Annotated in this window: 101 protein-coding genes, 8 tRNA genes and 2 pseudogenes (1 of these 111 running past the window's edge); 49 read left to right on the plus strand and 62 right to left on the minus strand. The window is 60.1% G+C overall.

From position 1 onward, the window contains the following. The first annotated feature begins 241 nt into the window (after positions 1-241). From ODQ19_RS20280 to ODQ19_RS20315, 8 genes are read left to right on the plus strand one after another with little or no spacing between them, the layout of a single operon-like run. Complete coding sequence (locus ODQ19_RS20280; RefSeq protein WP_330211073.1) at positions 242-1444, plus strand: PepSY-associated TM helix domain-containing protein; 1203 nt, start codon at positions 242-244, stop codon at positions 1442-1444. Next, positions 1441-1977, plus strand: a complete 537-nt coding sequence (locus ODQ19_RS20285) for a hypothetical protein (RefSeq protein WP_019817260.1) — start codon at positions 1441-1443, stop codon at positions 1975-1977. Before ODQ19_RS20280 ends, ODQ19_RS20285 begins: the two co-directional genes overlap by 4 nt. Beyond that, complete coding sequence (locus ODQ19_RS20290) at positions 1974-2297, plus strand: hypothetical protein (protein ID WP_014717808.1); 324 nt, start codon at positions 1974-1976, stop codon at positions 2295-2297. The genes ODQ19_RS20285 and ODQ19_RS20290 overlap by 4 nt, the downstream gene beginning before the upstream one ends. Continuing rightward, positions 2294-2854, plus strand: a complete 561-nt coding sequence (locus ODQ19_RS20295; RefSeq protein WP_116666501.1) for a DUF6162 family protein — start codon at positions 2294-2296, stop codon at positions 2852-2854. The genes ODQ19_RS20290 and ODQ19_RS20295 overlap by 4 nt, the downstream gene beginning before the upstream one ends. Before the next feature lie 19 nt (positions 2855-2873). Further along, positions 2874-3794 (plus strand): metal ABC transporter substrate-binding protein, encoded by a 921-nt coding sequence (locus ODQ19_RS20300; protein ID WP_330211074.1) that lies wholly within the window; start codon positions 2874-2876, stop codon positions 3792-3794. After that, positions 3791-4537, plus strand: a complete 747-nt coding sequence (locus ODQ19_RS20305) for a metal ABC transporter ATP-binding protein (protein ID WP_330211075.1) — start codon at positions 3791-3793, stop codon at positions 4535-4537. The genes ODQ19_RS20300 and ODQ19_RS20305 overlap by 4 nt, the downstream gene beginning before the upstream one ends. Continuing rightward, entirely contained in the window at positions 4534-5433 is a 900-nt protein-coding gene (locus tag ODQ19_RS20310) for a metal ABC transporter permease (RefSeq protein ID WP_330211076.1), read from the plus strand. The genes ODQ19_RS20305 and ODQ19_RS20310 overlap by 4 nt, the downstream gene beginning before the upstream one ends. After that, the gene (locus ODQ19_RS20315) at positions 5433-6386 is read left to right on the plus strand and encodes a metal ABC transporter solute-binding protein, Zn/Mn family (RefSeq protein WP_330211077.1); all 954 of its coding nucleotides are present in this window, start codon (positions 5433-5435) and stop codon (positions 6384-6386) included. The genes ODQ19_RS20310 and ODQ19_RS20315 overlap by 1 nt, the downstream gene beginning before the upstream one ends. Before the next feature lie 146 nt (positions 6387-6532). Here ODQ19_RS20315 and ODQ19_RS20320 read toward each other — a convergent pair whose 3' ends face one another. Next, complete coding sequence (locus ODQ19_RS20320; protein WP_003190151.1) at positions 6533-7246, minus strand: UTRA domain-containing protein; 714 nt, start codon at positions 7244-7246, stop codon at positions 6533-6535. A gap of 351 nt (positions 7247-7597) precedes the next feature. On the opposite strand from ODQ19_RS20320, the gene ODQ19_RS20325 reads away from it, so the two are divergent. The 8 genes from ODQ19_RS20325 (at position 7598) to ODQ19_RS20360 (ending at position 17329) form a co-directional block, all read left to right on the plus strand. Next, positions 7598-8674 carry an ABC transporter substrate-binding protein gene (locus tag ODQ19_RS20325; RefSeq protein ID WP_003190150.1) on the plus strand — a complete coding sequence of 359 codons (1077 nt, stop codon included), beginning with the start codon at positions 7598-7600 and terminating at the stop codon, positions 8672-8674. 216 nt (positions 8675-8890) lie between these two features. Beyond that, positions 8891-9697 carry an alkaline phosphatase family protein gene (locus ODQ19_RS20330; RefSeq protein WP_330211078.1) on the plus strand — a complete coding sequence of 269 codons (807 nt, stop codon included), beginning with the start codon at positions 8891-8893 and terminating at the stop codon, positions 9695-9697. Then, on the plus strand, positions 9694-10539 hold the full coding sequence (locus ODQ19_RS20335; RefSeq protein WP_330211079.1) for an ABC transporter permease: 846 nt from the start codon (positions 9694-9696) through the stop codon (positions 10537-10539). The genes ODQ19_RS20330 and ODQ19_RS20335 overlap by 4 nt, the downstream gene beginning before the upstream one ends. Then, entirely contained in the window at positions 10526-11326 is an 801-nt protein-coding gene (locus tag ODQ19_RS20340; RefSeq protein WP_003190144.1) for an ABC transporter permease, read from the plus strand. Before ODQ19_RS20335 ends, ODQ19_RS20340 begins: the two co-directional genes overlap by 14 nt. Then, positions 11323-12312, plus strand: coding sequence for an ABC transporter ATP-binding protein (locus ODQ19_RS20345; protein ID WP_330211080.1), 990 nt, complete (start codon positions 11323-11325; stop codon positions 12310-12312). The genes ODQ19_RS20340 and ODQ19_RS20345 overlap by 4 nt, the downstream gene beginning before the upstream one ends. Positions 12313-12345: 33 nt before the next feature. Further along, positions 12346-12999, plus strand: a complete 654-nt coding sequence (locus ODQ19_RS20350; protein ID WP_330211081.1) for an HAD family hydrolase — start codon at positions 12346-12348, stop codon at positions 12997-12999. Between the two features lie 361 nt (positions 13000-13360). Beyond that, positions 13361-15442: a carboxy terminal-processing peptidase gene (locus tag ODQ19_RS20355; RefSeq protein ID WP_224796967.1), complete on the plus strand. Its 2082-nt coding sequence runs from the start codon at positions 13361-13363 to the stop codon at positions 15440-15442. A gap of 117 nt (positions 15443-15559) precedes the next feature. Continuing rightward, positions 15560-17329 (plus strand): bifunctional diguanylate cyclase/phosphodiesterase, encoded by a 1770-nt coding sequence (locus tag ODQ19_RS20360; RefSeq protein WP_330211082.1) that lies wholly within the window; start codon positions 15560-15562, stop codon positions 17327-17329. On the opposite strand, the gene ODQ19_RS20365 is transcribed toward ODQ19_RS20360, so the two are convergent. The 4 genes from ODQ19_RS20365 to ODQ19_RS20380 all read right to left on the minus strand — a co-directional run bounded on the left by ODQ19_RS20365 (position 17326) and on the right by ODQ19_RS20380 (position 19881). Then, a complete protein-coding gene (locus tag ODQ19_RS20365; RefSeq protein WP_005786715.1) occupies positions 17326-17697 on the minus strand; it encodes a hypothetical protein in 372 nt (123 codons plus the stop codon). The two genes, ODQ19_RS20360 and ODQ19_RS20365, sit on opposite strands and share 4 nt — an antisense overlap. Further along, positions 17694-18032 carry a helix-turn-helix domain-containing protein gene (locus ODQ19_RS20370; RefSeq protein WP_330211083.1) on the minus strand — a complete coding sequence of 113 codons (339 nt, stop codon included), beginning with the start codon at positions 18030-18032 and terminating at the stop codon, positions 17694-17696. Before ODQ19_RS20370 ends, ODQ19_RS20365 begins: the two co-directional genes overlap by 4 nt. A 97-nt stretch (positions 18033-18129) precedes the next feature. Next, the gene (locus tag ODQ19_RS20375) at positions 18130-18585 is read right to left on the minus strand and encodes a YkvA family protein (protein WP_330211084.1); all 456 of its coding nucleotides are present in this window, start codon (positions 18583-18585) and stop codon (positions 18130-18132) included. Positions 18586-19140: 555 nt separating this feature from the next. Then, complete coding sequence (locus tag ODQ19_RS20380) at positions 19141-19881, minus strand: FKBP-type peptidyl-prolyl cis-trans isomerase (RefSeq protein ID WP_003190133.1); 741 nt, start codon at positions 19879-19881, stop codon at positions 19141-19143. Between the two features lie 247 nt (positions 19882-20128). Between ODQ19_RS20380 and ODQ19_RS20385 the strand changes: the two genes are divergently transcribed. Both ODQ19_RS20385 and ODQ19_RS20390 read left to right on the plus strand, forming a co-directional pair. Continuing rightward, the gene (locus tag ODQ19_RS20385; protein WP_116666487.1) at positions 20129-21937 is read left to right on the plus strand and encodes a di-heme-cytochrome C peroxidase; all 1809 of its coding nucleotides are present in this window, start codon (positions 20129-20131) and stop codon (positions 21935-21937) included. A 29-nt stretch (positions 21938-21966) separates the two neighbouring features. Beyond that, positions 21967-23100 (plus strand): catalase family protein, encoded by a 1134-nt coding sequence (locus tag ODQ19_RS20390; RefSeq protein ID WP_044273086.1) that lies wholly within the window; start codon positions 21967-21969, stop codon positions 23098-23100. Positions 23101-23189: 89 nt separating this feature from the next. Here the strand turns inward: ODQ19_RS20390 and ODQ19_RS20395 are convergent. From ODQ19_RS20395 to ODQ19_RS20410, 4 genes are all read right to left on the minus strand, one after another. Continuing rightward, positions 23190-23266, minus strand: a tRNA-Asp gene (locus ODQ19_RS20395). Positions 23267-23285: 19 nt separating this feature from the next. Continuing rightward, positions 23286-23361, minus strand: a tRNA-Val gene (locus ODQ19_RS20400). A gap of 177 nt (positions 23362-23538) precedes the next feature. Next, positions 23539-23615 (minus strand) — tRNA-Asp (locus ODQ19_RS20405). Positions 23616-23634: 19 nt separating this feature from the next. After that, positions 23635-23710: transfer RNA gene (locus tag ODQ19_RS20410), tRNA-Val, on the minus strand. Between the two features lie 159 nt (positions 23711-23869). Between ODQ19_RS20410 and rdgC the strand changes: the two genes are divergently transcribed. Both rdgC and ODQ19_RS20420 read left to right on the plus strand, forming a co-directional pair. Then, positions 23870-24790, plus strand: coding sequence for a recombination-associated protein RdgC (gene rdgC, locus ODQ19_RS20415; protein ID WP_005786703.1), 921 nt, complete (start codon positions 23870-23872; stop codon positions 24788-24790). Positions 24791-24944: 154 nt separating this feature from the next. Beyond that, entirely contained in the window at positions 24945-25901 is a 957-nt protein-coding gene (locus ODQ19_RS20420; protein ID WP_116666486.1) for a bile acid:sodium symporter family protein, read from the plus strand. A 141-nt stretch (positions 25902-26042) separates the two neighbouring features. Here ODQ19_RS20420 and ODQ19_RS20425 read toward each other — a convergent pair whose 3' ends face one another. Continuing rightward, the gene (locus ODQ19_RS20425) at positions 26043-27770 is read right to left on the minus strand and encodes a M91 family zinc metallopeptidase (RefSeq protein WP_330211085.1); all 1728 of its coding nucleotides are present in this window, start codon (positions 27768-27770) and stop codon (positions 26043-26045) included. Positions 27771-28104: 334 nt separating this feature from the next. On the opposite strand from ODQ19_RS20425, the gene sugE reads away from it, so the two are divergent. Continuing rightward, positions 28105-28419, plus strand: coding sequence for a quaternary ammonium compound efflux SMR transporter SugE (gene sugE, locus ODQ19_RS20430; RefSeq protein WP_116666484.1), 315 nt, complete (start codon positions 28105-28107; stop codon positions 28417-28419). 108 nt (positions 28420-28527) lie between these two features. Here sugE and ODQ19_RS20435 read toward each other — a convergent pair whose 3' ends face one another. The 3 genes from ODQ19_RS20435 to ODQ19_RS20445 all read right to left on the minus strand — a co-directional run bounded on the left by ODQ19_RS20435 (position 28528) and on the right by ODQ19_RS20445 (position 32909). Further along, complete coding sequence (locus ODQ19_RS20435; RefSeq protein WP_330211086.1) at positions 28528-30402, minus strand: MFS transporter; 1875 nt, start codon at positions 30400-30402, stop codon at positions 28528-28530. Positions 30403-30461: 59 nt separating this feature from the next. Then, a complete protein-coding gene (locus tag ODQ19_RS20440) occupies positions 30462-31610 on the minus strand; it encodes a TDT family transporter (RefSeq protein ID WP_330211087.1) in 1149 nt (382 codons plus the stop codon). A gap of 111 nt (positions 31611-31721) precedes the next feature. After that, positions 31722-32909, minus strand: a complete 1188-nt coding sequence (locus ODQ19_RS20445; RefSeq protein ID WP_330211088.1) for an MFS transporter — start codon at positions 32907-32909, stop codon at positions 31722-31724. A 91-nt stretch (positions 32910-33000) separates the two neighbouring features. On the opposite strand from ODQ19_RS20445, the gene ODQ19_RS20450 reads away from it, so the two are divergent. Next, on the plus strand, positions 33001-33540 hold the full coding sequence (locus ODQ19_RS20450; protein ID WP_116666480.1) for a TetR/AcrR family transcriptional regulator: 540 nt from the start codon (positions 33001-33003) through the stop codon (positions 33538-33540). Between the two features lie 131 nt (positions 33541-33671). Here the strand turns inward: ODQ19_RS20450 and ODQ19_RS20455 are convergent, their stop codons facing one another. The 4 genes from ODQ19_RS20455 to ODQ19_RS20470 form a co-directional block, all read right to left on the minus strand. Continuing rightward, positions 33672-34451 carry an ABC transporter permease gene (locus ODQ19_RS20455; protein ID WP_003190115.1) on the minus strand — a complete coding sequence of 260 codons (780 nt, stop codon included), beginning with the start codon at positions 34449-34451 and terminating at the stop codon, positions 33672-33674. Further along, positions 34448-35380, minus strand: a complete 933-nt coding sequence (locus ODQ19_RS20460) for an ABC transporter ATP-binding protein (protein WP_014717781.1) — start codon at positions 35378-35380, stop codon at positions 34448-34450. The genes ODQ19_RS20455 and ODQ19_RS20460 overlap by 4 nt, the downstream gene beginning before the upstream one ends. Before the next feature lie 135 nt (positions 35381-35515). Continuing rightward, positions 35516-36133, minus strand: coding sequence for a glutathione S-transferase family protein (locus ODQ19_RS20465; protein WP_330211089.1), 618 nt, complete (start codon positions 36131-36133; stop codon positions 35516-35518). A 56-nt stretch (positions 36134-36189) separates the two neighbouring features. Next, entirely contained in the window at positions 36190-36849 is a 660-nt protein-coding gene (locus ODQ19_RS20470) for a transglutaminase-like domain-containing protein (protein WP_330211090.1), read from the minus strand. Positions 36850-37039: 190 nt separating this feature from the next. On the opposite strand from ODQ19_RS20470, the gene ODQ19_RS20475 reads away from it, so the two are divergent. Both ODQ19_RS20475 and ODQ19_RS20480 read left to right on the plus strand, forming a co-directional pair. Further along, complete coding sequence (locus ODQ19_RS20475) at positions 37040-39487, plus strand: acyl-CoA dehydrogenase (protein ID WP_330211091.1); 2448 nt, start codon at positions 37040-37042, stop codon at positions 39485-39487. Between the two features lie 75 nt (positions 39488-39562). After that, complete coding sequence (locus ODQ19_RS20480; RefSeq protein ID WP_003190109.1) at positions 39563-39970, plus strand: PA2817 family protein; 408 nt, start codon at positions 39563-39565, stop codon at positions 39968-39970. 137 nt (positions 39971-40107) lie between these two features. Here the strand turns inward: ODQ19_RS20480 and ODQ19_RS20485 are convergent, their stop codons facing one another. Further along, the gene (locus tag ODQ19_RS20485; protein ID WP_330211092.1) at positions 40108-41040 is read right to left on the minus strand and encodes a LysR family transcriptional regulator; all 933 of its coding nucleotides are present in this window, start codon (positions 41038-41040) and stop codon (positions 40108-40110) included. Between the two features lie 89 nt (positions 41041-41129). Here ODQ19_RS20485 and ODQ19_RS20490 point away from each other — a divergent pair, with 89 nt between their 5' ends. Next, complete coding sequence (locus ODQ19_RS20490; protein WP_330211093.1) at positions 41130-41771, plus strand: alanyl-tRNA editing protein; 642 nt, start codon at positions 41130-41132, stop codon at positions 41769-41771. Positions 41772-41861: 90 nt separating this feature from the next. On the opposite strand, the gene ODQ19_RS20495 is transcribed toward ODQ19_RS20490, so the two are convergent. Both ODQ19_RS20495 and ODQ19_RS20500 read right to left on the minus strand, forming a co-directional pair. Further along, positions 41862-43433, minus strand: coding sequence for an alkaline phosphatase D family protein (locus ODQ19_RS20495; RefSeq protein WP_330211094.1), 1572 nt, complete (start codon positions 43431-43433; stop codon positions 41862-41864). After that, positions 43430-43984, minus strand: a complete 555-nt coding sequence (locus tag ODQ19_RS20500) for a GNAT family N-acetyltransferase (RefSeq protein ID WP_330211095.1) — start codon at positions 43982-43984, stop codon at positions 43430-43432. The genes ODQ19_RS20495 and ODQ19_RS20500 overlap by 4 nt, the downstream gene beginning before the upstream one ends. A gap of 190 nt (positions 43985-44174) precedes the next feature. On the opposite strand from ODQ19_RS20500, the gene ODQ19_RS20505 reads away from it, so the two are divergent. The 7 genes from ODQ19_RS20505 (at position 44175) to ODQ19_RS20535 (ending at position 52052) form a co-directional block, all read left to right on the plus strand. Beyond that, positions 44175-44582 carry an ExbD/TolR family protein gene (locus ODQ19_RS20505; RefSeq protein WP_014717774.1) on the plus strand — a complete coding sequence of 136 codons (408 nt, stop codon included), beginning with the start codon at positions 44175-44177 and terminating at the stop codon, positions 44580-44582. 2 nt (positions 44583-44584) lie between these two features. Beyond that, the gene (locus ODQ19_RS20510) at positions 44585-45313 is read left to right on the plus strand and encodes an energy transducer TonB family protein (protein ID WP_330211096.1); all 729 of its coding nucleotides are present in this window, start codon (positions 44585-44587) and stop codon (positions 45311-45313) included. Positions 45314-45337: 24 nt separating this feature from the next. After that, a complete protein-coding gene (locus tag ODQ19_RS20515) occupies positions 45338-47617 on the plus strand; it encodes a TonB-dependent receptor (RefSeq protein ID WP_330211097.1) in 2280 nt (759 codons plus the stop codon). Between the two features lie 24 nt (positions 47618-47641). After that, positions 47642-48289: a MotA/TolQ/ExbB proton channel family protein gene (locus ODQ19_RS20520; protein ID WP_330211098.1), complete on the plus strand. Its 648-nt coding sequence runs from the start codon at positions 47642-47644 to the stop codon at positions 48287-48289. A 56-nt stretch (positions 48290-48345) separates the two neighbouring features. Further along, complete coding sequence (locus ODQ19_RS20525; protein ID WP_330211099.1) at positions 48346-49563, plus strand: phospholipase D-like domain-containing protein; 1218 nt, start codon at positions 48346-48348, stop codon at positions 49561-49563. A 115-nt stretch (positions 49564-49678) separates the two neighbouring features. Further along, on the plus strand, positions 49679-50146 hold the full coding sequence (locus ODQ19_RS20530) for a hypothetical protein (RefSeq protein ID WP_116666470.1): 468 nt from the start codon (positions 49679-49681) through the stop codon (positions 50144-50146). A 166-nt stretch (positions 50147-50312) separates the two neighbouring features. Beyond that, entirely contained in the window at positions 50313-52052 is a 1740-nt protein-coding gene (locus ODQ19_RS20535; protein WP_330211100.1) for a dipeptidase, read from the plus strand. Positions 52053-52617: 565 nt separating this feature from the next. Here ODQ19_RS20535 and ODQ19_RS20540 read toward each other — a convergent pair. Next, a complete protein-coding gene (locus ODQ19_RS20540) occupies positions 52618-54279 on the minus strand; it encodes a M24 family metallopeptidase (protein WP_330211101.1) in 1662 nt (553 codons plus the stop codon). 77 nt (positions 54280-54356) lie between these two features. Here ODQ19_RS20540 and pdxR point away from each other — a divergent pair, with 77 nt between their 5' ends. Further along, on the plus strand, positions 54357-55847 hold the full coding sequence (gene pdxR / locus ODQ19_RS20545) for a MocR-like pyridoxine biosynthesis transcription factor PdxR (RefSeq protein WP_330211102.1): 1491 nt from the start codon (positions 54357-54359) through the stop codon (positions 55845-55847). 245 nt (positions 55848-56092) lie between these two features. Here the strand turns inward: pdxR and ODQ19_RS20550 are convergent, their stop codons facing one another. Beyond that, positions 56093-56380 (minus strand): hypothetical protein, encoded by a 288-nt coding sequence (locus ODQ19_RS20550; RefSeq protein ID WP_014717765.1) that lies wholly within the window; start codon positions 56378-56380, stop codon positions 56093-56095. 28 nt (positions 56381-56408) lie between these two features. Next, positions 56409-57512: a polyamine ABC transporter substrate-binding protein gene (locus tag ODQ19_RS20555; RefSeq protein WP_330211103.1), complete on the minus strand. Its 1104-nt coding sequence runs from the start codon at positions 57510-57512 to the stop codon at positions 56409-56411. A 137-nt stretch (positions 57513-57649) separates the two neighbouring features. On the opposite strand from ODQ19_RS20555, the gene ODQ19_RS20560 reads away from it, so the two are divergent. Beyond that, positions 57650-58441, plus strand: coding sequence for a helix-turn-helix transcriptional regulator (locus tag ODQ19_RS20560; RefSeq protein WP_330211104.1), 792 nt, complete (start codon positions 57650-57652; stop codon positions 58439-58441). A gap of 79 nt (positions 58442-58520) precedes the next feature. Here ODQ19_RS20560 and ODQ19_RS20565 read toward each other — a convergent pair. The 4 genes from ODQ19_RS20565 to ODQ19_RS20580 all read right to left on the minus strand — a co-directional run bounded on the left by ODQ19_RS20565 (position 58521) and on the right by ODQ19_RS20580 (position 58935). After that, a tRNA-Gly gene (locus ODQ19_RS20565) sits at positions 58521-58596 on the minus strand. A gap of 3 nt (positions 58597-58599) precedes the next feature. Continuing rightward, positions 58600-58675: transfer RNA gene (locus ODQ19_RS20570), tRNA-Glu, on the minus strand. A 105-nt stretch (positions 58676-58780) separates the two neighbouring features. Further along, positions 58781-58856, minus strand: a tRNA-Gly gene (locus ODQ19_RS20575). Positions 58857-58859: 3 nt separating this feature from the next. Then, positions 58860-58935: transfer RNA gene (locus ODQ19_RS20580), tRNA-Glu, on the minus strand. 371 nt (positions 58936-59306) lie between these two features. Here ODQ19_RS20580 and ODQ19_RS20585 point away from each other — a divergent pair. Both ODQ19_RS20585 and ODQ19_RS20590 read left to right on the plus strand, forming a co-directional pair. Further along, positions 59307-60065 (plus strand): hypothetical protein, encoded by a 759-nt coding sequence (locus ODQ19_RS20585; RefSeq protein ID WP_081372158.1) that lies wholly within the window; start codon positions 59307-59309, stop codon positions 60063-60065. A gap of 370 nt (positions 60066-60435) precedes the next feature. Continuing rightward, positions 60436-61248, plus strand: a complete 813-nt coding sequence (locus tag ODQ19_RS20590; RefSeq protein ID WP_330211105.1) for an alpha/beta fold hydrolase — start codon at positions 60436-60438, stop codon at positions 61246-61248. 36 nt (positions 61249-61284) lie between these two features. Here the strand turns inward: ODQ19_RS20590 and ODQ19_RS28220 are convergent, their stop codons facing one another. The 4 genes and pseudogenes from ODQ19_RS28220 to ODQ19_RS20605 form a co-directional block, all read right to left on the minus strand. After that, the gene (locus tag ODQ19_RS28220) at positions 61285-62166 is read right to left on the minus strand and encodes a methyl-accepting chemotaxis protein (protein ID WP_442962772.1); all 882 of its coding nucleotides are present in this window, start codon (positions 62164-62166) and stop codon (positions 61285-61287) included. Next, a pseudogene (locus ODQ19_RS28225) lies at positions 62143-63285 on the minus strand (HAMP domain-containing protein); the annotation flags it as partial. The gene ODQ19_RS28220 and the pseudogene ODQ19_RS28225, both read right to left, overlap by 24 nt. Positions 63286-63365: 80 nt before the next feature. Then, positions 63366-64778, minus strand: coding sequence for an aminotransferase-like domain-containing protein (locus tag ODQ19_RS20600; RefSeq protein ID WP_330211107.1), 1413 nt, complete (start codon positions 64776-64778; stop codon positions 63366-63368). A 200-nt stretch (positions 64779-64978) separates the two neighbouring features. Beyond that, entirely contained in the window at positions 64979-65740 is a 762-nt protein-coding gene (locus ODQ19_RS20605) for an SDR family oxidoreductase (RefSeq protein WP_014717758.1), read from the minus strand. Between the two features lie 228 nt (positions 65741-65968). Between ODQ19_RS20605 and ODQ19_RS20610 the strand changes: the two genes are divergently transcribed. Next, positions 65969-66976 (plus strand): NADP-dependent oxidoreductase, encoded by a 1008-nt coding sequence (locus ODQ19_RS20610; protein ID WP_330211108.1) that lies wholly within the window; start codon positions 65969-65971, stop codon positions 66974-66976. A 124-nt stretch (positions 66977-67100) separates the two neighbouring features. Here ODQ19_RS20610 and pyrF read toward each other — a convergent pair whose 3' ends face one another. Continuing rightward, entirely contained in the window at positions 67101-67799 is a 699-nt protein-coding gene (gene pyrF / locus ODQ19_RS20615; protein WP_330211109.1) for an orotidine-5'-phosphate decarboxylase, read from the minus strand. A gap of 259 nt (positions 67800-68058) precedes the next feature. Between pyrF and ODQ19_RS20620 the strand changes: the two genes are divergently transcribed. Then, the gene (locus ODQ19_RS20620) at positions 68059-68823 is read left to right on the plus strand and encodes a response regulator (RefSeq protein ID WP_034127268.1); all 765 of its coding nucleotides are present in this window, start codon (positions 68059-68061) and stop codon (positions 68821-68823) included. Beyond that, positions 68823-69854: a sensor histidine kinase gene (locus ODQ19_RS20625; RefSeq protein WP_191949237.1), complete on the plus strand. Its 1032-nt coding sequence runs from the start codon at positions 68823-68825 to the stop codon at positions 69852-69854. Before ODQ19_RS20620 ends, ODQ19_RS20625 begins: the two co-directional genes overlap by 1 nt. A gap of 156 nt (positions 69855-70010) precedes the next feature. On the opposite strand, the gene ODQ19_RS20630 is transcribed toward ODQ19_RS20625, so the two are convergent. From ODQ19_RS20630 to ODQ19_RS20670, 9 genes are all read right to left on the minus strand, one after another. Next, complete coding sequence (locus tag ODQ19_RS20630; protein ID WP_003190063.1) at positions 70011-71075, minus strand: AI-2E family transporter; 1065 nt, start codon at positions 71073-71075, stop codon at positions 70011-70013. A gap of 72 nt (positions 71076-71147) precedes the next feature. Then, positions 71148-71966, minus strand: coding sequence for a DUF4892 domain-containing protein (locus tag ODQ19_RS20635; RefSeq protein WP_116667554.1), 819 nt, complete (start codon positions 71964-71966; stop codon positions 71148-71150). Positions 71967-72068: 102 nt separating this feature from the next. Continuing rightward, on the minus strand, positions 72069-72923 hold the full coding sequence (locus ODQ19_RS20640; protein ID WP_116667553.1) for an alpha/beta hydrolase: 855 nt from the start codon (positions 72921-72923) through the stop codon (positions 72069-72071). Next, on the minus strand, positions 72920-73723 hold the full coding sequence (locus tag ODQ19_RS20645) for an alpha/beta fold hydrolase (RefSeq protein WP_116667552.1): 804 nt from the start codon (positions 73721-73723) through the stop codon (positions 72920-72922). The genes ODQ19_RS20640 and ODQ19_RS20645 overlap by 4 nt, the downstream gene beginning before the upstream one ends. Before the next feature lie 97 nt (positions 73724-73820). Beyond that, positions 73821-74264, minus strand: coding sequence for a hotdog fold thioesterase (locus tag ODQ19_RS20650; protein ID WP_003190054.1), 444 nt, complete (start codon positions 74262-74264; stop codon positions 73821-73823). Between the two features lie 30 nt (positions 74265-74294). Then, positions 74295-75944: an AMP-binding protein gene (locus ODQ19_RS20655; RefSeq protein WP_330211110.1), complete on the minus strand. Its 1650-nt coding sequence runs from the start codon at positions 75942-75944 to the stop codon at positions 74295-74297. 403 nt (positions 75945-76347) lie between these two features. After that, positions 76348-76797, minus strand: a complete 450-nt coding sequence (gene sixA / locus ODQ19_RS20660; protein WP_116667548.1) for a phosphohistidine phosphatase SixA — start codon at positions 76795-76797, stop codon at positions 76348-76350. Next, on the minus strand, positions 76794-77141 hold the full coding sequence (locus ODQ19_RS20665) for a DUF4389 domain-containing protein (RefSeq protein ID WP_330211111.1): 348 nt from the start codon (positions 77139-77141) through the stop codon (positions 76794-76796). Before ODQ19_RS20665 ends, sixA begins: the two co-directional genes overlap by 4 nt. Before the next feature lie 10 nt (positions 77142-77151). After that, on the minus strand, positions 77152-78177 hold the full coding sequence (locus ODQ19_RS20670) for an NAD(P)H-dependent glycerol-3-phosphate dehydrogenase (protein ID WP_116667546.1): 1026 nt from the start codon (positions 78175-78177) through the stop codon (positions 77152-77154). A 195-nt stretch (positions 78178-78372) separates the two neighbouring features. Between ODQ19_RS20670 and ODQ19_RS20675 the strand changes: the two genes are divergently transcribed. The 5 genes from ODQ19_RS20675 to fabB all read left to right on the plus strand — a co-directional run bounded on the left by ODQ19_RS20675 (position 78373) and on the right by fabB (position 85319). Beyond that, a complete protein-coding gene (locus tag ODQ19_RS20675) occupies positions 78373-80493 on the plus strand; it encodes a TonB-dependent receptor plug domain-containing protein (RefSeq protein ID WP_330211112.1) in 2121 nt (706 codons plus the stop codon). Position 80494: 1 nt separating this feature from the next. Beyond that, positions 80495-81424 (plus strand): ABC transporter substrate-binding protein, encoded by a 930-nt coding sequence (locus tag ODQ19_RS20680; RefSeq protein WP_330211113.1) that lies wholly within the window; start codon positions 80495-80497, stop codon positions 81422-81424. Further along, entirely contained in the window at positions 81421-83322 is a 1902-nt protein-coding gene (locus ODQ19_RS20685) for an ATP-binding protein (protein ID WP_330211114.1), read from the plus strand. The genes ODQ19_RS20680 and ODQ19_RS20685 overlap by 4 nt, the downstream gene beginning before the upstream one ends. 249 nt (positions 83323-83571) lie before the next feature. Then, entirely contained in the window at positions 83572-84087 is a 516-nt protein-coding gene (fabA, locus tag ODQ19_RS20690; protein WP_003190035.1) for a 3-hydroxyacyl-[acyl-carrier-protein] dehydratase FabA, read from the plus strand. Positions 84088-84098: 11 nt separating this feature from the next. Then, the gene (fabB, locus tag ODQ19_RS20695; protein ID WP_003190033.1) at positions 84099-85319 is read left to right on the plus strand and encodes a beta-ketoacyl-ACP synthase I; all 1221 of its coding nucleotides are present in this window, start codon (positions 84099-84101) and stop codon (positions 85317-85319) included. 171 nt (positions 85320-85490) lie between these two features. Here fabB and ODQ19_RS28230 read toward each other — a convergent pair whose 3' ends face one another. The 3 genes and pseudogenes from ODQ19_RS28230 to ODQ19_RS20705 form a co-directional block, all read right to left on the minus strand. Then, entirely contained in the window at positions 85491-86354 is an 864-nt protein-coding gene (locus ODQ19_RS28230; protein WP_404942496.1) for a methyl-accepting chemotaxis protein, read from the minus strand. Beyond that, positions 86346-87116, minus strand: a pseudogene (locus ODQ19_RS28235) (MCP four helix bundle domain-containing protein); the annotation flags it as partial. The pseudogene ODQ19_RS28235 and the gene ODQ19_RS28230, both read right to left, overlap by 9 nt. 96 nt (positions 87117-87212) lie before the next feature. Then, positions 87213-88235: an amidohydrolase family protein gene (locus ODQ19_RS20705; protein ID WP_330211116.1), complete on the minus strand. Its 1023-nt coding sequence runs from the start codon at positions 88233-88235 to the stop codon at positions 87213-87215. A gap of 138 nt (positions 88236-88373) precedes the next feature. Here ODQ19_RS20705 and ODQ19_RS20710 point away from each other — a divergent pair, with 138 nt between their 5' ends. Together ODQ19_RS20710 and ODQ19_RS20715 are read left to right on the plus strand one after the other, a co-directional pair. After that, positions 88374-88790 carry an OsmC family protein gene (locus tag ODQ19_RS20710; protein ID WP_330211125.1) on the plus strand — a complete coding sequence of 139 codons (417 nt, stop codon included), beginning with the start codon at positions 88374-88376 and terminating at the stop codon, positions 88788-88790. Between the two features lie 62 nt (positions 88791-88852). Next, positions 88853-89719: a pirin family protein gene (locus ODQ19_RS20715; RefSeq protein WP_330211117.1), complete on the plus strand. Its 867-nt coding sequence runs from the start codon at positions 88853-88855 to the stop codon at positions 89717-89719. Positions 89720-89817: 98 nt separating this feature from the next. Here the strand turns inward: ODQ19_RS20715 and ODQ19_RS20720 are convergent, their stop codons facing one another. The 4 genes from ODQ19_RS20720 to ODQ19_RS20735 all read right to left on the minus strand — a co-directional run bounded on the left by ODQ19_RS20720 (position 89818) and on the right by ODQ19_RS20735 (position 93666). Beyond that, complete coding sequence (locus ODQ19_RS20720; protein ID WP_057711597.1) at positions 89818-90546, minus strand: dienelactone hydrolase family protein; 729 nt, start codon at positions 90544-90546, stop codon at positions 89818-89820. A 200-nt stretch (positions 90547-90746) separates the two neighbouring features. Beyond that, complete coding sequence (htpG, locus tag ODQ19_RS20725; RefSeq protein ID WP_014717738.1) at positions 90747-92651, minus strand: molecular chaperone HtpG; 1905 nt, start codon at positions 92649-92651, stop codon at positions 90747-90749. Between the two features lie 89 nt (positions 92652-92740). After that, entirely contained in the window at positions 92741-93193 is a 453-nt protein-coding gene (locus ODQ19_RS20730; protein WP_116667538.1) for a PaaI family thioesterase, read from the minus strand. Continuing rightward, a complete protein-coding gene (locus ODQ19_RS20735) occupies positions 93190-93666 on the minus strand; it encodes a PaaI family thioesterase (RefSeq protein WP_330211118.1) in 477 nt (158 codons plus the stop codon). Before ODQ19_RS20735 ends, ODQ19_RS20730 begins: the two co-directional genes overlap by 4 nt. A 156-nt stretch (positions 93667-93822) precedes the next feature. Here ODQ19_RS20735 and ODQ19_RS20740 point away from each other — a divergent pair, with 156 nt between their 5' ends. Then, positions 93823-94080 carry a hypothetical protein gene (locus ODQ19_RS20740; RefSeq protein WP_003190018.1) on the plus strand — a complete coding sequence of 86 codons (258 nt, stop codon included), beginning with the start codon at positions 93823-93825 and terminating at the stop codon, positions 94078-94080. An 84-nt stretch (positions 94081-94164) separates the two neighbouring features. On the opposite strand, the gene ODQ19_RS20745 is transcribed toward ODQ19_RS20740, so the two are convergent. The 11 genes from ODQ19_RS20745 to sdhC form a co-directional block, all read right to left on the minus strand. Beyond that, positions 94165-94905 carry a DUF599 domain-containing protein gene (locus tag ODQ19_RS20745; RefSeq protein WP_034135182.1) on the minus strand — a complete coding sequence of 247 codons (741 nt, stop codon included), beginning with the start codon at positions 94903-94905 and terminating at the stop codon, positions 94165-94167. 256 nt (positions 94906-95161) lie between these two features. Next, a complete protein-coding gene (brnQ, locus tag ODQ19_RS20750) occupies positions 95162-96475 on the minus strand; it encodes a branched-chain amino acid transport system II carrier protein (protein ID WP_330211119.1) in 1314 nt (437 codons plus the stop codon). A gap of 428 nt (positions 96476-96903) precedes the next feature. Beyond that, positions 96904-97785, minus strand: a complete 882-nt coding sequence (sucD, locus tag ODQ19_RS20755; protein WP_003190013.1) for a succinate--CoA ligase subunit alpha — start codon at positions 97783-97785, stop codon at positions 96904-96906. After that, positions 97785-98951, minus strand: coding sequence for an ADP-forming succinate--CoA ligase subunit beta (gene sucC, locus ODQ19_RS20760; protein ID WP_003190011.1), 1167 nt, complete (start codon positions 98949-98951; stop codon positions 97785-97787). The genes sucD and sucC overlap by 1 nt, the downstream gene beginning before the upstream one ends. A gap of 204 nt (positions 98952-99155) precedes the next feature. After that, positions 99156-100592 carry a dihydrolipoyl dehydrogenase gene (gene lpdA / locus ODQ19_RS20765; RefSeq protein ID WP_014717733.1) on the minus strand — a complete coding sequence of 479 codons (1437 nt, stop codon included), beginning with the start codon at positions 100590-100592 and terminating at the stop codon, positions 99156-99158. 99 nt (positions 100593-100691) lie between these two features. Further along, a complete protein-coding gene (odhB, locus tag ODQ19_RS20770; protein WP_330211120.1) occupies positions 100692-101915 on the minus strand; it encodes a 2-oxoglutarate dehydrogenase complex dihydrolipoyllysine-residue succinyltransferase in 1224 nt (407 codons plus the stop codon). 44 nt (positions 101916-101959) lie between these two features. After that, positions 101960-104791 (minus strand): 2-oxoglutarate dehydrogenase E1 component, encoded by a 2832-nt coding sequence (locus ODQ19_RS20775; RefSeq protein WP_034127191.1) that lies wholly within the window; start codon positions 104789-104791, stop codon positions 101960-101962. Positions 104792-105053: 262 nt separating this feature from the next. Continuing rightward, positions 105054-105758, minus strand: coding sequence for a succinate dehydrogenase iron-sulfur subunit (locus tag ODQ19_RS20780; protein ID WP_003172807.1), 705 nt, complete (start codon positions 105756-105758; stop codon positions 105054-105056). An 11-nt stretch (positions 105759-105769) separates the two neighbouring features. Then, complete coding sequence (gene sdhA / locus ODQ19_RS20785; RefSeq protein ID WP_005786572.1) at positions 105770-107542, minus strand: succinate dehydrogenase flavoprotein subunit; 1773 nt, start codon at positions 107540-107542, stop codon at positions 105770-105772. Positions 107543-107545: 3 nt separating this feature from the next. Beyond that, a complete protein-coding gene (sdhD, locus tag ODQ19_RS20790) occupies positions 107546-107914 on the minus strand; it encodes a succinate dehydrogenase, hydrophobic membrane anchor protein (RefSeq protein ID WP_003172805.1) in 369 nt (122 codons plus the stop codon). Next, the gene (gene sdhC, locus ODQ19_RS20795; RefSeq protein ID WP_003190005.1) at positions 107908-108282 is read right to left on the minus strand and encodes a succinate dehydrogenase, cytochrome b556 subunit; all 375 of its coding nucleotides are present in this window, start codon (positions 108280-108282) and stop codon (positions 107908-107910) included. Before sdhC ends, sdhD begins: the two co-directional genes overlap by 7 nt. A 365-nt stretch (positions 108283-108647) precedes the next feature. Between sdhC and gltA the strand changes: the two genes are divergently transcribed. After that, a complete protein-coding gene (gltA, locus tag ODQ19_RS20800; protein ID WP_014717728.1) occupies positions 108648-109937 on the plus strand; it encodes a citrate synthase in 1290 nt (429 codons plus the stop codon). A 642-nt stretch (positions 109938-110579) separates the two neighbouring features. Here gltA and ODQ19_RS20805 read toward each other — a convergent pair. From ODQ19_RS20805 to ODQ19_RS20815, 3 genes are all read right to left on the minus strand, one after another. Beyond that, entirely contained in the window at positions 110580-112238 is a 1659-nt protein-coding gene (locus ODQ19_RS20805) for a cation acetate symporter (protein WP_003190002.1), read from the minus strand. Beyond that, a complete protein-coding gene (locus ODQ19_RS20810) occupies positions 112235-112546 on the minus strand; it encodes a DUF485 domain-containing protein (RefSeq protein ID WP_003190001.1) in 312 nt (103 codons plus the stop codon). The genes ODQ19_RS20805 and ODQ19_RS20810 overlap by 4 nt, the downstream gene beginning before the upstream one ends. Before the next feature lie 232 nt (positions 112547-112778). Continuing rightward, complete coding sequence (locus ODQ19_RS20815) at positions 112779-113630, minus strand: glycine betaine ABC transporter substrate-binding protein (protein ID WP_330211121.1); 852 nt, start codon at positions 113628-113630, stop codon at positions 112779-112781. Between the two features lie 332 nt (positions 113631-113962). On the opposite strand from ODQ19_RS20815, the gene ODQ19_RS20820 reads away from it, so the two are divergent. Further along, positions 113963-115343: the 5' portion of a glycoside hydrolase family 17 protein gene (locus tag ODQ19_RS20820; RefSeq protein WP_330211122.1), read on the plus strand. The gene runs 173 nt beyond the window's last position; 1381 of the gene's 1554 nt are visible here — the first part of the coding sequence; the start codon lies at positions 113963-113965; the stop codon falls past the right edge of the window.

A 115343-nucleotide genomic window follows, 5' to 3' on the forward strand; every position in this document is an offset into this window, starting at 1 on the left:
TTTAGACCTCAGCGCGTCAGATAGAAAGGCGTCGGCTGGTGGGCCGTGATCGCAGACAAGCTATATCCAAAAGTTACGCCACACACCCTGACTGCGAGCTTGAAACATTTTCTTTCATATCCGCCTTAGGGATTTCTCATTCTCATCCGTCCTAACTTAGATACAGCCTGTCGCGTCAGCAAAAGCTACGACTGGCCTTTTCCGGGCCTCCATCGCCCCTCCGATCAAGACCCTCATTTATATGTCGAAGAAGTCACGCTCCAAACTCTGGTTTCTCGTCCATAGCTGGCTGGCGTTGCCCATCTGGTTCTTTGTACTGATCGTCTGCGTCACCGGCACCCTGGCCGTGGTGAGCCAGGAAATCGTGTGGCTGGCCAACCCGGATATCCGCGCCAGCAAGCCGTCGGATGACGCTCAGCCGCTGAGCTTTGACCAGGTGATCGCGGCCATCAAGCACGATGAGCCCAAGGCCATCGTCCAGTCCATCATCCGCCCGGATGAATCGCACTTCGCCCTGAGCGTCGGCCTCAGCTACCCGGATGGGCGCTCCGTGGAGGTGTATGCCAACCCCTACACCGGCGCGATCCAGGGCATCAGCCCCTCGTTCAATTTCCAGCAATTCACCCGCGCCCTGCATGGCTGGTGGTTGGTGCCATTCACCAATGGGTACAGTTGGGGCTGGTACCTGGTGTCCGCGTTGGGCTTGCCGCTGCTCGCCTCGTTGGTCACCGGCCTGGTGGTGTACAAGCGCTTCTGGAAAGGCTTCCTGCGCCCTACCCTGCGCATCCGCCACGGCGCACGGATCTTCTGGGGCGACTTTCACCGCCTGAGCGGCATCTGGGCGATCTGGTTTATCGCGGTCATTTCAATCACCGGCACCTGGTTCCTGATCGAGGCTGTCCTGGGCGACAACCAGATATCCATTTCCAGTGAACCCATCGTGCCAGTGATTGCGCGGGACAAGGTGCCGCTGTCGGCACCGGGCGTACCGGCACCGATGATCCCTATCGACAAGGCGATCGACATCGCCGCCGAGCGAATCCCCGGCCTGGATGCCAGCTTTGTGTTCATGCCGAGCAACGCCTACAGCCACCTGCAGATCGGCGGGCGTGGCTGGTATCCGTTGATGTTCCAGACCGCACAGCTGAACCCCTATGACGGTGAAATCGCGGTCTCGAATTTATTGTCCGACCGCACCCCGCTGGAATTCGTCACCGAGTCGATGCGCCCGCTGCACACCGGTGACTTTGGCGGTTTGTGGATCAAGCTGATCTGGGCGTTCTTCGGCCTGGTGCTGAGCATGATGGTGTTGAGCGGCCTGCTGATCTGGACCAAGCGCACCGCTCTGGCCACCCTCAACGCCCTCAAGCGCGAGGCCAAGACGCAACGTCAGCCCATGCCCACCCCGGCCATGCGCACCGAAACCCCGGAGGCCCAGCGATGAGCAAGGTCGCAACCGTACCGCCGTCCCCGCTGCGCGCCTTTTGGCTCAAATGGCGTTTCCATATCAACATCCTGCTGTTGCTGGTGCCGCTGGGGTTCATGCCTAAATACTTTGCCGACGCCGCGTTGTTTCGCGGGGATACCGGCATCGGCGAGCGCGTGGCCGGGCAAGTGCAAGTCGGCCCCTGGAGCCTGACGCTGGCTGAGTTTCGCAACGAAGGCCCGAGCCCGAACCCGGCTGGCCCGATGAAGTTCTTTAACGCTGCCCTGTGTGACACCTGTGCCGAGCAGGTCAAGGCCACTTACCTGCGTATCGGCAAACCCCGCAGCCTGCGCGCCGCCGGAGTGATCTTCTTCGGCACGCCGTACCGCATGGGCGCCGCCCTGCCGATCCCCGAACGCACCCCGGCGGACGCCGAAATATGGGTGACCATGGAAGGGTGGGACGGCAGCATGCACCAGGGTTCCATCCCGCTGAGCCAGGCCTCGCCTGCCACCATTGCCTGGCTGAACAAGCAAGGAGTCAAACCATGACGTTCAAGCGCCTCACCCGCGCCGCGCTGTTGCTGTGCGCCGGCCTGAGCACCACCGCCTTCGCCCACAACCCGATGTGCGAATGCAAAGAAATCCCCGGCGAGCAGATCCAGTGCAAAGGCGGTTTCTCCGACGGCAGTGGCGCCCCCGGCGTAACCCTGGATGTGATCGGCTACGACGAAACCATCCTGGTGCCGGGCAAGCTTGGCGAGGATTCGACCCTGACCTTCAAGAAGCCCGCCGCCGAGTTCTACGTGCTGTTTGATGCCGGCCCCGGCCACGTGGTGGAAATCGACCAAGCGGATATCCCGTCGCAATGAGTACCACACAGGTTGTACGCCCCGCTGGCGCGGGCCACGAAACCCTTTATGTGTTGCTGTTGTGCCTGATCATCCTCGCGGTGGCGGGCACGGTCGTGGCGCTGCACGGGGAAACCCAGGAAGTCGCGGCAGTGCCCAGCCACCAGTTGGACGCCCGCCGCGACCTGAGCGCGGCCGAGCAAGGCATCTACGCCGACCTGCGGGTGACCCTGGATGAAATCCACCTGTTGCAGCAGGAGCACAGCGCCCTGCCGACACCAGAGCAACTGGCCGAAGAAGGCTTCGCGCCATTTGCCCAGGACGCCAGTTCGGTCAGCCGTGGCGGCCATCGCTGGCAGTTGCTGGCACCGGCTGCCTACCTGGGCTTGAGCCAGGTGCCGGCCACCAGCGGTTCGCTGCTGATGCGCGTGCAAGGCAGTGAGCCGGATATCTGGCTCAACCGCAGCGCCAACCTTGCCGCCCCATCCGACCTCACTGACCAGGCGCTGATCGCGGCCGGCTGGCAGCAGGTGGTCGCGCAATTCGATGCCGGCGTCACCCGCCAACACCGTCACTGAACGAGAAGACCGATTGCCCATGCCTATGTCATCGCCCCTGTTGCGCCTGTTGCTGGTTGGCCTGTTCAGCCTGATGCTCGCCCCCCTTGCCAATGCCGAGGCGGCCAAGCGCCTGCGTATCGGCATTACCTTGCACCCCTATTACAGCTACGTAGCCAATATCGTGGGCGACAAGGCCGAAGTGGTGCCGCTGATTCCCGCCGGTTTCAACCCGCACGCCTACGAGCCGCGCGCCGAAGACATCAAGCGCATCGGTACCCTGGATGTGATCGTGCTCAACGGCGTCGGCCATGACGACTTCGCCGACCGCATGATTGCCACCAGCGAGCGCCCGGACATCAAGGTGATCGAAGCCAACGCCAACGTGCCGCTGCTCGCCGCTACCGGTAACGCAGCACGCGGTGCGGGCAAGGTGGTCAACCCGCACACCTTCCTGTCGATCAGCGCGTCGATTGCCCAGGTCAATAACATTGCCCGTGAGTTGGGCAAGCTCGACCCGGACAACGCCAAAACCTACACCCAGAACGCCCGGGCCTACGGCAAGCGCCTGCGCCAGATGCGCGCCGACGCCCTGGCCAAGCTGACCAGCGCGCCCAACCCGGACCTGCGCGTCGCCACCGTACACGCGGCCTACGACTACCTGTTGCGCGAGTTTGGCCTGGAAGTCACCGCCGTGGTCGAGCCGGCCCACGGTATCGAGCCAAGCCCCAGCCAGCTGAAAAAGACCATCGATGAACTGCGTGCTCTGGATGTGAAAGTGATCTTCTCGGAGATGGATTTCCCGTCCTCCTACGTCGATACCATCCAGCGTGAATCCGGAGTCAAGCTGTACCCGCTGTCGCATATTTCCTACGGCGAATACAGCGCAGAGAAGTACGAAGTGGAGATGACCGGCAACCTCAACACCGTGGTACGGGCGATTCAGGAGTCGGGAGCATGAGCGCCGCGCAGCAACTGAACGCCGTCAGCGTCGGCCCCACCCTGAACTTCGACCAGATCTCGCTGACCCTGGGGCGCACCGTGATCCTCGATGGCGTGAGTTTCCAGGTACAGCCGGGCAGCATCCATGCGCTGGTCGGCCCCAATGGCGGCGGCAAAAGCTCGCTGATCAAGACCCTGCTGGGGCAGACGCCGCACCAGGGGCGTTTGAGCCTGGAATGGCCAACCGCACCCGGCACCATCGGTTACGTGCCCCAGGCGCTGGAATTTGACCGGGGCTTGCCGATGACCGTGGACGACCTCATGGCTGCCATGTGCCAGCGTCGCCCGGCGTTTCTGGGCCTTTCCAGGCATTACGCGGGGGCGATTGGCGATGCCCTTGAGCGCGTTGGCATGCAAGACAAGCGCAAGCGCCGCATGGGCGCGTTGTCCGGCGGTGAGCGCCAGCGTGTACTGCTGGCCCAGGGGCTGATTCCGGCGCCGCAATTGCTGGTGCTGGATGAGCCAATGTCGGCCCTCGATGAGGCCGGTATCCAGGTGTTCGAACGGTTGTTGAACGATTGGCGCCTGGCTGGGATTACGGTGCTGTGGATCGAACACGACCTGGAAGCCGTTGGCCGCCTGGCCGACCGCGTCACCGGTTTGAACCGCCGCGTGCTGTTCGACGCCACGCCCAAGGAGGCGCTGACCCCGGACCGCCTGCTCACTCTGTTCTCCACCCACCCTCGGAGCCCGGCGCCATGAGTTATGAAGCCTTTCGCTTGATGGTCCAGGGCTGGGCCTCTGCCGGTTACCTGCCCGAAGCCCTGGCCTACGGGTTTGTGGTCAACGCCCTGCTCGCCGGCTTGTTGATCGGCCCGGTACTCGGCGGCCTGGGTACGCTGGTGGTGGTCAAGCGCTTTGCGTTTTTCTCCGAAGCGGTCGGGCATGCCGCGCTGACCGGCGTGGCCGTGGGCATCCTGCTGGGCGAACCCTATACCGGGCCTTATGGCAGCCTGTTTGGCTACTGCCTGCTGTTCGGCATCCTGCTCAATTACCTGCGTAACCGCACCGGCCTGGCGCCCGATACCTTGATCGGCGTGTTCCTGTCCGTGTCCCTGGCACTGGGGGCAAGCCTGCTGCTGATCCTGGCCGGCAAGATCAACGTGCACATTCTCGAGAACGTGCTGTTTGGCTCGGTGCTGACGGTCAACGGCAACGACCTGCTGGTACTGGCCATTGTCGGCTCGCTGGTGATGGCCCTGGCATTGCCGCTGTACAACCGCATCATGCTGGCCAGTTTCAACCCGCAATTGGCGGCAGTGCGCGGGGTGGCGGTGAAAAGCCTGGACTACCTGTTCGTGATCCTGGTGACCCTGATCACCGTGGCTGCGGTCAAGGTCATAGGCGCAATCCTGGTCGGTGCCTTGCTGGTGATTCCTGCCGCGGCGGCGCGCCTGTTGAGCCAGTCACTCAAAGGCTTCTTCTGGATCTCGGTGCTGATCGCTACCATCAGCACCCTGTGCGGCATCCTGCTGCCGATCATCTTCGACCTGCCCATCCCATCCGGCGCCGCCATCATTCTGGTTGCCGGTATCGCCTTCGCCTTCGCCGCCATCGCCCGTGGCGTTGTGCCCAGCCTCAAAGGGAATCTTGGATAATGCGCCCTGCCTTTCGCCCACTGGCCTTGGCCATCGCTTGCTTGATGAGTACGTCGGCGCTGGCCGTCGACGGTTTCGACGCCAAGGACTTCAAAGTCAACCAGGGCCTCGGTCACGCAGCCCTGACCAAGACCAAGCCGCCGGTCAAGGTGCTGGCCTCGCTGCCGATTACCTACGGCTTGGCCGAGGCGCTGCTCAAAGGCACCAACGTAGCGCTTGAACGCGCCGCACCGGCCAATCTGCCGGGTTCGCGGCAGGTGTCCTACTTCACCGGCCGCGGTGCTGCGGCATTGAATAAGTTGGCGCTGGACGCCGACGCGGCCATCGGCCTGCGTTCGCTGTGGCCCGATGACCCGCTGTACCCCGTGGCGCGGCGCAGCAATATCCGTATCGTCGAAGTCGATGCCGCACGCCCGGTGGACGGCGGTTTGCCGGGTATCGCGGTACAACCGGGTGTCACCGACGGCTTGAACAGCCAACCCTGGCAATCGAGCAACAATATGGGGCGCATGGCCGACGTGATGGCCGCCGACCTGAGCCGCCTGGCGCCGGCTGCCAAACCCCGGATCGACGCTAACCTGGCCGCGCTCAAACAGCGTTTACTCAAGCTCACCGCCGACAGCGAGGCGCGATTGGCCAAGGCCGACAACCTGAGTGTGCTCAGCTTGAGCGATCACTTCGCGTACCTCGTCAGCAGCCTGAACCTGGAAGTGCTCAGTACCGATGCACGGCCCGATGCCGAGTGGACGCCTGAGGCGCTGCAGAAACTCAGCAGCGCGTTGAAGGAGAACGACGTGGCGGTGGTGCTGCATCACCGTCAACCGAGTGATGCAGTCAAAGCCGCCGTCACTGACGGCGGCTCCAGACTGTTGGTATTGAATGTGGACAGCGCCGACCCGGTGACTGAGCTGGAAACCAATGTGGACCAAGTGATCAAGGCTCTTACACCCTAGGCAAGCCACCGATCCGTCAGGGATAAACTCGGTTCAATGTGGGAGCTGGCTTGCCTGCGATGCGGGCGCCTCGGTTTATCAGGCATACCGAGTCGATGCCATCGCAGGCAAGCCAGCTCCCACACTGGTTCGCGGTGCATCAGCCGCTACACCACATCCACACCCACATGAATCGCATCATGCCGCCAGAACTCCAGGTCACAGTCGATCAGGCGTTGATGCTGGTCATAGTTGACCCGGGCGATGCGCAAGCCCGGGCTGCCCACCGAGACACGCAGCGCAGCGGCCGCTTCCACCGGCAGTGAGGTCGGGACTATCTCGAAGCGCACCCGCCCGTAGTGCAAGTCATATTTGCTGGCATACAGCTCAGTCATCGACTGATTCAAATCGCACGCCAGGATCCCCGGAAAATACTGCGGGTTCAGGTAGTGCTCCACGTACAACACCAGGCGTCCGTCAATCCTGCGGCCCCGGCAAATCTGGATCACGCTCGACAACGCCGGCAACTGCAACCACGCGCACACCGCCGCCGACGCCGGTTGCAAGCGTGCTGAAATGACCTGCGTGGAAGCCTCGCGCCCCTGGTCGCTGACCATGGCGTGAAAGTGGCTGCGCTGCATCAGGTTATAGGCCAGCCGTGGCGGTGAGACGAACCAGCCCCGACGCTCTTCGCGGTAGATCTGCCCTTGGGCCTCCAGTTGTAACAAGGCTTCCCGCACGGTAATCCGAGTGGTACCAAACAACTCGCTGAGCTTGCGCTCGGCGGGCAGTTTGCTGGCAGGCGGCAACAGGCCATGGTCGATCTGCTCCTGCAGCGCCAGGCCGATGGAAGTTACCGCCTTGATTGCCTCATCACGCATCAACGTTACCTATCTGGACTAGACCAGCACCGTTCAGGTGCACAAAACGCGCTTTATCTGGGCTTTTGCTGCTGTGTGCCAGCCTAGGCACTCCAGATGACCGACAGATGACAAAGGCTGTCGACTGCCTCTACCACACCCTGCAATACATCGGCCAAGTCCAGGGCCTGCGGGCACTTGGGCATGGTCTACGCTAAGTCGGAGCTGAGCGACATCAGCGCTTCAAAAACGACATCGACATGAAACTGTCATCCATGGGGCCTAGATTGGCTCAGGTATTGCTGACCTAGACCAAACCACCGCTAACGTTCAGATAAAACGCCGCGTTGAAAACGCCCAAAGGAGCTTCGGATGAAACAGCTTTTCCTGGCATCACTGTTAGGCTCGACCATTGCCATGTGCACCGCCGCCATGGCTGCTGATACCGATCTAAAAACCTTGGAAGCCGCCGCCAAAGCGGAAGGCGCCGTCAACAGCGTCGGCATGCCCGATGACTGGGCCAACTGGAAAGGCACCTGGGAAGACCTGGCCAAAACCTACGGCCTCAAGCACATCGACACCGACATGAGCTCGGCCCAGGAAATCGCCAAGTTCAAAGCCGAAAAAGACAACGCCAGCGCGGATATTGGTGACGTGGGCGCGGCCTTCGGCCCGATCGCGGTGAAGCAGGAAGTCACCCAGCCATACAAACCGTCTACCTGGGCGCAGGTGCCGGATTGGGCGAAAGACAAGGACGGTCACTGGGCCCTGGCCTACACCGGCACCATTGCCTTTATCGTCAACAAGAAGCTGCTGCACGGCTCCGAAGTGCCCACCACCTGGGCTGACCTGCAAACCGGTAAATACAAGGTATCGGTGGGTGACGTGAGCACCGCCGCCCAGGCCTCCAACGCGGTCCTCGCCGCGGCCATCGCCAACAAGGGCGACGAGAAAAACATCGCCCCGGGCCTGCAATTCTTTACAAAGATCGCCCAGCAAGGTCGCCTCTCGCTGTCCAACCCAACCATCGCCACCATGGAAAAAGGCGAAGTCGAAGTGGGTCTCGTCTGGGACTTCAACGGCCTGAGCTACAAGGCCAAGATGGCCAACCCGGATGACTACGTGGTGCTGATCCCCTCGGATGGCTCGGTGAAATCCGGCTACACCACCATCATCAACAAATACGCCAAGCACCCGAACGCCGCCAAGCTGACCCGCGAATACATCTTCAGCGATGCTGGCCAGCTCAACCTGGCGCGCGGCAATGCGCGTCCGATCCGGGCTGAAACCGACTTGAAACTGCCGGCGGACGTTGCCAAGAACCTGATCCCTGGCGAGCAGTACACCAAGGCCAACCCGCAGCCGATCAAGGATGCCGATGCCTGGGAAGCGACGTCCAAGAAGCTGCCACAGATGTGGAACGAGCAAGTCATCGTAGAAATGAAGTAATCGGTCTCTCTGATCCAAAGGCGGTCAGTGTGGGAGCTGGCTTGCTGTGGCGAGGGAGCTTGCTCCCGCTCGACAGCGTAGCTGGAGCCGGCTTTTTGGGGGTGCTCCGCACCCCAGCGCAAGCAAGCTTGCTCGCCACAGCAAGCCAGCTCCCACATTTGATCCCATTCAAAGTTGATACTGAGCCATACCATCTGTTGCGGAGCCCCAGCCCCCATGAAGCACAATGTCATCCTTGTGGTGCTCGACGGCCTCAACTTCGAGGTTGCCCGGCACGCCATGGGGCACTTGCAGGCCTATGTCGGCGCTGGACGCGCAGCCCTCTACACACTGGAATGTGAACTGCCCGCCCTGTCCCGCCCGTTGTACGAATGCATCCTCACCGGCGTGCCGCCGATTCAAAGCGGCGTCGTGCACAACAACGTCTCGCGCCTGTCCAACCAGCGCAGCATTTTCCATTACGCCACCGACGCCGGCTTGAGCACCGCGGCGGCGGCTTACCATTGGGTCAGCGAGTTGTATAACCGCACGCCCTTTCTCGCCGCCCGCGATCGTCATACCGACGACAAGGCGCTGGCGATCCAGCACGGGCATTTCTACTGGAATGACCACTACCCCGATTCCCACCTGTTCGCCGATGCCGAAAGCCTGCGGCTCAAGCACGCGCCAAACTTTTTGCTGGTGCACCCGATGAACATCGACGACGCCGGCCACAAGCATGGCCTCGACACCGCGCAATACCGCAACAGCGCACGCTCGGCTGACATTATCCTGGCCGACTACCTGCAAGGCTGGCTCGACGCCGGCTACCAGATACTGGTCACCGCCGACCATGGCATGAACAACGACCGCTCCCACAACGGGCTGTTGCGCGAGGAACGGGAAGTGCCACTGTTCGTCATCGGTGACGCCTTCAGCCTGGACATCAACGCTGCACCGAAGCAGACCGACCTGTGCGGCACCGTCTGCGATCTGCTCGGCGTGCCCCACGACAAACCTGTGTGCCGGGAGATGCTCAAGTGAATGCATTGAACCGCGGCAAATGGCTGGCTCTGCTATGCCTGCTGCCCTTCGCACTGTTCTTTATCGTGTTCGAGATCGCGCCACTGGTGTGGGTGCTGATCAGCAGCCTGCAAACCGAAGAGTCCAGCTGGAGCCTGGAAAACTTCACCCGCATCTTCACCTCGAAGTTCTACCGGCAGGCCATCCAGTTCAGCCTGGAGATCAGTTTCTACTCCAGCATCTTCGGCATCATCATCGCCACCCTGGGCAGCTACTCACTGCGCCGAGTGGATTCGCCGCTGCGCAACTTCGTCACCGCATTCGCCAACATGACCAGCAACTTCGCCGGCGTCCCCCTGGCCTTCGCGTTCATCATCCTGCTGGGGTTCAACGGCAGTATCACCCTCATGCTCAAGCAGGCCGGGATCATTGAGGACTTCAACCTGTACTCGAAAACCGGCTTGATCATCCTCTATACCTACTTCCAGATTCCCCTCGGCGTGCTGCTGCTCTACCCGGCCTTCGACGCATTGCGCGAAGACTGGCGCGAGTCGGCCGCCCTGCTCGGTGCGAATGGCTGGCAGTTCTGGCGACATATCGGCCTGCCGGTGCTCACCCCGGCCCTGCTCGGTACCTTTGTGATCCTGCTGGCCAACGCCCTCGGCGCCTACGCCACGGTCTATGCGCTTACTACCGGCAACTTCAACGTGCTGCCGATTCGCATTGCCGGCCTGGTCTCTGGCGATGTGTCGCTGGACCCGAACATGGCCAGCGCCCTGGCCGTGGTGCTGGTGGCGCTGATGACCGTGGTCACGGTGGTGCATCAACTGCTGCTCAAGAGGAGCTACCATGTCTCGCGCTGAAGCCGGCCCGGCCTCCCTCTACCATCGGGTGGTGGTGTACCTGTTATTCCTGATCCTGGTGCTGCCGCTGGTGGGCACTTTTGTCTACTCGATTTCCAGCAGTTGGTCGGCAACCATCCTGCCCGCCGGCTTCAGCGTGAAATGGTATGTACAGCTGTGGAGCGACCCGCGCTTTCTGATGGCCTTCGGGCAATCGTTGCTGGTTTGCGTGGGCGCACTGATCCTTTCAGTGGTGTTGATTTTGCCGCTGCTGTTCGTGGTGCACTACCACTTTCCCAAGCTCGACGCGTTGATGAACATCCTGATCCTGCTGCCCTTTGCGGTGCCGCCGGTAGTGTCCTCGGTGGGTCTGCTGCAACTGTACGGTTCCGGGCCGCTGGCGATGGTGGGCACGCCGTGGATTTTGATCGGCTGCTACTTCACCGTCGCGCTGCCGTTCATGTACCGCGCGATCACCAACAACCTGCAAGCCATCAACCTTCGCGACCTGATGGACGCTTCGCAACTGCTCGGCGCCAGCACCTGGCAGGCCGCAATCCTGGTGGTGCTGCCCAACCTGCGCAAGGGCCTGATGGTGGCGCTGCTGCTGTCGTTCTCGTTCCTGTTCGGCGAGTTCGTGTTCGCCAACATCCTCGTCGGGACCCGCTACGAAACCCTGCAGGTGTACCTCAACAACATGCGCAACAGCAGTGGCCATTTCACCAGTGCCGTGGTGATCTCGTATTTCTTCTTTGTGCTGGTACTGACCTGGGCCGCCACTCTCTTGAACAAGGACAAAAGCCAATGAGCTTCGTCAGCGTCCAACACCTGCAAAAAGGCTACGCCGGCACCCCGGTGTTCAGCGATATCAATTGCGAGGTCGCCAAAGGCGAGTTCGTCACCCTGCTCGGCCCGTCCGGTTGCGGCAAATCCACCCTGCTGCGCTGCATCGCCGGGCTTACCCCGGTGGACAGTGGCCAAATCCTCCTGGATGGCCAGGACATCGTGCCCCTGAGCCCACAGAAACGCCAGATCGGCATGGTGTTCCAAAGCTACGCGTTGTTTCCCAACATGACTGTGGAACAGAACGTCGCCTTCGGCCTGCGCATGCAAAAGGTCAACGCCGACGACAGCCACAAGCGCGTACAAGAAGTGCTGCAACTGGTGGAGCTCAACGACCTGGCCGGCCGTTATCCGCACCAGATGTCCGGTGGCCAGTGCCAGCGCGTCGCCCTCGCCCGCTCCCTGGTAACCCGCCCGCGCCTGCTGCTGCTCGATGAACCGCTGTCGGCATTGGATGCACGTATTCGCAAGCACTTGCGCGAGCAGATCCGCCAGATCCAGCGCGAACTTGGGCTGACCACGATTTTCGTGACCCATGACCAGGAAGAAGCGCTGACCATGTCCGACCGCATCTTTTTGATGAACCAGGGCAAGATCGTGCAGAGCGGCGATGCCGAAACCCTTTATACCGCTCCGGTGGATGTGTTCGCTGCCGGGTTTATCGGCAACTACAACCTGCTCGATGCCGACAAGGCCAGCCAACTGCTGCAAAGGCCGATCAGCGGGCGCATTGCGATTCGCCCCGAGGCCATCGAGTTGAGCCGCAGCGGCGAGCTCGATGCGTTGGTGCGTAGCCACAGCCTGCTGGGTAACGTGATTCGCTACCGCATCGAAGCCCGTGGCGTCGAGCTGGTGGTAGACGTGCTCAATCGTTCGGCCGACGATCTGCACCCGGATGGCCAGCGCCTGGCACTTTCCATCGACCCCAGCGCACTGTGTGAAGTAGCCTGACAGGCAGCGACCTATTGAGAGAGAGCATCACCGATGGCATTGGTAATTTTTGATCTGGACGACACCCTGATCCACGGGGACTGCGCCACGCTGTGGAGCGAACAGATGGGCCGCCTCGGCTGGGTAGACCCTGAGTCGTTCATGCGCAGGAACAACGAGCTGATGGATGCCTACAGCCAGGGCAAGCTGCGGATGGAAGATTTCATGGATTTCAGCCTGGAGCCGATGATCGGCCGTACCCCGGAAGAAATCGAGCACCTGGTGGAGCCGTGGGTCGAGGACGTGATCGAGCCGCTGATCTACAGCGACGCCACCAAGACCATCGCCCGCCACCGCGCGAATGGCGACCGGATCCTGGTGATTTCCGCTTCGGGCACTCACCTGGTCACACCGATTGCTGCGCGTATCGGTATCGAGGAAGTGCTGGGGATTAACCTGGAGGTCAGCCACGGCGTGTACAGCGGCCGTACCGTCGATGTACTGACTTACCGTGAGGGCAAGATCACGCGCTTGCTGGCATGGCTGGAGCAGGAAGGTGAAACCCTTGAAGGCGCCTATTTCTATTCGGACTCGCGCAATGATTTGCCGCTGCTGCTCAAAGTGGATCACCCGCAGGTGGTGAACCCGGACCCCGTATTGCGCACCCATGCCGAACAGGCCGGCTGGCCGATCCACCATTGGACCTGAATCAATAGAGATCAACCTGTGGGAGCTGGCTTGCCTGCGATAGCGGTGCAACAGTGAAGAATTCTTCATCTGGTGCACCGCTATCGCAGGCAAGCCAGCTCCCACACTGACGGCATTTCAATCTAGGATTCGGTCAGGCTGTTGGCAATATGGACTACATCGAATGTAGGACTGGGTTCTTCTAACCCTCCACATGCCCCTCAACGCCTTGCAATGCTTTCACAGTGCCTCCATAGTGAGTCTGGACTGAGCCCGATGCTGTAGCGCCGGGCTTTTTGCATTATGCGACCGGACCATATGGAACCGGCTCCCTCAAAGACGGCCTAATATGCGTTATCAATTGCCCCCGCGTCGAATCAGCATGAAGCATCTGTTCCCCAGCACCGCCCTCGCTTTTTTCATTGGTCTCGGCTTCGCGTCGATGTCGACCAATACGTTCGCAGCCAATAGCTGGGACAACCTTCAGCCTGATCGCGATGAGGTGATTGCCAGCCTTAACGTCGTCGAGTTGCTCAAGCGCCATCACTACAGCAAGCCGCCGCTGGACGACGCTCGCTCAGTGATCATCTACGACAGCTACCTCAAGCTGCTGGACCCGTCGCGCAGCTACTTCCTGGCCAGCGATATCGCTGAGTTCGACAAGTGGAAGACCCAATTTGACGACTTCCTCAAGAGCGGCGACCTGCAGCCCGGCTTCACCATCTACAAGCGTTACCTGGACCGCGTCAAAGCGCGTCTGGACTTCGCGTTGGGTGAGCTGAACAAAGGTATCGACAAGCTCGATTTCACACAGAAAGAAACCCTTCTGGTGGACCGCAAGGACGCTCCTTGGCTGACCAGTACCGCGGCGCTGGACGACCTGTGGCGCAAACGCGTCAAGGACGAAGTACTGCGCTTGAAGATCGCCGGCAAAGAGCCCAAGGCCATTCAAGAACTGCTGACCAAGCGCTACAAGAACCAGCTGGCGCGCCTGGACCAGACCCGTGCCGAGGATATCTTCCAGGCCTACATCAACACCTTTGCGATGTCCTACGACCCGCACACCAATTATCTGTCGCCAGATAACGCGGAAAATTTCGATATCAATATGAGTCTGTCCCTGGAAGGCATCGGTGCCGTCCTGCAAAGCGACAATGACCAGGTGAAGATTGTACGTTTGGTGCCGGCAGGCCCGGCAGACAAAACCAAGCAAGTGGCACCGGCTGACAAGATCATCGGCGTGGCCCAGGCCGACAAAGAGATGGTCGATGTGGTCGGCTGGCGCCTGGACGAAGTGGTCAAGCTGATCCGTGGGCCTAAAGGCAGCGTGGTGCGCCTGGAAGTGATTCCGCATACCAATGCACCGAACGACCAGACCAGCAAGATCGTGTCCATCACCCGTGAAGCGGTGAAGCTCGAAGACCAAGCCGTGCAGAAGAAAGTCCTCAACCTCAAGCAGGATGGCAAGGACTACAAGCTGGGCGTGATTGAAATCCCGGCCTTCTACCTGGACTTCAAGGCGTTCCGTGCCGGTGACCCGGACTACAAGTCCACCACCCGCGACGTGAAGAAAATCCTGACAGAACTGCAGAAAGAGAAAGTCGACGGCGTGGTCATCGACCTGCGCAACAACGGCGGTGGCTCCCTGCAGGAAGCCACCGAGCTGACCAGCCTGTTTATCGACAAGGGCCCGACCGTGTTGGTACGCAACGCTGACGGCCGTGTCGACGTGCTCGAAGACGAGAACCCGGGGGCCTTCTACAAAGGGCCGATGGCGCTGCTGGTCAACCGCCTCTCGGCCTCGGCTTCGGAGATTTTCGCCGGCGCCATGCAGGACTACCACCGTGCATTGATCATCGGCGGCCAGACCTTCGGCAAAGGCACCGTGCAGACCATCCAGCCGCTGAACCATGGTGAGCTTAAACTGACGCTGGCCAAGTTCTACCGGGTTTCCGGGCAGAGCACCCAGCATCAGGGCGTACTGCCGGATATCGATTTCCCGTCGATCATCGACACCAAGGAAATCGGCGAAAGCGCCCTGCCTGAAGCCATGCCGTGGGACACCATCCGCCCTGCGATCAAGCCGGCGTCGGATCCGTTCAAGCCCTTCCTGGCTCAGTTGAAGGCTGACCATGACACCCGCTCCGCCAAGGACGCCGAGTTCGTGTTTATCCGCGACAAGCTGGCCTTGGCCAAGAAGCTGATGGAAGAGAAGACCGTCAGCCTCAACGAAGCGGATCGCCGTGCACAGCACTCCAGCATCGAGAATCAGCAACTGGTGCTGGAAAACACCCGCCGCAAGGCCAAGGGTGAAGACCCGCTCAAAGAGCTGAAGAAAGAAGATGAAGACGCGCTGCCAACCGAGGCGGATAAAACCAAGCCGGAAGACGACGCTTACTTGGCCGAGACTGGCCGGATCCTGCTGGATTATCTGAAAATCACCAAGCAGGTGGCCAAACAGTAAATGATGGCGATTTAATGTGATCGCTCCTCGGAGTGTCATCATATAGACATCATTCTGTCGTGAAATAAAAGGACCGCAGGTTTACGCCTGCGGTCCTTTTTTTTGATCGAGACCGCCATGACCATGACCGAACAGCTGAATGCATTGGGCTCAATCCTGGCTCAAGGCAGTTTGCACAGCCTGTTCCAACCGATCATCTGCCTGTCGGAGCGGCGCATCCTCGGTTATGAAGCCCTCAGTCGTGGCCCGTCCAACAGCCCGCTGCACTCCCCCGTGGCACTGTTCTCGGTGGCCAGCCACGCCGGGCGCCTGAGCGAATTGGACATGGCGTGTCGAGAGAGTGCATGCCGGCGCTTCAGCGAGCAGAAACTGCCCGGCAAGCTGTTCCTCAATATCTCGCCGGAATCCTTGATGGAGAACGCGCATCAGCCAGGGCGCACCCTGCAACTGTTGCGCGACTTTGGTATTTCTCCCAGTCAGGTGGTGATCGAGCTCACCGAGCAAGCGCCCACCGACGATTTCGCCCTGCTTCAAACCGCCTTGCACCACTACCGCGACATGGGTTTTGCCATCGCACTGGATGACTTGGGTGCCGGTTATTCCAGCTTGCGGTTGTGGTCCGAACTGCGCCCGGACTACGTGAAGATCGACCGGCACTTTATCGACGGCATTCACCAGGACGCCCTCAAGCGTGAGTTTGTCGGCTCGATCCTGCAGATCGCCAGGGCGTCCCGCGCCCAAGTGATTGCCGAGGGCATCGAGTTGCCGGAAGAACTGGCGGTGTTGACCGAGATGGGCGTCGACCTGGTCCAGGGCTACCTGCTCTGCCGCCCTCAGGAAAAGCCGCCGCAGGAAGCGCGCCTGATGCTGCCCAAGCCGGATAACGCCACGCTGGCCCTCAATGACGAAGGCAGTGACCTCAGCGCCCTGCTCAATGAGCAACCCGCCGTGGATCAAGACACCGCCACCGCCCAAGTGCTGGAATCGTTCCGCCGCCAGGCCAACCTCAACTCGCTGGCGGTATTGAACGGCCGCGGTCGCCCGGTCGGCATTGTGCACCGGCATTCGCTATCGGACGCGTTGCTCAAGCCGTTCGCGACCGATTTGTTCGCGCGCAAACCCATCAGTCGCTTGATGAGCGATGATTTTTTGGCGGTGGAGCTAAGCCAGTCCTTGCAACAGGTCAGCCGTTTACTCACCAGCCGCGCACGGCAACGCATCGAAGAGGATTTCATCATCACCTTGAACGGTGATTACCTGGGGCTGGGTCGGGTCATCGACGTGCTCAAGTTGATCACGGAGCTGAAAATCCAGCAGGCCCGCTACGCCAACCCGCTGACCTTGCTGCCTGGCAATGTGCCGATCCAGCAGTGCCTCACCCGGTTGCTGCAGCAACAGCGCGAGTCGGTGATCTGCTATGTGGATATCGACAGTTTCAAACCGTTCAACGATATCTACGGCTACGGGCGCGGGGATGAAGTGCTGCTATGCCTGGCGCAGTGCCTCAATGACCGGGTAGACCCCAGCCGCGACTTTGTCGGGCACATTGGCGGCGATGACTTTCTGCTGGTGCTGGGCCCGCAGGACTGGCGCAAGCGGCTCAACCAACTGCTGGACGATTTCCACACCCAATGCCGGCGCTTCTACCGCGCCGAACACCTGGAGGCTGGGTGCTTCGTGGCGCTCAATCGCCAGGGCGCGCGCCAGGAATTTGCGTTGCTGTCGTTGTCCATTGGTGTAGTGCACTTGTATCCACAGGCCTGCGCACAACTCGATGCCAGCCAGTTGGCAGAGCTGGCCTCACAAGCCAAGCACCATGCCAAGGATGTTGCGGGCTACAGCATCCACGTGATCGACAGCCTGGACACCTGCGCCCAGGCGCTTTAGGCCTCGGCAGACTCCGGGTACTCGTACTCGAACACCCGCACCACTTCGGATGCATGCCAGGACGCGGCGGCCACGCCATCGGAAGGCCCGCTGAACCGCCCCAGGCGCTCAACACACTCAAAAAAACCGGTGCGCGGCAGGCGGCTGGCCCCCTGGCTGATCACCAAGGAACTGCGTAGCGGTTGCTCCGCCTTGGCATCCAGCGCCGCCAGGTGCTCCAGGGCCGCCGCCAGGGTCTGCATCGCCGGCGTGGGGAATTGCAGACGCTCAAGCAGCGCACGGTACGTGAGCAAATGCCGCTGGCGCCGCGCCTGATCCAGTTCGTTGAGCAACCCATCCCAATGTTGACGGCTAATACGTAGGCTCAAGACTCATCCCTCCAACCTGCTACGCCCAATTCCCAAGCCAGGCTGCGGCGAATGGCGGCATCCGGCTGGCGTTCACCACTTTCAATCAAACCAAGGTACGAGGGGCTGATCCCCACTGTGCGTGCCAGGGTCTCGATAGCCAGCCCCTTGGCTTCACGCAGGCCGCGCAGGGCTGCGAGCGGGTGCAGGTCCTGATCGATGGCGATAGAGGCGGCAGAGGAAGAAGCGGGTGTAGATTGCTGCTGACCGGCGGCTTTTAGCAGCGCCTGATACTGGTCCCATGGCAACACCGCATATTCGGGTGCGCCATCGCGTGAAATGATCTGAATATCCATGACTGCCCCGTAGGATAAAAACACTTACTAAGTAAGTTCTTTCCTTAGAAGTGTAATCCTAACAGCCACGAAGGTCGCCGGGGGATACCCGGCATCATTAGTTTTTTTGCGGGTTTTCCCGGGCCAGCAGTTCAGGCGTCGCTGGCAGGCGCTCAACCACTGCGAGTTTTTCCGGGCGTTGCGCATCGCGCCACACACGAAAAGCGCTCAGTTCGCCGCTCAAGGTCTTCATGACCCATGACAGCACGGCGATGTCGTCGAGCATGCCGAACATGGGGAGAAAGTCCGGAATCGCATCAATCGGGCTGAGAAAGTACATCAGCCCCGCCACCACCGAGATCAGCGCCTTCGGGCTGATGGCACGGTATTCGCCACGCCAGTAAGCCAGGCACAGGGCCTGAAGCAATTTGAGATCATCCTTGAGCTGGCCTAGCCGATTGCCCTGGCTTGAGCCTTTGGCTGCTACGGCAAACAACAAGGTTGGCAAGCGCCCGCGACCAAGCAAGCGTGCAGCCATAGGCAGGAAACGGGTGAAATTGAACGGTGGTTTCATAGGGCACTCCAGTTCCAGGCGATATAAAAGGTTATCCACACAAATTGTGGATAACCTTGTGAACAGAGCCTGTTTTATCGGCTGAAAGCCACGGACTACAAGGCCTACAGTCAGATCGGGCGTTTTTTGCGCACATAAAAAAAACCCAAGAATTCATTGACTTGGCATGTATGTGCGGCTACCCGTGCTCGAGTCTTATATCAGACTGTGTCCGGTTGCGGACGTTCGTTTGGATTTGCAGAGGCTTCAATGCAGGGGTTGCCTGGCTTGCGAAAGTCATAAGTATCTGTACGACTCCGGTACGAAGCTGCCCCCTGTGGCGAGGGAGCTTGCTCCCGCGGCGGCCTGCGAGCCAACGCTTCTCTACCTGATGCCCCGGGCTCCAAATGTGGGAGCGGGCTTGCTCGCGAAGGCGGCCTCACGGCGGATCACGTTCGAAAAGCGCGAAAGTAACCAAAGCGCTCTTGCCCCGCCACTCGGCACCTCGCCTAGGCCGGGTGTGCCCGAAAACAACAACGCCCCGTCGAGACGGGGCGTTGTGTGTTCAGGCGCCTATTACTTCTTGGCGGCTGGTGCAGCAGGCGCGTCAGCCGCTTCTGCCTTGGCTGGGTCCTTGATGGCCAGCAGTTCCAGGTCGAATACCAGCACGGAGTTGGCCGGGATCGCCGGGCTCGGGCTCTGGGCGCCGTAGGCCAGGTCGGACGGGATGTACAGCTCGACCTTCTCGCCCACGTGCATCAGTTGCAGGCCTTCGACCCAACCCGGGATCACGCCGCTGACCGGCAGGTCGATCGGGCTACCGCGATCTACGGAGCTGTCAAAGGTGGTGCCGTTGGTGAGCTTGCCGGTGTAGTGAACAGTCACCACGTCGGTTGGCTTAGGCTGGGCGCCGTCGGCCTTCTTCACGATCTTGTACTGCAGGCCGGAAGCGGTGGTGACGACACCGTCTTTCTTGGCGTTGTCTTCGAGGAATTTCTTGCCAGCGGCTGCCGACTCTTCGCTCATTTTGGTCATGCGTTCTTCAGCACGCTTTTGCAGTGCGGCAAACGCTTCAACCAGCTCATCGTCCTTGAGCTTCTGCTCTTTCTTGCCGACGGCATCTTCGATGCCCTGGGCAACAGCTTTGGAGTCCAGGTCGTCCATGCCTTCTTGGGCAAGGCTCTTGCCCATGTTCAGGCCGATGCCGTAGGAAGCTTTCTGCGCCGGGGTTTTCAGCTCTACGCTGGTCTGCGAATCACAACCCGCAAGTACCAGGCTAACCAGGGCCACCGCCGCCGCCAACCGATGCTGTTTCATGCTATTTCCTTGTTCATGCGCCATAAGGGCATTCGAATAAAGTCGCGAGCTTATCAGGCGGCCACGACCAATGGCTACCGGCATGTGAGCAGGAAACTTCTGATAAGTTCACGTGTTTAAAAGCATTTCCATTTATCATGGGGCCCCGCGACGGATCGCGGGACCGCCTGATAGCGGGCTAATTGCTACTTGCCGCACCTGTGGCGCAGTGGCATAACAACGCGACAATTCGACAAGGATAGTTATCTTGCGCATTTTTTCCCGTGTTTTATTCCTGATACTGATCGCACTGGGCCTGATTCTGGCCGTGGTGCTCTACTACACCCTCAACCCCAAGCTGCCGGACTACGTGCCAGTAAAGCAGGTGCACTACCAGGAGCAATGGAGTGCCGACGACCGCCAGACCTACTACTTCACGCCCCAGGGTACCCAAGTAAAAGGCCTGCACTACGACTGGTTCACCGCCCTGGAACTGCCGTTTTCCGAGCAACGCTTTGCCGCGCCGGAGTACCTGGCGCGCTTTGGCTTCCTGGTCGACCCCAAGCAGGTACCCACCGCGCAAAACCCTGGCAACCTGCCGGTAGGTTTCGCCCGGCACCAGAACGCCGACAGCAAGGCTCAGTACCTGGATATCACCTGTGCGGCCTGCCACACCGGCGAATTGCACTTCAAGGGCCAGGCCCTGCGCATCGACGGTGGCTCGGCGCAACACGTACTGCCCTCCAGCGTTCCCACGTTGCGCGGCGGCAGTTTCGGCCAGGCTCTGGTCGCCAGCCTGGCCGCTACCTATTACAACCCGTGGAAGTTCGAGCGCTTTGCCCACAAGGTCCTGGGGGATCAGTACGACGCCCAGCGCGATCAACTGCGCAAGGACTTCAAGCAATCGCTGAACCAGTTCCTTAAAGTCGCCTGGAATGACACCCACCGCGGCCTTTATCCCACCGAAGAAGGCCCGGGCCGTACTGACGCCTTTGGGCGCATCGCCAACGCCAGTTTTGGCGACGCTATTTCCCCAGACAATTATCGCGTCGCCAATGCGCCGGTGGACTACCCGCAACTGTGGGATATCTGGACCTTCGACTGGGTGCAGTGGAATGGCTCGGCCCAGCAGCCCATGGCGCGCAATATCGGCGAAGCCCTTGGCGTAGGCGCGACCCTGGCGTTTTTCGACGCTGCCGGGCAACCGCTCAAGGGTGAGGCCCGCTACCCGTCCAGCGTACGGGTGCGCGACCTGCACCTGATCGAAGAAACCCTGCAACGCCTCAAGCCGCCGACCTGGCCGCAAGACTTGTTCGGTGCCATCGACAAACCCCTCGCCGCCCAGGGCCGTGCACTCTTTGCCGAGAACTGCGCCGGCTGCCACCTACCCACCGTCACCCAAGAAAACGGCCGCCCGGTGCAGCAGTTGAAAATGCTGCCGGTGGACTACATCGGCACCGACCCCGGCACGGCCAACAACATTGCCGATCAACGCTATGACCTCAGCGCGCTGCAATGGGACCCGGCCGAACTGGCCCGGCTCAATGTCGAACTGCACCCCACCCCCACCGCGCCGCTGGACCTGAAGAAAATGTCGGTGGCCCAAGGCCTGGCCTATGTCACGGCCTTCGTCGAAGAGCATGCCTACCGTGCGGCCGGCGTTACCACGGCCGAGCGCCCAGGCCTGGACGGGTTCGGCCTGCCCATCGGCGTGCGCGAGTTGCGTGCCTATAAGGCGCGGCCACTGGCAGGCGTATGGGCCACCCCACCGTTCCTGCACAATGGTTCGGTGCCGACGATCTACCAACTGCTCTCGCCCCAGGACGAACGCAGCACCACCTTCTATAAAGGCACCTTCAACTACGACCCGCGTCACCTGGGGTTTGAGACCATCGCCTTCAAGAATGCCTTCGTGTTCGATACCCGAATCACCGGCAACCACAACAGCGGCCACGAATTCCGTGCCGGCGAACGTGGCAATGGCGTGATCGGCCGCGGCTTGCTGCCGCAGGAACGCTGGGCGCTGCTCGAATACCTCAAGGTGCTGGGCGGCCCGCTGGAGCAACAACTGCCATGATTATCCGATCGCAAAACAAGGACCGCTCCATGCTTGCTCGTCTCTGGCTGCGCCTTGGCGCCTTTGTTGGCAAAACCCTGTTGTGGCTGCTGGGCCTGGGCCTGCTGGGGTGGGTGCTGGCCATGGCCTGGTTTGCCTGGCAGCACAGGGGCCCGGTGTCGGTGAAGGAACAGATCCCGCCGGGTGAAGCGGCGATGACCCAAGGCATCATCCAGACCGCCGTGCGCATCGTTGACCAGCATCGCGAAGGCACTCGCTACCTGCGCGATGCCCATGCCAAGGCCCATGGGTGCGTGAAAGCCGAGGTCAGCGTTCTGGCGGATCTCGACCCGGCCTTGCGCCAGGGTGTTTTCGCCGAGCCGGGCAAGACCTGGCAGGCGACGATGCGCCTATCCAACGGCAATGCCTATCCGCAATTCGACAGCATCCGCGATGCCCGCGGCATGGCGATCAAGCTGCTGGACGTGCCGGGCAAGCAACTGATGGCCGACCAGCAAGCGCGCACCGAGCAGGATTTCGTGATGTTCAGCCACCCGAACTTCTTTGTCAGCGATGTCGCGGAATACGCGCAGAACATCGGTGCGCAAGCGGATGGCAAGAAGGTCCTGGCGTTCTTTCCCAAGCTCGACCCGCGCAGCTGGCAAGTGCGTCACCTGTTTATCGCCCTGGCAACCCTGGCGCCCGCACCGGCCAGCCCGACGCAGACGACTTACTTTTCAGTGTCGCCTTATAAGTTTGGCGCGGCCAACGCCAAGTTTCGCGTCGCGCCCGACCCGCAAAGTTGCCCGGATTATGTGCTGCCCAAACAGAACCAGGACCTGCCCAACTTCTTGCGCAGCGCCCTCAACCAGCAACTGTCCACCGACCGCGTAGACGCGTGTTTTGTGCTGCAGATCCAGCGGCAAAACCCGCAGGCGTTCATGCCCATCGAAGACACCAGCATCGAATGGAAGGAAAGCGACGCGCCGTATGAAACCGTGGCCAAGGTCAGGATTCCCGCCCAGGACTTCGACACGCCGGCGCAGAACCTGGCGTGCGATAACCAGTCGTTCAACCCCTGGTTCGGGCTGGAAGCCCACCGCCCCATCGGCGGCATCAACCGGCTGCGCAAAGCGGTGTACGAAGCCGTCAGCGATTACCGCCACAGCCGCAATGCACCGTAAGGTGCGTTAAATCGCAGGCGAAAAAAAACCCGCTCAATGAGCGGGTTTCTTGTGGCTACCTGGCGTTCAGTGTTCCAGGTGACCGAATATGGCGCAGCGGACGGGACTCGAACCCGCGACCCCCGGCGTGACAGGCCGGTATTCTAACCGACTGAACTACCGCTGCGCGTAACACTTGAAGCGAATGGTGGGTGATGACGGGATCGAACCGCCGACCCTCTGCTTGTAAGGCAGATGCTCTCCCAGCTGAGCTAATCACCCTTCGTTTCGGTGTGAGCGCATCATACACCAAAAAACCGTAATGTCTTGATTTAAATGCAATTTATTTAAAAAAAGTTTAGTACACGATTTTTTGCCATATTTCGGACAGAAAAAAACCCGCTCAATGAGCGGGTTTTCTTTGGCTACCTGGCGTTCAGCATTCCAGGTAACCGAATATGGCGCAGCGGACGGGACTCGAACCCGCGACCCCCGGCGTGACAGGCCGGTATTCTAACCGACTGAACTACCGCTGCGCGTAACACATGAAGCGAATGGTGGGTGATGACGGGATCGAACCGCCGACCCTCTGCTTGTAAGGCAGATGCTCTCCCAGCTGAGCTAATCACCCTTCGTTTCGGTGTGGCGCGCATTCTACGGAGCGACCCTAAGTCTGGCAAGCACTTTCTTAAATCTTTTTTTTCAGCCCTTCCAATGGCTTAGGCAGGGTTGGCCTGCGGCGTGATCAAGAGAATAATGCCCCCCTTTGTATAGAGGAGAGACTCACCCCATGTGGTTCAAGAACCTGCTTATCTATCGCCTGACCCAAGATCTGCCTGTTGATGCCGAGGCGTTGGAAGCGGCCATGGCCACCAAACTGGCGCGCCCTTGTGCAAGCCAGGAGTTGACCACTTACGGTTTCGTCGCGCCTTTCGGTAAAGGTGAAGACGCTCCCCTGGTTCACGTCAGTGGAGATTTCCTGCTGATCGCCGCCCGCAAGGAAGAACGCATCCTGCCGGGTAGCGTGGTGCGTGATGCACTTAAAGAGAAAGTCGAAGAGATCGAAGCCGAGCAGATGCGTAAGGTCTATAAGAAGGAGCGCGACCAGATCAAGGATGAAATCATCCAGGCCTTCCTGCCGCGCGCCTTTATCCGTCGCTCATCGACCTTCGCTGCGATCGCGCCGAAACAGGGCCTGATCCTGGTCAACTCGGCCAGCCCCAAGCGCGCCGAAGACCTGCTGTCGACCCTGCGCGAAGTGATCGGCACCCTGCCCGTCCGCCCGCTGACGGTAAAAACCGCCCCGACTGCAATCATGACCGACTGGGTCACCACTCAGAAACCGGCCGATGACTTCTTCGTCCTCGACGAATGCGAACTGCGCGACACCCACGAAGACGGCGGCATCGTGCGCTGCAAGCGCCAGGACCTGACCGGCGAAGAGATCCAACTGCACCTGACCACCGGCAAGGTCGTGACCCAACTGTCCCTGGCGTGGCAGGACAAGTTGTCCTTCATGCTCGACGACAAGATGACCGTCAAGCGCCTGAAGTTCGAAGACCTGCTGCAAGACCAGGCGGAACAGGACGGCGGTGATGAAGCCCTGGGCCAACTGGATGCCAGCTTTACCTTGATGATGCTGACCTTCGGCGATTTCCTGCCGGCATTGGTTGAGGCACTGGGCGGCGAAGAGACACCACAGGGCATCTAAACCATGTGAAGATCCAAATGTGGGAGCGGGCTTGCTCGCGAAAGCAATGTATCAGTCAGTATATCTGATGACTGATTCACCGCTTTCGCGAGCAAGCCCGCTCCCACATTTGATTGCATTCACACCTTCAGAATCTAATAACAAGGACATCCCCATGCGCGCACTCGCCGCCTTGAGCCGCTTCGTCGGCAACACCTTTGCCTACTGGGTGTTGATCTTTGCCGTTGTCGCCTTTCTCCAACCCAGCTGGTTCATCGGCCTGAAAAGCGCCATCGTCCCACTGCTGGGCCTGGTGATGTTCGGCATGGGGTTGACCTTGAAACTGGAAGACTTCGCCGAAGTCGCTCGCCACCCGTGGCGCGTGGCCCTGGGCGTGGTCGCGCATTTCGTGATCATGCCGGGCGTGGCATGGTTGCTGTGCCAGGCGTTCCATTTACCGGCGGAAATTGCCGTCGGCGTGATCCTGGTCGGCTGTTGCCCAAGTGGCACGTCGTCCAACGTCATGACCTGGCTGGCCCGGGGTGACCTGGCGTTATCGGTGGCGATTGCCGCGGTCACCACCCTCCTCGCTCCGCTGCTCACACCAGCATTGATCTGGCTGCTGGCCTCGGCCTGGCTGCCGGTGTCGTTCATGGAGCTGTTCTGGTCGATCCTGCAAGTGGTGCTGCTACCCATCGTACTGGGCGTGGTCGCGCAGCGCTTGCTCGGTGATCGGGTAAGGCATGCGGTGGACGTGCTGCCACTGGTGTCGGTGATCAGCATTGTGATCATCGTCGCGGCCGTGGTTGCCGCAAGCCAAGGCAAGATTGCCGAGTCGGGCCTGCTGATCATGGCGGTGGTGATGTTGCACAACAGCTTCGGTTACCTGCTGGGCTACTTCACCGGGCGCCTGTTCAAGTTGCCCTTGGCGCAACGCAAGTCGCTGGCGCTGGAAGTCGGTATGCAGAACTCCGGGCTGGGTGCCGCGCTGGCCAGTGCACACTTTTCGCCGTTGGCGGCGGTACCCAGCGCGTTGTTCAGCGTCTGGCACAATATTTCCGGCGCATTGCTTTCTACCTACTTCCGTCGCATGAGCGAGAAGGAAGACCGCCGCGCATCAGACGCCGCGTAACTTCAGCTCTCCAGAGAACTTCGCGGGGATGACCTCGCGACACACCAAGAGATTGCCCTACCTATAGCGAACGTGGCGCAAGCAAGTGCAGGGCCTTGCTTGCACCTATGCTTCAACACCTCTGAGCGCTGTATTAATGCCTTAGTCGAAGTATCTTTGACGTGGAGGCAAATTCAACTCCGCCAGCAGAGCGTTTTCGTTATACGGCCATGGGTTGTAGGTGGAGGCCGAAAAGTTACGACCCAGAAACTGAAAAGGCTGATGACTGGTAGGAAGTCCAACGGCCTGGCGTTCCAGGTTTCTCTCCCAGGCAAAGTCCGGATCAGGATGGCCTACAAACGTATAGCCCGGTAGAAAGGTACCCTGACCGCCGTTGACCGCATGACTAAGCTCGTGAAAGAGAATCACGGCAGGGGGGCGCCCGTGTCCGGGAGTGATGAAACTTCGCTCATGAATCAGCACGGGATTAGTCGCAGGCGCCCCTCGGACACCGTTTGATATAAAGCCGTACGCGGGGTCATTTTCGAGACGATTGGCGTCTTGAGGCGAGGGAGGGCTATCTGGATCGCGATGATGGTAGGAGCTTCCATCCACTCCCTCTCGAAGGGTAATCGGCGCGGCAAGGGAATCGATTTCTGCCAGCATCCCCTGCCCGGTGGGTGAGCTGCGCAGAAACTCCAGGTTGTCTTCCATATTTTGGATGAAATCTTCGCTCCCCTCGATCTTGATGCTGCTACCGTTACTCGAAGCGTCTAAATGACGAACGTTTGCAGGTGAACGCACGCCATTAAAATTATCCACCCCGCGTTGCCCATATACGATATCGGATGGGTTATAAGTCGTGACGGTGTCCTGCCCTCGTCCCGTGTATATAACATTGCGGTCACCACCATAAATGATGTCGTCACCGCCCCCGCCATGCAATATATTGCGCCCTCTGCCGCCATAAATTAAATCGTTACCCTGTCCTCCGTCCACGTAGCTGATTTTTGCATCCGGACCACCGCCCGCACGCAGCTCATCACTCCCCTTGCCACCATATATCACCGTATTGCCAGTACCGCCGGTGATGAAGTCATTGCCATCATTTCCCTCTGCATAGCTATCACCGCTGCCCAGGTTGATGATGTCAGAACCGTCTCCACCAAATACATTTGTCCGGCCTGCCCCGCCATAGAAGATATCGTTACCCGCGCCGAGATTGACAAAGGTTTGCTCACGCCCCCCATAGTCGAGACTGACGCCATCGCGCCCACCCGCGGTATCAATGTAAAGACGCTGTTGATCAGCAGAGTAATTTTGGAAAGGCAGGTGGTACGACTGTCCATTAACGTGCGCAACAAGCCCTCCATCTCTGCCTCTTTCAACATGGACTCTGTCGTCGCCATCACCGGTAGATAACAGAACATGCTCACTTTGCTTTGAAGGATCATCAGCGTCATTGGCGGAGCCGCGCTCAATGGTGACATTGTCATCTTCATAATGGTCCGTACTGATGCGAACAGGCTCTTGCCCGCCAAAATTTATTTGTCCTTGCTGACCACGGGCAGCAGCCTTGACTTCCTCTCGACTAGGACCATACCGGTAGTACGGTTCGTCCTGCGACGCAGCAGCTTGCCTCGCCTGCCGCTGAGACTCGTTATCGCCGCTGGTGTTTTCACCATAGGTAATCGGTCCCGCCCGGGCAGAACTGAACTCTACCGGGGGAGCATCATTTGCGTTGTTAAACATCAACTGCACATTCGCCGTGTTTGGAGCAGCGCGTGCTTCCTGCCTGGCAGGATCAGCCGCCTGGCGATGACTTTCGTTGTTATTTTCATTTTCGTAAGATCGCGAACCGGGTGATGCTGCAACAGAAGAAGTTTCCATTGTGTACCTCCAATTAACACTCGGACTTACGAATCTTTTGTGGTGTTACTGGTGGAGGCCGTTCCTTGCCATTGGGCGAAAACTTCCTGACTCCTGCGCTAAAACGTAGAACTCAACCTGCACACCGGCGACTTCTCCCAAACCCCTCAATTTAAAAGGGGCAGCCATTGACGTCGCATGAGCGAGCACAAAACAGCCGTGCGCTGCAAGCCGCGCCGTAAACTTGATCACCTGATTTAATTTCGGCACTCTAGCGAACTACGCGAGGACGACCTCGCGACGCTATCAAGCGGTTACCCGGGGACGACCCCACTTTGATAGAAGCGAGGTCATCATGTCCTGGATCATTCTGTTTTTTGCCGGGTTGTTTGAAGTGGGCTGGGCCGTCGGCCTGAAGTACACCGACGGGTTCAGCAAGCCGCTGCCCACCGCCCTGACGATTGCCGCCATGGCGGTCAGCCTTGGGTTGCTGGGGCTGGCCATGAAGGAGCTGCCGCTGGGCACCGCCTATGCCATCTGGACCGGCGTGGGCGCCGTGGGCACCGTAATTGCCGGGATTATCCTGTTTGGGGAGTCCATGGCGTTGTTTCGGTTGGCCAGTGTGGCGTTGATTATTTGTGGACTCATTGGGCTCAAGGTTTCCACTTAAGCCACTACCGCTATCGCAGGCAAGCCAGCTCCCACCTTTTGAATTGTGAATACAATCAAATGTGGGAGCTGGCTTGCCTGCGATGAGGCCCTGACAAACAACGACAAGCTACCTGACACTCCCGCGTAAACCACCCACCACAGCCTGCAACTGCACCGGCGTTGCCGCCTCCACAGCAATCGGCTCCCCAGCCACCAACACTACCCGCGACCAGATCCGATGGAAGAAGCCCTTGTTCGGATCGCGGCTGAAGAAACTCCCCCACAACCCCTGCAATGCCATCGGGATCACCGGCACCGGCGTCTCCTCCAGGATACGCGTTACCCCACCCCGGAACTCATTCATCTCGCCATCGGCTGTCAGCTTGCCTTCCGGGAAGATGCACACCAACTCGCCATCCTTGAGGTACTGGGCAATGCGCGCGAACGCCTGTTCGTAGATCTGGATGTCTTCATGGCGCCCGGCAATCGGAATCGCCCCGGCGGTGCGGAAGATAAAATTGAGCACCGGCAAGCGGTAGATCTTGTAGTACATGACAAAGCGAATCGGCCGACGTACTGCGCCGCCAATCAACAGCGCATCGACAAACGACACATGGTTGCACACCAGTAACGCCGCGCCTTCATCCGGAATGGCTTGCAGGTTGCGATGCTCCACGCGGTACATGGAATGGCTGAGCAGCCAGATCATGAAGCGCATGGTGAACTCGGGGACGATTTTGAAGATGTAAGTGTTAACCGCGATGTTGAGCAGCGACACCACCAGGAACAGCTCGGGAATCGACAGCTTGGCCACGCTCAACAGCAGGATCGAAACGATGGCCGAGACCACCATGAACAGTGCATTGAGAATGTTGTTGGCCGCAATCACCCGCGCCCGTTCGTTCTCGGCGGTGCGCGACTGGATCAGCGCATACAGCGGCACGATGTAAAAGCCGCCGAACACACCCAGGCCGAGGATATCGAGCAGCACCCACCACGCCTGGCCGTAGCTGAGCACCGCGAGCCAATCGTTGGGTTGCACGTTCTGCGGGAAGCCGCCGGAGTGCCACCACAACAGCAGGCCGAACACGGTCAGGCCAAACGAACCAAACGGCACCAGGCCGATTTCTACCTTACGCCCGGAGAGCTTTTCGCACAGCATCGAGCCCAGGGCGATGCCCACCGAGAACACCGTTAGGATCAAGGTCACCACGGTTTCGTCGCCGTACAACCACTCCTTGGCGTACGCCGGGATTTGCGTGAGATAGATCGCACCGACAAACCAGAACCACGAGTTGCCGACAATGGAGCGCGACACTGCCGGCGTCTGCCCCAGGCCCATGCGCAACGTCGCCCACGACTGAGTGAAGATATTCCAGTCCAGGCGCAGTTGCGGTGTCGAAGCCGCTGCGCGCGGGATGCTGCGGCTGGCCAGGTAGCCCAGCACCGCCACGGCCACAATCGCCACCGCCACCACCGGCGCGTAATGGGTGGAAGACATCATGATCCCGGCACCGATAGTGCCGGCGAGAATCGCCAGGAACGTGCCCATCTCCACCAGGCCGTTACCGCCGACCAACTCATCGTCGTGCAAGGCCTGGGGCATGATCGAGTACTTCACCGGGCCGAACAGCGCCGAGTGCGTGCCCATGGCAAACAGCGCCAACAGCATCAATTCAAGATGATTGGTCAGGAAGCCCGCCGCGCCGACGGCCATGATCACGATCTCGCCGATCTTGATCGCACGAATCAATGCGTCCTTGTTGAATTTCTCGCCAAACTGCCCGGCCAACGCCGAGAACAGGAAGAACGGCAGGATAAACAACAAGGCACACAGGTTGACCCAGATGGAGCGGTCGCCCTCGATGGTGAGCTTGTAAAGGATGGCCAGGATCAGCGACTGCTTGAAGATGTTGTCGTTGAACGCGCCCAGCAACTGGGTAATGAAAAACGGCAAGAAGCGCCGCGTGCGCAGCAAGGTGAATTGGGAAGGATGGCTCATCGTCGTCCGTGTTCCTGCGTGGCCTTTATTTATCAGGCCACGACTTTACCTAATCCTGCTTACTTATTCGCTAGCCCGGCAATACAAGGCGAAACAAAAAGCTCGCCTTTATAAGCGCCCTGCACGGTGCGCTTGGCCACGATCAACCACATCAGCGCCAGCGCAACCACCAGCACACTGCCAAACACACTGAAAAACGCCAACTGCAACAGGCTCGCCAATTTAAGCGTGGCCAAGGCGTAAACCCCCAATGGGAAGGTGAAACCCCACCAGCCCAGGTTGAACGGGATACCGGCGCGCAGGTAACGCAGGGTGATCAACACCGCAATCAACATCCACCACAAGCCGAAGCCCCACAGGGTGATGCCCGCAATCACGCCCAGGCCATGGGCCATTTCACCGACACTGGCCAGGCCATTGGCGGCGAAGATCCCAGGGGCATCCGTACCGAGCAGCAACATGCCCAGGGCACCGGTACCGATCGGGCCCAGCGCCAACCAGCTCGACGCTGCCATGTTGGCGTGAGGCAACTTATGCAAGGCCATGCGCAGCATCAGGATGGTCAGGATGCTGAACGCTACCGGCAGGGAAAACGCCCACAGCACGTAGCTGGTCACCAACATCACCAACTGCGAATGGGCATCGGCCAAGTGCGGCGCGAGCAAGCCGCCGCTGGCCGCTGCCACTTCGGCAGCCACCACGGGCAACAGCCAGACGGCGGTCATCTGGTCGATGCTGTGCTCTTGGCGGGTGAACATCATGAACGGGATCAGTACGCCGCAGGCCAGGGACATGGCGACGTCCAGCCACCACAAGGCTTGGGCCAACGGGATCACATCACCGCCCCAGCGCGGCAGGCCGAACAGCAGCAAGCCATTAAGAATGGTCGCCAGCCCCATGGGGATGGTGCCGAAAAACATCGAGACGGTGGAGTGCCCGAAGATGCGTCGCGCCTCGTGGAAAAACATCACCCAGCGGGCGGCATACAGCACGCTGAACAGCACAAACAGGCCAATGGTGAACAGCCACAGGCCTTCGGCGACAGCGTGCAAGCCGGGCAGGTTGACTGGCAGCTGGGCCAAGGCCAGCGCCAGCACACCGGTGCCCATGGTCGCGGCAAACCAGTTCGGGGTGAACTGGCGAATCACTTCCCGGGGACGGGCCAGGTGACTGAAGGGTTTGTAGCGGTGAGTGGTCGAGCAGGTCATGGGTTAATCCTCTTCCTCATATGAGGTTGAGGCCATGATAGAACCTGATCGAATATCTATATAACGGGTAATATCTCTAACTGTTATCTGTTTTATCTATATTAACCACGATCATGCCCTCGCCCTAGCCTGCGCCGAGTCCCGCCACAACAACCCACCAAGGGCCCCCAGAGACAGCAAGATAAGCACCGCACCGTAGCCGTCCGTGGTCACGATCAGTCCAAACACACGGCTCAGGTTACCCGCCAACAGCGCCGGCACGCAGAACGCCAGGTAGCTCAATACATAGAACGCCGACATCAGGCCCGCCCGCTCATGGGGCAACGCCAGGCCCACGATACTGCGCACACTGCCCATGAAGCCGCCGCCGAAACCCAGGCCTGCGATCACGCTGGCGACAAAGAACAGCCACAGGCTGGCGGTGCTTACGGCAACCAGCAGCAACCCCACGCCCACGGCCAGCAGTGCAGCCGACAGGCGCATGACCCTGTCAGCCGCGTGGTTGCGCAGGCTGTAGATCATCACCGCGCCGCTCAAGGTCACCACCGCCACCAGCCCGCCGCCGATCAAGTGCGAGGTCGACCCCGTGGCGACACGCACCAACGACGGCGCCAACGAGGAAAAGAACCCACCCAGCGCCCACACGGCCACATTCAATGGCATCGCCAGCCACAAGGCGCGGCGCGCCTGCGGTGGCACATGCAGAGTTGGCGCCAGGGACTTCAAGGCGCCTGGTATGCGGCTGACCGTTTCAGGCAGGCGCCAGACATAAAGAGCCTGCAACACCATCAAGCCCAGCAGGGTGTAATAGATCAATTGGGTTGGCCACGGCGCGAACTCCACCAGCAGCCCGCTGCCCAGGCCACCACTGGCCATGCCGAGCATCGGTGCGAGGCTGTTGAGCATCGGGCCGCGGACACGGTCGGTATCGAGCAGCGTCGCACTCAATACCGCTGTGGCAGTGCCAGTCGCGAAGCCCTGCAACGCGCGGGCGGCCAGCAGGCAGGCGGTGCTGTCAGCAACGATAAACAGCAGCATCGCCACACTATTGAGCAGCAGCGCGGCGAAGATCACCGGCTTGCGCCCCAGGTAATCCGAGAGCGACCCCACCGTCAGCAGCGCCGCCAGCAGGCTCACGGCATAGACACCAAAGATGGCCGTGAGCATGGCCGCCGAAAAATGCAGGTGGTCTTGATACACCTGGTACAACGGCGTCGGCGCGCTGGAGGCGGCGAGAAAGGTCAGCACCGTGATCACCAGAAACGCCAGGCTGGACCGCTGAGAGATGACACTGGACATGGGCACGCTCCGCTAAAGCTAATATTTTGCTTTTGTGCAGTGTGCTATTCGCTGGCGCTTAAAGCAAATTCTTTGTGTTAAGGTCTTGCCCATGGCGATCAAAGAAGGCCTCCGCCCGGGGGGCCGTAGTGCCCGGGTACAAGAATCCGTCCACAGAGCGGTGCGCGAATTGCTGGAAGCCCATGAGCGTTCCAGCGTCACCGTGCCGATGATTGCCGCATGTGCTGGCGTCACGCCGTCGACCATTTACCGGCGCTGGGGCGATCTGTCAGTACTGCTCGCCGACGTCGCCCTCGCCCGAATGCGCCCCGATACCGAACCGGCCAACACCGGTAGCCTGCGTGGCGACCTGCAAGCCTGGGCCGAGCAATACCTGGATGAGATGAGTTCGGACGTAGGCCGCAACATGATGCGCGACGTGCAAAGCAGCCCTACGCCAGGGTATTGCGTGAGCATCCTGAGTGGGCAGTTGCAGGTGATTGTTGATCGCTATCCGCAGGAACAGCCGCCGAGCGTTGACCATCTGATCAACCTGCTCGCCGCACCGACGGTATTTCGTATTCTGTTTTCGGCCCAACCGTTGGCGGTAGAAGAACTGCATGCCCTGATCGAGCTGGCACTGAAGGCTTAAAGCCCTGCACATAGCAAATGTGGGAGCGGGCTTGCTCGCGAAGGCGTCGTGTCAGTCAATGCATCAGCAACTGATCTACCGCATTCGCGAGCAAGCCCGCTCCCACATTTTGTACCGCGTGCCGTCAGCGGCTAGGTACGCATCCCACGCCCACTCACCAGCAACCGCGCGCAGCCGATATACAAGACGATGGTGGCGACGATCATGAAAGTGATCGCCACACTGATCTTGATATCCGACACGCCCAGAATGCCGTAGCGGAAGGCATTGACCATGTGCAGCACCGGGTTGGCCAGGGACACCGTCTGCCAGAACGGCGGCAGCAAGGTGATGGAGTAAAACACCCCGCCCAGGTAGGTCAGCGGCGTGAGCACGAAGGTCGGAATGATGGAAATATCATCGAAGTTGCGTGCGAACACGGCGTTGATAAAGCCCAGCAGCGAGAAGATCGTCGCCGTCAGCACGACCACCAGAATAGTGACCCCAAGGTGATGCACCTGCAGGTGGGTAAAGAACAGCGACAGCAGCGTCACGATCACTCCCACCATCAGGCCACGCAACACGCCGCCCAGGGTGTAGCCGATGAGGATGGTGTGCGGTGACACCGGCGAGACCATCAGCTCTTCGATGGAGCGCTGGAACTTGCTGCCAAAGAAACTCGACACCACGTTGCCGTAGGAGTTGGTGATCACCGACATCATGATCAGTCCCGGCACAATGTATTCCATGTAGGTGAAGCCACCCATGTCGCCGATCTGCCGGCCGATCAGGTTACCGAAGATCACAAAGTACAGGACCATGGTGATCGCCGGTGGCAGCAGGGTCTGCGGCCAGATCCGGGTAAAGCGCTTCACTTCGCGATAGACAATGGTTTGCAGCGCGACAAGGTTGGGTTGCAGTTCGGAACTCATACCGCCACCTTCGCCAGATTTTTCTCCACCAGGGACACGAACAACTCCTCAAGGCGATTGGTTTTATTACGCAGGCTCAACACTTCGATGTTCTGAGTCGCCAACTGGGTGAACAGCGCGGTGATGCCCATGGCTTTATCCACCTGCACCTCCAGGGTGTGGCTGTCCACCAGCCGGCTTGGGTAGCCGAGCAACTGCGGCGCCACCGACAGGTTGTTCTTCAGGTCGAGCAGGAAAGTTTCCACATGCAACTGGCCCAGCAGGTTGCGCATGCTGGTGTTCTCGACAATGGTGCCGTGGTCGATGATGCCGATGTTGCGGCACAACTGCTCAGCCTCTTCCAGGTAGTGGGTGGTGAGGATGATGGTGATGCCCTTCTCGTTCAGTTCGGTGAGGAAGGTCCACATCGAGCGGCGCAGCTCGATGTCCACGCCGGCGGTAGGTTCGTCGAGGATCAACAGGCGCGGCTCATGCACCAGGGCGCGGGCGATCATCAGGCGGCGCTTCATGCCACCGGACAGCGAGCGCGAAGGCACGTCACGCTTGTCCCACAGGCCCAGTTGGGTGAGGTACTGCTCGGCGCGTTCCTTGGCGACTTTCGCCGGAATGCCGTAGTAGCCAGCCTGGGTCACGACAATGTCGAAGGTCTTTTCGAACTGGTTGAAATTGAATTCCTGGGGCACCACACCAATGGAGCGCTTGAGCGCCGCCGGGGATTTGTCCAGGTCATGCCCGAAGATATTCACCGTGCCGCTGGTCTTGTTGACCAGGGTGGAGAGAATGCCAATGGTGGTGGATTTGCCGGCACCGTTGGGGCCGAGCAAGGCGAAGAAGTCACCTTCGGCAACGTCCAGATCGATACCACTCAGGGCCTGGAAACCGTTGCCGTAGGTTTTGGTTAGCTGCCGGATGGACAGAGCGGAACTCATATGGAAGTACGCACCAAAGAAGGGAATAGAAAGAATAGATGAAGGCACACCGCAGGTAGTTCAACCTGCGATGCAGTGCGAGCATGGTGCGTGCCCATGCCGCACAAGTACAGTCACCCGTATTAATAGTGTGTATTAAGTCAACGCGGTCATCACCGCCTTGCGGTAGGCCGGGCGCTGCTGCAGGCGCTGGTACCAGCCCTCCAGATGGCGCATGGCAGGGCGTTCGATGGGCATTTCGAACCAGGCGTAGATGAAGCAGCCCAAGGGGATATCGCCCATGCCGAACGCCTGGCCGGACAGGTAGGGTTGCTCGGCGAGAGCTTGGTCCACGGTTTTGAGCGCATCGATACAGGCTTGGCGCCCGGCATTGATACTGTCCCAGTTTTGCTGGTCAGCCGGGGTGCGCACGATGCCCCAGAACACCGCCTTGAAAGGATCGGCGAGCGTGGAAGTGGTCCAGTCCATCCACTTTTCGGCGTTGGCCCGGGCTTGCAAGTCGCTGGGGTAAAAGTCCGATGCCTGCTTGGCGCACAGGTAACGCACGATGGTGTTGGATTCCCACAGCACAAAGTCGCCATCTTCGATCACCGGTACCCGGCCATTGGGGTTCATGGCCCGGTATTGCGGGGTATCGACCACACCAAAAGCCCCGCCCGCATCAATTGCTTCATAGTCCAGGCCGAGTTCCTCGGCGCACCACAGTGCTTTCCTGACGTTTGATGAATTTTTACGACCCCAGATCTTCAGCATGACCGCGCCTTATCGTTGATGAACATGGCTTGATGAACGCAGCAGCATACGCCGGTTCAGCCGCGGCTTAAATCGCCCTGCATATCGCCGAGCAAGGTCGGCGCATCATCGCCAAACAGGTGCGGGTAGCACTGGCGGATATGCCCGAAGAAAAATGCTTCGGGCACGTCAGCAAATTGCCCGTGGTCCACCACGTACTCCATAGAACGCTGGCCCTGGCGATTGAACGCGTGGAACACGCTGTCGTGCAGCCCATCGAATTCCAACGGCGGCACGTCGAACACCTCGCACAGTTGTTGGTTGAACGCCGGAGTGGCCTTGACCCAGCGGCCGTTCAGGTAAAGCTCGGTATAACCGTGCATGGCGAACACGTCACTTTTGAGCAGGGCGAGCAGCCGCGGTGTGGACAGGTGGTTGCGCACGTCCGCTAGGCCAATGCGTGCGGGAATGCCGCAGTGGCGCGCGCAAGCGGCGAGCAACGTGGCTTTGGGTACGCAGTAGCCTTCGCCGGCCGCCAGGGCGAAGCTGGCGCTCAAGGTGTCGGGGTCACGGCTGAAGGTATAGGGGTTGTAGCGAATTGCCTCACGCACCGCGTAGTAAAGACTGACTGCCTGGTCACTTAAATCCGGGCGGGTTCCGCGATGTTTCTCGGCGAACTCCACCACCACAGGGTGGTCACTATCGATGAAGCGGCTGGGACTCAAGTACGTATTCATGAGCTTGATCTCCGAGGGGAGCCTGGAGTTTAACCACCAGGCCTGCCAGAGAGATAACGACGATTCGGCCAAATGCCGGCGCCGGCTGATGGCTTGCCCAGTACACCTTGTTACACCCTGATCACCCGGCTTGTTCGGATGCCGACTAAGCTCCCTGGTGGTTTCGCCCCTGGTTCACGGAGGATTGAATATGCTGTTGTTGTGGATACTGGTGCTGGTGGTCGGCATCGCCTACCTGGCACACCGCCGTACTGCCCCCCTGCCCGCCCTGGGCGTGGTCGCCGTCTACCTGCTGGCGATGGGCGCCTGGAGCCACGCACCGGGTTGGCTGCTGCTGATCTTCTGGGTGCTCCTGGCCGTGGTGGCCGCGCCTTTGTTGCTGCCTGACCTGCGCCGCCAATACTTCACCAAGCCGCTGTTCAGCTGGTTCCAGAAAGTGCTGCCGCCGATGTCCGAGACCGAGCGCGATGCGATTGATGCCGGTACCGTGTGGTGGGACGGCGAGCTGTTCAGTGGCCGCCCCGACTGGGACAAATTGCTAGCCTACCCCAAGGCGCAATTGACCGAGGAAGAGCAGGCGTTCATCGACGGCCCCACCGAAGAACTCTGCGCCATGGTCAGCGACTGGGAAATCGGCCAGGCCATGGACCTGCCGCCGCAAGCCTGGGAACACATCAAGACCCATGGCTTCTTCGCCCTGATCATTCCCAAGGAGTACGGTGGCAAGGGCTTTTCCGCCTATGCCCACTCCCAGGTTGCCATGAAGCTCGCGACCCGCAGCGGTGACCTGGCCTCCACCGTGATGGTCCCCAACTCCCTCGGCCCGGCCGAACTGCTGCTGCACTACGGCACCGACGAACAACGCAACCACTACCTGCCGCGCCTGGCCCGTGGCGACGACATCCCGTGCTTCGCCCTCACCGGCCCGCTGGCCGGCTCCGATGCGGGCGCCATGCCCGACACCGGCGTGATCTGCAAAGGCGAATGGGAAGGCAAGGAAACCCTCGGCCTGCGCCTGAACTGGGAGAAGCGCTACATCACCCTCGGCCCGGTCGCGACCTTGCTCGGCCTGGCCTTCAAGGCTCATGACCCGGATCACCTGCTGGGTGAAGAAGAAGACCTGGGCATCAGCCTCGCATTGATTCCCACCGACACCCCTGGCGTGGAAATCGGCCGTCGTCACCTGCCGCTTGGCGCCGCCTTCATGAACGGCCCCAACTCCGGCAAGGATGTGTTCATCCCCCTGGAATACCTGATCGGTGGCCAGGAAATGCTCGGCAAGGGCTGGATGATGCTGATGAACTGCCTGTCGGTCGGCCGTTCGATCTCGCTGCCCGCCGTCGGCACCGGCGCCGCCAAGTTCACCAGCCTGGTGACCGGGCAATACGCCCAGGTGCGCGAACAGTTCAACGTGCCGCTGTCGGCCTTCGAAGGCATCCAGGAAGCCCTGGCACGCATTGGTGGCAACGCCTGGCTGATGGACAGCGCGCGCATGCTCACCGCCAACGCCGTGGACCTGGGCGAGAAGCCGTCGGTGCTGTCGGCGATCCTCAAGTACCACCTGACCGAGCGCGGCCGTGAGTGCATCAGCCACGCCATGGACGTGCACGGCGGCAAGGGCATCATCATGGGCCCCAACAACTACCTGGGCCGCAACTGGCAGGGCGCACCGATCTTCATCACCGTGGAAGGCGCAAATATCCTCTCGCGTAACCTGATGATCTTCGGCCAGGGCGCGATTCGCTGCCATCCCTTCGTACTCAAGGAAATGGCCCTGGCCGGCCGCGAAGACCATGACCAGGCGTTGAAGGAATTCGACGGCCTGCTGATGCAACACATCGGTTTTGCCGTAAGCAACGCCGCCAGCACCCTGGTGCTGAACCTGGGCTTCGGGCACTTCGAAAAAGCTCCGGGCAACCGGTTGAGCCAGGGCTACTTCCGTGCCCTGAACCGCCAGGCGGCTGCGTTTGCCCTGCTGGCCGACCTGAGCATGATGTTGCTGGGTGGCGAGCTCAAGCGCCGCGAACGCCTGTCCGCCCGCCTGGGTGATGTGCTCAGCCACATGTACCTGGCGTCGGCGGCGCTCAAGCGTTATCACGACCTGGACTCGCCGGACCATCTGGAGCCGCTGTTTGCCTGGGCCATGGAAGAAAGCCTGGGCGAATCGGAACGCGCATTGGATGAGCTGCTGAGCAACTTCCCGAACAAGGTGCTGGGCTGCCTGCTGCGGGTGATCGTGTTCCCATTCGGGCGTCGTCATACCGGGCCGTCCGACGCTCTGGATGCCGAAGTGGCAGCCGTGATCGGCCGCGCCAAGGGCGACCCGACCCTGGAAGAATTGCTGGCCGGCTGTTATCGCCCGCAATCAGCAGAAGATCCCGTGGGCGCCCTGCAACATGCCTACGACCTGCTCGGTGCCAGCCACCCCTTGCAGAAAAAACTCCACAGTGCGCTCAAAAGCGGCCAAGTCAAGCCGGCTGCCGGCGTGCATGCCATCGACGCGGCCCTGCAGGCCGGCGTGCTGCAACCGGCCGAGGCACAGACCTTGCGCGATGCCGAGGCTGCGCGACGCAAGGTGATCGACGTGGATGATTTCAGCAAGGAAGAGCTGATGCAGGCAGAAGGTAAAGTCCGCTGAGTCGAGCGGTCATATAAAAACGGGCGCGAGAGGCTTATACTCTCGCGCCCGTTTTTGCTTTAGAGGCCTTATCTCGTGTCCAACGTCGTTGCCGATCATCTCGTCTTGCTCGACCACTTGCGCAGCATCCTGGTTGCCGTCGGCGAAGCCGAACAGGTACCCGAGGAAAGCCACTCGCTGTTCCTGGAGCGTTTCGACGAACTGCGCGCCCTGTTGCCAATCGACCCGATCGAAAGCCAGTACCTGGGCCAGGACCTGATGAGCCAGGTCATCCTGCGCTACCCGCAAATCGCCCACCTGGTGCCCCGCGACCTGCTGTGGTTCTTTGGCGGCGACTGCCTGCACTTCATGCCCGACGAAGAACTGGACCTGTACCAGGCCCTGGAAGAACGTCGCTATGAAGCCGAACAGAACGACGAACCGTTCGACTGGAACCAGGAAAAACAACTGCTGGCGATGCCTCAGGACCAGAGCAAGCACTGATGCCAGTATGTAGGAGCGAGCTTGCTCGCGAAAAACGTCAACGATAACGCGTGCTTTCTGAGTAAACGCGGCGCCGGTGAGTTTTTCGCGAGCAAGCTCGCTCCTACAGGTATTAAGGCTTGTCTCCCCCACATTTCCTACCGCCGCCGTAGCGTGGGCTCCCTGGCCATGCACTCCACCAGATAATCGATAAACACCCGCAACTTCGGCGGCAGGTACCGTGTGGGCGAATGCAGCAACCACGCCTCGCCATGGTACGAGGCAATAAAATCCCACCCCGGCAACACCTGCACCAAATCCCCCGTTTCCAACGCGTGCCGCGCGGTGAAATACGGCAAGCTAGCAATCCCGACATGCTGCAACGCCGCCTCCAGTCGCACCCCGGTGTGGTTCGCCGCATACCGGCCGCGTACGCCGACCGTTACCGCCTTGCCAGCCTGGCGAAACTTCCAGCGTGAATCTCCCGGTGTCTCACCCAGATAGATGCAACTGTGCCCGAGCAGATCATGGGGATGGCTCGGTGTACCGTGCTCGGCCAGGTACTGCGGCGTCGCGCACAGCAAATGTTCGATGGGCAACAGCTGGCGCCCGACCAAGCCTGGCGGTGGGCTGTCGGTGATGCGGATGCTCAAGTCGACGTTGTCGTCGATCAAATCCACATGCCTATCTTCCAGGATCAACTGCACATCCACCTTGGGATAGCGCCGCAAAAATTCCGGCATATGCGGGTGCACCACGAATCGCCCCACCGCTTTGGGCACACTGACCCGCACCAGGCCCTCGGCCTCATGGGTAAATTGCCCACTGATTTCCATCACCGAGCGCGCGGCATTGACCATCTCCTGGCAACGCTTGAACACTTCCTCGCCGCCCTCACTCAGGCGCAGCTTGCGGGTGGTGCGTTGCAGCAGGCGCGTGGCCAGGGCTTGCTCCAGGCGCGAGATACTCCGGCTCACCGCCGAAGGCGAAACACTGAGTTGCCGCGCCGCTTCGGAGAAGCTGCCGGTTTCCACGACCTTGACGAAAATCGCCATTTCACCCAATAACGGCAAAGGAAGATTGATGCTCATGACGCACAGGTCCATTGATAATTGAGCGGATTATCACTCATCTGCGCACTATTTATACTGCCCGCAGAACCCTGATGCGGATGTAGATGATGACCGAGCGCCTGTTTTTTACCCACGACCACCTGACGGCCGAGCTGGAAGTGCTCAGTTGCACCCCGAACGAAGAGCAATTCGCCGTGATTGTGCAGTCGACCATTTTCCACCCCCAAGGCGGAGGCCAGCCGTCCGACACCGGATGGCTCGGCGACAGCCAGGTGCTGCGAGTCATGCAGGAAGCCGAACAGGTGGTGCACTACGTCGACCACCCCCTGGAACCAGGACCCGCCATTGCACGAGTCGACGCGCAGCGGCGCGCCTTGCACACGCGTCTGCATTCGGCGGGGCACTTGATTGGCAATGCCGGCGAACGCCTGGGCTGGATGCCGATCAAGGCTCACCACTGGCCCGGCGAAGGCAAGATCACCTTTATCCGTGGCCAGACCGCGCAAGACATGGATGCGCAGACGCTCCAGCAGTGGGTCAACACATGGATCGCCGCCGACTATCCCCGCTATATGACGCTGGAAGATGGCACCCGCGAAGTCGGCTTCGGCGAATTACCGGCTTACGCCTGTGGTGGCACTCATGTCCAAGCGTTGAGCGAACTGGGCCAGGTAACGATTTTGGCGTTGTCAGAGAAAAAAGGCGCACTGTCGGTGCGCTACAGCCTCGTTGCCCCCCTGCCACTGTAGGAGCGAGCTTGCTCGCGAAGAACGTTAACGATAACGCGGGATACCTGATTCCCATCGGCGCCCTTTGGTTTTTCGCGAGCAAGCTCGCTCCTACAGGGCCACGCTCGGCTGGCCCGATTCATTGATGAACGACTTCAACGTCGACACCGTCGCCGCCGGGTCACGCGGGTCGCTGATCGCACGAAAATTCGTCAGCATGGTGCTGGCCGCCAACTCCACCGACACATACCCGCGCTGGCGGCTGTCGAAGAACTTCACATGGGGGTTGAGCGGCATGATCTTCATAAACGCTTCATAGGGCGGGCCGTCGGAGGTGACCGACGAGCCAACGAACTCGGTAGCGACCACCGCCGAGTCTGGCCTGTCGGCGTCGGCATGCAGGTCGGTGGCCCAGAACGAATGTATATCCCCACCCCAGAACACCGGGTTTTTTACGCGATTGCGCACGATCGACGCCAGCATCCGTGAGCGGTTAGCCATGTAGCCATCCCAACCATCGGTCCAGCGGCCAAGCTTATGATTGGTGAGGTCACGCTGCATCAGCGGCGCCACCAGCAAATCCTGGGCGATGACATTCCACTGCGCCCTGGACTGGGCAAACCCATGGTCCAGCCAGGCTTCCTGCTGCCAACCGAGCAATGTGCGGGCGGGGTCACGCAGGTCGCTGCAAGGGGTGGTGACAATATGCCCCTGGTGGCTGCCATTGGCTGCGATGCACGGTTGCTCGGAACGGTACTGGCGACCGTCGAGCACATGGAAACGCGCAAGCCGGCCGTAATCCAGGCGCCGGTAGATGCGCATGTCCGGCCCCTTCGGCACGCTGCAGGCACGCAGAGGCATGTGTTCGTAAAACGCCTGATACGCCGCGGCCCGTTGCTTGAGAAACTGCGCCACCGCCACCTTCGGGTCCTGGGACCAGCGGTTGGCGTAGTCATTCTGTACTTCGTGATCGTCCCAGGTCACGACGCTGGGGGCCGCGGCGTGAAGGGCCTGCAGGTCTGGATCAGTCTTGTACAGTGCGTAGCGGTTGCGGTAATCACTCAGGCTTTGCGCATTGCCGCTGCCGTGAGAACGAAACACCTTGCCCGAATCCGCAGCATAGGAACTGTCGTAAATATAATCACCGAGGAAAAACACCAGGTCCGGCTGCTCGGCGGCAAGGTGTCGGTAGGCGCTGAAGTAGCCGCGCTCCCAATGCGAGCAGGACACAAACCCCAGCCGGGCCGAGGCCATGGCCTGCAGCGGCGGCATCGTGCGGGACTGGCCCACCGGGCTCTGCGCACCGAGCCCTTCAAACTGGTACCAATACGGCCGATCCGCGGCGAGCCCCGCCACCTCGACATGCACTGCGTGAGCGAAACGCGGCGTCGCCAGTACTTCGCCCTGCTTCACAATGCGCGTCATCGCCGCATCGCTGGCCACCCGCCAACGCACCGGCACCGGGCGACTCAGGCCGCCACGGCCATCCGCCGCGTTGAACAACGGCGCCAGGCGCGTCCAGATCACAAAGCCATCTGGCAGCGGGTCGCCGGAAGCCACGCCAAGGGTGAACGGATAATCCACCCCGGCACTGCGCGCAAAAGGGCTGAGAATCGAAAACGCGGTAGCGACCGCCAGCCCGCCAAGGACCCGGCGCCGGCCGTGGTCCACTTCGCCGCTCACAGACAGCGCTCCCAGTCATCACGCACGGTGGCAAACCCGAGCAAATCCTCATACACGCCGTTCTTCAGGAACGCTTGGCGCATGCAGCCTTCATAGCGCAGGCCGATCTTCTCCATGACCCGCGCCGATTCCTTGTTGCGCGCGAAGCACTGGCTGCCCACGCGCTGCAACCCCAGCGCCTCGAAGCCGAAGTCCATCACCGCGCTCGCCGCTTCAGCCGCATACCCCTGGTTACGGCAGTGCGCCGCCACCCAGCCACCCAAGTGCCCATAGCGATGGCGAGCATTGATGCGCAGGCTGACTATGCCGACCAATTCGTCGGTGCCGCACACATGCATTCCCAGGTTCAGCAGCTCACCGGTGCGGTACTTATCGGTGGCCCCGGCAATAAAATCCTGGGCGGTTTCCAGGGTGTAGGGCGATGGAATGTTCGCCGTGTTGTCGGCAATTTTCGGCCCGTTGGCAAGCGTGAAAAGCACCTGCGCCTGGTGCATTTCCAGGGCGCGCAACAACAGTCGCGGGGTCGTCAATTGAGGCAGTGCGGTGGGCATGGGAGCCGGCTCTCAAGATAAATTTCTCAAGCATGTATGCCCCAAGTGTCAGTTTCATTACGCCCGAAAACTGACCGGTAAGTTTTCTGAAAGACGCGTCCTAGAGCCTCTAAACGGTCAATTAAAGTTAACCAATCGGTCATTTTTGGCTGTTAGCGTTCTGCCCCTAATTCAATGACGGGGTAACGGAATGAGAACCTGGGACGAACCCAAGAAACGCAAGGCGCACATCGAGCTGATCCCGATGATCGACGTGATGATGTTCCTGCTGGTGTTTTTCGTACTGGTGAGCCTGAACGTGATTCCCGCGCTCGGCATGAAGACCCAATTGCCCAGCGCCAGCAGTTCGCAGCAGCTCAAGCCGCAAAACAAATTCATCCTCACCCTGGGCCTGGAAGGCCAGTTGCAACTGGACGGCAAGGACCTGACGGTGGAGGCCCTGGTGCCGGCGCTGAAGGCTGCCGAAAAGCCCGATACCAAGTCGACGATCATCGTCAACAGCGACAAAGGCGTGGAGGTTTCGCGCCTGGTGGAAGTGATGGACACCCTGCGCCTGGGTGGCTTCACCTCCGTGTCCATCGCCACGCGTAAGTCCTGATCATGTACGTTCTGTTTCGTGCGCGTCAGCTGCTGGGCAGTGTCCCGGCCCTGATCGCCCTGGTGCTGATTGCACTGGGTATCCAGTCCCAGACGTTGAAGGTCGAGCCGGTGTATGACGAGTCGGCGGTCGAATTGGCCTTGGTCGAGCCGGAACCGGAGGTCATACCGGAACCGGTGGTGGAGCAAGAACCGCCACCGCCAGTGATCGAAGAGGAAGAGGCCGAGCCGGCGCCCCCGCCACCTGCGCCCAAGCCGCTGCCCAAACCCAAACCCGAACCCAAGCCAAAACCTGTGCCCAAGCCGGCGCCCGTGGTCGCCAAGCCCGCACCGACGCCGCCACCGGTGGCCGCCAAGCCAGCCCCGGCCGCCGTCACCCAAGCGGCACCGACGCCCGCCCCACCGGCGCCCCCGAAGGTCGATGGCCAGGCCCTGGAAAGCGGTTACCTCAAAGGCTTGCGCAACGAACTGGACACCTACAAGCAGTACCCCACCGGGCGCCAGGCGTCCCTCGAACGCCCGAGCGGCGAGGTGGTGGTGTGGTTGCTGGTAGACCGTCAAGGCCGTGTCCTCGACTCGGGTTTACAAACCCAGGCCTCGAGCATGCTGCTCAACCGGGCCGCCACCAACAGTTTGCGTCGCATCAAGCAAGTCAAACCGTTTCCCGAGCAAGCCTTCGGGGGGCGCAATGAACAGCGCTTCACCGCCACCTTCAACTACAGCGTGCAATAAGCACCCGACACCAGGACGACAGTGATGAAGTTCACCCGTATTCATCTGGCACTTGTGGCCGCGACCAGCATGACCCAGGGAATGGTCATGGCAGAGACCAGCGACGTCGGTACCATTGGGGTACAAGGCAAGGCGACCGCAGGAGGCGGTTACATGGTGCCGGAGGAAAGCATCAAGGGCCGCTCCACGGTGACCAAGGAAGCACTGGATAAACAGGCGGCCACCGGCAATGCCATCGACAAGCTCAAGTACACCCCAGGCTTGAACATTTCCAGTGAAGACAACACTGGCCTGTCGGGCTTTCGCTTCACCATGCGCGGCATGAACTCCGACCAGGTGGGCATGTCGGTGGACGGCATGCCGATCAACGACTCCGGCAACTACGCGCTGTACTCCAACCTGCTGGGCGACCCGGAAAACATCGACCAGATCTTCGTTACCCAAGGCGCTTCGGAGTCCGACGGCCCGCATATTGGTTCCAGCGGCGGCAACATTGGCATCGTGACCATTCGCCCGACCAAGGAAACCGGCGCCTTCGTCAAACAGGTCGTCGGCAGCAATGCCACGCGCAAGACCTTTGCCCGCCTCAACACCGGCGAAATCAACGGCCTGAGCAACTGGCTGTCGGTGTCCCATACCGAAGGTGAGATGTGGCGCGGTTCGGGCGCGGTACGCGCGGACAAGGTGGAGTGGAACAGCTTTTTCGACGCTGGCAATGGCAACACCGCCAACCTGATCCTCAAGTACCACGAGCAGGACAACAACAGTTACAGCCAGTTGACCAAGGCGCAGTTCCAGCAATATGGCCGCAAGTACGACCCTTATCCGGCAACACCCAGCGTGGGCAGCAACGGCAAGTACAACAGCTATTACGGCCTGGCGCAGAACCCGTTCCAGACGTTCACCGCCGTGCTCAACACCCAGTTCAAACTGGCCGATAACCTCGCGCTGTCGGTGATCCCGTATTACTACTGGGGCAATGGCAGCGGCGTCGGTTCATCCAGCTATGCCCTCAACCGTGGCTCCAACCAGGGCGGTGTGTTCGACCTCGGCAACCTGCCCACCGCCGCCCAATACAACGCCGACGGCACACCCAACAGCGGCGTGTACTACCGCCCTTCACGCACACAAACCTGGCGTCCGGGTATCACCACCAAGCTGACCTGGGACCTGGGCGACCACAGCCTGCAATTCGGTTATTGGTACGAGCGCGCACGCCAGAGCCAGACCCAGCCATTCATTCCGCTCAAGAGCAACGGCAAGCCGGTGGACACCTGGCCTGATTCCAACAGTGCCATCGTCGATGCCAACGGCAACACCGTGCAGGGTCGCGACCGTTTCACCGTCACGCCGGCGCAAAAGGTCTGGGCCCAGGACACCTGGTACATCAACCCGGACTGGACCTTCATCGCAGGCCTGGCCTACATGAACGTCGAGCGTGAAGGCACCAACCACGGCAGCCTCAACGAACGCCCGGAAAAACGTAACCAGACCTACAACAAACTGCTGCCCAACGCCGGCCTGAAATACCAGCTGGACGAGCGTGACCAGTTGTTCTACAGCCTGTCGCGCAACATGCGCGTGCCGCAGAACTACGTGCTCTACGACAAAGGCGCCGGCTCGATCGACGCCGAACCGGAAACCAGCTGGAACCATGAACTGGGCTGGCGCTACAGCGGCGACGACATGAACCTGGCCGCCACCCTGTTCTACATGGACTTCAAGAACCGCCAGGTTTCGTCCCGGGACATCAACGGTGACTTTGCCGACATCAACGCCGGCTCCGTGGTCAACAAAGGCCTGGAACTGGAGTGGAGCGGCCAGTTGCCCCACCACTTCAATTACTACACCTCCTACACCTACACCAAGGCCGAGCAGCAGGATGACCTGACCGTCTACAACGCCGGCAAACCCATCGTGCTGCCCACCAGTGGCAAGCAGTTCGCCAACGTGCCCAAGAACATGCTGGCGGCCAACATCGGTTATGACGACGGGCGCTTCTACGGCACCTTCGGCGGCAAGTACACCAGCAAGCTCTACGGTGACCTGACCAACGACGAGGCGATTTCCGGCCGCACCGTGTTCAACCTCGGCGCCGGTATTTACCTGCCGGTGGACAAGAAAGTGGTCAAGGACGCGACCCTGCGCCTGAACGTCGACAACCTGTTCGACAAGAAATACCTGGACGGCGTGTACACCACCAAGACCAACGCGGCCAGCTACAGCGGTTTGCGCGATGGCGACCCGGCATACATCGTCGGCCTGGACCGCACCGTCACGGTTTCGCTGGAAGCGAATTTCTAAGACTCACCCAAGAGGAACACCATCATGGATATGAACCTGCTCCACGACGTCACCTTCTATGTGATGTACGCGGCGATGGCCATTGCGATCTTCATCGCCATCGAACGCGGCATCTACTTCGCCTACGTGCGCCGCCAGGCTCGTGCGTTGATCGACGCCCTGGGCGCCAACGTGCACAGCGAGCGTGACTTGCCGGAGAACCTGACCCGTCGCGACAGCCTGCCGCTGAACATGATCTTGCCGGTGCTGGCCCAGAAGGCAACCCACGGCTCGCGCAAAGACCTGGACGACGAAGTCGATACCCAGTACCTGAAGACCCGCGCCCCACTGGCTCGCAGCCTGTGGATTATCGAGACCATCACCACCGCCGCCCCCCTGCTGGGCCTGCTGGGCACCATTCTGGGCATCATCGACACCTTCAAGGCGCTGGCTACCGCGGGCGTGTCGGACCCTGGGCAGATTTCCGGGGGTATCGGGACGGCGTTGTTCGCCACGGGATTAGGTATCGCCATCGCGCTGTTCTGCGTGGTGTTCCACAACTTCTTCCAGGACAGCCTGGAGCGTATCAACGACCAGTTGAAGATCCTGTTGATCCGCGCCGCCACCGGCGCCCGCGCACAGGATGAAGTGACCCATCGCGTGCCCACCCCGCTGCACAGCCGCACGGCTTGACCTACAGGGCGGGCGCCTCAGGCGCTCGCCTTTTCCTTTGGTGCGATGAGACACTTATGCCCCTTTCGATAAAGTTGCGTATCGCCGGCCTGACCGGCTTGCTCCTCAGTCCGCTGGCCCAGGCGGACTTTTCCATTCCAGGCTTTGAACTGGTGCATACCGTACCCATGGACACCGCCCTGGGCACCGACGATTTGCGCCAGCCCGGCCCGGTATGGATCGAGCTGTTCGACGGCGCCAAAAGCCACATTGATATCGGCCAGTTCTACGCCGCGGACCACCCTGGCTCGGTGATGAACAAGGTACTCGAACACTTGGAAGCCGCCGGCAAACGCGGCGTGAAGATTCGTTTCCTACTCGAAGAAAAAGGCATCAGGCTCTCGGACGCCGCCACCCTGGAACGCTTGCGCGCCATTCCCAACCTGACCTTGCGCGTGCTGCCCTACGGGCAACTGAGCGGCGGCATCATCCACGCCAAGTACCTGCTGGTGGATGGCAAGCAGGCGTTTGTTGGCAGCCAGAATTTCGACTGGCGCGCCCTGGAACATATCCACGAAACCGGGCTGCGCATCACTGACGAAACGGTGGTGGGCCAGGTGCAGGCGATCTTCGAGCAAGACTGGCAAGCCCAGGCCGCGCTTGCTGGTAAACAACCGGTGCCACTACCCGCCAACGGCCCGGCCCCCGCACGTACCGGCAACTACCTGGTCGCCAGCCCCCAACGCTACAACCCGCCCGGCGTGGGCGACTCACAGCTGGAACTGCCGCGCCTGCTGGGAGAAGCCAAGAAAGAAGTGCGCGTGCAATTGCTCGACTACGCGCCGCTGTCCTACGGACCGGATCGAACCCGGCCGTACTACGCCGTGATCGACAACGCCGTGCGCGCCGCCGCTGCCCGTGGCGTGTCGATCAAGCTGATGGTGTCCAACTGGAATACCGACCCACTGGAGCTGCCTTATCTCAAAAGCCTGGCGGTGCTGCCCAATGTCGAAATCAAGATCGTCACCCTACCCGAGGCCAAGCAGGGCTTTATCCCTTATGCCCGGGTGATCCACAGCAAAACCATGGAGATCGACGAGCAAGTGGCATGGGTCGGCACCAGTAACTGGTTGGGCGGTTATCTGGATAATTCGCGCAATCTGGAGGTGGTGATGCACAGTGAGGCGATGGCCAGGCGTGTAGGCCAGTTGCATGAGCAACTGTGGGATGGGCCCTATGCCAAAGCGCTGGATGTGTCGACCGACTATGCGCCTCCCCACCCAGGTACGCGGTAAGTGACGGCGCGCAGGCACGGTGTTGTGTTTTCCTGATTGGCCGCTAGTCTTAGCATTTTCCGGTCGCAGCTTTAGCGGTGCTGCGTCCGGAGTCCACTGCCACGAGACCACAGTCATGAATACCGCTTTTCTTCGCACCACCTGTACGCTGCTTATGCTGGTCTCCCTTGCAGCCTGCATCAACAGCCGTCAGCCCATCACGCTAGTCACCCTCGCCGACGGTACCCGCGGTTTGAAGAGCGCGGTTGATATTGGCCCGCCTGGCCCTTCCCAGGGCGATCTTTTCGTGTTCGACCAACCACTGATGGATCAGGACCGCCGTGATATCGGCAGCAACAGTGGCTACTGTGTCAGCACACGGCCAAGTGTTCACAGCCAATGCCAATGGACGTTACTGTTCTTCGGCCCAGGTGGCGCTGTCGCAGGTACCGTGGTAGTCGCCGGCCAGGAACTGGAAGCCGGAAAATCCGTGGTCGCCGTCATCGGCAGCACAGGCACCTATGCTGGCTCCACCGGAGAAATGAGCTCCGAACCCAACCCCGATGGTACGTTCACTCAGACCTTGTATTTGGTTCGGCCCTAACTCTGAAAAAGCCGGCGGCTAACGAACGGCGCGTTTATTAGAGTAGGATTTTTCCTTATTCAAGGTCTCCCCTACTGTTCCTTTGCAGTGTTAGTGTGTGGAATTGTTTCTGACATAATGATCAGAATACTTCCTACATTCACTTTGCAAAGGAATGCCTTTAATCATGCACTTTCCACTGAAAAAACTGGTGACTGCCACCTTGTTCGCCGCGAGCCTTTCGGCAGTCGCCACACCTGCATCCGCCAACATCACCGCAGACCAAAGCACGGCAATCCTGAAGCATTTCAGCGAGACACCGGTCACCGATTTCCGCAGCTTCCTCGGCACCCTGGCTAAGGGCGAACTGGGTAAAACCGCCGACACCGGCCCGGCTGTCAGCGCGTTTCTGGGCAACAAAACCCTGAACGCCGAGCAGCAGAACGAGATCAATCGCCTGCTGGGCATTTACACCCGCGTTAAATATGGCAAAGCCGCGCTCGAAACCCTGCGCGAATTGGTGGAGATCCCCACGTTTAACGTGGACGGCCTGCCACAGTACAAAAACCCGGAATTCCTCAAGATCGCGGCGAAGATCGAGGCCCTGGCCAAGTCCTTCAACCTGAACTTCCGTAACGTCGATAACCGCGTGTACGAAGTCTCCCTGGAAGGCAGCAGTGATGAAGTCGTGGGTGTGCATGCCCATGCCGATGTGGTGCCCGTGACTCCGGAAAACTGGGTACTGCAAGACGGTACCAAACTCGACCCGTTCAAGGTCACGCTGATCGGCGACCGCATGTATGGCCGGGGTACCGAGGATGACAAGAACGGCATCGTCGTGGCGATGTACGCCATGAAGGTGATCAAGGAAGAAAAGCTGCCGCTGGCGCGCACCTTCAAGCTGTTGGTGGACACCACTGAAGAAACCGCCGGTGATGCCATTCCTTACTACTTCGAACGCAATCCCGTTCCGCAATACAACCTGGCGCTGGATGGCGGTTATCCGGTGGTGATCGCCGAGAAAGGCTCGGGGACGGTCATGGCCACCTTCCCGGTGCGCAAGGGCGAAGGCAAAGGTGCGGAAATCATCGCGATGACTGGCGGCAAGGCGAACAACCAGATTCCATCGGCCTCGGTGGCCACGCTGGTCAGCGATACCCCCGCCGAACTGGCCGCCAGCCTGCAACAGGCCGGTGCTGACTATGCCAAGCGCAATGGTGGCAATTTCCAAGTGACGGCCAAGGTCGATGGCAAGGACGTCAAACTCACGGTTACCGGCGTATCCGCTCACTCTTCCGAGCCTGAAACCGGGGTCAACCCGGTGGCGCGTATGCTGGAGCTGATCCACAGCCTCGACGGCAAGGTCGCCCTCCAGCACAACCACATCACCGATGCCGCGCGGTATGCCGCCGACAACTGGGGCCTGGATTACCTGGGCGGTAAATTGGGTGTGGGCTACGCGGATGATTTCATGGGGCCGTTGACCACCTCGCTGACGTTTGTGGGGCAGGATGACAAAGCCTTCAAACTGGCCGTGAACCTGCGTGCACCGAAAGGTAAAACGCCGGAGGCGCTCAAGGCGCAAATCGAGCAGAAGCTGAACACCTGGGACAAGAACGCCAAGGTCAACGTGAGCTTCACTTACTCGCTGGACACGCCGATGTACCGCAACCCTGAAGGCGAATGGGTAAAAGCCTTGCTGGCAGTGGCCACTGAAAACCTGGGCATGGCGCACAAATTCGGCACCTCGGCCGGCGCAACCTCGGTGCACGACCTGCCCAACGGCGTGCAATTCGGCCTGGCCCGCCCGGAAGAGAAGTACACCGGGCACACTGACAGTGAGTTCAAGACGGTTGAACAGTTCTTGCTGGACCTGCAGATCGTCACCGAAATGATGGGCCGCGTCGGGCAGTTGCCGAAGCTCTGACCCATGTGGAACCCCAGCGAGGCTGCGATCGCGGCGGCACAGGCAAAATCTTCAGCGCCTGAACCACCGCTATCGCTGCCTCGCTGAACCTCGACAGCTCCCACAGGGGATTGGTGGTGCTGGGTTGATCTCGGTTCACTGGGCTATCGCGCCAAACACAACTCCCGACAACAACACCGCCCAAATGTGGGAGCTGTCGAGCCCAGGCGAGGCTGCGATCGCGGCGGCACAGGCAACATTTTCAGCGCCTGAACCACCGCTTTCGCAGCCTCGCTGAAGCTCGACAGCTCCCACAGGGGATTGGTGGTGCTGGGTTGATCTCGGTTCACTGGGCTATCGCGCCAAACACAACTCCCGACAACAACACCGCCCAAATGTGGGAGCTGTCGAGCCCAGGCGAGGCTGCGATGGCGGCGGCACAGGCAACATTTTCAGCGCCTGAACCACCGCTATCGCAGCCTCGCTGAACCTCGACAGCTCCCACAGGGGATTGGTGGTGCTGGGTTGATCTCGGTTCACTGGGCTATCGCGCCAAGCGCAATTCTCGGCAGCAATGGCAGGATCTTCAGCCTTGCAACATCAGCATGTCTTCAAAGAACCCACCCACCGGCTCAGTGGGATGGCACAGCTGGATTTCCAATACCCAGGCCATTTCACTCGGCGAGATCTCCAGGTCAGCCAACTCTTTGCTCTCGAACAATGCATGGGGAAAATCCGCAAGGCGATGCCCCGCCAGGTTGCGCGCCAGCCTCCAACCCTTTGACGCAGCGCTCTGCTCGGCGAAGTCGTAAAGTTCACGCCCGGTCAGACCACGCAGCCACGCTTGGCGTGTTTCATCGAAGACTTCATGCAGGGCAGTTCTACAGGCCCGGTGCAACTGCCCATCGCCAAACACAAACGTATCGCCATAGTCCCCTTCGTAGCCATCCCACACCGGGCCAAGATCGACCACGGCAATGTCATTAGCGCGCAGCCTGCGCTGACGATCAATACCCTCGCGCGGAGGGCGAACAGTGTCGGCGCCAAAACGAATGTAGGTCGGATGCCAGGTGTGCGAAGCGCCCATGGCCTGCAGTTGCCGGGCAGCCATCTCAAGGGCTTCGCCGGTGGTCATGCCGACCTTCAACTGGCTGGCAATCGCCGCCAGGGCACGTATGGATTTTTCCCGCGCAGCCAGCATGCCGTCCAAGGAATAACGCGGGCCGACTTTCTCCCAGACCGGGTCAAACGACAGGGAGGCTGTTCCAGCACTTGACCGACCACTGGCAACAAACGCCTCCGCGATAAACCGGTGGCTCGGCAACCCCGCCTCAAGGCAATGCGCCCGCACCTGGCCGAGCATTGCACCGTTGCCGCACGCATACACCTGGACCTGCTCCCAGCGATGCCCGTGACCCGATGCAACCGCCTGCACCCTGCCCTCGGATGACCGCACGGGATGCCAGCGAAAACGTGGATGCTCCAGCATCGAGTGGTCGAGGAAGGCGCTGTCATAAAAATCCGCCGATTGCGCGCCGCCCCAATACAACGTCACCTCGACATCGCGCTTGAGCGCGGTCAGCAGGATAGGCTTGATGCCCGCGTAACCAGTGCCCGTGGCAAATAGCACCACGGGCGCCGCCTCATCGTCCTGCCAGGTACAGGCACCAAACGGCCCTTCCACATGCAGACGCTCACCCACGCCAAGACCACCCAGGATACCCTCGGAAAAGTACCCGCCACTCACCCTTCGGATCTGGAAGACCAACCGCCCTTCATCATCGGCGGGCAGGTTGGCAACCGAAAAGCAGCGCGTGTCACCGTCCGCCAGGCGGAACTTGAGGTATTGGCCAGCCCGCACCGCCACTGGGGTTTCGGGCGTCAGTATCAACTCGATCACATCGGGCCCCAGCGCACGCTTGCTGTGCACTTGCGCCGCCACTACCAGCGCGGGCGTATCCAGCGACCAGCCGGGAATATGCAGGCGCATGTCGCCACAGGCGTGGCTCTGGCATAACAACATCTCATTGGCTGCCAAAGGATAAGAAGGCTGCGGCGCGCCCGGCGCCAGGCGCTTGGCCCGGTACGCACCGTCAGCGACCACCACCTTGCACGAACCGCAGGCGCCACGGCGACAAGAGAACGGCACGGCCAGGCCACTGGCGAGCATGGCGTCGAGCAAGAGTTCGTCGCCCGCTTCAAAGGTTTTCCCCGAGGGAGAGAGTTCGATGACATGACGTGTATTCATAAAGACCTCGGGATAAGTGAGACCTGATTGTTGCGCTAGACTAGGCCCATTAAAACCTCCAGATTTGGATACTTCAGATGGTCCAGATGCGTAAATGGCGCCCCTTGCTGCGGCTTGAAGAAGGCACCGGCCAGGCGTCCTACCGCAAGATTGCCGAAGGCTTGGTCAATGCCATCCTCGAGGGCCGCCTGCCACCTGGAACATTGCTGCCAGGCACGCGGGAAATGGCGCAGTTGCTCGACGTCAACCGCAAGACGGTGATCCTGGCTTACGAAGAAGCCATGACCAAGGGCTGGCTGGTCAGCGAGCCGCGCCGTGGCACCTTCGTCAATGCGCAGCTGACACCCAAGCAACTGCCCGGCGTTACCCAACCGTCTTTCGCGCCGCCGTTGCTGGAGCAACCACGGGTACCCTATTTCACCCATAACGCCCAAGTGGTCGCGCTTGAGCATCGACACGGCGCGCTGTTTTTCGACAACGGCACCAGCGACCACCGCCTGCTGCCCCAGGCCGTTTTGCACCGTTACTATCGCCACGCACTGCGCAACAGTTTCGCCTCCAATACCGTGCGCTACGGCAGTGAGGGCACCGGCTATCATTTGCGCTGCGCCCTGGCCGAGATGCTGCGCAACAACCGTGGGCTGACGGTCACTGCCGAAAATATCTGCCTGACCCAGGGCACCCAGATGTCCCTGTACCTGAGTGCCAGCCTACTGCTCAAGCCTGGCGACGTGGTACTGGTGGAGCGCCTGAGCTACCCGCCAGCGTGGGAAATTTTCCGCAAGCTCGGCGCGCAGTTGGTCACGGTCGACATCGACGATGAAGGTTGCCGCACTGATCAGGTCGAGCGCTTATGCCGTGAGCACAAGGTGCGCATGATTTACCTCACACCCCATCACCAGTTTCCCACCACCGTGAGCTTGCACGCTGCACGCCGGCAGCACTTGCTGACGTTGGCCGCGCTGCATGACTTCTGCATTATCGAAGAGGACTACGACCACGAATATCATTTCAGTGGCCGCCCTTACCTGCCGCTGGCCAGTGACCGCGCCCAACGCCATGTGCTTTACATCGGCTCGTTGTCCAAAGTGCTGGGCTCGACGTTCCGTTGCAGCTATATCGTCGCGCCCACCTCTGTGATCGAAGCCCTGCAGCGCAATGCCGCGCTGATGCTGGGCGATGCCGACGCGGTCGCTCAAGCCATGCTGGCAGACCTGATCAACGACGGAGAGTTGAAGAAGCATTTGCGCCGCGTGTCGAAAGAATATCGGGCGCGCCGCACGGTATTGCGCGACTGCCTGGACCAGGCGTTTGGCGCTCGCATACAGGTGCGCGAACCCGAGGGGGGCTTGGCACTATGGGTACGTTTCGAGGAAGAAATAGACGTCGATAAGTTGGTAAGCACCGCGCTGGACCACGGCGTCGTGGTGCGCAGTGGTCGTCAGTTTTCACCCAACGACCAGCCGGTAAACGCGCTGCGCCTGGGCTTTGCTTCCCTGGACCGGGATGAAATTCAGCAAGCCACGCAGCGCTTGGCCCAGGCGATGAACGCCGTAGGCAGACGTTGAAAAACTTACCCAGCGGCCCCCAGGGACGGCAGCGCCAGGTACAACTTGATCACTACCGCGTTCGCGATATCGAGCTGAAGCATCCGGTCAGTTCTCTGAAGTGGACAGGAGAATGGGTGGCCAGAGTAGAGAGCACAGGGCGAAAAGGCATCCGCCCTACAAAAAACACAAACTTTACCTACAAGCTTCACAATAATAACTTACAACCGCCTGCACCTCGCCCATCCAGAGATACGCACAGTAGACTATCGACGACGCCTTCGCAGCAGAGGCCAGTTGGAGGCGATTTCACCCGGCTCAGCGTCACGCCCTGCGACTCGCACCAGGTCTGGAAACTCAAGCAACAAGGCACGATTGCCCCGGCCAATGTGCTCCATCACGGCCAAGGTAATGTTTTCACGCACCATGCCCGTCGAAACGTAATACATGGCCCAGGCTTGCTCTGGCGTACACAGACCGATCTGCTCTTCAATCTCTTTGTAGGCCTTGTAGTCGTCCGACTCTAAATAGCGCTGATCACCACCCTGGCGCATGCTGTCTCCCTCCCCGACCCCGTCCCCGTCACGTACCGCTTTTGACCTTGGTCCAGACCCGTGTGCGAATGCGCTCCGCCTTCAGCGGCAAAGGCTCAAGCGGAACCAGGGTGGCCATGGTCTTTTTATCGGGATAGATCCAAGGGTTATCCCGCAACTTTTGCTCGACGAACTCGGTGGCGTCTTTGTTGGCGTTGGGATAGAGCATGTAGTTGGACGTCTTGGCTATCACCTGTGGCCGCAGCATGTAGTTGATGAACGCCAGAGCGGCCTTTGGGTGACGAGCATCCTTGAGCAACACCCAGTTTTCAGACCAGACCAACGCCCCCTCCCGCGGCAGGCTGTAGGCAATGTTGCGGCCGCTGTTGGACTTTTCATTAATCGCCTGCGCCGCCAGGGCACCATTGGCCCAGCCGACGACTGCACAGATATTGCCGTCCGCCAGGTCGGTGTCGATTCTGGACGAGTCGAAATAGAGCACATAGGGACGGATTTTCAACAGCAGCGCCTGGGCCTTCTGGTAATCCTCGGGATCAGTGCTGTTGCTGGGCAGCCCCAGGTAGTGCAGGGCAATGGAAATGATCTCGCTGGGGGAGTCGAGCATGGCCACGCCACAAGACTTGAGCTTGCTGATGTTTTCTTCTTTGAAGATCAGGTCCCAGCTGTCCACCGGGGCGTCATCGCCCAGCGCCGCCTTGACTTTATCCACATCGTAGCCAATGCCGGTGGTGCCCCAGACATAGGGCACGGCGTAGCGGTTACCGGGGTCATTGACCGCCAGTAGGGAGAGGATGTCAGGGTCGATGTGCGAAAGGTTACTCAACTGCGCGCGATCCAGCGGCTGCAGCACCCCGGCTTTGATCAAGCCGGGCAATACATTGGAGGTGGCCACCACCAAGTCATAGCCGGTACGCCCAGCCATAACCTTGCTCTGCATGATTTCGGCGCTGTCGAAGGCGTCCATATGCAGCTTGATGCCGGTCTCCTGCTGAAATTGCTTGGGCGTCTGCGGTTCAAGAAACCCGAACCAGTTATACAGATACACCGAATTTTCAGCGGCGGCTGCGGGCGTGCTGATTGCAGCGCCCATAAACGAAGCTAAAAAAATAGCTCGCAAGTGTGCTCGACTCATATGACTATCCCTGTCCACACGACGCGCCTTCATGGCTATCGTAAGCTCGGGGTGAATATACCGAGCCTCGACGAATAGTAAATACCTACAAGTACTTAGCTCTGGCCTGCAAAGCCCTAACCCTAAAGGGGTAGAACATGTCGCTTGACCTTCATAGCCTGGCTTGGCACCGATCGGTCGGAAAACTGATCATGCAGCTCAATCGCCCTGAGTTCTGGAGTTCGTTGATTCGCGTATTGAATGAATATGTGCAAATAGACAATTGGGTGGTGCTGGTTTTTGGCGACCACGCGGTGCGCGTGATCAGCCTGCCCGAGGTGGCAGACAGCGAAGAAATCGACGCCTTTATTCACCGCTATGTGAAAGGCCTGTATCTGCTGGACCCGTTCTATATTGCTGACCGAGAAAACCCGCAGAGTGGGTTCTTCCATCTGCTCGATATTGCACCGGAACACTTCCGGGAAACCGAGTACTACCAACACTATTTTGCGCAATACATCTCGGTCGATGAGGCGCAATACAATGTACGGCTCGATGCTGGCGCAACGCTGTGCATGTCGTTTGGCAGCAACCTGCGATTCACCCAGGCGCAGATAACGGTATTGGACATGATCAAGCCGTGGGTAACGGCAATGATGCATCAACGCATGTGCTTTGAAACTGACCCGGCAAAAAACCTCGCCGAGCCGGCTCCATGGGCCGAGGCACTTACTCAGTTGGAAACACAAGTAACGGCACGTGAAAAGGACGTGCTCAAGTTACTGCTCAGTGGGTTCTCCAACAAAGAGATCGCCGGCAAGCTGTCGCTGTCGACAGAAACCATCAAGGTTCACCGCCGCAATATCTACAGCAAGCTGAATATCAAATCTCAGTCAGAACTGTTTGCGCGTTTTTTCATGCCACGGCAAGAGATCCCATCGACGCTTTGAACGGGGGCGGTGCGCTGGCGAGGTAAATTACGCACAAACAAAAACGCCGATCATCACTGATCGGCGTTTTCGTTAAATATGGAGCGGGAAACGAGACTCGAACTCGCGACCCCGACCTTGGCAAGGTCGTGCTCTACCAACTGAGCTATTCCCGCAAATGGCGTCCCCTAGGGGACTCGAACCCCTGTTACCGCCGTGAAAGGGCGGTGTCCTAGGCCACTAGACGAAGGGGACACGCTACTGAAACACATGGTGTGTGTTCCAGTGCCCAGAGGCCTCGTCCGAAGACTTGGTCCTGGTTTCACTCAATGCCGCCCTAAGGCCACATTGCTTGTAAATTGGAGCGGGAAACGAGACTCGAACTCGCGACCCCGACCTTGGCAAGGTCGTGCTCTACCAACTGAGCTATTCCCGCATATGGCGTCCCCTAGGGGACTCGAACCCCTGTTACCGCCGTGAAAGGGCGGTGTCCTAGGCCACTAGACGAAGGGGACACACGTACAACATTCACTCCCTACCGCGTTTCGCTGTGTGCTTTACGCTGTAAGTGGCGCGCATTCTATGGATGGATTGAAAGGTCGTCAACCCCCAAGGATAAATTTATTTAAATCAATGACTTCGACATGGTTTCACGGCCTTCGCGGGCATTGGCACCGTCCGAGCCTTGGCGCCTATATTCTGGCGTTCGACAAGGCGCTATAGTTCACCCAGGCAAATGATGGCAATGTGCATCCATTCAGGGAACGCCTACCTATATAGAAGAAATCACCTGGGCAACTGGTCGATCGGTCCTATCCGCCGGATGACCCAGTCACTACACTCCACAGCAAACCCTATTAAAGAGGTCACACCGGTGACACCACTCATGATCACCCTGCTGGTAATAGCCGGGATCGTAATACTGATCGCCATTGGCTACATGAACCACGTGGTGGAAAACAACAAGCTGGAAAAGAAGCGTACCGAGATCGAGCTTAACGATCGGCTGCGTCGCTGCGGTGAAATCACCGAGACCTTCCCCGGCCAACTGATGACCCCAGCGCTCAAGCTGTTGCTGGCTCGCCTTGAACTGAACGTCAACCAGCGCCTGTTGAATCTGAACAAGTCCAGCACACCGCTCAAGGCGCGCATCACCGAACTGAATGCGCTGATCGCCCAAGGTGAATCGATTCCGGTGGCCAACCCGCCGGCACCGATCCAGACCGAAGCCAAGGCCAAGGACGTGCGCTTCTTGCTCGAGGCCCTGCACGGCCAAGTCACCCGCGCCGCCCAAGACGGCTTCCTGCCGACCAACGAGGCCAAGCACTGGATCAAGGAAATCCGTCATATCCTGGTGCTGCTGCACATCGAGTTTTTCAACAACCTCGGCCAGCACGCCCTGCTGCAAGGCCAACCCGGCCAGGCACGCCTGGCGTTCGAGCGCGGCGTGCAGTACCTGCGCAAACAACCGGAACCGGTGCTCTACAGCGCCCAGTTGCAACTGTTGGAGTCCCAACTGGCGCGCGCCAACTCCACAGTGCTGACCAACAGCAAGCCTGCTGAGGACGAAGTCAACGAGCTGACCGAGGGCTTGAAAGTCGTCGACGCCGATGCCGAGTGGAAGAAGAAAGCTATCTACGATTGATGGCAACGCGAACGCAATGCTCAAAGTAACGAAGATCAAAGGTGGGAGCTGGCTTGCCTGCGAAGACGTCGGCCCAGCAACATTGATGTTGCTGACCCACCGCTTTCGCGAGCAAGCCCGCTCCCACAGTTCGAGTGTGGGATGCCAGGTAGGCAAGCATCGGCTGGCAGGCCGTCATCGCAGGCAAGCCAGCTCCCACATTTGAAGTGAGGGAATGTTCGGAAGATAAGCGGCGGCTGGCGGGCCGTCGCGGGAGTAAGCTTGCTTGCCACAGCGCCCAAATCATCACATGCCATCAATGTGCACCTATCCCCCCGCCCCCGACTAGCGTAAAAAAGTGCCCCTCACTCCGTGAAATTAGAGGCCTGTTATGCCTGTCGCCGTGATTGATGGACAACCGCTGCACTATATCGACCAAGGCTGCGGCCCCGTCGTGCTACTGGGTTCGAGTTACCTGTGGGCCAGCGACATGTGGGCGCCGCAGATTGAAGCGCTGTCGCAGCAATACCGCGTGATCGTCCCCGAGTTGTGGGGCCACGGTGAGTCCGGCCCGTTGCCGGCACCCACCCATTCCCTGGATGACCTCGCCCGCCAGGCCTTGGCGCTGCTGGATCACCTGAGCATCGAGCAAGCCAATCTCGTGGGTCTCTCGGTCGGCGGCATGTGGGGCGCACGCCTGGCATTGCAGGCTCCCGAGCGCATCAACAGCGTGGTGCTGATGGACACTTACCTCGGGGCCGAACCCGAAGCAACGCGCCAGTACTACTTCTCGCTGTTCAAGATGATTGAAGACGCCGGGGCGATCCCCGAACCGTTGCTGGATGTGATCGCACCAATCTTCTTCCGCCCGAACATCGACCGCGAATCCGCGCTGTACCGGGATTTTCGCCAGTCACTGCAAGACTTCCCCAGAGAACGCTTACTGGACAGTATCGTGCCGCTGGGCCGCCTGATCTTCAGCCGCGAGGACATCCTGAAGCAATTACCTGCCTTGGACTCCGACACCACCCTGGTGATGTGCGGCGAGCAGGACAAACCCCGGCCACCGGCAGAGTCGGAGGAAATGGCCGGCCTGATCGGTTGCAGCCTGATCCTGATCCCTGAAGCCGGGCATATCTCCAGCCGCGAGAACCCGGATTTCGTCAACGAGGCGCTGCTGACCTTCCTCGCCAACCACGCCTGATCGCCCTGCCCTCAGATCGCAGCGCCTACGCTGCGATCAAAGGCGGAAGTGCCCTACCATCCCCTTGAGTTGCGCGCCCAACTGCGCCAACTGGATGCTCGAGGCGGCATTGCCTTGCATGCTCAAAGCAGAATGATCGGCACTCGCCCGAATACTGGTGACGCTGCGGTTGATCTCTTCGGCCACCGAGCTTTGCTCCTCGGCGGCGGCGGCGATCTGTTGGTTCATCTGCTGGATCAATGAAACAGCCGCCGCAATGCTGCCCAAGGCACCTTCGGTTTCCAGCGCATCACTGACCGCCAGTTTGACCAACTCGCCGCTCTGCTGGATCTGTTGCACCGAGGACTGCGCCGCACTGCGCAACGTGCTGACCAGTCGTTCGATTTCCTCGGTCGATTGCTGGGTGCGCTTGGCCAGTGCTCGCACCTCATCGGCCACCACCGCAAATCCACGCCCCTGCTCACCGGCACGCGCTGCCTCAATCGCAGCGTTCAAGGCCAGCAGATTGGTCTGTTCGGCCACGCTCTGAATCACGCTCAAGACGGTACCGATATTCTGGATTTGCGCGCTGAGGCTTTCGATGCTGGCGCTGGCACTGTTGCTGGACGTGGCCAGCAATTCGATACGCTGCAGGCTCATGCGTACCACCTGCTGGCCACTATCGACCTTGGCATCTGCGGTCTGCGCGGCTTGGGCCGCCTGCTCGGCATTGCGTGCCACATCGTGCACCGTGGCGGTCATCTGGTTCATCGCCGCGGCGACTTGCTCGGTTTCGTCCTTCTGGTTGCTGACTTCGGCAGTGGTTTGCTCGGTGACACTGGACAATGAATGCGCGGAGCTGGCGAGCTGTTCGATCCCCGCCTGCAACCCGCTGACCATCTGGCTCAAGCTGTTGCCCATCTGCTGCATCGCCTGCATCAACTGGCCGATTTCATCACGACGGCTGACCTCCATGCGCCCACTCAGGTCACCCGAGGCGATCTGCTGGGCCACGGCAATCACCGCGCGCAACGGCGCAACAATCAAGCGAGTGATCACCCATGCAGCGATCAAGCCCACCAGCAGCGCCAGGGCGGATGAGCCGATGATCAGCAACGTGCTGTGCTGCAACTGTGTTTGCATGGACTGGTCTTCGGCGGCATACGCCTGGTTTACTCGGCTGACCACTTGCTCGGCGCGGTCATGCAATTGCGTGTAGACCACTTTTTCCTGGGCCAGCAGCCCGGTGTATTCGCCGAGCTTGTCACTGAACGAAGCGATATGCCCGGCGACTTCATTGAGCACGGTCTGGTAGCCGGGGTCCTTGACCGTGGTTTTGAGTTTCTCGACTTCAGCCAGGGCCTGGTCGGCTTGCTCAATCTTGCCCTGCCCGGCGTCGTCTGCGTCCGCCCTGCGGCTCTGATCCAGGCGCACCCTCGCTTCGTTCATGGCCTGCAACATCAGCCGCGACACCTGGCTGACCTGCCCTGCCTGCTCGATAAACTCCGCGCCCTCCTTGCCTTGGCTTTCCTTGAGGCCATAGGCGCCGTCGTCCGCCAGCCCGGCTTGCAGCACATCCAGGTTATTGGCCACGCTGGAGACCGACCAACTGGCCATTTCCAGGGCGAGGTCTTTGGTCTGGGTCAACTCGACGAACTCATCGAATGCCTGGCGATAGGCGACCAAAGCTTGCTCAACGTCCCCCATCACTCGCTCGTTGCTGGCGGAGCGGGCCTTGAGACGCGTGGCTTGGGCCAGCAGCGCATCGACACCGGAATGCAGGGTGTCAACGGCCTTGGGGTCGGCGTGCAGTGCATAATCCTGCTCAATCAAGCGCACCTTGAGCAGGTCGCTGTTGAGCGTCGACATCGACGTGAGGCCTTCGAAGCGCTTGCCGATGGTCTGCAGGGACCACACACCGATGGCCGCCACCAAGGCCGTCAGCAGCAGAACCAGGGCAAACCCCAAGCCGAGTTTTTTTGCCATACCGAGGTTGGCGAAACGTCGTTGCACGCCCAAAATCATTGCACTTGATCCTCTTGCAATGGCAAATGCCATAAGCCAGGTTTACAAGCAGCGAGATTCGCAACCCCGAGGCACTGAGCACAACCCGCTGGCGTCGGAATAATGGCAAAAAGCTACATGTTCGTCGTTTTCAGAATGGTCGAGGTCGATCTTGCCGCGCCCATGGCGCGGAACAGCGTCAATGCGCGTTGATCAGCGGCGTAGGCCACATTGATGCGCAGCCATTCGCTGCGCTCACCCGTGGGGCTGAACAACGCACCCGGCGACAGCAACACACCCAGCCGTCGGGCGCAGGCTTGCAATCGCAAGGGGTCGGCCAAGCCTGGCCGTGCCCACAGGAACATACCGCCCGCGGGTGCGGCAAATACCTGCCACTCTTCATCCTCCAGCACCTGCAACGTCGCGGCCATCTGCGCATTCAAGCGCTTGCGCAGGCGCTGCACCCACTTACGGTAAGTGCCGTTACTCAACAACGTCGCCACCATAGCTTCGGCAAAACGTGAGGTGCCGATGCCTGTCAGGGTCTTGAGCTGGGCCAATTGCGTGATGATCGTGGCATTGGCACACAGGTAACCCACGCGCAGGGCACTGCTCAATGTCTTGGAAAAGCTCGACACATAGATCACCCGGTCATCATGGGCCAGCGCTGACAAGCGTGTGCAACTGGCATGTTGCAGGTCGCCGTAAACGTCCTCTTCGATAATCAGGAAGTCGCGCTCGCGTGCCAACTCCAACAAGCGCTCCGCCACCGGACGGCTCAAACTGGTCCCCGTGGGGTTGTGATACAGGCTGTTGATGAACAGGCACTTGGGTCGGTGGGTGTGCAGCAGCGCTTCCAATGCTGGAATATCCGGGCCGCCACGGGTGCGCGGTACTTGCAGCAGCGTAACCCCCTGAAAGGCCAGTTGGCGATAGAGATTGCCATAGCCGGGTGTCTCGACCACCACCTCATCACCGGGCTTGAGCAGCGTGCGTATCAACAGGTCCTGGGCATGGCTGGCGCCGTGGGTGGTGAGGATACGGTCCAGGCTGGTGGGCACGTGTATCTGGGTCAGGCGCTTGAGCAGTTGTTCGCGCAACGCAGGCAACCCCAAGGGTGTGCTGTAATTGAACAGGCCGCCGGTGTCGGTACGGCTCAGTTCACGGATCGCGTAGTTGATGTCATCGCTTTCGCGCCAGGTGTCGGGCAGCCAGCCGCAGCCCAGCTTCAGCTCGCCCAGCGGGCCATCGGTGAATGCCCCCCAGCCCTGTTCGGCCCCTTCATACCAATGGTTTTCGTGGACCGTTGTGGGAGACGCCACCACAAACCCCGAGCCATGCCGGGGGGCCAGCAGCCCCTGGGCCACCAACCGTTCGAATGCCTCGATCACGCTGGCCTGGCTCAGCAGGTTATCGAGGGCCAATTGGCGAATGGACGGCAAGCGTGTGCCAGGGCTCACCCCCTCCTTGCGAATCCATTCTGCCACCGCACTGACGATCTGCTGAACAACCGGTACCAGGGCTTGTCGATCGATCCCTAAATCCATGAGCCACTCACTTCAACTGTCTGTTAACCCAAAACAGTTAAGCACAGAAGCCCGGTAAAACCGGTCGCCAACTTTTATTAAAGTATTGATTTTATTGAGTTATTTACCTAGTGAAACATATTCGAGCACAGCTCACTGCCCGCCATGGAAACGCCCCACAGCACCTGGCTCTGTTTTCGAATGCCCCACGACCTGCCGTCCTAGATCGCCGTCGCGCCACCGTCCACCGCCAGGGCCTGACCGGTGGTAAACGCTGCGCCATCACTGCACAGGTACAACACGGCGCTGGCGATTTCCTCAACCTTGCCAATACGTCCAACCGGGTGCATGGCTGCGGCAAACTCAGCCTTGCGTGGGTCGGCCTCATAGGCGCGGCGAAACATGTCGGTATCAATCACGGCCGGGCAGACGGCATTCACGCGGATTTTCTTCTTCGCGTACTCGATAGCCGCTGATTTGGTCAGGCCGATCACCGCATGCTTGGACGCCGCATAAATGCTCATCTTCGGCGCCGCCCCCAACCCCGCCACCGATGCGGTGTTGACGATGGCCCCGCCGCCCTGGGCCAATAGCAAAGGCAACTGATACTTCATGCACAGCCACACGCCTTTGACGTTAACCCCCATGATGGCATCGAACTCATCGAGACTGCCGTCGGCCAGCTTGCCCTTCTCGATCTCGATGCCGGCGTTGTTGAAGGCGTAGTCCAGGCGTCCATAGGTGGCGACGGTCTGTGCCATCAATTGCTGCACGTCCGCGTCGAGCGTGACGTTGCAGCGCACAAATATCCCTTCGCCACCGGCCTGGTGGATCAATGCCACAGTGCCCTCACCTCCCGCCACATCAAGGTCAGCGACCACCACCTTCAAGCCTTCGGCGGCGAATGCCAGCGCGGTGGCGCGGCCAATACCAGCGGCGGCGCCGGTCACCAAGGCCACCTGGCCGGAAAACGTCATGCTCATGGGAACTGTCCTGTGAGGTTAATTGCGGTGGAGCGAGTCTAGCCAACGCCGGGAGCTGCGCGTCAGCACTATCAGAAGGCCGGTTGGCGCTGCATGAGTCGCAGTGATAAAGCTGCCCGGCTGATTATCAATGAGGCCTATTGCCGGGCATTCGCCTGCGCCGCACACCCTTGCCCTTCTGCTACTGAGGGTCTATCACTCATGTTCCATTTCTAAAGAGTCCTTGCCATGACCGCCCAGACCAACCGCCAATTTCTGCTCGCCAAACGCCCGGTCGGTGCCGCCACGCGCGAGACCTTCACTTACCAGGAAGTGCCGGTGGGCGAACCCCAGGACGGCCAGGTGCTGGTGCGCAACGAATACCTTTCCCTCGACCCGGCCATGCGTGGCTGGATGAATGAAGGCAAGTCCTACATCCCACCGGTAGGCATCGGCGAAGTGATGCGCGCCTTGGGCGTAGGCAAGGTACTTGCCTCGAAGCATCCGAACTTTGCGGTGGGGGACTACGTGAACGGTGCGCTGGGCGTGCAGGACTACTTCCTCGGCGAGCCCCGTGGTTTCTATAAGGTGGACCCTAGGCTGGCGCCCCTGCCCCGCTACCTGTCGGCCCTGGGCATGACCGGCATGACGGCGTACTTCGCCCTGCTGGAAACCGGCGCACCGAAAGCCGGTGACACCGTGGTGATCTCCGGCGCCGCCGGAGCCGTGGGCAGCATCGCCGGGCAGATCGCCAAGCTCAAAGGCTGTCGCGTGGTGGGGATCGCCGGTGGCGCCGAGAAGTGCAAGTTCCTGGTAGATGAGCTGGGCTTCGACGCCGCCATCGACTACAAAAAAGAAGACGTGCTCGCCGCCCTCAAGCGCGAGTGCCCTAAAGGCGTGGACGTGTATTTCGATAACGTCGGCGGCGATATTCTCGACGCGGTGCTCAGCCGCCTGGCGCTCAAAGCCCGCGTGGTGATTTGCGGTGCAATCAGCCAGTACAACAACAAGGAAGCGGTCAAAGGCCCGGCCAACTACCTGTCATTGCTGGTCAATCGCGCGCGCATGGAAGGCTTTGTGGTGATGGACCACGCGGCGAACTTCGCGGCGGCGGGTCAGGAAATGGCCGGCTGGATGGCCCAGGGCAAGCTCAAGAGCAAGGAAGATATTGTCGAAGGGCTGGAGACATTCCCGGAAACACTGATGAAGCTGTTCAATGGCGAGAACTTCGGGAAGTTGGTTTTAAAGGTCGCCTGACACACTGCAGATCTAAACGTGGGAGCGGGCTTGCTCGCGAAAGCGGTGGTTCAGTCAACCCATTCGGTGCCTGACACAACGTATTCGCGAGCAAGCCCGCTCCCACATTTTAGATTGGGGACATTCAGGCGATCTCGGCGACGACCGCTGCCAACGCCTTGGCAGGATCCGCCGCCTGGCTGATCGGACGGCCAATCACCAGGTAATCCGAGCCCGCATCCAGGGCCTGGCGCGGGGTCAGGATGCGGCGCTGGTCATCCTGGGCGCTGCCGGAGGGGCGAATCCCCGGTGTCACCAGTTGCAACGACGGGTGAGTGTTCTTCAGGGCCTGGGCTTCCAGGGCCGAACACACCAGGCCGTCGAGGCCAGCTTTCTGCGCCAGGGCTGCCAGACGCAACACTTGCACCTGCGGCTCGATATCCAGGCCAATGCCCGCCAGGTCTTCGCGCTCCATGCTGGTGAGCACGGTCACACCGATCAACAACGGTTTAGGGCCGCTGCGCTGTTCCAGCACTTCGCGGCAGGCACTCATCATGCGCAGGCCACCGGAGCAGTGCACATTGACCATCCACACGCCCATCTCGGCCGCGGCTTTGACGGCCATCGCCGTGGTGTTGGGGATGTCATGGAATTTCAGGTCCAGGAACACTTCGAAGCCTTTGTCCCGCAGGGTGCCGACGATTTCCGCCGCGCAACTGGTGAACAGTTCCTTGCCGACCTTGACCCGGCAAAGCTTGGGGTCCAACTGGTCAGCCAGCTTCAGTGCGGCGTCACGGGTGGGGTAATCCAGGGCGACGATGATAGGAGTCTGGCAGACGGACATTGGAATGGGCTCTCAGGCAAGTCGAAATCGGCGCGGATTGTAGCGCAAGCAGCGCCGTTGCGGGATCCGATGATCGGTAAATACTGATCAAACGCCCAATACCGGCGATTCAGGGCAATTGTTTCAACCCCGATACATTCACGACACGCCCCCAATACGCCGCCCGGCTAGCCTCGCGCACATGACCGCCCGCCCAGCACTTCCAGCCCTGGAACTGGGCGCCTATGCTGACAGCCACACTCAGGCAGATGACCTCGCTATGCATACCCCTTGCGACCCTGTAAACGAAGCGCCAAAAGACGCGGTGATCGCCGAAGATAAGCGCTGGAATACTCGCGCGCTGATTGTCGACGACGACGTGCCGATCCGCGAACTGCTGATCGACTACCTGGCACGCTTCAATATTCTCGCCTCGGGCGTCACCGATGGCACCGCCATGCGCCAAGCCATGCAAGCCGAGACCTTCGATGTGGTGGTGCTCGACCTCATGCTGCCGGGCGAAGACGGGCTGACATTGTGCCGCTGGCTGCGCGCCGAGTCGGATATTCCGATTTTGATGCTCACCGCCCGCTGCGAACCTACCGACCGCATCATCGGCCTGGAACTGGGCGCCGATGACTATATGTCCAAGCCGTTCGAGCCGCGGGAGTTGGTCGCGCGTATCCAGACCATCCTGCGCCGGGTGCGTGATGACCGCACCGAACAGCGGGCCAATATCCGTTTCGACAATTGGCGCCTGAATAGCGTGCTGCGCCAGTTAGTGGCCGATGACGGCCTGGTGGTGCCGTTGTCCAACGCCGAGTTTCGTTTGTTGTGGGTGTTCATCGAACGCCCGCGCCGTGTGCTGAGCCGCGAACAGCTGCTGGACGCGGCCCGTGGGCGTTCCATCGAGGCCTTTGATCGCAGCATCGACTTGCTGGTGTCGCGCCTGCGCCAGAAGCTGGGGGATGACCCCAAGGCTCCGCAATTGATCAAGACCGTACGCGGCGAAGGCTACCTGTTCGACGCCCGGGATATCGGTTAATGCGCGCCCCCTTCAATACGCTGTTCGGGCGACTGTTCGGCCTGTTGCTGGTGGCGATTGTGCTGGCCCATGTGCTGGCGTTCTTCTGGTTCCACCACTACGGCCCGCCGCCACCGCCCCGCGCGGCCTTCGTCGAACAACCGGACGGCAGCCTCACGCCCTTGCGCAAAGCGCCTCGCCCCTGGTTCGGCGGCCCGGTGGTGCCCCTGACATTTCAATTTATCTCGCTGATCATCGCTGCCTGGTACGGCGCCAAACTGCTGAGCCGGCCAATCCAGCGCCTGAGCGCAGCGGCCGAGCGCCTGAGCGTCGACCTCGACAGCCCGCCCTTGGTGGAATCTGGCCCTCGCGAAGCACGCCAGGCGGCCTCAACCTTCAACCTGATGCAAAAGCGCATCCGCGAACAAGTCAGCCAGCGCGCACGCATGCTCGGCGCGGTCTCCCACGACCTGCGTACCCCGCTCTCGCGCCTCAAGCTGCGCCTGGAACAAATCGAGGACCCCAAGCTGCAAGGCCAGATGCGCCAGGACCTGGACGACATGATCGGTATGCTCGATGCCACCTTGAGCTACCTGCACGAACAGCGCACCAGCGAGACACGGCATTGGCTCGACGTACAGGCATTGGTGGAGTCCCTGAGTGAAAACGCCCAGGACCAAGGCCGCGACGTGCAGTTTTCCGGCACCTGTGCGCCGTTGCAGGTACAGCCGATGGCCCTGCGTTCATGCCTGAATAATTTGATCGATAACGCCCTGCGCTATGCCGGCACCGCCCGGGTGGAACTGGCCGACAGCCGCGGCGCGTTGGTGATCCGGGTGATCGACCACGGCCCGGGAATCGCCGCCGATAAGCGCGAAGCGGTGTTCGAGCCGTTCTTTCGCCTGGAAGGGTCGCGCAACCGCAATTCTGGAGGGGTCGGTTTGGGGATGACCATTGCCAGGGAGGCCGTCGAGCGACTCGGCGGCCACCTGAGCCTGGAGGACACACCGGGCGGTGGTTTGACGGCGGTGATGTGGTTGCCGAGGGTTTAAGAACTCCCATTTACCTGACACGCCGCGATCCAAATGTGGGAGCTGGCTTGCCTGCGATTGCGCAGTGTCAGTCGATGAAGTGTTGGCTGGCCCACCGCTATCGCAGGCAAGCCAGCTCCCACAAGTACCGCGGCGCACCACCGTTAAGTACACCGATCAGTTACACGGTTTGTCTTCACGGCGCACCTGCGCTTGGCTCGCGCTCCAGTCTGTCAACAGGCTGTAGGCCACCGCCAGCAACGTCGGGCCAATAAACAGGCCGATAAAGCCGAACGCTATCAACCCACCAAACACGCCCAACAACACGATCACCAACGGCAGGTTGCCGCCACGGCTGATCAGGTAGGGCTTGAGCACGTTATCCACGCCGCTGATCACGAACGTGCCCCACACGCCCAGGAATACCGCGTAGGTGTAATCGCCCTTCCACGCCAGCCACGCCGTGGCCGGGATCCACACCAGCGGCGGCCCCATGGGAATAAGGCTGAGCAGGAAAGTCACGATACCCAGCACCAGCGCGCCCGGTACGCCGGCGATCAGAAAGCCGATCAGCGCCAGCAGCGCCTGGGCCGCTGCGGTGCCAATCACACCATTGACCACTCGCTGCACCGTGCCAGCCACCAGTTCGATGTAATAGCCGGCGCGTTCGCCGATCAGGCGCTCCAACAGGCGGTGCACAAACATCGCCAGGCGCGGCCCGTCACGGTAGAAAAAGAACACGAAGACCAGGCTCAGGGTCAGCTCAAGAATGCCGCCGCCGATTTGCGCACTGCGCGCCAACAACCAATTGCCGACCTGGCCCAGGTACGGCTTGATGCTCACCATCAGCGCCGCGCCTTGTTGATCAATGCTGTCCCATGTCGCCACCAGGCGCTCGCCTACGAAGGGGATCGACCCCAACCAGGTCGGCGCCTCGGGCAAGCCGTCGACCTGGATGTCCTTGATCAGCGCCACCGCATCACGCACATGGTCAGCCAGGTTGAACCCCAGCCATACCAATGGCACCGCCACCAGTAACATCCAGCCCAACGTCAGGATGCCAGCGGCCAGGGATTCCCGGCCGCCGAGCCAACGGGTGAGCAAACGCATCAGCGGCCAGCTGGCAAATGCCAGCACCGCGCCCCAGAACAGCGCCGACCAGAACGGCGCCATGACCCAGAAGCTGGCACCAAACAGCACCAGCAGCAGGATTTGCACCAGCAGGCGATCGTTATTGAGCATCGGGTATCTCGAGAAGAAGGCTGTAGGAAGAGAGCTTAGGCGAACGGCGCGGGTCCGTTCGCCCTGTGGTGCTTAGCGTATCAGATGCAGATGCAGTCCTTGGGTTTCACCGGTGCCGGTTTCCAGACGGGCGGTGCGCACGCCCTTCTCCACCAGCGCTTGGCGCCAAGCCTCGGTGTGCGGCCCGCTCAGGCTGACGCGCAGGGTGGTGTCGAGGTTCAAGGCACGGGATATCAAGGTCAGCCAGGTGTCGTCAGGCTCGGCGCCCAGCGCGGGAAAATCCAGCTCTCCAGTGCTTTTGAGCTCACGCAGCAAGGTGGCCGAGGTGGGCAGCAGGTTGCCCAAAGGCGCGCTGGCGTCGAGTTGCTCCACATGCAGGTAGGCGCGACGGTTACCGCGGGTAATGCCGTACAGCGCGACCAGTGAATTGTCCTGCGGGGCGGCCAGGCGAAGCAACAGGTATTCCTGTTGGCCATCGGCGCCCACTAGCTTGGCGTTACCAAACACCTCGTTGGCCCACAGGCTGCTTTCGCCACAATCGCGGGCCTTGCACCAGAACAACAACTGCGCGCCCTTGGCCTGCAAGGCTTCGCGCGTTGCGGTAAAGGCGGCGCTGGAGCTGTGTTCGGCGGGCAGTTCATAGGTGATTGCAGTGGCTGGGCCGCGTGCGATGGCCTGGCCTTCGTAGCGCAACTGGCCGCTGATCTTGCGGATCGCGCCCATGGGGTAGATGCGTTCCTTGTCTTCAGCGGGGCGGTAATCAACGATTTGCGCATCAACCTGGCGGGCTACCGCCGGTAAATCCTGGCTGCCGGGCAGATCGGCGGCAAATACCAGGGGGCTGAAACAGCAAAGGCCAAGGGCACGGATACATCCTTTACCCAGGCTCATCGGATCAGTGAGCCCTGGCCAATGGTGGTCACAGCGATATTGAGTGTGTTCATGGTTGACTCCCTTTCAATCCGCCCAGCCTCGGCAGTTGACCCCGCCAAGTCAAGGCGTGGAGAAGAACCGATTGAAACAGTCTGCAACAAGAGCCGCGCCGGGCTCGTCATTCAGGTGTAAATGATGGCCGCCTGGCAGCGTGGTAACCGTGAAGGGTAGCTGAGAAAGCAATTCGGAATGTTTCGCCAGCATGCCGTCAGCCGCGACCACCAACTGCGTAGGGCATTCGACCCTTCGCACGAACGCCATGGCCTGTTCATCGGTCAGGCGCATCGGCGACGCCAGGGTCAAGCGGCTATCGCTGCGCCAGGTGTAACCGCCCGGTACCGGCATCAAACCGCGCTGGGCCAGGAGTTGCGCCGCCTCACGACTGACTGCCACCACGCCTTTCATCCGCGCCTCGACCGCCCGATCAAGGCTGTTGTAGACGGGTTTGCGCTTGTCCTGCAGGCTCAATTGCGCCTGCAACGCCATGCCCAGGCGCTCGGCCGCGTTCTCGCCGCTGGCGGTCGGTGGGATTACGCCGTCAATCAGGCCCAGGTGTGTCACCCGCTCCGGCAAGGCCCCGGCCAACACCAGAGAGACTATGGCGCCCAGGGAGTGGCCAAGTAATGCAAAACGTTTCCAGCCCAGTTGCTCGGCCACCTGCAGCACGTCGTAGACGTAATCCCACAAGGCATAACCGGCGCCAGCCGGGCGGTGCGCCGAATGCCCATGCCCCGCCATGTCCAGGGCGACGATGCGCAACCCGCGCAACTTGGGCGCCAGGCGCGCAAAGCTGTTGGCGTTGTCCAGCCAGCCATGCAAAGCAATCACCGGCAGCCCATCCTCGGGTCCGAACAGATGCGCAGCCAGTTCGATATGCGGCAGGCTCAGGCGCACCTCTTCGACAGGCGCACTCATGCGCAACTGCGCTCACGGGCCTGCCAGCGGGCGAACAGGTTTTTGATCAAGGCAGCGGTGTCCTGGGGGCGTTCAAGGGGGAACATATGGCCGCCGGGCATGGTGAGCATTTCGCCCATGGGCAAGCGGTCGACACCGCTGGCATGGTGACGCATCACCACCCGGCTCTGGCGACCACGCACCACAGCCAGCGGCACCTTCAACTGGCGCACCTGGCCCGGGCTGGTGTGGGGTACGCCGCGATAGATGCTGATTTCGGTGGCTGGGTCGAACCGCAGGCGCAGGCGATCGCCCACTTGCTGCAGGCCATGTTGCAGGTACGCGTCAAAGCAATCGGGGTCGAAGCCACGGAACAGGGTCTTGCCGGCGAAATAGCTGCGCGCGCTGTCCAGGTCGGTGAATTCTTCGCGCCGGCCAAGCGTGCGCCCAGCCGGGGTGAGGCGGTCGATAAAACCAAAGCGCTTGGCAGCGCGGATCACCCAGCGGTCTGCGCGGGTGAGCACCGGCGAATCCAGCATCACCACGCCCCGGTACAGGTGCGGGCAGCGCATGGCGGCGTGCAAATGCAGCACGCCTCCCAGGGAATGGCCCACGCCCCACACCGGTTCTGGCTGCTGCTCCAGATGGTGGATCAGCTCGTCCACCAGGTTCTGCCAGTTGTCATCTACGGGGAACCTGGGGTCGTGACCGTGCTGCGGCAGATGTGCCACCGCATATTCCGGGGCCAGGGCGGCAAACAGCTTGCCGTAGGTGGCCGAAGGGAAGCCATTGGCGTGGGTAAAAAAAACATGCTGCGGCATACAGGTTCCATCAACAAAAACAGAGGGGGATTGTCACCATGCCCGGCCCCTACAGCAATGACTGTAACTGCCAGGAATGATGACACTCACGCCACGCCTATCGCGCCGGCGGTTGTTCACCCAGCGGCACCACGGCCATGGTCAGGCGCGAGACACAACTGGCCTTGCCCTCGTCGCTGCTCAGGCGGATGTCCCACACCTGGGTGGTGCGCCCGATATGAATAGCCTTGGCCACCGCCGTCACCCGGCCGCTGCGCACACCGCGCAGGTGGTTGGCGTTGACCTCCAGGCCCACGCAATAGAACTTGCTTGCATCAATGCACAAGTAGGCGGCCATGGAGCCGACACTTTCGGCCAGCACCACCGAGGCGCCGCCGTGCAGCAGGCCGTAGGGCTGATGGGTGCGGTGGTCGACCGCCATACTGGCGGTAAGGGATTCGTCGTCGAAGCTTTCGAAACGAATATCCAGCATTTCACCGATGGTGTTTTTCTGGATCGCGTTGAGGTGTTCGATATTCGGTTGGGTACGCCACAGGCTCATACGGTTGTCCTTGTTGGTTTTATTACGGCCCTAATCCTGCCACAGAACGGTTTCGGCGCGCGCGCTCCATGCTTGCAATTGTGGCCCGTACGTCGACTCGATCACGTTGCGCTTGATCTTCAAGGTCGGCGTGAGAAAGCCGTTTTCCACCGCCCAGTGGTCTTTCACCACCACCAATTGCCCCATGCGCTCATGCTTGTCCAGGCCAGCATTCACCTGTGCCAGCCAGCGCTCAAGGCCACTGCCAAGGGCGTGGCGGTCCTCGCCCGGCGCCGACAATATGCACAGCCCTATCGGCGCGCTGAGCCCCTCGCCGACCACACACACCTGTTCAATACGTGCATGTTCGGCCAGGCGGTTTTCAATCGGGGCCGGGGCCACGTATTTGCCTTTGCTGGTCTTGAAGATTTCCTTGAGGCGCCCGGTCAGGCGCAGGCGACCGTCAGCGTCCTGCTCGCCCTTGTCACCGGTACGCAGGAAGCCATCTGCGGTGAGCGTATCCGCGGTTTTCTGCGGATCCTTGAAGTAGCCCAACATGGTCGCGCCACTGTGTACCTGCACTTCGCCTGACGGATCGATACGCACCTGCACACCTGGGCAGGGCTGACCGATCCAACCGAGCGTTTGCCCGCCTGGGCGACACACATGGGAATAGCCGCAGTTTTCGGTCATGCCATACACCTCCAGCACATCCAGGCCCAGGCGCCGATACCAACGCAGCAACGCCTCGGGCACCGGCGCAGCGCCGGACAGGGCGATGCGCAACGCATCCAGCCCCAGACCGGCGAGGACTTTATGGCCGACGCGCTTGCCGATAAACGGCAGGCTTAACAGCATATCGAGCCTTTTTTCCGGCATTTTGGCGTAGACGCCCAGTTGGAATTTGGTCCAGATGCGCGGCACGCCAAACAAGGCCGTCGGCCGCGCCCTGCGCAAATCGGTCAGGAAGGTCTCCAGGCTCTCAGCAAAAAAAACGGTTTGCCCGGTATAGATCGAAGCCATTTCCACAAACATTCGCTCTGCCACATGGCACAGCGGCAGGTACGACAGCAACCGGTCATCCTCCCCCAGGCCAAACAACTCAGTACCGCGCGTGGCAGCAAACCCCAAAGCGCCGAAACTGTGCATCACCCCCTTGGGCAGGCCGGTCGTGCCGGAGGTGTAGATGATGGTAGCCAGGCTGTCGGCAGCCGGTAGCGGGTTGTCCTGGATCGGCGAGCAGGCTTGCAGGTTTGCCCAACTGAAATCGAAAGCCCCGTCAGGACACAGCGGCAGGCTGATAGTCGGCACGCCCGCAGGAATGCCAGGCGCCATCGCCGACCAGTCATCGAGCTTGCCGATCAGCGCCAATGCCGCCTGCGAATGGGTCAGCACATGGGCGACGGACTCGGCGGTGAGGTTGGGATAAAGCGGCACCGACACATGCCCAGCCATCCAGATAGCCAGATCGGCGATGATCCAGTGGGCGCAGTTTTTTGAAATCAACGCAATGTGCGAACCCTGGGGCAACTCCCGCGCGCGCAGCCAGTGCGCGGCGCAACGGGCCTGGTGGCCGACCTCGCCCCAGGTGAGGGTCTGCACCTCACCGCCGCCGATGGGCTGAACGAGGAAGACTTTGCGCGGGTGCCGCGCTTCACGCTCGAAGAAGACCTGCAACGGCAAACGAAAAGCGACAGGCATGGGACGCGCTCCTTTGTGATCCGAGATACAGCCAACCAAGCACTTGCTTGGTTGACTGTATAGCACAGGAGAAGGAAACGGCCTGCCGCTAACCACGATGCGAAGCGAGCCGCTCTTGATCTTGATCTGCTTTTGATCTTGATCTCAGGCGCCCCATCAAACCACGCTGGCCGGAACCCTAAGTGGCCGTTACCGCAGGAATGGATATGTACTCGGTATAACGGTTTCGACTGTGAGGCCGCCTTCGCGAGCAAGCCCGCTCCCACAGTGGGATCGTGGGGTGTCAGGTAGATAAGCATCGGCTGGCAGGCCGCCATCGCAGGCAAGCCAGCTCCCACTGTTGGATCGCGGCGCGGCATAGGTTGGCGGCCGTCGCGGGAGCACGTTCAGCGTCGCACGATGCCTAGGGATTCTTCACATCCACCAGGCTCATCAAGCCCGCCAACGGAAAGTCACCTTCAAGTTGCGCCAAACTGGCCGTGTACATCGGCTCTGGCTGGCGCTGATGCCCATGCTGCAAAAAACTGATCAGGCTGCCCACCAACGGTTGGTGGCTGACCAACAGCACATCGTCATCGGTGTCGAGTTTCTCCAGCACTCGCTGAACATCCCCATCAGGCGTCAGCCACGGCACCGTACGGATTTCGGGCTGGAACCCCAGCACATCGCGCACCAGCTGCGCCGTCTGCTGCGCTCGTACATAAGGGCTGGCAATGATGGCGCCCAAGGGCTGGCCAATCAGGTGCGCAGCACTGCGCACTACTTCGGCGCGCCCGTGCTCGGTGAGGTTGCGCTCGGCGTCCGTGGGGGCGTGCGCTTGGGCCTCACCGTGACGCAGAATCCATACCTTCATAGCTTCGGCTCTTCATCACGCACCGGGTGCGGTGCCGGCGGTACGCTGTGGGCCGCTTCGCCTTCGGGAGCGCGTGGGGTTGGCCAATCGGCGAACGGCCAGGGCTTTTGTTCGGTGTGGAAGCTGCCGAAGCGGCCGATCTGCGCCAGGAACTGGCTGAGGCTGTCGCCAAAATTCATCAGGCCCAGGTTCGGCGCACCGTAGATCAGCCGGTAAATCAATTGCACCACCACCAGCGCACCGAGCAGCAATTGCGCCACCTGCCACACCAGCGCAAACACCAGCATCCACAAGATGCGCAAGACAATCGAATCGTATGGAGGGGCAGCTTTGGGATCGTTCATGACGCGTTCCTCAGTTGAAACCACTGGTGGAAATAAAGTCGACATCGGTCTTGGGCTCAGCTCGCATCAGTAACTCGATGACCTGGTTCAAGGTGCGCCCTTCGAACAGGATCGCGTGCAACCCGGCGACCAGCGGCATGTACACGCCCACTTCCTGGGCCTTGGCTTTCAAGACCTTGAGGGTGTTGACCCCTTCGGCCACTTCACCGAGGCGCGTCACCGCCTCCTCCAGGCTCAGCCCTTGGCCCAAGGCAAATCCGACCTGATAGTTGCGGCTTTTAGGCGATGAGCAGGTGACGATCAAGTCACCCACGCCCGCCAGGCCGAGGAAGGTCATGGGGTTGGCGCCCTGGTTCACCGCAAAACGCGTCATCTCGGCCAGGGCACGGGTGATCAGCATGCTCTTGGTGTTTTCGCCCATGCCCAGTGCCACGGCCATGCCGGCGATGATCGCGTAGACGTTTTTCAAGGCCCCGCCCAATTCGACGCCGAAGCGATCGGCGCTGGCGTAGACCCGGAAGGTACGGCCATGCAGCACCGCCTGGACGCGCTCGCACAAGGCCTCGTCTTCACTGGCGACGACGGTGGCGGTCAACGCGTGCTCGGCGACTTCCCGCGCCAGGTTCGGCCCGGACAGCACGCCAATGCGCGCCTGGGGGGCGATTTCGGTGAGGATTTCACTCATCAACTTGAAGGTGTGGGCTTCGATGCCCTTGGTCAGGCTGACCAACAACTTGCCAGCCAGGCGTTCGGCGTGGGGCGCCAATACCGAGCGCAAGGCGCTGGAAGGCAGCGCGACGAAGCACAGGTCGCAAGCCGTGAGGGTTTCCAGCAGGTCGGTCACCGGTTCGACGGCAGGATGAATCTTGATACCTTTAAGGTAACGGGGGTTTTCGCGATGCACGCGAATGGCTTCGGCCTGCTCGGGGTCGCGCATCCACTGACGCACCGCGTGGCCGTTCTCGGCCAGCAGGTTAGCCACGGCGGTACCAAAACTTCCGCCTCCCAGGACCGCAATAGGGCGCTGTTCAGTCATATGCAATCCGTTAATCCATACCAGTGGCGATGGCGGCATTATACGGGGCGCCCGGCTTGCGGCCAGCCCCCCTATCAATTCGCGGGCTTGTCAGAAAATGCAACGGGTGTGCGAAGTAAATGCAAGTCCGACGACTGGCAAATAGCCGCGCCTCGGTTAACATGGTCGGCTATCCGCAATTAACAAGGCCGTGCCGTGTATCTGGGCCCTCCTCCTCGCTCATCACTGTTATTGATGCTGGTGTGCGCTACCTGCGCACAGGCCGACGACCTGTTCCTCGACAGCCAGCCGCTGCCCCAGGTCTTGACCGCCACGCGCCTCAAGCAATCGGCCGCCGCCGTGCCCGGCAGCATGACGGTGATCGACAGCGAGCTGATCAAGGCCAGTGGTGCCCGGGACATCTCGGAACTGCTGCGGCTGGTTCCCGGGATGATGGTCGGCTACACCAGCGGCAACCAGGCCTCGGTGAACTACCACGGCACCAGCGCCAGTGATGCCCGGCGCATGCAGGTGTTGATCGACGGGCGCTCGGTCTACCGCGCCGGCCTGGCCACGGTGGACTGGAGCGATATCCCGGTGGCCATGGAGGATATCGAGCGCATCGAGGTCTTTCGCGGCCCCAACACCGTCAGCTACGGCGCCAATGCATTGATGGCGGTGGTGAATATCCTCACCCGCTCACCGGCCAACAGCCAGGGCTCACGGATGAAGGTCATCCGTGGCGAACGCGGCATCAATGACTTCTATGCCAGCCAGGGTGTGGGCTGGGAGACCGGCGATTTACGCTTGTCCCTGTCCGGGCAACAGGACGATGGTTTTGACAGCGACGCGGCCGGCGCCGACCGCCGTGACGGGCGCCGTCTCAACCGTTTCAGCCTGGCGGTGAGCCAGACCTTGAATGCGCAACAAAGCCTCGATTGGCAACTGAACGTCAAGGAAGGCACGAACCAGCGCCCTTATACCTACACCCCGGTGTTTGCCGGGATTACCGAAGGCGGTAGCAATTCCGACGCCACCGCCAAAGACTATGCGGGCTCCCTGCGCTGGAACTTCGACTTCAACCCCGACCACAGCCTGTATATCCAGGGCTCGGCACAGCAATGGGACCGCAAGCAAATCTGGAAAGCCTGTGACGCCAAGGTCTCGTTCAGCCCGGAGCTGACCCAGCTATGGCAGCTCAACCCCAACTATGCCGAACTGCTGGCGCGGCACATGGACACCTACAGCCAAGGCTCCGCACCACCCGGCAGCGCCGCCGAACAGGCCTTGGCCAATCAGGTCCTGGGCCAGTGGCGCAACGGCGCCAACCAGAGCGTGTGCGGTGATATCGACCAGAGCGCCCGTGAAAGCCGCTACGACGTGGAGATTCAGGACACGCTCAGCCTCTCCGACAGCCTGCGCCTGGTCAGCGGCATGAATTACCGCTACGACCGCGCCGACTCCGAGACCTACTTCAATGGCACCCTGGACGACACCACGTGGCGTCTGTTCGGGCATCTGGAATGGCGCGCCAGCGAACACTGGCTGCTGCAAGGTGGCGCCATGTACGAAGACACGCACCTGAGCGGCAACTCGCTGACGCCGCGTGTGGCGGTCAATTACCTGATCAACCCACGCCACGGCTTGCGCGCGATTTACTCCGAGGCGATCCGCTCGCCGGACATGTTCGAGAACAACGTCAATTGGAGCTACCGTGTCACCAATCTCAGCTCCCCCACCTACGGGCAAAACGCCGGGCAATATTTTGTCGTGACGCGCGGCCCCGGCAACCTCGACAAAGAGTTGATGCGCTCACGCGAGCTGGGCTACAACGGCTTCTTTGCCGAGCTGGGGCTGAATGTCGACGTGAAGCTGTTCTATGACGAAATCACCGACATGATCAGTTCGCCGCTGCGCAACAACCAATACATCGCCAGCAACGCCAACAGCTCGCGCTTCACCGGTGCAGAGTCACAGTTCGACTGGCGCGTGAGTAACGCCGACCGCCTGCGCCTGACCTATGCTTATGTAGACGCCACCTCCAGCAACCCGCTGGACAAAGCGCAAACCGCGCGTAACAGCGGCTCGGCCGGTTGGCTGCGTGAATGGGGCCAGGGTTGGTCCAGCGCCTTGTTCTACTATGGCGACGACGCACTCAACCAATATCGCTTCCAGCGGGTCGACCTGCGGGTGGCCAAGCGCATTGCCGTAGGCAAAACCAATGTGGAGCTGGCGGGCATGTTGCAACAACGCCTGGATAACCAACCCACCACCTGGGCGGACAACAACTACGACCATCGCCACGCTCTCTACTTCAGCGCCGAGCTGGACTTCTGACATGGCCGATCAGTCACGGATGACACGCTTGCTGGTTTCACGATTGTGGCGCCGCGGCCTGCTGCTGGCGTGCCTGCTGCTGGCAGCGCCGGCCTGGAGTGCCAGCATCCTGCTCACGGCTGCCGACGACGGTGCCGGTGTGCGCGCCTTTACCCAGGCCCTTGCCCAACAGCGCCCCAACGACCAGGTCAGCTTTACCCCCCTCAACGAGTTGCCGGCGCCCAGGGACTTGCCCGCCAGCACCCGTTTGATCCTCCTCGACCTGCCCGGCCTCGACTGGCGCCTGCAGGATGCCCAGGGGCCGCCCGCTCTGGTGCTGCGCATCAGCCGTCTCCAGGCCCGGCAACGCCTGGGCAACACGCACCCGGCGAAAATCAGCCTGCTCTGGAGCGACCCGCCGTTGGAACGTCAGTTGCGCCTGATCGCCCATATCCTGCCCCAGGCCCAGCGCGTTGGCGTGCTTTACGATGCCGGCAGTGAGTTCCTGCTGCGCGAACTGATGCAGGCCGCCAAGCCCATCGGCCTGGAAATCGTGCCCCAGCTCTGGGACAACACCAGTGACAGCCGCCCGCTGCAAAACCTGTTCAAGAACAGCGACGTGCTACTGGGCCTGGACGACCCGAACCTGTACAACCCCAAGACCGTAAAAAACCTGTTGCTGAGCAGTTACGCCCAACAACTGCCGTTGGTGGGGCCCAATGCGGGGTTTGTGCGGGCCGGCAGCCTGGCCAGCACCTACAGCGATCAGGCCGACTGGCTCGCCGTGCTGGGCCACCTGCTGGACCAGCCGCCGGCCAATTGGCCGCACACGCTCTACCCTGAACACTTCAAAGTCGTGGGCAACCCGCAAGTCGCACGCTCACTGGGCATCGAACAGGTCGATGAAGTCGCCGTTGCCGCCCGCTTGGCCGAAGGAGAACAACGCCCATGACCTTGCGTCGTCGTTGGGATATCAACACCCGCACCCAGCTCATTACCCTGGGCCCCGCGCTGCTGTTGACCCTGCTGCTCATCACCTTCTTCACCTTCGTGCGCATCCAGGATTTGCGCCAGGAACTGGACCACACCGGTCAATTGATCGCCAACCAGCTGGCGCCCGCCACTGAGTACGGCGTGATTTCCGGCAACAACGACGTGCTTGAATCCCTGCTGCGTGCAACCCTGGCCACGCCCCATGTACGCTTCCTCGAGATCCAGGACAGCGCCGAGAACATCCTGGTGTACGTGGAGCAGCCGTCCGAGCGACATGATCGCTCGCTGTCAGTGAAAGTGTTCCAGGCACCGATCCGCCTGCAACACATCCAGCTCAACAATGACTTTTTCCAGGACAACCTCAACGAACCCAAGGCCCCCCGCGCGGACTACCTGGGGCGGGTGATCGTGGGCATGTCCAATGATGCGTTCAGCCAGCGCCAGCAGGAGATCCTGTTCAAGGCCGGGATCCTGGCGTTGTTCGCCCTGCTGTTTACCTTCCTGCTGGCCCGGCGCTTGTCGGCGAGCCTGTCAAAGCCGATCAGCGCCATGGGGCATGCGGTCAAGGCCATCCAGCAAGGCGATTACAAGACGCCACTGCCGATCGTCGATGACTCGGAACTGGGCGACCTCTCGCGGCATATCAACAACCTGGCCGAGGGCCTTCACCAGGCCAGTCGCGAACAGCAACAAGCCATGGCCCAGTTGATCCAGACCCGTGAAGAAGCCGAACGGGCGAACAACGCCAAGTCGGATTTCCTGGCGATGATGAGCCATGAACTGCGCACGCCCATGAATGGCGTGCTGGGCATGCTGCAACTGCTGGAAACCACCGAGATGACCGAGGAGCAGACCGAGTATGCGGCGCTGGCTTCGGAGTCTACCGAGCACTTGCTCAAGGTGATCAATGACATCCTCGACTTCTCACGCATTGAACGCGCCGCACTGGAACTGGAACATATTCCGTTCAACCTGGCGGACCTGATCAACAGCTGCGCCCAGGCGTTCCAGCACAGTGCCCAGCAGCGCGGGCTGAGCCTGGAGTTGCCCATCCCCATGGGCCTGGAGGCCCTGCGGGTGCGCGGCGACCCGACGCGGATCCGCCAGATTCTGGTGAACCTGATCGGCAATGCATTGAAATTTACCGAACATGGCAGCGTGACCGTCGAGCCCCACTGGCAAACCCTGGACCATGAGTTGGTGTGGTTCACCTGCACCGTGCGCGACAGCGGTATCGGTATTTCCGCCGAACGCCTGGATTTGATGTTCGATGCCTTCCAGCAGGCCGACAGCTCCATTTCCAGGCGTTACGGTGGCACGGGGCTGGGCCTGCCGATTGCGCGCACCCTGGCCGAACGCATGGGGGGCACCTTGCGCGCCCAGAGCGAAGAAGGTCGAGGCTCGGTGTTCACCTTGGAGATTCCGCTGGCCATCGACCAGCAACAAATGGCGGCCGCCGCTCCCGACGCGCCTGGCAAAGCCAGCGCCGGCGATGGCCGCCATGTGCTGCTGGTGGAAGACAACCCGGTTAACCGCACCGTGGTCGAAGCGATGCTGCGCAGCCTGGGCTTCGAAGTCAGCCTGGCCACGGACGGCGCCGAGGCGATCCGAAGCGCCGAGAGCTTGATTTTCACCGCCATCCTGATGGATTGCCGGCTGCCCTTGATTGACGGCTACGAAGCCACGCGACAGATTCGCCAACTGCCCGGCTGCGCCGATCTGCCGATCATCGCCCTGACGGCCAACGCCTTGCAGGGCGACCGCGAAGCGTGCCTGGCAGCCGGAATGAACGATTACCTGGCCAAGCCGTTCAAACGCACGGATTTGCAGCAAATCCTGCAACGCTGGGTGCAATAGCGCCGCGCCATCAGCCAACTGCGACTGGCGTGAAAGACGAAAGTGCGGCAGTCTTAGGCACCCGAACGGGCCGATAAACAGGCCCGGTTTAAAATTTCAGTGAACAAGTGTACATTCAGTGCCTTGCCGCTGTGACTTTCACTACAACGCAATAGTCTATGTGTAGGCTGCCGCTATGAGGCATGAACGCTTCATTCGGTTCGGGAAGATTTGCCCAACCCAGCCGCATGGGATTATTGAGGAGCTCGCATGACCAAACAAAACGCCTTTACTCGGGAAGACCTGCTGCGCTGCAGTCGCGGTGAGCTGTTCGGCCCAGGTAACGCGCAACTGCCCGCCCCGAACATGCTGATGGTGGATCGCATCACCCATATCAGCGAAGAAGGTGGCAAGTACGGCAAAGGTGAATTGGTCGCCGAGCTGGATATCACCCCTGACCTGTGGTTCTTCGCTTGCCACTTCGAAGGCGACCCTGTGATGCCAGGCTGCCTGGGCCTTGATGCCATGTGGCAGTTGGTCGGTTTCTACCTGGGCTGGCAAGGCCTGCCGGGCCGCGGTCGCGCTCTGGGTTCGGGCGAAGTGAAGTTCTTTGGCCAGGTACTGCCGAGCGCCAAGAAAGTCACCTACAACATTCAAATCAAGCGCGTCCTCAAGGGCAAGCTGAACCTGGCCATCGCCGACGGTTCGGTGACTGTCGACGGTCGCGAGATCTATACTGCCGAAGGCCTTCGGGTCGGCGTATTCACTTCCACTGACAACTTTTAAGGGTTATCCGCATGCGCCGCGTCGTTATCACTGGTCTGGGCATCGTTTCTTGCCTGGGCAATGACAAAGAGACCGTCACCGCTAACCTGCGTGCAAGTCGCCCTGGCATCCGCTTCAACCCGGAATATGCCGAAATGGGTCTGCGTAGCCAGGTTTCCGGCTCCATTGACCTGCCCCTCGAAGAACTGATCGATCGCAAGATCTATCGCTTCGTCGGCCACGCTGCCGCCTACGCCTACCTGGCCATGAAAGACGCGATCGCCGACTCCGGCTTGAGCGAAGACCAGGTTTCGAACGTACGCACCGGCCTGATCGCGGGCTCCGGCGGCGCATCGACCCTCAACCAGATGGAAGCGCTGGACATCCTGCGCGAAAAAGGCGTGAAGCGCGTTGGCCCGTACCGTGTAACGCGGACCATGGGCAGCACCGTTTCCGCCTGCCTGGCTACGCCATTCCAGATCAAGGGCGTGAACTACTCGATCTCCTCCGCGTGCGCCACCAGCGCCCACTGCATCGGGACTGCCGTTGAGCAGATCCAGCTGGGCAAGCAGGACATCGTATTCGCCGGCGGCGGTGAAGAAGAGCATTGGAGCCAGTCGTTCCTGTTCGACGCCATGGGCGCACTGTCCACCCAGTACAACGAAACCCCGGAGAAAGCCTCTCGCGCCTACGACGCCAAGCGTGACGGTTTCGTCATCGCCGGCGGTGGCGGCATGGTCGTGGTTGAAGAGCTGGAACACGCTCTGGCCCGTGGCGCCAAGATCTACGCGGAAATCGTTGGCTACGGCGCCACGTCCGACGGCTACGACATGGTTGCGCCAAGCGGTGAAGGCGCCATCCGCTGCATGCAGATGGCAATGTCCACCGTCGACACCCCAATCGACTACCTGAACACCCACGGCACCTCGACCCCGGTCGGCGATGCCAAGGAAATGGAAGGTGTGCGTGCGGTATTCGGCGACAAGGCTCCGAAGATCAGCTCCACCAAGAGCCTGTCGGGTCACTCCCTGGGCGCCGCTGGCGTTCACGAAGCGATCTACTGCCTGCTGATGATGGAAGGCAACTTCATGGCCGGCTCGGCCAACATCGACGAGATTGATCCGGTTGTGGCTGATATGCCGATCCTGACCAAGACCGTTGAAAACGCCAAGATCGATACCGTGATGAGCAACAGCTTTGGCTTCGGTGGCACCAATGCCACCCTGGTACTGAAGCGCTGGCAGGGCAAGTAAGCCCCGCAGATCACATGAAAAAGCCCCGACTGGTTCGGGGCTTTTTTTTGCGCTTTGATTTGAAACCGCATCGCCTTCATCGCAGGCAAGCCAGCTCCCACCTTTGAATTGTGAATACAGTCAAAGGTGGGAGCTGGCTTGCCTGCGAATGGGCCAACCCGGTTCCTCGCCCTACACCGAAAACCGCGCCACCATCGAGTTCAAATCCACCGCCAACCGCGACAACTCCTGGCTCGCTGCACTGGTCTGGTTGGCCCCGGTCGATGTCTGATGCGCCAGGTCGCGGATATTCATCAGGTTACGATCCACCTCCCGAGCCACCGCCGCCTGCTGCTCCGAGGCACTGGCAATGACCAAATTGCGTTCGTTGATCAAGGTGAATGCCGAGGCAATCTCTTCCAGGGCCATGCCCGCCGATTTGGCGATATCCAGTGTGGAGCGCGCCCGCGTATTGCTCTGCTGCATCGAACTGACAGCCTGGTCGGTGCCCTGCTGAATCCCGCTGATCATCTGCTCGATTTCCTGGGTCGACTGCTGCGTGCGATGGGCCAAGGCTCGCACCTCATCGGCCACCACCGCAAACCCGCGCCCGGCGTCACCCGCTCGCGCCGCTTCAATCGCCGCGTTCAATGCCAGCAAGTTGGTTTGCTCGGCAATCGAGCGAATCACATCCAGCACTGTGCTGATGCCATAGACCTTTTGCGCCAGCGCTTCGACCTGGGTCACATTGGCGGTCACATCGGTTGCCAGGGCTTCAATCGACACCACCGTCTGCTGCACCTGTTCACGCCCTTGCTGGGCAATGCGGTCGGATTCGCGAGACGCCTGGGAAGTGGCCACAGCATTGCTCGCCACCTCCTCCACCGCCACCGTCATTTGATTGACCGCCGTGGCCGCCTGTTCGATTTCCTGGTTCTGCTGGTGCAAACCACGGGTCGCATCCTCGGTGACGCAACTGAGCTCTTCGGAAGCCGACGCCAATTGGTTCGACGATTCTGATATGCGCCGGATAGTGTCGCGCAAGCTCTCCTGCATGCGCTTGAGCGCCTGCTGCAAGCGCGCCGGCTCGTCGCTGCCACTGAGCTTGATCTCGCCAGTTAAATCGCCGCTGGCAACGCCCTGGGCTACTTTCAACGATTGCGCCAGCGGTAGCACGATGCTACGCGTCAGCCACACGGCCAGGCCGATCGTGATCAACGCCGTGACGCCAATCATGACCATCACCCAGACCCGCGACTGGCTGAACACGTGTTGTGCCAGCCGGGCGGCCTCGTTGGCGCTGGACTTGTTCAGATTGACCAACTCACGCAACGTCACGGCCATCTGGTCGGCCATCTGATTCATTTCGCCATTGACCACCGCAATGGCCTCCTCCAGCCGATTGGCCTTGGATAAGCCCACCACCTGCTCCTGGCGTTGCAGATACTGTTGCTCCTCGACCTTGAAGCGATCAAACAGCACGCGCTCTTCAGGCAAGACGATCAACGCCTCGTACACGCCTTCAGCGTGGTGCAAACCGGTTTTGATCTCGGCGATTTTCTGCTCGTTCTGCGCCACCGCCTGGGGGTCGCGGTTGACCAGCAAGCGCAACGTCAGCGCCCGAATGCGCAACACATCCTGATTCATCTCCCCCACCGCCATTACGCTGGGCAGCCAGTTGGCCTCCACCTGGTCCGACTGCTGGCGCATATTGGCCATCTGCAACAGGGCAAAGCCGCCCAAGACAAACACCATCAACGCCAGCACACCAAAGCCCAGGCCGGCGCGAGGGGCGATATTCAAACTGCGGATATTCATGCCAGGGTTCCTTCCAAAAGTACTGCATCCACCTGCAGCGAGTCTCTTGGACGTTATCGGCACCTCAGGTCATTGGCATAAGACCAAAACGCGATATCAATGCGCGTCTCCATCGCGAGGCGGCTTGGGCAGGATGGCCAGGAAATTGTCGCGCGCGACCTTGTGGGCAACGTCTTCGGGCAACGCATCGAGGAAAGGATCGAAACGGCGCATCTCTTTGCCCAACTTATTGAAGCGCCCCACAACGTCGGAGCCGAGCATGAAGCGATCCGGGAAGCGCTCCACCAACGCCACCCATTGCGGCCGTGGCTTGCCGGCGTCGTCCAGCAGATACGGCGTGAGCATGCTCCAGGACAGGTCGATATACAGGTTGGGGTAAGCCTCAAGCAGGCGCGCCAAGGTGGGCAGCAAAAAATCCATTTGCACCTGATGACGGTGGATTTCCTTACTGGTACCGGCATGGGCCCAGATAAAACGCGTGTGCGGGTGGTTGCGTAACGGCTGCTCGACTTCCGCCAGGTACAGTGGGTTGCGCTCACGTTTAGAGGTGATGTTGGAATGCAGCATCACCGGCAGGTCGTTTTCGGCCGCCAGGTGGTAGATGCGCGTCATGGCTTCGTTATTGGCACGCGGCGTGTCGCCGGAGGTCAGGGCGGTGAGGTCATCGTGGCGGGTAAACACTTCACCGATGCCCTGCCACAGCCCTGGGTTAAGGTCGAGCATGCGCTGGATATGGGCGGCGGAGTTCTTGTCGTTGGGATTGAAACCGGCGAGGAACGGATGAAAGTGCTGGCGTTGCTCGGAGGACAGTTTATTGACCGCCGCCGCGACGATCACATCCGTGGCGCTGTACCAATAGGCATCGGCGTCGTCACCGGCGTAATAGCGCGGGCGCTTGGGCTCGTCTTCGTGCCATTTCTTGGCCACGGGAATCCCGGAAATCATGACGTGCTCAATACGGTTGTCCGCCATGGCCTTGAGCAGCTTGTCCATGCCGGCGGTTTCCTGGAAAAAATCCACGTAATGCAGGTGCGCGTCGCTGTAGGCATAGTCACGAGCCTGCACGGCAAGGCTGCTGGCGGCGAGCAACAAGGCAAGACTCAGGCGGGCTCCAAACACGGTAAAACCTCAATAAGGGCTGATACGGGTAGACCTTGCGCCAGCCGTCAGGGTTCAGCACGGAAAAAACCGGAACACTGGAGTGCCAGCATGCTCTATAACTGCATGACCTTCATCCTGCCCCTTACGAGGTTTGCCATGCCTGTTACCGTTAATACGCTGAACGCTGAAAACTTCCGTCACAGTGTGAATATCAATAATCACGAGCTGTTTACCGACCTGCCCAAGAGCCTGGGCGGTGACGATTCAGCGCCCTCCCCCCACGATTATTTCGATGCTGCGCTGGCGTCTTGCAAAGCCTTGACCGTGAGGCTCTACGCGCAGAAAAAAAATATCCCGCTGACCGGCGTGACTGTGGAGGTCACCCACGACAGCGCCGAGGAGCAAAAGGGTAAATACAAGCTCAACGTCAAGCTCACCCTCAAGGGCGTACTCACCGACGCCCAGCGCGATGAACTGCACCGCGTCGCTGATAAGTGCCCGGTACACAAGCTGATGACCACCGCCGAAGTCACTATCGAAACGAAATTGTCGGAAGGCGCCTTCAGCCAATAGCCCAACCTCCCATCGAGCGGGTTATGCTTCATAGCATCTAACCCGCTCAGACTGGGATGCCCATGACCACTCTCACCGTGATTCGCCCTCGCCCCGAAGATGTAGAAGGCCAGCCTATCCTGCGGCCCCTGCCCTCGCGTGAATGCCGCAGCGTCGGGCCCTTTGTGTTTTTCGACCATATGTTGGCGACCCGCTACGCACCGGGTACCGGCATGAATATCCGCCAGCATCCCCACATCGGCCTCTCCACCCTCACCTACCTGTTTGAAGGCGTCTTGCAGCATAAGGACAGCCTTGGCTCGGACCAGGTTGTGCAAGCCGGCGATGTCAGCTGGATGACCGCCGGCAGTGCGATTGCCCACGTCGAGCGCACACCTGAAGCGGTCAAGGCCAGGGGTTTCAACCTGCATGGCCTGCAGGTGTGGCTGGCCTCGCCCAGGGACCACGAGACAGGGCCGGGACACTACAGCCATCACCCCGCGGCGAGCTTGCCGATAAGCGATAACCTCGGCGTGCAGGTGCGTTTGATCGCCGGTGATGGTTTTTGCCTCAGATCACCGGTGCCGGTGCTATCGCCGACGCTGTATGCCGAGGTACAGATGCAAACCGCCACTACCCTGCTGATTCCGGATGAACATGAGGAACGTGCGGTGTATGTGCTGGAGGGTGAGGCGCAATTGGACGGTGAAGCCCTGGAGGTCAACAGCTTGGTGGTATTGCCGACTGGGCAGGAGCTGACCCTGTATGCCGAGAGTGATTGCCACCTGATGGTGTTTGGCGGGGCGCCGCTGGATGGGCCACGGCGGATCAACTGGAATTTTGTGGCGAGCGATCCGGCGGTGATCGAGCAGGCGAGACAGCGTTGGGCGGCTGGGGATTGGCCCACTGTGCCGGGGGAGTCAGAAAGAATCGAGTTGCCTGTTAGATAGCATTCGCGAGCAAGCCCGCTCCCACATTTCGATCTGTGAACGCAGTCAAATGTGGGAGCGGGCTTGCTCGCGAAGAGGCCCGAGCAGGCGCCGAAGCATCAGCCCTTGAACACTTCATCCAACAAGTTATGCATCGACTGGAAAGCCCGTGCAGCGGTCTTGGCGTCGTACATCATCTTGCCTGGCACATTGGCATGGGGGTCGGTAAAGGAATGCACCGCGCCGCCGTAGCTGAGCAACTGCCAATCCACACCCGCCGCGTTCATTTCATCTTCGAATGCCGGCAGTTGCTCTTTGGGCACCAACGGGTCCGAGGCGCCATGCAGCACCAGCACTGACCCCTTGATGTTCTTCGCGTCTGCAGGGTTCGGCGTATCCAGGGTGCCGTGGAACGACACGGCAGCCTTCAGCGGCGCGCCGGTACGGGCCAGTTCCAGGGAACAGCAACCGCCAAAGCAGAAGCCAAAGGTGGCCAGTTTCGACGTGTCCACTGCTGCTTCAGTCTGGCCTTGCAGTTGCTCGAAGGCGGCTTGCATACGCTTGTTCAGCAGTGGGCGATCATTCTTCAACGGCATCATCGCCGCGCCCGCTTCATCGCCATTTGAAGGACGTACGTTTTGCCCGTAGAGGTCGGCAATCAACACCACGTAGCCTTTGCCGGCAACGGCCTTCGCGATCTCTTCAGCCCCCGCACTCACGCCCATCCAGTTCGGCGCCATCAGCAGTCCCGGCAACGGGCCCTTGTGGCTGGCATCGAACGCCAGACGGCTTTCATAAGACTGGCCATCAATCTGATAGACCACGGAACGTACAGTGACTTGGCTCATCATTTTCCCCAATTTAGATGGATTGACGATGCTCCCTGTAGGAGCGAGGGGGACGCCTAGTTCTTGCTCGCGAAAAACGTGAGATCACCGCGTTCATTCAGCATTTGCGCGTTATCGTTGACGTTCTTCGCGAGCAAGCTCGCTCCTACAGTAGAGCCAGAACGAAAAAACCCGCCGAAGCGGGTTTTTCTACATCGGTGTTAAACCGACAATTCAACCAACAGCTTGTTCAGTCGGCGCACATACGCGGCCGGGTCCTTCAAGCTGTCGCCGGCTGCCAGGGCGGCCTGGTCGAAGAGGATGTGCGACAGGTCGCCAAACCGCTCTTCGCTCTGCTCGCCATCGAGTTTCTCGATCAGCGGGTGAGACGGGTTGAATTCGAAGATCGGCTTGGAATCCGGCACTTTCTGGCCGCTGGCTTCGAGGATCTGGCGCATCTGCATGCCCAGGTCCTGCTCGCCGATGGCCAGGATCGCCGGGGAATCGGTCAGGCGGTGGGATACCCGCACCTCACTGACCGCTTCGCCCAAGGAAGCCTTGATGCGCTCAACCAGGCCCTCTTTGGACTTGGCGACTTCTTCGGCTTCTTTCTTCTCTTCTTCGGAGTCCAGGTTCCCCAGGTCCAGGTCACCACGGGCCACGTCGACAAAGGTTTTGCCGTCAAACTCGGTGAGGTAGCTCATCAGCCACTCATCGATACGGTCGGTCAGCAGCAGCACTTCGATGCCTTTCTTGCGGAAGACTTCCAGGTGCGGGCTGTTCTTGACCTGAGCGTAGGTTTCGCCGGTCAGGTAGTAGATCTTGTCCTGACCTTCCTTGGCACGTGCCAGGTAGTCAGCCAGGGACACAACCTGCTCGCCGTCTTCGCCTTGAGTCGAGGCAAAACGCAGCAAACCGGCGATTTTTTCCTTGTTGGCAAAATCTTCTGCCGGGCCTTCTTTCATGACCTGGCCGAAGTTTTTCCAGAAGCTCTTGTATTGCTCAGGCTCGTTCTTCGCCAGTTTTTCCAGCATGTCGAGTACACGCTTGGTCAGCGCCGACTTCATAGAGTCGATGATCGGATCTTTCTGCAGGATTTCCCGCGACACGTTCAGCGACAGGTCGTTGGAGTCGACCACACCTTTGATAAAGCGCAGGTACAGCGGCAGGAAGGATTCAGCCTGGTCCATCACGAACACACGCTGCACGTACAGCTTCAGGCCTTTTGGCGCTTCGCGCTGGTACAGGTCGAACGGAGCACGGGCCGGTACGTAGAGCAGCGAGCTGTATTCGAGCTTGCCTTCAACCTTGTTGTGGCTCCAGCTCAGCGGGTTCTCGTAGTCGTGGCCGATGTGCTTGTAGAACTCCTGGTATTCCTCGTCCTTGATCTCGGTACGCGGACGGGTCCACAGGGCGCTGGCGCGGTTGACGGTTTCCCACTCCACCGCCGGGGCTTCTTCGCCTTCGGCAACGGTCTGTTCCTTGGGCAACTCGATCGGCAACGCGATGTGGTCGGAGTACTTCTTGATGATGTTGCGCAGGCGCCAGCCATCGGCGAATTCGTCTTCACCGGCTTTCAGGTGCAGCACGATGCGCGTGCCACGGTCAGCCTTGTCGATAGTGGCGATTTCAAATTCGCCCTCGCCCTTGGAAGCCCAGTGCACGCCTTCGCTGGCGTCAAGGCCGGCGCGGCGGCTGAATACTTCAACCTTGTCGGCGACGATGAAGGCCGAATAGAAGCCCACGCCGAATTGGCCGATCAGGTGAGAGTCTTTTTTCTGGTCGCCCGACAGGTTCTTCATGAAATCTGCGGTGCCGGATTTGGCGATGGTCCCCAGGTGGGTGATCGCATCGTCACGGCTCATGCCGATACCGTTGTCTTCGAGGGTGACGGTCTTGGCGTCTTTGTCGTAGCTCACACGGATCTTCAGTTCCGCGCCGCCTTCCAGCAACTCAGGCTTGGACAGGGCTTCGAAACGTAATTTATCGACAGCGTCAGAGGCGTTCGAGATCAATTCGCGAAGGAAAATTTCCTTGTTGGAATACAGCGAATGGATCATGAGGTGCAGCAGTTGCTTCACCTCGGTCTGGAAGCCCAGGGTTTCCTTTTGAGTTTCCACACTCATGGTCATCAAACTCCAATTGGATGGCAGTGGCCGCGCCCTTGAGGGTTGGCGGCGGGTTGTCATCAAAGTTGGGGGCTCAGACCAGGATTTCAAGGGCAGGCCAATTCCTCAATTTTGAAATGTGCCCGGCCAGTGGCAATCGGTTCGGCCGGGGTGCTCTGCCAGGCGGTAATCGCCACGTTGGCCACGCGCCGGCCCTGGCGCCATACCTGGCACTTGGCATAGGTGTCCCGAAACTGGCCGGCGCGCAGGTAATCCAGGGAAAAGTCGATGATTTTCGGCAGGCCCGGAGCGCCAGTGAACACCAGCAGGTGCATGGCGGCTGCCAGCTCCATGAAGCCGGCGATCACTCCGCCATGCAGCGCCGGCAATATGGGGTTACCAATGTTGTCCTTGTTGGCCGGCAGCCGAAACAGCAACTCATCCCCCAGGCGGGTGCATTCGATGCCGATCAGCTTGGCATAGGGCACAAGGTCGAGCAGCGCGTCGTAGTTGCCGCAATCAAGGGCTTGCTCCAGGCGGGTCTTGAACCGATGCGTCATGCCTGCTCTCCCTTGATGACAGTGCCCAGCCCTTGCGTGCCTTTGAGGCGCTTGCCCATGCGCATGAACGTGCCCACCACATGGGCGATAGGTTGTTGCGGGTCGTCCTGATAGGCAACGCCACGGGTGAAGATCACGTCGGTAGTCACCCGGTAGCATTGCGCGAAGCCATACACCGGCTTATGGGGTTCGGCGGGATGCATGTAGTCGATACGCAGGTCCAGAGTGGGGCACACCTCGAACTCGGGCAGTACGCACAGGGTCGCCATGCCGCACGCGGTGTCCATCAATGAGGTCAGCGCGCCGCCGTGGATCACCCCGCTCAGGGGGTCACCGACGACATGCGGCCCATAAGGCAGTACGAGGGTCATGCCCTCCTCGCTGGCTTCATGCACCGTCACACCCAGCACCTGGCAATGGCGCAGGGCCCAAACGAAGCGCATGGCACGCTCTAACAAAGGGTTTTCGGTCATTGTTTTAGACTCTTATTAGTGTGAATTCGGCGGATTGGAATGAGTGGGTAAAGTTCCTGTACGAAACATGCTATATATCTGTGAGACATAAGGAACTAATGCTGGCCCCTTGGGTTCGAAAGGCCAGTAGATATCTTCAATAAGGAGAAACACCCCATGCGTAAGACATTAGCTATTTCCATGATGCTGGCCGCTGCTCTCGGTCTGGCTGCCTGCGACAAGAAATCCGAAGACAAAGCCCAAGATGCCGCTGCACACTCTGAGCAAGCACAGCAAGACATGGCTAAAGCACAGGATAAAGTGAACGACGCTGCGAAAGAAAACGCCGAAGCTGCCAAAGCTCAGGCCGAATCGAACGAAGCTGCTGCAAAAGAAGCTGCACCTGCCGCACCTGCAGAACCTGCCAAGCAGTAATCGCAGGGTTTAAAGCTGGATTGCAGCAAAAAGAAAGCCCGCTGACTAAGCGGGCTTTTCTTTGTCTGCGATTTACTGCCAGCGCTACGATGCGCCCTCTTTTGCAGCCTCGACTGCTGGCATATCGGTCGGGGTATACACCATCACCTGCAATACATCGGAATGGAACTCGCGGCGGTACAGCACTAGCACCACCCCGCTACTCATCAACATGAACAACCAGGGGCTGACAAACCAGGCCAGCATGGTCATGCCGAAGTAATACGCGCGCAGGCCAAAGTTGAACTGGTTGGCCGCCATCGAAATCACTCGCGCCGCCCGCAAAGCAAACGCTTTGCGCTCCTGCTCTGACACGTGCCGTTCACCGATCATGGGCGCCGAGCCCACCAGTACCGCCGCGAAGTTGTACTGGCGCATGCACCAACTGAAGGTAAAAAAGGCGTAGACGAACACCAGTGCCAGGCACAGTAATTTGATCTCCGACATGCCCTGGGATGCCTGCTGCACCATGGGAATGTCCGCCAGCAGTGACACTGCGCGTTCCGAAGCCCCCAGCACGGTGAGAATACCGGCGAGGATGATCAAGGTGCTGGAGGCAAAGAACGAGGCATTGCGCTCCAGGTTACCGATCACACTGGCGTCGGCGATACGGTTGTCGCGCAACAGCATGCGGCGCATCCAGTCTTCACGGTACAGGTGCAACACGCTGGCCAGGCACGCCGTGTCCCGGGCTTTCCACGTTGCGTAACGGGTGTAGCCGCCCCAGCAGATAACAAACCAGAGTGCGGCAAGCAGGTGGATCCAATTGGCTTCAACGAACGACATGCGGGTCCTTGTACACAGGATGATAAGGCCGACACGGTCCAAATGTGGGAGCTGGCTTGCCTGCGATAGCGTCTTTGCAGTCACCACCGCGCCAACCGATGTGCCGCCATCGCAGGCAAGCCAGCTCCCACACCGACCGGTGTTTTCAACTTGAGATTTTTGACGCCATCCCCAAAAAAAAGACACTGCCATCGACTCAAAAAAAAAGCCCCGTATCGTTTGATACGGGGCATTTCAGTGCAGTACAAACCGCGTGTTACGCGATGGCTTCGCTGCGCTTGCCCAGCATACGGTCAATCACCACGGCTACCACCAGCGTCATCACCGACGGCACCAGCCACGCCAGGCCTTGTTCGCTCAACGGCAGGTTTACCAGTTGCGTAGGCATCCAACCCGCCAGGCCCGCACCCTTGATTGCGTCGATGCAGCCAAAGATGAACGACACCAGCATCACCGGGCCGACAATACGGCCCTGTTCCTGCCAGAACCCTTTGCAGAAGCTCAAGGCCACCAACACAATGCACGGCGGGTAGATCGCGGTCAGTACCGGGATCGAGAAGGCAATGAGTTTGGTCAAGCCCAGGTTGGACACAAACAGCGAGAACAGTGCCAGGATCACCACCAGGGTCTTGTAGGACAGCGGCAGGATCTTGCTGAAGTACTCGGCGCAGGCACAGGTCAGGCCCACGGCGGTCACCAGGCATGCCAGGGAAATCAGCACGGCGAGGAAACCACTGCCCAGGGAGCCGAACGTGTATTGCACGTAGGCGTGCAGTACCGCCGCGCCATTGCTGGCACCCGCGGCCACGGCATGGCTGCCCGAACCCAGGCGGAACAGGCTGACATATACCAGTGCCAGGCCCACGCCGGCAATCAGCCCGGCAATGATCGCGTAGCGGGTGATCAGCTTGGGCGACTCGACGCCACGGGAGCGGATCGCGTTGACGATCACGATGCCGAACACCAGGGCGCCCAGGGTATCCATGGTCAGATAACCATTGATAAACCCTTGGGAGAACGGCGCGGCAACGTATTCCGGCGTGGCAACCCCCACCTCACCGGCAGGCAAGGCAAATGCAGCGATACCGAGAATAGCCAGGGCGATGATTTTCAGCGGTGCCAGGAAACGGCCCACGGTGTCCAGCAGTCGACCTGGGTACAGCGAGACAAAGAACACCACCAGGAAATACACCGAGCTGTAGAGGAACAGCGCCAACGGGCTTTCACCGGTCAAGGGCGCCAGGCCCACTTCAAACGACACGGTTGCGGTGCGCGGGGTCGCGAACAGCGGGCCCACTGCCAGGTAGGCCGCTGCCGCCAGCAGGCCACCGGCGATCTTGCCAATCGGGCTGCTCAGCGCATCCATGCCACCACCGACCTTGGCCAGGGCGATCACGGTGACCACCGGCAAACCGACCGCGGTGATCAGAAAGCCCAGCGCCGCCATCCAGACATGCGGCCCGGACTGCAAACCAACGATAGGCGGGAAGATGATGTTGCCGGCGCCCACGAACAGGGCAAAGGTCATAAAGCCCAGCGCCAGGATATCCTGGCTTTTCAACACTTTCATTTGAGGAAATACCACACTACTGAATCGGAATTTAGAGAGGGCTTCCCTATGGATGAGGGAAATGCTGCCGGCCCTTGTGGGGACCGACCGGTCTAGCGCGCAGCTTCCTTTTGGGACGCGGACGCATAAAGAGGCGGCTAGAGTACAGAATTAGCCTGACAAACGCACTGTTGCGGGGCGGACTGTCCGATAAGCGACATTCCCATGTCGCATTTTCGTACTTAATTTGCCCATACCGTTTTTTTGTAGGAGCGAGCTTGCTCGCGAAAAACTCACAGGCGCCGCGTTCATTCAGGAAGCGCGCGTTACCGTTGACGTTTTTCGCGAGCAAGCTCGCTCCTACAGAAGGGCCATATCGCAGACACAGAATGCACAAAGGCCACCCGAAGGTGGCCTTTGTGTGGTGAAACGTCAGCTAAGCGCGAGGCTTACTTGACAGCCCAACCGGTCAGCTCGGCCAGGGCCTTGCCGATGTCTGCCAGCGAACGCACGGTTTTCACACCTGCGTCTTGCAGTGCAGCGAATTTCTCGTCTGCAGTGCCTTTGCCGCCAGAGATGATTGCGCCAGCATGGCCCATGCGCTTGCCCGCAGGGGCAGTCACACCAGCGATGTAGGAAACAACCGGCTTGGTCACGTGTGCCTTGATGTAGGCAGCCGCTTCTTCTTCAGCCGAACCGCCGATCTCACCGATCATCACGATCGCTTCGGTCTTCGGGTCTTCCTGGAACAGCTTCAGGATGTCGATGAAGTTGGAGCCTGGGATCGGGTCACCGCCGATGCCGACGCAAGTCGACTGACCGAAACCGGCGTCAGTGGTCTGCTTCACAGCTTCGTAGGTCAGGGTGCCGGAACGGGAAACGATACCGACTTTACCTGGCAAGTGAATGTGACCTGGCATGATGCCGATCTTGCATTCGCCTGGGGTGATCACGCCTGGGCAGTTAGGGCCGATCAGGACTACGCCCAGTTCGTCGCACTTAACTTTAGCGTCCAGCATGTCCAGGGTAGGAATGCCTTCGGTGATGCAGACGATCAGCTTGATGCCGCCGAATGCCGCTTCCAGGATCGAGTCCTTGCAGAAAGGAGCTGGAACGTAGATCACGCTGGCAGTGGCGCCAGTGGCTTCTACTGCTTCTTTCACGGTGTTGAACACGGGCAGGCCCAGGTGCTCGGTGCCGCCTTTGCCTGGTGTTACGCCACCAACCATCTGGGTGCCGTATTCGATGGCTTGCTGGGTGTGGAAACTACCTTGCGAACCGGTAATACCCTGGCAGATAACTTTGGTGTCTTTATTGATCAGGACGCTCATTACTTGCCCTCCGCAGCTTTGACAACTTGTTGAGCAGCGTCGGTCAGGCTGGTAGCCGCGATGATGTTCAAACCGCTTTCTGCCAGTACTTTAGCGCCCAGTTCAGCGTTGTTACCTTCAAGGCGAACAACAACCGGGATTTTAACGCCGACTTCTTTCACTGCACCGATGATGCCTTCGGCAATCATGTCGCAACGAACGATGCCGCCGAAGATGTTGACCAGTACTGCAGCGACGTTGGAGTCGGACAGGATGATCTTGAACGCTTCGGTAACGCGTTCCTTGGTAGCGCCACCACCTACGTCGAGGAAGTTGGCTGGCTTGCCGCCATGCAGGTTGACGATGTCCATGGTACCCATGGCCAGGCCGGCACCGTTGACCATGCAGCCGATGTTACCTTCCAGGGCTACGTAGTTCAGTTCGAACTTGGCAGCGTGCGCTTCGCGCGGATCGTCTTGCGACGGATCGTGGAAAGTCTTCAGCTTAGGCTGACGGTACATGGCGTTGGCGTCGATGTTGATCTTGGCATCGAGGCAGTGCAGATCGCCGTCAGCCTTGATCACCAGCGGGTTCACTTCCAGCAGGGCCAGATCGTGATCCTGGAACAGTTTGGCCAGACCTACGAAGATCTTGGCGAACTGGGCAACTTGCTTGCCTTCCAGGCCCAGCTGGAAAGCCAGTTCACGACCCTGGAATGGCTGAGCGCCAACCAGTGGATCGATAGTGGCCTTCAGAATTTTTTCTGGGGTTTCGTGAGCGATTTTCTCGATGTCCACGCCACCTTCGGTGGAAGCCATGAACACGATGCGACGGCTCGAACGGTCAACGACAGCGCCCAGGTACAGCTCTTTAGCGATATCAGTGCACGATTCAACCAGGATCTTGGTGACTGGTTGGCCATTGGCATCAGTCTGGTAAGTCACCAGACGCTTGCCCAGCCACTGCTGTGCGAAGGCCTTGGCGTCTTCTTTGCTGCGAACCAGCTTGACGCCGCCCGCTTTACCGCGACCACCGGCGTGGACCTGGGCTTTGACAACCCACTCGCTGCCGCCGATTTTGTCGCAAGCTTCTGCTGCTGCTTCCGGGGTGTCTACTGCGTAGCCCTTGGAAACTGGCAGGCCGTATTCAGCGAACAGCTGCTTACCCTGATACTCGTGAAGATTCATGCTTTTTACCGTCTTCGTTAGGTACTGCGCATTCGGCGCTGCGCTCATTATGAGTGCCGCGCCACCTGTGACTGCTGCTTGCGCAACTTGCGGGGCTTATGGCCCGTAAAGCTGCGCAAGGCTGCGTCCAGCGGATATTCCGCGGTGAGTCTTGCGCGCAAGGCTCACGACGGGCAACTCCGCCGTGGTTTCTTATTATCTCGCTTAGCGCTTCTTCTTGTTGGCAATGTGGATGGCGCCGCCATTCACTGCCAACGCAGCTTCATGCAGCGCTTCGGACAGGGTCGGATGGGAGAAGACCATCATGCCCAGATCCTCTGCACTGGTGCCGAACTCCATGCCGATCGCGCCTTGCTGAACCAGTTCTGCAGCGCTTGGGCCAATCACGTGGACGCCCAATACGCGGTCAGTCTTGGCATCAGCGATGACTTTGACAAAACCACCGGTGTCGTTAGCTGCCATGGCACGGCCAGAAGCGGCAAACGGGAAGGTGCCGACGTTAACTTCAACGCCTTCAGCTTTCAACTGCTGTTCGTTCTTGCCGACCCATGCAATTTCCGGGTGGGTGTAGATAACCGATGGGATCAGGTCGTAGTTCATCTGGGTCTTGTGACCCTTGATGCGCTCAACGACCATGATGCCCTCTTCGGAAGCCTTGTGGGCCAGCATCATGCCACGAACCACGTCGCCAATGGCATAGACGCCAGGCACGGTGGTGGCGCAATGATCATCAACGTGGATGAAACCACGCTCGTCGATGTTCACGCCGCTGTCGGAAGCCAGCAGGTCGTTGGTCACTGGGCGGCGGCCCACGGCGACGATCAGCTTGTCGAAGGTGATGGTCTGCTCGCCGTCTTTATCGGTGTAGGTCACTACGACTTCTTCGCCGTTGACCTTGGAACCGGTAACACGGGCGCCGAGCTTGATGTCCAGACCTTGTTTGGTCAGGGTTTTCAGCGCTTCCTTGGACACCGCGGTGTCGGCAGCCAGCAAGAATGTATCCAGGGCTTCCAGCACGGTGACTTGAGCACCCAGGCGGGACCATACCGAACCCAGTTCCAGGCCGATCACGCCGGCGCCGATGACGCCCAGACGCTTAGGCACAGCCTGGAATTCCAGGGCGCCGGTCGAATCAACGATCACGTTGTTATCAACAGGAGCAGGCGGAATGTCGATTGGGCGCGAGCCGGGTGCCAGGATCACGTTTTCGGCTTCGATGACTTCAACCGAACCGTCTGGCTTGGTGACTTCAACTTTCTTGCCGGCCAGCAGCTTGCCGTGGCCTTGAATGGAAGTCACGCCGTTGGCCTTGAACAAGGTGGCAACGCCGGAAGTCAGGCCTTTGACGATGTTGGCTTTACGGCCGACCATTGCTGGTACGTCCATGGTCACGCCAGCATGGTTGATGCCGTGGATCGCGAAGCCGTCTTGGGCTTCGTGGAATTTCCAGGAGCTGTCCAGCAGCGCCTTGGATGGAATGCAACCCACGTTCAGGCAAGTACCGCCCAGCGCCAGTTTGCCTTCCTTGTCGGTGTATTTTTCGATGCAAGCAGTGGAGAGGCCCAGTTGCGCAGCCTTGATGGCGGCAACATAGCCGCCAGGGCCTGCACCAATCACTACAACGTCAAATTTCTGTGTCATGAAAATAGATCCTCTATTTGCGACAAGCTTCTAGCCACACGTTGCAAGCCAAGCTGCTTTTTCCTACAGCTTGTAGCTCGCAACGTGCAACTGCTTCTATCAGATGTCCAGGAGCAGGCGAGCCGGGTCTTCCAGCAGGTTCTTGATGGTCACCAGGAACGTCACGGCTTCTTTACCGTCGATCAGGCGGTGATCGTAAGACAGTGCCAGGTACATCATTGGGCGGATCACGACTTGGCCGTTGATGGCCATCGGACGCTGGATGATGTTGTGCATGCCCAGGATCGCGGCTTGCGGTGGGTTGACGATCGGCGTCGACATCATCGAACCGAAGGTACCACCGTTGGTGATGGTGAAGGTACCGCCGGTCATCTCGTCGATGGTCAGCTTGCCGTCACGGGCTTTCTTGCCGAAGCCAGCGATGCCGCCTTCGATTTCGGCCAGGCTCATCAGCTCGGCGTTACGCAGGACTGGAACCACCAGGCCGCGGTCGCTGGAGACGGCAACACCGATATCCGAGTAGCCGTGGTAAACGATGTCGCCGCCGTCGATGGAAGCGTTGACTGCCGGGAAGCGCTTCAGCGCTTCGGTGGCCGCTTTCACGAAGAACGACATGAAGCCCAGGCGCACGCCGTTGTGGGACTTCTCGAACAGGTCCTTGTACTTCGAACGCAGGGCCATGACTTCGGTCATGTCGACTTCGTTGAAGGTAGTCAGCATCGCCATGTTCGACTGAGCTTCAACCAGGCGCTTGGCTACGGTGGCACGTACGCGAGTCATCGGTACGCGCTTCTCGGTGCGGTCGCCAGCGGCAAACACAGGCGCAGCGGCAGCAGGCGCTGCAGGCTTGGCAGGTGCGGCAGCCGGAGCGTTTTTCTTGGCTTCAACTGCGGCAACCACGTCTTCCTTGGTCACGCGGCCATCTTTGCCAGTGCCCTTGATGGAGGCCAGGTTGATGCCGTTTTCTTCAGCCAGTTGACGCGCAGCCGGTGCAGCGATTGGGTCTTCGCCACCTGCAGCCGGTGCGGCAGGTGCAGAAGCAGCCGGTGCAGCAGCGGCAGGAGCAGGAGCAACGGCAGCGGCGGTGCCCTCTTCGATCGAGCCCAGTACCTGGTTCGACAGAACGGTAGCGCCCTCTTCAGCAACGATTGCGCCCAGCACGCCGTCAGCTTCGGCCAACACTTCCAGAACGACTTTGTCGGTCTCGATGTCGACGATCAGGTCGTCACGCTTGACGGCCTCGCCTGGTTTCTTGTGCCAGGTGGCAACGGTGCCATCGGCAACCGATTCCGGGAATGACGGGGCTTTGATTTCGATAGCCATTATCTGTAGGTCCTTAAAATTCGGTTTCAGTCAGCGCGAAGGCGTTAAACAGTGAAAGCATCTTGCAGCAGTTTTTCCTGCTGCTCGGCGTGCATCGACGCGTAACCACAGGCAGGTGCAGCAGAAGCATCACGGCCGGCGTACTCAAGGACCAAGGCCTTGTTGTGGTTGCCGATGCTGCGACGCAGATGATGCTGGCTGCTGTACCAGGCGCCCTGGTTCATCGGTTCTTCCTGACACCACACCACGTTCGTGAGGTTGGTGTAAGGCGCGATGATCTCCATGAGGTCATCTTCCGGGAACGGATAAAGCTGCTCGATACGCACGATGGCGATGTCTTCGCGGCCTTCGGCACGGCGTTTTTCCAGCAGATCGTAGTAGACCTTGCCGCTGCACAGGATCAGGCGAGTGACCTTGGCGGCGTCCAGCGTATCGATCTCTGGAATCACGGTCTGGAACGAACCTTGGGCCAGATCTTCCAGGGTCGAAACGGCCAGTTTGTGACGCAACAGCGACTTCGGCGTCAGCACCACCAGCGGCTTGCGCAGCGGACGGATCACCTGGCGACGCAGCAAGTGGTAGATCTGGGCCGGGGTCGTCGGCACGCACACCTGAATGTTGTGCTCGGCGCACAGTTGCAGGTAACGCTCCAGACGGGCCGAGGAGTGCTCTGGGCCCTGACCTTCATAACCGTGCGGCAGCAGCATGGTCAGACCGCACAGACGGCCCCACTTGTGCTCGCCGCTGGTGATGAACTGGTCGATAACCACCTGGGCACCGTTGGCGAAGTCGCCGAACTGGGCTTCCCAGATCACCAGCGCGTTTGGCGTGGTGGTCGAGTAACCGTATTCGAACGCCAGTACGGCTTCTTCGGACAGGAACGAATCGTACAGGTCGAAACGTGGCTGGCCTTCGTACAAGTTCTGCAACGGGATATAGGTGCCCGCGTCTTTCTGGTTGTGCAATACAGCATGACGGTGCGAGAACGTACCGCGGCCGATGTCCTGGCCGGTCATGCGGATCGGGTGACCTTCGAACGCCAGGGTCGCGTACGCCATGGTTTCGGCGTAACCCCAGTTGATCGGCAGGCCACCGGCTTGCATCTTCTGACGGTCTTCGTAGATCTTCGCAACTTGGCGCTGTACGACGAAGCCTTCGGGAATTTCCAGCAACTTGGCGGACAGTTCCTGCAACGTCTTCAAATCGAACGAGGTATCGTGACGGGCAGTCCAGGTGTGGCCCAGGTAGGGGCGCCAGTCAACGAACAATTCTTTGTTCGGTTCCTTGACCAGGCTTTTCACTACATGCAGGCCATTGTCCAGCGCGTTGCGGTATTCGTCGACTTTCGCCTGAACACGCGCATCGTCAACCACGCCGGCCTTGGTCAGGCTTTCGGCGTACAGCTCACGGGTGGTGCGCTGCTTGGTGATCTGCTGGTACATCAACGGCTGGGTGCCGCTTGGCTCGTCCGCTTCGTTGTGACCGCGACGGCGGTAGCAAACCAGGTCGATGACCACGTCACGCTTGAACTGCATGCGGTAATCGACTGCCAGCTGGGTCACGAACAACACGGCTTCCGGATCATCGCCATTCACATGGAGGATCGGCGCCTGGATCATCTTGGCAACGTCGGTGGCGTACTCGGTGGAGCGCGCGTCCAACGGGTTGCTGATGGTGAAGCCCACTTGGTTGTTGATGACGATGTGAACGGTACCACCGGTCTTGAAGCCGCGAGTCTGCGACATCTGGAACGTTTCCAGGACCACGCCTTGGCCGGCGAACGCCGCGTCACCGTGGATGGAAATCGGCAGCACTTTCTCACCGGTGGCGTCGTTACGACGATCCTGGCGAGCACGTACCGAACCCTCGACCACTGGCGAAACGATTTCCAGGTGGGAGGGGTTGAATGCCATGGCCAGGTGAACTTCACCGCCGGTGGTCATCACGTTGGACGAGAAGCCCTGGTGGTATTTAACGTCACCGGAACCCAGCTCGACCTTCTTCTTGCCTTCGAACTCGTCGAACAGCTCACGCGGGTTCTTGCCGAAGGTGTTGACCAACACGTTCAGGCGACCACGGTGAGCCATGCCGATCACGATTTCCTTGGTGCCATAGGAACCGGAACGCTGGATCAGTTCGTCGAGCATCGGAATCAGGCTTTCGCCGCCTTCCAGGCCGAAACGCTTGGTGCCTGGGTATTTGGTGCCCAGGTATTTCTCGAGGCCTTCGGCCGCGGTCACACGCTCCAGCAGGTGGCCGCGCACATCGGCGGACAATACCGGACGGCCACGCACGCCTTCCAGGCGGTGCTGGAACCACTGGCGCTGCTCGGAATCGGTGATGTGCGTAAATTCAGCGCCGATGGTGCGGCAATATGTCTGCTGCAACGCTTCGTGAATTTCGCGTAGGCTCGCTTCCTCTTTGCCGATGAACAGGTCGCCGGCACGGAAGGTCGTATCAAGATCGGCATTGGTCAAGCCGTAATGATTGATCGACAGGTCTGCAGGTGCAGGACGCTGCCACAGCCCCAGCGGGTCAAGCTGGGCTGCCTGGTGGCCACGCATACGGTAGGCCTGGATCAGTCGCAGTACTTCAACTTGCTTCTTCTCATGCTCACTGCTCACGCTGCCGGCGGAAACCGGTTGGGCGCGGCGCTGGTTCTTTGCCAGCAGCACGAACTGATCGCGAATTGTTGCGTGCGATACATCGGTGGCAGCGTTGCCGTCTGAAGACAACGTCTGAAATTTGGTGCGCCATTCTTCTGGCACAGCGTTAGGGTCGTGCAGGTAGAGCTCATAAAGCTCTTCCACATAGGCAGCGTTACCACCTGAAAGATAGCCGCTGTTCCACATGCGCTGCATCACGCTTTCTTGCATGCTTGGTCACCCTCGATTTGGGGACACCACCGGCGAAAACACCGAGTTTGCTTGCAAAAGGCCAAGTGCAGCGACCAAAACAAGCCACTTAGGATCACGCTGATAGTTCGGGTACCAACCCGAATGCCCCTGCTTGTCTCATTTCTTCAAAATAAGAGCCGCGGCTTTGTAAGTCGCTGCTCAAGTTAAAACTACGGCGCCGGTTGAAGCCTGCGCCGCAGCATTTACGGGCACAACGGTCCTGCTTTTACTACAACGTCAGTTACACGCCGCTCTGCAGCAGCATGTTACGGATGTGACCAATGGCCTTAGTCGGGTTCAGGCCTTTAGGACATACGTTGACGCAGTTCATGATCCCGCGGCAGCGGAATACGCTGAACGGGTCATCCAGCGAAGCCAGACGCTCGGACGTCTTGGTGTCACGGCTGTCTGCCAGGAAGCGGTAGGCTTGCAGCAGCGCAGCTGGACCCAGGAACTTGTCCGGGTTCCACCAGAAGGACGGGCAGGATGTCGAGCAGCAAGCGCACAGGATGCACTCGTACAGGCCATCGAGCTTTTCACGCTCTTCCGGGGACTGCAGACGCTCGATGGCCGGAGCCGGCGTGTCGTTCTGCAGGAATGGCTTAACTTTCTCGTATTGCTTGTAGAAGATGCTCATATCGACGACCAGGTCACGGATAACCGGCAAACCTGGCAGGGGACGAACGATCAGCTTGTTGCCTTTGACCACGGCGGACAGCGGCGTGATGCACGCCAGGCCGTTTTTGCCGTTGATGTTCATGCCGTCGGAACCGCATACACCTTCACGGCAAGAGCGACGATAGGAGAAACCCTCGTCCTGCTCTTTGATCAGTGCCAGTACATCCAGCACCATCAGGTCTTTACCACCGGTATCGACCTGGAACTCCTGCATGAACGGCGCAGCGTCCTGATCAGGGTTGTAGCGATAAACACTGACTTTCAACATGGCAGCCACCCTTAGTAAGTCCGAATCTTCGGTTCAAACGTCGGCACCGTCTTCGGCGAGAAGTTCACGGCACGCTTGGTTACGCGCTTGTCACCCGGGAAGTACAGGGTGTGGCACAACCAGTTTTCGTCGTCGCGATCTTCAAAGTCTTCACGAGCGTGAGCACCACGGGATTCTTTACGAACCTCGGCGGCGATCGCCGTCGCTTCAGCCACTTCCAGCAGGTTTTGCAGCTCAAGGGCTTCGATACGAGCGGTGTTGAACGCCTGGCTCTTATCGTTGATCTTGACGTTGGCGATGCGCTTGCGCAGGTCAGCCAGTTGGGCAATACCCTTCTGCATGTATTCGCCGGTACGGAACACACCGAAGTAGTTCTGCATGCAGTTTTGCAGCTCGCGACGCAGGGTTGCTACGTCTTCGCCATCCGTGCGCTCGTTCAGAGCGTTCAAGCGCGCCAGGGCCGCTTCGATGTTGGCGTCGGTGGCGTCATCGTACTCGATGCCGTCAGTCAGCGCCTTTTCCAGGTGCAGGCCGGCCGCGCGACCGAATACCACCAGGTCGAGCAACGAGTTGCCGCCCAGACGGTTGGCACCGTGAACCGATACACAAGCCACTTCACCTACCGCGAACAGACCATGGATGATCTCGTCCACGCCTTCGGCATTCTGGGTGATCGCCTGGCCGTGAATGTTGGTCGGTACGCCGCCCATCATATAGTGGCAGGTCGGAACAACCGGAACCGGAGCAACTACCGGGTCAACGTGGGCAAAGGTCTTGGACAGCTCGCAGATACCAGGCAGGCGGCTGTGCAGCACTTCTTCACCGAGGTGATCGAGTTTCAGCAGTACGTGGTCACCATTCGGGCCACAGCCGTTACCGGCGATGATCTCTTTAACCATCGAACGGGCCACAACGTCACGGCCAGCCAAATCTTTGGCGTTCGGAGCATAACGCTCCATGAAACGCTCGCCGTGCTTGTTGATCAGGTAACCACCTTCACCACGGCAACCTTCGGTCACCAGTACACCGGCGCCGGCGATGCCGGTCGGGTGGAACTGCCACATCTCGATGTCTTGTACCGGTACGCCAGCACGCAGGGCCATGCCGACGCCGTCACCGGTGTTGATCAGGGCATTGGTGGTAGAAGCGTAGATACGACCTGCACCACCGGTCGCCAGGACTGTAGCTTTGGCGCGGATGTAAGTGGTTTCACCGGTTTCGATGCAGATGGCGATCACGCCGACGAACTCGCCCTTGCCGTTCTTCACCAGGTCAACCGCGTAGTACTCGTTCAGGAACGTGGTACCGGCTTTCAGGTTGCCTTGGTAAAGGGTATGCAGCAGCGCGTGACCGGTACGGTCGGACGCAGCGCAAGTACGGGCAGCCTGCCCGCCTTTACCGTAATCCTTCGACTGGCCGCCGAATGGACGCTGGTAGATACGGCCTTGCTCGGTACGGGAGAACGGCAGACCCATGTGGTCCAGCTCGAACACCGCGGCCGGGCCTTCCTGACACATGTATTCGATAGCGTCCTGGTCACCGATATAGTCGGAACCCTTGACGGTATCGTACATGTGCCAGCGCCAGTCATCGTTCGGGTCAGCGGAGGCGATGGCGCAGGTGATGCCACCCTGGGCCGATACGGTATGGGAACGCGTCGGGAACACCTTGGTGATCACGGCAGTCTTGTGACCGCCCTGGGCCAGCTGCAGCGCAGCGCGCATGCCAGCACCGCCGCCACCAATAATGATGGCGTCGAATGAAATAGTTGGAATGTTAGCCATGAATCAGATACCCCAAAGAATCTGCACACCCCAGACGAAGTAAGCGAACATCGCGACGCCGCATACTGCCTGGAAGAGGAAACGTACTGCAGTCGCGGACTTGCCCAGCGCCATCGGCGTCAGGTAGTCAGTCGCGATGGTCCACATGCCAACCCAGGCGTGAGCGCCCAGGGCTACAAGGGCCAGCAGACTGAAGATTCGCATCGCATTGTGGGAAAACAGGCCGTGCCATTGCTCATAGCCGATGCCCGGGTTTGCGACGAGGTATCCGATCAGGAAAATGAAATAAGCCGCGAGAACGACCGCAGACACACGCTGTGCCATCCAGTCATAGAGGCCCGAACGCGACAGATTCGTTACGCTGGTTACCATATCCAAACTCCTGCCAGAACGATCAGCACCACGGAAATGGCGATGATGATTTTCGAGCCCAGGCGGCCGCCTTCCAGCGTCTCACCGATGCCCATGTCCATGATCAAGTGGCGCACACCGGCTACCAGGTGATACAGAAGAGAGGACAGGAGGCCCCATGCTACGAACTTGGCCAGCGGGCTGGTCAAGCATGCCTTCACCTCGGCATATCCTTCCTCGGAACCCAGGGATTTGCTCAATGCATAAAGCATGATGCCCAAGCCCAGGAACAGGATGATGCCGGAAACACGGTGCAGGAACGACGTAACGCCGGTGATGGGGAGTTTGATGGTCCTTAGGTCTAGGTTTACAGGTCGTTGGCTATTCACGGCTTTTTTTCACACTGAAGAGCCCCTAACAATCAGGGCAAAGTTGTTGGGGAGTGCGACTGGTCAGGTAAGCACCACCCAGGGAGTGCGACCCCCAATGAAAGCAAGCCCAAAAGCCCTTGGCGGTCGGTGGCCGAGTATAGACAGTTAGGTTACTAATGACAACGCGCACACCTCACCCTAATAGCTGATTGCGCTGGCGGGATAAAAGGCGTAAATGGCAGTCAATTTCGACGAAAAAGTACGGTTAAAGCCTTCTGGCGCAAGACTTTAGGCAAATTGACATCTGGATTTATATCAATATAGTGGTGCGGGCCCTGCGTGGGGGGTCTGTCTGATGATTTGAAGCATAAATAGGAGGCCACATGGCTGACAAAAAAGCGCAGTTGATCATCGAGGGCGCAGCCCCCGTCGAGCTGCCCATTTTAACCGGCACCGTTGGTCCCGATGTTATCGACGTACGGGGCCTGACGGCCACGGGCCGTTTTACTTTCGACCCAGGCTTCATGTCGACCGCTTCCTGCGAGTCGAAGATCACCTATATCGATGGTGATAATGGCATTCTGCTTCATCGCGGCTACCCGATCGAGCAACTGGCTGAAAAGTCGGACTACCTGGAAACCTGCTACCTGCTGCTAAATGGCGAATTGCCAACAGCCGAGCAGAAAGCCCAGTTCGTCAGCACCGTGAAGAACCACACCATGGTTCACGAGCAGTTGAAGACCTTCTTCAACGGCTTCCGTCGCGACGCCCACCCGATGGCCGTCATGTGCGGTGTAGTGGGCGCCCTGTCGGCCTTCTATCACGACTCCCTGGACATCAATAACCCGCAGCATCGCGAAATTTCCGCGATCCGCCTGGTTGCCAAGATGCCTACCCTGGCCGCAATGGTTTACAAGTACTCCATGGGCCAACCCATGATGTACCCGCGCAACGACCTGACGTACGCGGAAAATTTCCTGCACATGATGTTCAACACCCCGTGCGAGATCAAACCGATAAGCCCGGTGCTCGCCAAGGCCATGGACCGGATCTTCATCCTCCACGCCGACCACGAGCAGAACGCTTCTACCTCTACCGTGCGCCTGGCGGGCTCTTCGGGTGCCAACCCGTTCGCCTGTATTGCCGCCGGCATCGCCGCACTGTGGGGCCCTGCCCACGGCGGTGCGAACGAAGCCGTATTGACCATGCTCGATGAAATCGGCGATGTGTCCAACATCGACACCTTCATCGCCAAGGCCAAGGACAAGAACGACCCGTTCAAGTTGATGGGCTTCGGTCACCGGGTCTACAAGAACCGCGACCCGCGCGCTACCGTCATGAAGCAGACCTGCGACGAAGTGTTGAAGGAACTGGGCATCAAGAACGATCCGCAACTCGAACTGGCCATGCGCCTGGAAGAGATCGCCCTGACCGACCCGTACTTCATCGAACGCTCGCTGTACCCGAACGTCGACTTCTACTCGGGGATCATCCTCAAGGCGATCGGCATTCCAACCAGCATGTTCACCGTGATCTTCGCCCTGGCGCGGACCGTGGGCTGGATCTCCCACTGGAAAGAAATGCTCTCCAGCCCGTACAAGATTGGCCGCCCGCGCCAGCTGTACACCGGCTACGAGTCGCGTGACATCACCAAGCTGGAAGATCGCAAGTAAGCACTTAACTGCTTGTTTGTCATGAGAGCGGCCTCCCTTAGTGGAGGCCGTTTTTGTTTGTGTGGCCTGATCTACCGCCATCGCAGGCAAGCCAGCTCCCACAGTCGATCGGGTTCACACAGTCAACCTGTGGGAGCCGGGCTTGCCCGCGATGAGCATAGGTATCTACACAACTTCGGCACGACGCTAAATCTGTGGCGAGGGAGCTTGCTCCCGTGACGGCCTGGCAGTCAACACTGATATAACTGATACCCCGCGATCCAATGTGGGAGCTGGCTTGCCTGCGAAAGCGGCCTGAAAGCCGACCAGAATCTCAGATCAGGCCGCGTACATATCCGTTCCTGCGGTAATGGCTGCTATTGGTTCCGCTTTTACAGCGGGTCACTTTTGAAAAGAGCCCAAAAGTAACCAAAAGGCTCTTGCCCCACCACTCGGCACCTCGCTTAGGCTCGGTGTGCCCGTAATCCGCCAGTGATTTGGGGGGCCGCCTAAGATCAAAAGCAGATCAAGAGCGGCTCGCTTCGCATCGTGGTTACCGTTGAGCTTACAGAGTTATGTAGATACCTATGCCGCGATGAGGCCAGCCCAGGCAAAAAAATACCCCGGCCTTGCGACCGGGGTATCTCTTATGCAGCTGACGACTTAGTGATTAACCGCCCCACTCGCCCCCAGGCCAGTCTGCGAACGCACAAACTGTGGGAAGTACAGCGCACGCTCTTTCTCTGCCGCCGCCGACTTGTCGGTGATGGAGAAGAACCAGATGCCGACGAACGCAATGATCATCGAGAACAGCGCCGGGTACTCGTACGGGAAGATCGCCTTTTCATGGTGCAGGATCGACACCCAGATGGTCGGACCGAGGATCATCAGGCCCACGGCGCTGATCAAGCCCAGCCAGCCGCCAATCATGGCGCCACGGGTGGTGAGGTTTTTCCAGTACATGGAAAGCAGCAGCACCGGGAAGTTACAGCTGGCGGCGATGGAGAACGCCAGGCCGACCATGAACGCGATGTTCTGGCTTTCGAACAGGATACCCAGGCCGATGGCCAATACACCCAAGGCTACGGTAGTGATCTTCGACACGCGAATCTCATCTTTCTCGTTGGCCTTGCCCTTCTTGATCACGCTGGCATACAGGTCATGGGACACCGCCGAAGCACCCGCCAGGGTCAAGCCGGCAACCACTGCCAGGATGGTGGCAAACGCCACGGCCGAGATGAAGCCCAGGAAGATACTGCCACCCACCGCGTTGGCCAGGTGCACCGCCGCCATGTTATTACCACCGAGCAAGGCGCCCGCTGCATCCTTGAACGCCGGGTTGGTGCTGACCAAAAGGATCGCGCCGAAGCCGATGATGAAGGTCAGGATATAGAAGTAGCCGATGAAGCCGGTAGCGTACAGCACGCTCTTACGCGCTTCCTTGGCGTCGCTCACCGTGAAGAAGCGCATCAGGATGTGCGGCAGGCCAGCGGTACCGAACATCAGTGCCAGGCCCAGGGAGAATGCCGAGATCGGGTCTTTCACCAGGCCGCCTGGGCTCATGATCGCCTCACCTTTGGGGTGAACCTTGATCGCCTCGGAGAACAGCATGTTGAAGTCAAAGTTGACGTGCTTCATCACCATCAGCGCCATGAACGAGGCACCGGACAGCAACAGCACCGCCTTGATGATCTGCACCCAGGTGGTCGCCAACATGCCGCCGAACAGCACGTACATGCACATCAGGATACCCACCAGGATCACCGCCACATGGTAATCAAGGCCAAACAGCAGCTGGATCAGCTTGCCCGCGCCGACCATCTGCGCGATCAGGTAGAACGCCACCACCACCAGCGAGCCACAGGCCGACAGGCTGCGGATCTGGGTTTGCCCCAGGCGATAGGACGCCACGTCGGCAAAGGTGTATTTGCCCAGGTTACGCAAGCGCTCGGCGATCAGGAACAGAATGATCGGCCAGCCCACAAGGAAGCCGATCGAGTAGATCAAGCCGTCGTAGCCGGAGGTGAACACCAGCGCGGAAATCCCCAGAAAGGACGCCGCCGACATGTAGTCACCGGCAATCGCCAGACCGTTCTGAAAACCGGTGATCTTACCGCCCGCCGCATAGTAGTCCGCCGCCGATTTGTTGCGCTTGGACGCCCAGTAAGTGATGCACAGGGTGGCGCCGACAAACGCGACGAACATCACAATGGCCGAGATGTTCAGCGGTTGCTTGTGCACTTCACCGGTCAATGCGTCCGCCGCCCAAACGGCCGGAGCCAACAACGAAGCACCGAATAGAGCCAATAGACGCCGGATCATTGCGCAGCCTCCTTGAGAATCGCATTGTTCAGGTCGTCAAATTCGCCGTTGGCCCGACGCACATAGATGCCGGTGAGAATGAAGGCCGACACAATCAGCCCGACGCCCAGAGGAATGCCCCAGGTAATCGAGGAACCAGGGCTGATCTTGGCCCCCAGTACTTGTGGCCCGTAGGCGATCAACAGGATGAAAGCGGAGTAAAGCCCAAGCATGATCGCCGAGAGAATCCAGGCGAACCTTTCCCTTTTCCTGACCAGCTCCTTGAAACGCGGGCTGTTTTGAATCGAGAGGTAAATGCTGTCGTTCATTGTTTTTATCCTCGCAGCACAGCTTTTTATTATTTTGGAACGTATCCACTGTATGCGGCTGCGCAATGGGTTCCAGACGACCTTAGTAGTAGATCGAGCTTAGCGAGGATTTGTAAAAAATGTAGGAGCGAGCTTGCTCGCGAAAAACGTCAACGATAACGCGTTCATTCTGGATGATCGCGGTGCCTATGCGTTCTTCGCGAGCAAGCTCGCTCCTACAATTGGGGCGGGGTTATTTAGCGGTCCATTCGGCGACGCGCTCGGGGTGCTTGGCTACCCAGTCCTTGGCCGCGGCGTCCGGCTTGGCGCCTTCTTGAATCGCCAGCATGACTTCACCGATTTCATCCTTGGAGGCCCACTGGAATTTCTTCAGGAAGGCTGCGACTTCCGGCGCTTTCTTCTCCAGGCCCTTGCTGCCGATGCTGTTGACGGTTTCAGCAGCACCATAAATCCCTTTTGGGTCGTCCAGGAAACGCAGTTTCCACTTGGCGAACATCCAGTGCGGCACCCAACCGGTGACCGCAATCGACTCCTGCTTGTCTTCGGCGCGGGTCAGCTCGGCAATCATCGCCGCACCCGAGCTGGCTTGCAGTTTGTAGTCCAGGCCATATTGCTTGATAGCTTCGTCGGTCTTGAGCATTACGCCTGAACCGGCGTCGATGCCGACGATCTTGCTCTTGAAGGTGGTATCGGTCTTGAGGTCTTCAATGGACTTGGCCTTGACGTACTCCGGCACGATCAGGCCGATCTTGGCATCTTTGAAGTTGGGGCCGTAGTCGACCACCTTGTCCTTGTTCTTGGTCCAGTATTCACCGTGGGTCACCGGTAGCCAGGCAGAAAGCATGGCATCGAGTTTGCCGGTGGCGACGCCCTGCCACATGATCCCGGTGGCAACCGCTTGCAGTTTTACGTCGTAGCCCAGCTTTTGCTTGATCACCTCTGCCGCCACATGAGTGGTGGCCACGCTGTCGGACCAGCCGTCCACGTAGCCGATGCTCAGGGTCTTGCTGTCGGCACTGGCCAGTGTGGAGCCCATCGCAACTACCAGAGTGGCAGCTGCGCCCAAGAGTCGTCGCATCTTCATAGTACTTCCCCGAAAGTGCTGCGCCCGACGGATGCCGAGCGACGTCAAACTGTTGTTATAGGGTGCACCGCGCCCCCTTCACGCGCATCGATCCGGTTGCTGAGGCATCAGTGGAGTACTGACAGTTTTATCTTCAACCTGCGTAGGCATTTGCCCTGCTCTGTCAGCGACCTTGGTTGAGCAGGAAACGACATCACATCGCCAGCAGGACGCTTTGTAGGCGTTATCGCCAGAATCCCGCCCGAAGTTTGCATGTCAAAATTATGCAGCCGCACTGGGCTGCGGCAAATCCGGGTAAGATGCGCGCCTTTGCTCCCCCAGATAAGCCGACCATGCCCGCGACTGCCCGCTTCCCTGCCCTGCCCTATTTCTTCGCCTTGATCCTCGGCGTGCTTGCCCTTGTCGGCTACTGGTACGGCCTCGGCCGGCCCGTGGTGTTGCCAGACGTCGCCAGCGCCAGCCATAAGCTGCAATGTGCGTCCTACACGCCGTTCGACAAAGACCAATCCCCATTCGACCAACCGTTCACGCTGCGCCCCGAGCGCATGGACGCCGACCTGGCGCTGCTTGCCACGCGCTTTGAATGCATTCGCACCTACTCCATGACCGGCTTGGAGGCCCTGCCAGACATGGCGCGCAAGCATGGGTTGAAAGTGATGGCCGGCGCCTGGGTCAGCAGTGACCCCGTGGCGACCGAAAAAGAGATCAACGAGTTGATCGCGGCGGCCAACGCCAGCCCGGACGTGGTGACCTCGGTGATCGTCGGCAACGAAGCCCTGCTGCGCAAGGAAGTCACTGCCAAGCAATTGGTGGCGCTGATCCATCAGGTTAAAAGCCAGATCAAGCAGCCCGTCACCTATGCCGATGTCTGGGAGTTCTGGCTGCAACACCCGGAAATCGAGCCGGCGGTGGACTTCCTGACCATTCACCTGCTGCCGTACTGGGAGGATGAGCCGTCCGGCATCGACCAGGCGCTCAAGCATGTGGGCGATGTGCGCCAGACCTTCGGCCATAAATTCGCGCCCAAGGACATCGTGATCGGCGAAACCGGCTGGCCCAGCGAAGGCCGCCAGCGCGAAACCGCCGTGCCCAGCCGGGTCAATGAAGCCAGGTTCATGCGCGGTTTCGTGGCCATGGCCGAAGCCAATGGCTGGCGCTACAACCTGATAGAAGCCTTTGACCAGCCATGGAAACGTGCGAGCGAAGGGGCTGTGGGCGGTTACTGGGGGCTGTTCGATGCAGACCGTCAGGACAAAGGTATCCTCGCCGGCCCGGTGACCAATGTGCCGTACTGGCCGATGTGGCTGGGCGTCGGCGGGCTCATCCTGCTAGGCACCCTGGTGCTCGGCGGCCGCGTTCGCAGCACTCGCTCTGCGTTAATACTGCCGTTGCTAGGGGCCGTCGCAGCGTGCTCAATCGGCAGTTGGGCCGAACTGACCCGCGTTACCGCGCGCTTCAGCGATGAATGGGTATGGGCAGGCTTGCTGGTGGTGCTGAACCTGCTGGTGCTGGCCCATGCCGCCCTGGCCCTCAGCGCCCGCGAAGGCTGGCGTGAGCGCGGGCTCAACTGGCTGGAGCAGCGCGCCGGTTGGCTGGTGGCTATCGCCGGGTTTGCCGGTGCGGTGATGATGCTGGCGCTGGTGTTTGACCCGCGCTATCGCAGCTTCCCGAGCGCAGCGCTGGTGTTGCCGGCCCTGGTGTACCTGATACGCC

The organism is Pseudomonas sp. AM4(2022) (assembly GCF_036346515.1).
In the GTDB taxonomy this organism is placed as follows: domain Bacteria; phylum Pseudomonadota; class Gammaproteobacteria; order Pseudomonadales; family Pseudomonadaceae; genus Aquipseudomonas; species Aquipseudomonas paracarnis.

Coding starts and splice junctions, on each gene's coding strand:
- ODQ19_RS20280 (WP_330211073.1), top strand. CDS start 242: ATGTCGAAGAAGTCACGCTCCAAACTCTGGTTTCTCGTCCATAGCTGG.
- ODQ19_RS20285 (WP_019817260.1), top strand. CDS start 1,441: ATGAGCAAGGTCGCAACCGTACCGCCGTCCCCGCTGCGCGCCTTTTGG.
- ODQ19_RS20290 (WP_014717808.1), top strand. CDS start 1,974: ATGACGTTCAAGCGCCTCACCCGCGCCGCGCTGTTGCTGTGCGCCGGC.
- ODQ19_RS20295 (WP_116666501.1), top strand. CDS start 2,294: ATGAGTACCACACAGGTTGTACGCCCCGCTGGCGCGGGCCACGAAACC.
- ODQ19_RS20300 (WP_330211074.1), top strand. CDS start 2,874: ATGCCTATGTCATCGCCCCTGTTGCGCCTGTTGCTGGTTGGCCTGTTC.
- ODQ19_RS20305 (WP_330211075.1), top strand. CDS start 3,791: ATGAGCGCCGCGCAGCAACTGAACGCCGTCAGCGTCGGCCCCACCCTG.
- ODQ19_RS20310 (WP_330211076.1), top strand. CDS start 4,534: ATGAGTTATGAAGCCTTTCGCTTGATGGTCCAGGGCTGGGCCTCTGCC.
- ODQ19_RS20315 (WP_330211077.1), top strand. CDS start 5,433: ATGCGCCCTGCCTTTCGCCCACTGGCCTTGGCCATCGCTTGCTTGATG.
- ODQ19_RS20320 (WP_003190151.1), bottom strand. CDS start 7,246: ATGCGTGATGAGGCAATCAAGGCGGTAACTTCCATCGGCCTGGCGCTG.
- ODQ19_RS20325 (WP_003190150.1), top strand. CDS start 7,598: ATGAAACAGCTTTTCCTGGCATCACTGTTAGGCTCGACCATTGCCATG.
- ODQ19_RS20330 (WP_330211078.1), top strand. CDS start 8,891: ATGAAGCACAATGTCATCCTTGTGGTGCTCGACGGCCTCAACTTCGAG.
- ODQ19_RS20340 (WP_003190144.1), top strand. CDS start 10,526: ATGTCTCGCGCTGAAGCCGGCCCGGCCTCCCTCTACCATCGGGTGGTG.
- ODQ19_RS20345 (WP_330211080.1), top strand. CDS start 11,323: ATGAGCTTCGTCAGCGTCCAACACCTGCAAAAAGGCTACGCCGGCACC.
- ODQ19_RS20350 (WP_330211081.1), top strand. CDS start 12,346: ATGGCATTGGTAATTTTTGATCTGGACGACACCCTGATCCACGGGGAC.
- ODQ19_RS20355 (WP_224796967.1), top strand. CDS start 13,361: ATGAAGCATCTGTTCCCCAGCACCGCCCTCGCTTTTTTCATTGGTCTC.
- ODQ19_RS20360 (WP_330211082.1), top strand. CDS start 15,560: ATGACCATGACCGAACAGCTGAATGCATTGGGCTCAATCCTGGCTCAA.
- ODQ19_RS20370 (WP_330211083.1), bottom strand. CDS start 18,032: ATGGATATTCAGATCATTTCACGCGATGGCGCACCCGAATATGCGGTG.
- ODQ19_RS20375 (WP_330211084.1), bottom strand. CDS start 18,585: ATGAAACCACCGTTCAATTTCACCCGTTTCCTGCCTATGGCTGCACGC.
- ODQ19_RS20380 (WP_003190133.1), bottom strand. CDS start 19,881: ATGAAACAGCATCGGTTGGCGGCGGCGGTGGCCCTGGTTAGCCTGGTA.
- ODQ19_RS20390 (WP_044273086.1), top strand. CDS start 21,967: ATGCTTGCTCGTCTCTGGCTGCGCCTTGGCGCCTTTGTTGGCAAAACC.
- rdgC (WP_005786703.1), top strand. CDS start 23,870: ATGTGGTTCAAGAACCTGCTTATCTATCGCCTGACCCAAGATCTGCCT.
- ODQ19_RS20420 (WP_116666486.1), top strand. CDS start 24,945: ATGCGCGCACTCGCCGCCTTGAGCCGCTTCGTCGGCAACACCTTTGCC.
- ODQ19_RS20425 (WP_330211085.1), bottom strand. CDS start 27,770: ATGGAAACTTCTTCTGTTGCAGCATCACCCGGTTCGCGATCTTACGAA.
- sugE (WP_116666484.1), top strand. CDS start 28,105: ATGTCCTGGATCATTCTGTTTTTTGCCGGGTTGTTTGAAGTGGGCTGG.
- ODQ19_RS20435 (WP_330211086.1), bottom strand. CDS start 30,402: ATGAGCCATCCTTCCCAATTCACCTTGCTGCGCACGCGGCGCTTCTTG.
- ODQ19_RS20440 (WP_330211087.1), bottom strand. CDS start 31,610: ATGACCTGCTCGACCACTCACCGCTACAAACCCTTCAGTCACCTGGCC.
- ODQ19_RS20445 (WP_330211088.1), bottom strand. CDS start 32,909: ATGTCCAGTGTCATCTCTCAGCGGTCCAGCCTGGCGTTTCTGGTGATC.
- ODQ19_RS20450 (WP_116666480.1), top strand. CDS start 33,001: ATGGCGATCAAAGAAGGCCTCCGCCCGGGGGGCCGTAGTGCCCGGGTA.
- ODQ19_RS20455 (WP_003190115.1), bottom strand. CDS start 34,451: ATGAGTTCCGAACTGCAACCCAACCTTGTCGCGCTGCAAACCATTGTC.
- ODQ19_RS20460 (WP_014717781.1), bottom strand. CDS start 35,380: ATGAGTTCCGCTCTGTCCATCCGGCAGCTAACCAAAACCTACGGCAAC.
- ODQ19_RS20465 (WP_330211089.1), bottom strand. CDS start 36,133: ATGCTGAAGATCTGGGGTCGTAAAAATTCATCAAACGTCAGGAAAGCA.
- ODQ19_RS20470 (WP_330211090.1), bottom strand. CDS start 36,849: ATGAATACGTACTTGAGTCCCAGCCGCTTCATCGATAGTGACCACCCT.
- ODQ19_RS20475 (WP_330211091.1), top strand. CDS start 37,040: ATGCTGTTGTTGTGGATACTGGTGCTGGTGGTCGGCATCGCCTACCTG.
- ODQ19_RS20485 (WP_330211092.1), bottom strand. CDS start 41,040: ATGAGCATCAATCTTCCTTTGCCGTTATTGGGTGAAATGGCGATTTTC.
- ODQ19_RS20490 (WP_330211093.1), top strand. CDS start 41,130: ATGACCGAGCGCCTGTTTTTTACCCACGACCACCTGACGGCCGAGCTG.
- ODQ19_RS20500 (WP_330211095.1), bottom strand. CDS start 43,984: ATGCCCACCGCACTGCCTCAATTGACGACCCCGCGACTGTTGTTGCGC.
- ODQ19_RS20505 (WP_014717774.1), top strand. CDS start 44,175: ATGAGAACCTGGGACGAACCCAAGAAACGCAAGGCGCACATCGAGCTG.
- ODQ19_RS20510 (WP_330211096.1), top strand. CDS start 44,585: ATGTACGTTCTGTTTCGTGCGCGTCAGCTGCTGGGCAGTGTCCCGGCC.
- ODQ19_RS20515 (WP_330211097.1), top strand. CDS start 45,338: ATGAAGTTCACCCGTATTCATCTGGCACTTGTGGCCGCGACCAGCATG.
- ODQ19_RS20520 (WP_330211098.1), top strand. CDS start 47,642: ATGGATATGAACCTGCTCCACGACGTCACCTTCTATGTGATGTACGCG.
- ODQ19_RS20525 (WP_330211099.1), top strand. CDS start 48,346: ATGCCCCTTTCGATAAAGTTGCGTATCGCCGGCCTGACCGGCTTGCTC.
- ODQ19_RS20530 (WP_116666470.1), top strand. CDS start 49,679: ATGAATACCGCTTTTCTTCGCACCACCTGTACGCTGCTTATGCTGGTC.
- ODQ19_RS20535 (WP_330211100.1), top strand. CDS start 50,313: ATGCACTTTCCACTGAAAAAACTGGTGACTGCCACCTTGTTCGCCGCG.
- ODQ19_RS20540 (WP_330211101.1), bottom strand. CDS start 54,279: ATGAATACACGTCATGTCATCGAACTCTCTCCCTCGGGGAAAACCTTT.
- pdxR (WP_330211102.1), top strand. CDS start 54,357: ATGGTCCAGATGCGTAAATGGCGCCCCTTGCTGCGGCTTGAAGAAGGC.
- ODQ19_RS20550 (WP_014717765.1), bottom strand. CDS start 56,380: ATGCGCCAGGGTGGTGATCAGCGCTATTTAGAGTCGGACGACTACAAG.
- ODQ19_RS20555 (WP_330211103.1), bottom strand. CDS start 57,512: ATGAGTCGAGCACACTTGCGAGCTATTTTTTTAGCTTCGTTTATGGGC.
- ODQ19_RS20560 (WP_330211104.1), top strand. CDS start 57,650: ATGTCGCTTGACCTTCATAGCCTGGCTTGGCACCGATCGGTCGGAAAA.
- ODQ19_RS20585 (WP_081372158.1), top strand. CDS start 59,307: ATGATCACCCTGCTGGTAATAGCCGGGATCGTAATACTGATCGCCATT.
- ODQ19_RS20590 (WP_330211105.1), top strand. CDS start 60,436: ATGCCTGTCGCCGTGATTGATGGACAACCGCTGCACTATATCGACCAA.
- ODQ19_RS28220 (WP_442962772.1), bottom strand. CDS start 62,166: ATGCAGGCGATGCAGCAGATGGGCAACAGCTTGAGCCAGATGGTCAGC.
- ODQ19_RS20600 (WP_330211107.1), bottom strand. CDS start 64,778: ATGGATTTAGGGATCGATCGACAAGCCCTGGTACCGGTTGTTCAGCAG.
- ODQ19_RS20605 (WP_014717758.1), bottom strand. CDS start 65,740: ATGAGCATGACGTTTTCCGGCCAGGTGGCCTTGGTGACCGGCGCCGCC.
- ODQ19_RS20610 (WP_330211108.1), top strand. CDS start 65,969: ATGACCGCCCAGACCAACCGCCAATTTCTGCTCGCCAAACGCCCGGTC.
- pyrF (WP_330211109.1), bottom strand. CDS start 67,799: ATGTCCGTCTGCCAGACTCCTATCATCGTCGCCCTGGATTACCCCACC.
- ODQ19_RS20620 (WP_034127268.1), top strand. CDS start 68,059: ATGCATACCCCTTGCGACCCTGTAAACGAAGCGCCAAAAGACGCGGTG.
- ODQ19_RS20625 (WP_191949237.1), top strand. CDS start 68,823: ATGCGCGCCCCCTTCAATACGCTGTTCGGGCGACTGTTCGGCCTGTTG.
- ODQ19_RS20630 (WP_003190063.1), bottom strand. CDS start 71,075: ATGCTCAATAACGATCGCCTGCTGGTGCAAATCCTGCTGCTGGTGCTG.
- ODQ19_RS20635 (WP_116667554.1), bottom strand. CDS start 71,966: ATGAGCCTGGGTAAAGGATGTATCCGTGCCCTTGGCCTTTGCTGTTTC.
- ODQ19_RS20640 (WP_116667553.1), bottom strand. CDS start 72,923: ATGAGTGCGCCTGTCGAAGAGGTGCGCCTGAGCCTGCCGCATATCGAA.
- ODQ19_RS20645 (WP_116667552.1), bottom strand. CDS start 73,723: ATGCCGCAGCATGTTTTTTTTACCCACGCCAATGGCTTCCCTTCGGCC.
- ODQ19_RS20650 (WP_003190054.1), bottom strand. CDS start 74,264: ATGAGCCTGTGGCGTACCCAACCGAATATCGAACACCTCAACGCGATC.
- ODQ19_RS20655 (WP_330211110.1), bottom strand. CDS start 75,944: ATGCCTGTCGCTTTTCGTTTGCCGTTGCAGGTCTTCTTCGAGCGTGAA.
- sixA (WP_116667548.1), bottom strand. CDS start 76,797: ATGAAGGTATGGATTCTGCGTCACGGTGAGGCCCAAGCGCACGCCCCC.
- ODQ19_RS20665 (WP_330211111.1), bottom strand. CDS start 77,141: ATGAACGATCCCAAAGCTGCCCCTCCATACGATTCGATTGTCTTGCGC.
- ODQ19_RS20670 (WP_116667546.1), bottom strand. CDS start 78,177: ATGACTGAACAGCGCCCTATTGCGGTCCTGGGAGGCGGAAGTTTTGGT.
- ODQ19_RS20680 (WP_330211113.1), top strand. CDS start 80,495: ATGGCCGATCAGTCACGGATGACACGCTTGCTGGTTTCACGATTGTGG.
- ODQ19_RS20685 (WP_330211114.1), top strand. CDS start 81,421: ATGACCTTGCGTCGTCGTTGGGATATCAACACCCGCACCCAGCTCATT.
- fabA (WP_003190035.1), top strand. CDS start 83,572: ATGACCAAACAAAACGCCTTTACTCGGGAAGACCTGCTGCGCTGCAGT.
- fabB (WP_003190033.1), top strand. CDS start 84,099: ATGCGCCGCGTCGTTATCACTGGTCTGGGCATCGTTTCTTGCCTGGGC.
- ODQ19_RS28230 (WP_404942496.1), bottom strand. CDS start 86,354: ATGCAGGAGAGCTTGCGCGACACTATCCGGCGCATATCAGAATCGTCG.
- ODQ19_RS20710 (WP_330211125.1), top strand. CDS start 88,374: ATGCCTGTTACCGTTAATACGCTGAACGCTGAAAACTTCCGTCACAGT.
- ODQ19_RS20715 (WP_330211117.1), top strand. CDS start 88,853: ATGACCACTCTCACCGTGATTCGCCCTCGCCCCGAAGATGTAGAAGGC.
- ODQ19_RS20720 (WP_057711597.1), bottom strand. CDS start 90,546: ATGAGCCAAGTCACTGTACGTTCCGTGGTCTATCAGATTGATGGCCAG.
- htpG (WP_014717738.1), bottom strand. CDS start 92,651: ATGAGTGTGGAAACTCAAAAGGAAACCCTGGGCTTCCAGACCGAGGTG.
- ODQ19_RS20730 (WP_116667538.1), bottom strand. CDS start 93,193: ATGACGCATCGGTTCAAGACCCGCCTGGAGCAAGCCCTTGATTGCGGC.
- ODQ19_RS20735 (WP_330211118.1), bottom strand. CDS start 93,666: ATGACCGAAAACCCTTTGTTAGAGCGTGCCATGCGCTTCGTTTGGGCC.
- ODQ19_RS20740 (WP_003190018.1), top strand. CDS start 93,823: ATGCGTAAGACATTAGCTATTTCCATGATGCTGGCCGCTGCTCTCGGT.
- ODQ19_RS20745 (WP_034135182.1), bottom strand. CDS start 94,905: ATGTCGTTCGTTGAAGCCAATTGGATCCACCTGCTTGCCGCACTCTGG.
- brnQ (WP_330211119.1), bottom strand. CDS start 96,475: ATGAAAGTGTTGAAAAGCCAGGATATCCTGGCGCTGGGCTTTATGACC.
- sucD (WP_003190013.1), bottom strand. CDS start 97,785: ATGAGCGTCCTGATCAATAAAGACACCAAAGTTATCTGCCAGGGTATT.
- sucC (WP_003190011.1), bottom strand. CDS start 98,951: ATGAATCTTCACGAGTATCAGGGTAAGCAGCTGTTCGCTGAATACGGC.
- lpdA (WP_014717733.1), bottom strand. CDS start 100,592: ATGACACAGAAATTTGACGTTGTAGTGATTGGTGCAGGCCCTGGCGGC.
- odhB (WP_330211120.1), bottom strand. CDS start 101,915: ATGGCTATCGAAATCAAAGCCCCGTCATTCCCGGAATCGGTTGCCGAT.
- ODQ19_RS20775 (WP_034127191.1), bottom strand. CDS start 104,791: ATGCAAGAAAGCGTGATGCAGCGCATGTGGAACAGCGGCTATCTTTCA.
- ODQ19_RS20780 (WP_003172807.1), bottom strand. CDS start 105,758: ATGTTGAAAGTCAGTGTTTATCGCTACAACCCTGATCAGGACGCTGCG.
- sdhA (WP_005786572.1), bottom strand. CDS start 107,542: ATGGCTAACATTCCAACTATTTCATTCGACGCCATCATTATTGGTGGC.
- sdhD (WP_003172805.1), bottom strand. CDS start 107,914: ATGGTAACCAGCGTAACGAATCTGTCGCGTTCGGGCCTCTATGACTGG.
- gltA (WP_014717728.1), top strand. CDS start 108,648: ATGGCTGACAAAAAAGCGCAGTTGATCATCGAGGGCGCAGCCCCCGTC.
- ODQ19_RS20805 (WP_003190002.1), bottom strand. CDS start 112,238: ATGATCCGGCGTCTATTGGCTCTATTCGGTGCTTCGTTGTTGGCTCCG.
- ODQ19_RS20810 (WP_003190001.1), bottom strand. CDS start 112,546: ATGAACGACAGCATTTACCTCTCGATTCAAAACAGCCCGCGTTTCAAG.
- ODQ19_RS20815 (WP_330211121.1), bottom strand. CDS start 113,630: ATGAAGATGCGACGACTCTTGGGCGCAGCTGCCACTCTGGTAGTTGCG.